Source organism: Trueperella pyogenes, from assembly GCF_001070855.1.
Classification (GTDB): Bacteria; Actinomycetota; Actinomycetes; order Actinomycetales; family Actinomycetaceae; genus Pauljensenia; species Pauljensenia pyogenes_A.
In genome coordinates this window covers 1-115,343 of the sequence record NZ_JVLH01000013.1, presented here as the reverse complement: position 1 = coordinate 115,343, position 115,343 = coordinate 1, and the positions used below count along the sequence as shown (strand labels likewise).

The following is a 115,343-nucleotide window of genomic DNA, read 5'->3' as shown; positions in this document are numbered from 1 at the left end:
GCCTCCCGCCGAGCAAGTGATTGAAGGCCCACAGTGGAGGATCGAAATTCTTTCAGATACTGTGATCCGTCTTGAATGGGATCCGAGCGGTGAATTCCTGGATGGACCGACACAGATGATGGCATGGCGCAAGTGCCTACCTGTGAAGGATCTGCGCATCGACCATGATGAAGTCGGCGGCATAGTTATTGAGACTGCACATATGTCCTTCCACTATGACGGCAAGGAGCCCAGCTCCAATGGATTGTGGGCTCAAGTAAGGGAAGAAGATAGCTGGGGTGGAACCTGGCGTTGGGGGACTGATGCAGAATTTCCCTGGATTCAAGGGAGAAACCTGCGTGGGACGACCAGAACATTGGACACGGTCGATGGACGCTGTGAACTGGATAAAGGAGTCGTCGATGGCCGTGGCATAACCTCGTTGATTGATGACACCTGCCCGGTCTCTAGCGATGGAGTCTTCTTGGCAGCGCGTCCGGAGCACCTAGACATTTACGTTTTCGCTTGCGGACCAGATTTTCCCGAGGCCGTGCGTTCCTTCTACCGTTTAAGCGGTCCTCAAGCGATTCTGCCCCGCTATGCCTTAGGAAATTGGTGGAGTAGATATCACCGCTACACAGATGAGGAGTATTTGGAAGTGATGAGCGAATTTGCTCGTCACGATGTTCCGCTTGCAGTCGCTGTCATCGATATGGATTGGCATGTCACCACCCCTCCCTCGGGGGCTGGGTCAGGATGGACAGGCTACACCTGGGATCCTGAGCTTTTCCCAGATCCACAAAAGTTCCTTGATGCTCTGCATGAGCGTGGTCTTCACACCTCACTCAATCTTCACCCTGCTGATGGTATTCGTTACTTTGAAGAGGGGTACGAGCGCTTAGCTCAAAGAATGGGCGTAGATCCTGGAACTAAAAAGACAATCCTCTTTGAACCAGCGAATCCCGATTTTATGTTGGCGTATTTTGAAGAGATTCTGCACCCACTTGAAGATCAAGGGGTCGACTTCTGGTGGGTTGATTGGCAACAAGGAGAGCATTCAAGCGTTCCTGGACTGGATCCTTTGTGGGTTCTCAACCACTATCACTATCTTGATAATGCTCACCGACATGGACGAGGGCTTACGCTTTCACGCTATTGTGGACCGGGGTCTCAGCGCTTCCCTCTGGGTTTTTCGGGAGACACTTACATTACCTGGGAATCATTGAAGTTCCAGCCTGAATTTACTGCGACCGCCTCAAATATCGGCTATGGCTGGTGGAGCCATGATATCGGTGGGCACATGCTTGGCGTACGTGATCCAGAATTGGAGACCCGTTGGATCCAAAGTGGTGTATTTAGCCCAATCATGCGCCTGCATTCATCGAATAATCCATTCACGCGAAAGGAGCCATGGGTTTTCGAAGAACCTCATTGTGCAATTCAAGAGGAATACCTACGTTTGAGACACCGACTGGTTGGGTATCTCCACTCCGAACAGTTCCACGGTCGTGATGAGCTTCTCCCACTCATTCGTCCGATGTATTGGGAGCATGACGGCCACGATCAGGCTTGGGAAGTCCCCAATTGCTTCCGCTTTGGACGCGAGCTGATCGCTGCTCCAGTCACTGAACAGCTTTCTGAAGCCTCGTGCCGGGGGCGCTCTGAAGCATGGCTACCAGAGGGTATGTGGGTTGACCTCATGACGAATATCGCCTACCAAGGTAATCGAAAGCTTTTACTGTGGTCAGAGCTTTCGCGGACCCCGCTCTTTGCGCGAAGCGGATCGATCATTCCGCTTTGTGGAAGCGCGGCTGCTCCCGATGGTGAAAGCACACTGGGAATGCTTGGGCGCCAAGCTAATGTTGGTACCGGTAATCCTGAGGAAATTGAGCTGCTGCTCGTTTCTGGAGCGGATGCAAGCTATGAGCTGATTGAAGACCAAGATAGTGATAATTCTCTTGTTCGTACACTCTTTGAATGGGACGACGCTCACCATAGACTCACCATTCATGGTGCCGATGGGGATCTTGATTCGATCCCTGCTCGACGGAAGATCCTTGTGCGTACTTATGGGTATGGCATTGATTGCCAATTGACTGACCTTGGTTTTATCGAAACGTGCACGGGTGCCAGTTTTGACCTCGAACCGAAGTTGATGAGTGAAGGGCTTAAACGCTCAGAGCAGATTCGTCGGATTTTGACACATGCGCGTTGTGAGGTTGAGACTCTCACATGTCTCGACAGCGCGTGGAATGAAGGTCGTGGTGCCTTCTTTGCTGCCCTAAGTGCTTCTAATGTTGCCCCAGATTTGCGTGAGGCACTCTTCCAAATCGCAATTGCATCAGAACTCTAAAGTATCAGGAGCAGATCATGTCCTATGTCGAGCTTCATCCAGTGAATCCACAGACACGACTTCTTGATCGCGTTGTTGGCGTTCTTCGCGAAGGTGGGTTGATCGCGCTGCCCACAGATTCTGGCTACGCACTTGCCTGTCTTATGGGCAACAAATCGGGAATTGATCGAATTCGGCAGATTCGTAAACTCGATGACAAACACAATTACTCGTTGCTATGTGACGCTTTCTCGCGTCTGGGTGATTTGGTCATCATGGACAATTCACAATTCCGGGCAATGAAATCAACAACTCCTGGTCCGTATACATTCATCCTTCCTGGGACAAAAGAAGTTCCCAGAATGACACTGAATAAGAAGAAACACACCATCGGGGTGAGGATTCCTGATCACCGTGTTGTTCAGTCTCTTCTTGCTGCGCTGGGGCAGCCCCTCGTTGCCTCATCTCTTATCCTTCCCGGTGAAGATCAGGTCATGAGTGATGGCTTCGAGGTCGATGACAAAATCGGTTCACTTGTCGATTTGGTTGTTGTGGCTCCAGTAGGAGGAGACGAAGCAACATCGGTTATCGACTATACGGATGGAGTGGGACGAGTTGCTCGACACGGCGCGGGGGATACAAGCCTATGGGAATAGCCTCCAAGACTGCGTAAGCAGCATCACGCTTCTATTGCCTTTCTTTTCCCTTTTGTCGCCGTGTTTCCGCTCGAAGAACCGGTAGCATGAGAGAGCTATGAAGAAGCTATCCCTCAAAGTGTGGACACTCCTTGGTCTATGCGGTCTGCTGTGCGCCGGTTTGGTGTTCTCAGGCTGGTTTTATTCTGCGCATGCCCTTCCACGCACATCAATCGCAGGTCAGTCTTTCTCTTCGTCCTCGCGAGCTCAGGTCAACCAGGCTCTGAAACAACGCGTCGAGTCCGCTCAAGTTACTTTGCAGTTGGGCGATACGACGCAGCAGGCCACCTTGGAGGACCTAGGGATCACTGTTGATATCCCCGCGACAGTCGATGCTGCTTTCTCGGAGAACTCAGGTATGCTCTCCCGCTTCGTCGGGATCTTCCGCTCTCGCTCGATCACCCCTGTCGTTCAACTCGATAACTCCCAACTTTCTCGATTTGGGGCTTCTTTAACCAAGCGCGTTGGGACCCCTGTGAGTGATGCAGTTCTGTCACCTAAGGAAGATGGATCAGGTTTCACCGTGGTTCCCTCTCATGAAGGTATTGCGTTGAATACGGCTGATCTTGCGAAAGTCCAACAGGAAGTCGCCCAAGATTTGGGTTCTTCTCCAAGAACTATCACCGTTGAGGTCCAAGAACCGAAGATTAATACTCAGAGGGCTGAAGAAGCGCTCCCTCAAGCGCAATCACTGATTGCTCCTAGCGTTACGATCACTGACGGTATTGATGATTTCACTGCCTCGAAGGCCGACAAGATGAAATGGGTCAAGGTGAGCGCAGAGGGTGATCGTGCTGCTGTGCTTGATTCAGAGGCACTATCAGCTTGGGTGAATGATCTTGCAAAATCGACGAATGTTGAATCCGAAAAAGGAATTCAGGGTGTTAATAGTCGCGGTGACGTTGTTGGTGTGCTCAAGGCTGGCACGGTTGGTTATCGCGCGAACAATACACAGTCTGTAATTTCTGGAATTGAGGATGCCCTCAATAATGGGAAATCCTATTCGGGCGACTTTGATTACGACAAGATTCAGCCTGAGTATGATCGCCAAGATATCCCTGACGGCTACGGTGATGATGTTTATCAGGCGTCGGCCGGTGAAAAATGGATCGATATCGACTTGGCAAAGAACACGGTTTCTGCGTATGAAGGTCGGACAATAGTTCATGGTCCAACCCCGATGGTCCCGGGTGCGCCTAATACTCCAACCGTAACCGGTAAGTTTCATGTCTATTTGCAATACGCCTCTCAGACAATGGAGGGTGAGAATGCAGATGGTACGAATTACCGGACAGAAGGCGTTCCATGGGTGACCTATTTCTATGCGGGGTATGCGCTCCACGGTGCACCGTGGCGTTCCTCTTTCGGATGGTCCGGTTACGGTGGCTCTCACGGGTGTGTGAATATGCCGGTTGAGGGCGCACACTGGATTTATGATTGGGCGGATAACGGGACGGTTGTCATTAGCCACTACTAAAGGGGAGTGAAAATGGATCTCTTTGATACGCAGGGGATCGAAGATTTCGGGACTCCGGTAGTTGACGACCATGCGCCACTTGCGGTTCGGATGCGTCCGCAAAGCGCTGATGAGATTGTTGGCCAGCAGCACCTTCTTAAGCCGGGATCACCTCTGCGTAGACTTCTGACCCCATCTACTGATTCCCCTGCGGGTTTAAGCTCTGTGATTTTATGGGGGCCTCCGGGAACCGGAAAGACCACTCTTGCCTACCTGATTGCGCGTGCTTCTGGCCGGAGGTTCTGCGAGGTTTCTGCAGTTACCTCCGGAGTAAAAGATCTGCGCGATGTGATCTCACAGGCTCGACGAGGCCTGACAACAACAGGAGAGGAAACGATCCTTTTTGTTGATGAGGTTCACCGTTTTTCAAAATCGCAGCAGGATGCTCTTCTTCCAGCTGTCGAAAATCGTTGGGTAACCCTAGTAGCTGCAACGACAGAGAACCCATCCTTTTCGGTGATTTCTCCGCTTCTGTCTCGTTCCTTACTTCTCACTCTTCATGCGTTAAGCAGTGAAGATCTCTCCATTCTTCTTGATCGTGCCTTGACAAGTGAATCGGGATTGAAATCTCTTTTTTCCCTGTCTGTAGATGCCCGCTCAGCTTTGTTGCGCTTGGCAGGCGCAGATGCTCGTAAGGCCCTGACTCTTCTCGAGGCTGCAGCGGCCTCGTGCCTTGAGCGCGGGGGAGAAGGCGAGCTGGCGGAAGAGGGGAGCGAGCCTCGGGAAATCGAAATCGCTGACGTTGAAAATGCTGCTAATCAGGCCTTAGTGCGTTGGGATCAAGATCAGCACTACGATGTGGCAAGCGCTTTCATAAAGTCGATGCGCGGATCTGATGTTGATGCGGCTATCCACTACCTTGCGAGAATGCTTGAAGCTGGGGAAGACCCGCGTTTCATCGCACGACGCATCATGATCTGCGCCGCGGAAGATGTCGGAATGGCGGCACCCGAGGTTCTCACTACAGCTGTTTCTGCAGCGCAAGCGGTTGCAATGGTCGGAATGCCAGAGGCGCGAATTATTCTCAGTGAAGCCGTAATTGCGGTAGCAGCTGCCCCGAAGTCTAACCGCGCTTACCTTGCTATTGACGAAGCTCTCAGGGATATTCGTCAAGGGAAAGGTGGGCCAGTTCCTATGCACCTCAGGGACGCTCATTACAGTGGCGCTCAAGCTCTTGGTCACGGCGTGGACTATATTTATGCGCACGATGCACCTCATCATGTCGCGGCTCAGCACTATCTTCCTGAGGATCTTCGAGGGACGTCCTACTACCGTCCGACAACGAATGGCAATGAGGCTATGCTCACGAAACGCTTAGCTGCGCTTCGCGAATTGCTTAAAGTACGTTAAACTGATCCGGTTGCCTTAATGGGCAACGTGTACCTGGGGTCTTAGCCGACGGCGTTATGCCTGGAGTTGACCCCGCATTCGTTTTGCGAATGCGACATAAGAGACAGGAAAGGTCATTTAATGGCTCACAATCGTTCACGCAAGCAGGTGCGCGAGTCCCGCGCGCTGGGCTTTGCTCTCACCCCGAAGGCTGTTCGTTACTTCGAAAAGCGTCCGTATGGTCCCGGCGAACACGGTCGTACCCGTCGCCGCCAGGAATCTGACTACGCTGTTCGTCTGAAGGAGAAGCAGCGTCTGCGCGCTCAGTACGGCATTCGTGAGGCTCAGATGCGTCACGTCTTCGAAGAAGCACGTCGTACTGCTGGCCTGACCGGTGAGAACTTGGTCGAGCTCCTTGAAATGCGTCTTGACGCTCTGGTGCTGCGTGCAGGTTTTGCTCGCACCATCCAGCAGGCACGTCAGTTCGTCGTTCACCGTCACATCATGGTTGACGGCAAGATCGTCGATCGTCCTTCCTTCCGTGTGAAGCCCGGACAGACCCTGCAGGTCAAGCCGAAGTCTCAGACCAGCGTCCCCTTCGAGATTGCAGCTGAAGGCATCAACCAGGAAGCTCTTCCCGCAACTCCCGATTACCTGGACGTTGACATTGCTCGCCTGAAGGCAACGCTGGTGCGTCGCCCGAAGCGCGCTGAAGTTCCCGTCACCTGCGACGTGCAGATGGTCGTCGAACACTACTCGCGCTGAGTGTGTCTTCCAAGACCCCGAGGGTTTCCCTCGGGGTCTTGTTCTTTTTCGAGCCGTCTTGTCAATACACGATTCTTATTGATGTCCACTACTATGGGGTACTATGCGCACTTCTGAAATTCGTCAACGTTGGCTTGACTACTTTGCATCACAAGGACACGAGATTCGTCCATCTGTTTCTTTGGTGTCTCCTGAGCCTTCTATTTTGTTCACCATCGCTGGTATGGTGCCCTTTATTCCTTACATCACCGGTGTTGAACCGGCTCCTTGGCCCAGGGCTGCATCCGTTCAAAAGTGCATTCGTACGAACGATATCGACAACGTCGGTCGTACGACCCGTCACGGTACTTTCTTCCAGATGAATGGTAATTTCTCCTTCGGCGATTACTTCAAGGAAGGTGCTATTCACTTCGCGTGGGATCTGCTTACTGGTTCGCAATCGGACGGCAAGTATGGCCTCGATGGCGATCGCATGTGGGTCACCATTTGGGAGAAGGACGATGAGGCATTCGATGTTCTGACTAAGCAGGTCGGAATGGATCCTCGTCACATTGTGCGTCTGCCCCGGGAAGAGAACTTTTGGGATACCGGTCAGCCCGGTCCTGCAGGTCCCTGCTGCGAGTGGCACTACGATCGTGGTCCTGCCTACGGTCCCGAGGCTGTGGGGGGCAATGTTGACCCGGGCGGTGACCGCTATCTTGAGCTGTGGAATCTGGTTTTTGACCAGTACATGCGCGGCGAGGGAAGCGGTAAGGATTACCCGCTGCTGGGTGAGCTTGACCAGAAAGCGATCGATACCGGTGCAGGTTTGGAACGCCTGGCTTTCGTCTTGCAAGACAAGCCGAATATGTACGAAATTGACGAGGTTTATCCCGTTATTGCTGCCGCTGAGGAAATGAGCGGTAAGCATTACGGTCTTGGCAGTGCTGGACCCGAGGCCGGTTCTGCCTACGACGATGACGTTCGTCTTCGCGTGGTTGCCGATCACGTACGCTCTTCGCTGATGTTGATTGGTGATGGCGTCCGGCCTGGAAATGACGGCCGCGGCTATGTGCTTCGCCGCCTCATTCGACGTGCTGTTCGTTCGATGCGTTTGCTTGGTGTTGATACGGCTACGATGCCGACCCTGCTGACCGCTTCGAAGGATGCAATGAAGGCTTCCTACCCTGAACTCGAAGAGAATTGGGGAACAATTTCTGAAGTGGCATATGCGGAAGAAGACGCCTTCCGCCGAACTCTTACTGCAGGTACCACCATTCTTGATGCCGCAGTTGAGAAGGCAAAGGCCGCTCCGGGTGCTCCGATGATTTCTGGCGAAGCAGCATTTTCGCTCCACGATACCTATGGCTTCCCGATCGATCTGACTCTGGAGATGGCATCGGAACAGGGCGTCCACGTTGACGAGGCTGCTTTCCGTGCGCTTATGGAGGAACAGAAGGAACGCGCACGTGCCGATGCTCGTGCGAAGAAGACTGGCCACACTGACGTTCGTATTTTCCACGATATCGAAAAGGAACTCGGCGGCGGTTCAACTTTTGTTGGCTACACAGACAGCGCCTCGGACGCTCAAGTGGCGGGCCTGCTAGTTGATGGTGTCCCAACACCTGCGGTTAGTGCGCCCGCTGAAGTTGAAATCATCCTGGACCGGACTCCCTTCTATGCAGAGATGGGTGGTCAGCTCGCTGATCATGGCACTATTCGACTTGCTGATGGCGGTGTTATCGAAGTTCATGACGTGCAGGCTCCTGTGCGCGGTCTTTCCGTGCATCGTGGCACCCTGACTGAAGGGACTGCGACGCTGGGGGAGAAGGCCTTCGCGCAGATTGACACTGAACGTCGACTCGCTATCGCCCGCGCTCACACTGCAACGCACATGGTTTACGCAGGACTGCGACGCATTGTTAACAAAGATGCAGAACAAGCAGGTAGCGAAAACTCGCCTTCACGTCTGCGCTTTGATTTCACGAACTCAAGTTCCCTTGGCGAAGGACAGCTGAACGACATCGAAAGGCTTGTCAACGAAAAGCTTGCAGAAAATCTGCCTGTCACCACTGAGGTCATGTCTCTCGACGAGGCCAAGCGCTCGGGCGCGATCGCGCTCTTTGGTGAGAAATACGGTTCTGAGGTCCGTGTTGTGACCATCGGTGACAACTTCGATCGTGAGCTTTGCGGTGGTACCCACGTTCCGTCCACTGGTCACCTTGGACGTATTACCGTTTTGGGTGAAGGATCCATTGGTTCGGGTGTTCGCCGAATCGATGCGCTTGTTGGTGATGGGGCCTATTCCTTCCAAGCGAAGGAACACGCTTTAGTTTCGCAACTGACCTCAATGTTGGGTGGTCGCCCAGATGAGCTCACGACACGACTTGAGTCTGTCATGACTCGTCTTCGTGATGCGGAGAAGGAACTTCAGAAGATTCGCGAGCAACAGGCTCTAGCCGAAGCCGCTCTTCTTGCCCAGAATGCCCGTAAGATCGGTAAATTCACCGCGGTTGTTGCGCCCGTTGGTGCTCTTGGCACGGCAGATGAGCTCCGTGCAATGGCAACCGATGTGCGTGAACGTCTGGGTAACGATGGTCCAGTTTTGGTTGCTCTTGCGGCAATTATTAACGGGAAGCCCATGGTCACTGTGGCAACGAACGATCTAGCGCGTCAGCACAGCGCACGCGCGGGACAGTTTGTTCGTCGCGCGGCAAAGATTCTCGGCGGTGGCGGCGGCGGTCGTGATGACCTTGCTCAGGGTGGTGGGTCAAACCCCGCTGCAATTGACGACGCATTGGCGGATGTGAACGAGCAGATTAAAGAGCTGTGATGCGGCCGGGAGTTCGTCTGGCTGTTGATGTTGGGACGGTCAGGGTCGGCCTCGCGCGTAGTGACGCGGGGGGCATCCTGGCTCTTCCCCTCGAAACACTGACACGCCAAGACGACGCCTCGGAAATTAACGAGATTGTTCGCTATGCCAATGAGCTTGAGGTCATTGAAATAATTGTTGGCTTACCAAGACATATGCGCGGTGGCGAGGGAATTTCGGCAAAGGGCGCACGTCGCTACGCTCGAAAGCTTAAGATGGTTTTACCTGAGTGTCGTGTGTGCTTAGTCGACGAACGCCTAAGCTCGCACGAAGGGCATGAGCGTCTTCTCCAAGCCGGAGTTGAACGGCGTGAACATCGTCAGATGATTGACCAAGTGGCTGCGTCTATTATTCTGGAAACAGCTTTGGAAATGGAACGAATGAGCGGACGAGCTCCTGGAAAGGAACTTGTCCTTGAGGAAGGACAGTGATGAGCGACAATACGCCCGGATATCCTTTCCCCAAGCGAGCGAGCATTCACCAACGTCGCGCGCAAGAATCTGCGCCTCCCGAATCGCAGGTTCATGTTGAGGAAACCCAGCCTAGCGTAAGCATTGAGGCATCTCGATCCTTTGCTAGCTCACGTGCGAAGGAAACTGACTTTGATCAGATTCTTCGTCCGGGTACCCAAGAGACTCCTGCTTCAGGAACGGAAGTGCCCGCCGGCCTTCCAACACGTCGTACTCGACGTGTAGCGCATGAAGAGCCAGCGTCCGAGACGACTGGAATGCGGAGCAGGCGTCTTGCGCAAGAACGGCGGGCGGTTCGCAAACGCAGGCGTCGTCGTTCAATTCGTACATTCATCGTTCTTCTTCTGACTCTCACGCTCTGTGCTGGTGGAATTTATCTTGCTTACACACAGCTTCGAGGTTCCTCTTCGTCAAGTACGGCAGCTGATGATTTCCCGGGTCCAGGAAATGGCCAAGTTGTCGTCACCATTTATGACGGTGAATCGGGCCAGCAGATTGGACAACGACTTGTCGATGCCGGTGTGGTTAAGTCGCTATCAGCTTTTATTCGCGCCTTTGAGGCCAATAAGGCCGCTGTCGGTATTCGTCCAGGTAGCTACACCTTGAAGAAAGAGATGAGCGCATCGGGTGCAATTGCCGCGCTCCTTGATGATGCGAATCGCATGGATAATACGGTGACTGTTACACCCGGACAGACAAAGGAACAGGTCGCAGAACAGATTGCCTTAGTGACCGATATTCCACTTGACCAGGTAAAAACTGCAATGGCGGATGCAACAACTATTGGTTTGCCCGCTGAAGCAAATGGAAATGTTGAAGGATGGCTGGCACCCGGGTCCTATGAGCTCGCAGAGGGCGAAACCGCTGAGTCATTAATTACTCAAATGGTGGCTGCAACTAAGAAGCAGCTTGACGACCTCGGTGTGTCTGCGGCAGATCGGGAGAAGGTCCTTACAAAGGCATCGATTCTTGAGCGTGAGGTTCGAAATCCTGAATACCTGCCGATGGTGTCGCGGGTTATTGACAACCGTCTAGCCGATACGAATGGCGAGACCCGCGGGCTATTGCAAATGGATTCGACTGTTCTTTATGGAGTTGGAAAAACCGGCGGTATTCCCACTGCTGAGGACCTCGCAGCTGATAATCCATATAACACTTATCGAAATCCGGGGCTTCCCCCATCACCTATTTCTCAGCCGTCTAGTGAAGCCATTAATGCGGCAATTCACCCCGCCGAGGGGAATTGGCTGTACTTCGTGACTGTTGATCTGGACTCTGGCGAAACTCTCTTTGCCGCAACCCATGATGAGCAAACCCAGAATACGAAGCGTCTTGAGGAATATTGTTCAACCCATCAGGGGAAGTGCTGATGCCTTGGGCGTGTGTCATTGGATCACCCATTGAGCACTCGTTGTCTCCGCTTATCCATCGCTGCTTGTGGGATTGCGCAGGACTGAGTGGATGGACCTATCTGAAGCGTGAAGTCACCGCAGACTCCTTGCCTCAGTGGATCTCTTCAATTGACGATGAATGCGTCGGTGTTTCTATTACGATGCCGTGCAAGAAGGCAGTAATCCCACTTCTTGATGTCGTCGATCCTCAAGCTGAAGCATTGAATTCGGTCAATACCCTTATCCCCACTGGAAGCTTAAAGACCGGCTTCAATACTGATGTTTACGGAATGAGTCGGGCGATTGAGCTGAGTAGAAGTCACTCGGGCCTAGACAGCCGCGGAAGAGCGGTCATTATCGGTTCGGGAGCAACGGCAGCATCGGCACTTGCCGCTGTTGTCTCATTGGGTTTTACAGAGGTACATGTTGTAGCTCGCGCCTTCCATAATGGGAAAGTTCCTGTTGATTTTCACCGGGCTGCTCTCAATCTTGGCGTTAACTACCATGGTCATGATTTAATGCAGCGCGACGAGCTTTCAAGTTGTTGTTCAAGCGCGGATGTCGTCGTTTCGACACTGCCTTCGGGGGCTCTTGATGCACATGTATCGCAGCTCGCATCAATGCCAGAAAAATCGAGTTTCCTCGATGTGAGCTATGCGCCGCGAGTTACTCCCGCTATCGCAATGTGTCAAGAAAGGTCAATACCCGTTGCCTTCGGGGTAGACATGCTTGTGTATCAAGCACTGATGCAATTTAAGCTGATGACGGGTTTAGATGCTGACGATCACGCGATATCTGCTGTCTTTGACTTACTTGGGAAGAACTAAGTATGAGTACGCTCCCGCTACTTTTTCCTGTCTTGTCAAGGATTTCGGATAAGTCCTTAGGTGCGGCAGAGTGGAACTTATTTCTTTCTGTCATTGTCTGGATCACGTATGCTGTGTGGCTCAGTGTGTCTGGCTGGGCGATCCAGCGCCGCTACTTCGTCGAGGCATCGCTTACTCCGCTCAAACGAAATGGTGTTGTGTGGGCAGCTGTGCTTGTGGGAGCAGTCGTGCTTGTAGGAGCTCAGGCGCGACCCGCATCGCCCGCTGTAGTGTCACTGACGATGATGGGCACCCTGCTTGGTTATATTGATGCGCGCACGCATAGAATTCCCACTCCGTACGTTCTTGCGCTTGCCTGTGGTGTATTGTGCGGCATCGGAGTGACTATCTACTTTCATCCGCAGCCTTATCTACTTGTTGCGCAGGTAGTTTTTGGGACGTTAATTTGGACACTGCCTTTATGGCTGGGCACACTTCCCAAAGGTGGTTTTGGTAGGGGAGATCTTAGGCTTGCGCCAATCCTTGGCTCACTGCTTGGGCTTCTTGGTTGGCATGCCGCGCTTTTCGGGCTCTTGGTCTCGATTGTCTCAGCTGCCTGCGCAGCGCTGTGGAAAATCGTGAGCGGCCAAGCAGGTACCCGTTCTCGGATTGCGTTTGGCCCCTGGATGATCGGCTCCACTCTCTTGAGCTTCCTTCTGTGGCGTGATGTTTCCACCGATCTTTCACTGTTGCTTCATTTTGGCATTTAGCTAGAAGGGTGTGATTACCTCTTTTTCCCAATGAGGACTAGCATCAGATTGAGAGTTCACACAAGGAGGTGGCGGTGCTCAAACTTGATGAAGTCATCGCAAACACACAGCGTCAGCGCGCCTTACGCGAAGAACACCTCAGCTTGGATGATTTAAAGCGGCAATGCGAGAACGTTCCTGACCCTCTTCGACACCCCGAGGAATTCCTATGTTCTGATGGGGCAACCGCAGTGATTGCTGAGATTAAACGCGCATCTCCCTGGGGGGTGTATTCGACGATCGATGATCCCGCACCGCTCGCACAGGCTTTTGAACGTGGGGGAGCGGCTATGCTTTCCGTCGTCACTGAATCTTCTTACTTTCACGGACAGTATTCCGACCTTGCTCGAGTAAAGGCAACGACGACCTCTCCGATTCTCTGTAAAGACATTATCTTGTCTGCGTATCAGCTATTCGAAGCGCGCCGTAATGGAGCCGACGTCGTGCTTCTTATTGCACAGCTTCTTTCGCAAGCTGCACTCAATGGTCTTCTCGAACGTGCTCAGTCTCTTGGCATGGGCGTCCTCGTTGAGACGCACTCGCGTCTTGATGCCTTGAGAGCACTTGAAGCAGGAGCACTCATGATTGGGGTTAACGCCCGAGATCTCGCGACAGGAAGCGTTGATCGTCACGTCATCGATGAAGTTATTGATGTGGTTCCAAGTGGAGTATTGGCTATTGCGGAATCTGGTGTCCGTGGCCCTAGAGATGTATTCGAATACGCGAGAGCAGGAGCGGATGCAGTTCTTGTAGGTGAAGCGCTCATGCGTAGTGACAATCCCGAAGAACTTTTAGCTGAAATGGTGAGTGCTGGACATCATCCATCGCTACTTTCTGATCGGCGAATGCGGATTCGTAAGGCACATCGTGCTAGTGATGGAAGCTGGAGTGATACTCGACGTGAATAATCTACTAAGGTAGAGAGAAATAGTAGTTATTCACGAGGAATAGTTTTCATGCGCGCTCTTGCTTTGCCGTCGCCGAGTAACGGTGTATGGCATCTTGGCCCGATTCCAATTCGAGCTTATGGCTTGATCATCGCCTGTGCGATTCTCATTTCCGTATATTGGTCTGCTCGGCGTTACCAGAAACGCGGGGGAGACCCGGACCTTTTTTATGATGTGGCACTGTGGGCAGTTCCCGCAGGCATTCTGGGTGCTCGTGTTTATCATGTGATCACTTCGCCAGATGCGTATTTCGGCCAGGGTGGAAAGCCGCTCATGGCCTTCGCGATTTGGAACGGCGGCCTGGGAATTTGGGGTGCGGTCGCAGGCGGAGCGCTTGCTGCTTGGCTGGTTGTTCGTCACCGAGGCCAGCGCTTGGGCCCGATTGCAGATTCCCTTGCTGTTCCCCTTTTGGCTGCACAGGCGCTTGGACGCTGGGGGAATTGGTTCAATCAAGAGCTCTTTGGAGCTCCGACGACTCTTCCCTGGGGACTGAGTATTGATAACGCGCATCTTCCCTCGGGTTATGCTCCAGGAACTCTTTTTCACCCGACCTTCCTGTATGAATGCCTATGGAATGTAGCTGGGGTTGCAATTCTTCTGCTGATCGATCGTCGCATCAAGGTGAAGTCGGGCCAGCTTTTTGCTTCGTACATCATGGTCTACACGCTTGGGCGAGTGTGGATTGAGATGCTGCGCATTGATGACGCGCATCATTTCTTGGGACTGCGCATCAACGTATGGACTTCAATCGTTGTCTTCCTGCTGGGCTTGGTGAGTTTTATTATCGCTGGTCGACGCTCTGCTTCCACTCGAGTTGAGCCTGCTGAACTGGCCACGACTTCCAATCCAGCTGATAACCAGGATGAAGATTCCACTACTCAGAAGGCCGATGGAGATAAGGGCGATAGTCCTATGTCACCGGAAAGTCGCCCTGTCGAAGAGACCGAGGCACGTTAGGATAGAAACATGCGTCGAGCAAAGATTGTATGCACTATTGGACCCGCGACAGCCTCTGCTGAACAGATCCAGGCTCTGGTTGATGCCGGCATGGATGTCGCCCGTATTAACCGTTCCCATGGTACAGCCGAAGAGCATGAGGAAGTCGTCGAGCGCGTTCGTCGAGCTGCACAGAACTCAGGCCGAGGCGTCGCCGTTCTTGTCGACCTTCAAGGTCCGAAGATTCGCCTTGAAACTTTTGAAGAGGGACCGCAGTATCTCGAAATTGGTGATACTTTCACCATCACCACTCGCGATGTTCCAGGAACCAAAGAACTCGTTGGGACGACCTTTAAGGGACTTCCTGGTGACTGTGCTCCCGGTGATCGTCTGCTGATTGACGACGGTAACGTTGCAGTCCGAGTTGTCGAGGTGACTGATACCGATGTCGTTACTCGCGTGGAGGTTCCCGGTTATGTTTCTGACCACAAGGGTTTGAATCTGCCTGGTGTTGCCGTTTCGGTTCCCGCGATGAGTGCGAAGGATGAGGAAGACCTGCGTTGGGGTATCAAGATTGACGCGGACTTCATTGCTTTGTCCTTTGTTCGGTCTGCGTCCGATATCGATTCCGTTCATGCAATTATGGATGAATGCGGGAAGCGCCTTCCGGTCATCGCAAAGATCGAAAAGCCTCAGGCCGTGGAAGCTCTTTCTGAGATCGTCGACGCTTTTGACGGAATTATGGTCGCGCGTGGCGACCTCGGTGTGGAAATGCCTCTTGAGGACGTTCCGCTTGTTCAGAAGCGCGCAATTGAGCTGGCACGTCGTGCCGCTAAGCCTGTGATCGTCGCGACGCAGGTTATGGACTCGATGATTAAGAATCCTCGACCGACTCGTGCAGAAGCCTCTGACTGTGCAAACGCGATTCTTGACGGTGCCGACGCGGTTATGTTGTCTGGCGAAACCTCGGTTGGTGCATATCCGATCGAAGCAGTACGAACCATGGCCCGTATTATCGAGTCAACAGAAGAAAATGGTGGAGAGCGCATTGCGCCAATGACGCCTATCGAGCTTGATCGCGCGTCAGCAATCTGCGGTGCCGCCGCGATCATTGCTGAGAAGCTCGATGCTCGTTATCTTGTGACTTTCACCCAATCGGGAACCTCCGCTCGCCTGCTTTCTCGCTTGCGTACACCTATCCCGATGCTTGCCTTTACTCCATTGGAGTCCACCCGCCGTCAGCTGGCTTTGTCTTGGGGTATTCATGCCTACCGTGTCCCCGAGGTAACGCACACAGACGATATGGTGTGGCAGGTAGATCAGGTCGCCCAATCTGCACGTCTTGCAGAGGTCGGCGATGAAATGGTGATCGTCGCTGGTATGCCGCCGGGGACCCCCGGTTCCTCCAATCTCCTGCGCGTCCACCGCTTGGGAGATGAGGTTGACTACGCAATCGGTGGATCGCGTAGCGACGCTTAGTATCTATAGATCAGAGGGTGGGCAGGCCGGGAGGTCTACCCACCCTCGTAGTCTGAGGAGTTTATTGAGCCATGACAACGGTGCCACGGTTATCTCGCGACGACAGCGATACCAATATCGCGAGTAAAACCGCACAGAAGAATACTTCTTATCTGACCGGTGTCAATGGCCTTAGGGCGCTGGGAATCATTGCGGTGATTCTTTACCATCTCCGGCCCAGTTCACCCGCTCCAGGAGGTTTCATCGGAGTCACATTGTTCTTTGTGATTTCTGGCTTCCTTGTCACCCGTTCGCTTCTTCGCGAATTGGATGGAGAAAATGAGATTGCGATTGGACGCTACCTTATTCGGCGTTTCTCCCGCTTATGGCCATCAATGGTGGTTGTGACCGCTTTTTCAGCGATTACATCTTTTGTGTTTTCTCCATCGTTACTCGTGAAGATGCACGACGATGCCATCCCAGCGCTTGCGTTTTTTTCGAACTGGTTTTACATCTTTCGTGAAGTTCCGTATTTTGCGCAGGCGGGACTACCGTCACCTCTGACTCATCTTTGGTTTGTCGCAGTGATCATGCAGTTTTACCTGCTGGCTCCGGTGATTGTCTTACTGCTCAGAGAGCTCTTCCGCTCACGTCTGCATGCATCCATTGCCCTTATCATCTTGGCATGTCTTTCTGCCGTTGAAATGGCGCTTCTCTTTGCTCCCGGTACAGATTCTTCTCGTGTCTACTACGGTCTTGATACGCGTCTGGCTGAACTTTTAGTTGGCATGGCACTTGCCTATGTCGATTCTTATGTTTTGAATGCATCTCCTCGTGTGCGTAGTCTTCTCTCGCTTTCATCGTGGTTTGGTCTGGGGTTCCTTGTCCTTGTATCCATTTATGCACGCGGCTATATGACCTGGCTCTATCGCGGTGGTTTCTTCCTTTCGGCCTTGGTCAGTGCACTGTTGATCTGTGGTGCGATGCTACCCGGAGCTTTTTCTCGGCTGCTCTCATTTCCTCCGATTCAGCTGCTTGCTTCACGTTCGCTGAGTGCTTATATATGGCACTACCCATTAATCCTTCTGATGAACCCTGCGCGCAGAACCTCTGCACTTCCCTGGTGGGGATGGGTTCTCGAACTTACAGTTTTTCTCTGTGTTGTCGAGGCCGCCTACCGCTTTATTGAGAAAGCGCCATCGTGGGGGAGTTTGCAGACTTGGCGAGCGCTTCGCGGAGGAAAGCAAGAAAGTCGTCGCGTACGAGCATGTGCGACACTACTCATTGGCGGCTTAACCTTGAGCCTCGTGACCGCTTGCGTTCCCAGCCATGTTTTAGAGTCTGGGGCGAAGAAAGTTTCATCAACTCTTGCTTCACCCACCCCCTCTGCTTCGCAAGCTGAGCCTTCCGCCGCTCAAACGGAAACGTCAACGACCCCAACGCCAGTTCAGCCTCGTTTCCATGAGAAAAATGGAAAGGTCATCGAGCCGCAGGCTGCGGTTATCCCCGATAACTACGATCCCTCGCAATGGCAGTGCTCTGATGAGCAGGGCACGTGTTCTGTGCCCTTTGTGCTGATCGGAGATTCAGTAGCAGAAGGTGCAAGTTATTACTGGATACCGGCGGTATTTCCTGATTCTTTTACCGACACAGAGGTTGGGCGCTCATTTGAGAAGGGGATTGCAGTTTATCGTGAGGATCTTGCGCAAGGGCATGATGGGACGCCGGTGATTGTTGCACTCGGTGGAAATGGGCCGATCACCTCTGTGGAGTCTGCGGCTCCGCTCATCGAAGCGGCGGGGGAGCGACCGATCTTCTTCGTAACCGTACGAGCACCCCACCCTTTCCAGGATGAGAATAACGCGCTGATGTACAAGCTCGCCGAGAAATATCCCCAGGTCGGTATTCTCGATTGGTATAGGTTCAGTGAGGGTCATGACGACTATTTCTATGACGATGGACAACATCTAACAGAAGATGGTCGTAAAGCCTATGTGCGAATGATCGAATACGGCCTCATGGGGCAGGATAATTAGACATATTCCGAGTATTGTGGAATACTTGCTAGTTCATCCGCGTTGGATGACATATAAGGCTTATGCCTTGGAAGTATCTACAAGAGATTGCCTGCGCACCTTGAGCGCATATCCGTAGATACAGATGAAGAATGAAGAGGAGGAAGAAATGAATCAACTCAATACGAAAATCTCGGTCCGTGCGGCTCATGGTCGCCAGCAAGCTCTGAATCTGCCAGTGGCTCAACTCAGCGATGCCGTTCGCCCCTGGTATTCAGACTGGAGCGATCAGCGAATTCAAGAAGCACTCGATAATCTGGCACGTCCTGAAATGCGTGATCGAGCTGCACAGTTCTTGGGTTTGGAACTTATCCCCGCTGCCTGAGATGTGATTTGTCTCTCTAAGGTTAACTCCGTCAACCGTGTTGGTTGGCGGAGTTGATTCATAAACTGTCTTTTTTGCTGCAATTTCCACGGTGTGAAACCGCATAATTCCAAAGAAAAAGCGGCTTAAAAGTTTCGGAAACTTTTAAGCCGCAAGGTGTCAGATTGAGACATCCTGGTACCCCGAGTGGGATTCGAACCCACAACAAGCCGGGTTTGAGCCGACCGCCTCTGCCAGTTGGGCTATCGGGGCAGCACACAAGTGCGCTAATAAGGATAAGATATAACCAGCGCTTGTGACAAACGATCGGACAAGGAAGACGACATGAGTGAAGAAGCTACTGAGCCGCGACGGGTACTTGTTGCGGAGGATGAGGGATTAATCCGCCTGGATATCGTTGAGACGCTGAGCGGAGCAGGCTTTGAAATTGTTGGTGAGGCTTCGAACGGTGAGGAAGCCGTAAAGCTTGCCCTTGAGTTGGAGCCTGACCTTTGTGTAATGGACGTCAAGATGCCGAAGATGGATGGCATCACCGCTGCGGAAAAGATCCTTGCTGAGCTTTCTTGCGCGGTCGTCATGCTCACCGCCTTTAGCCAGACAGAACTTGTTGAGCGCGCCCGTGACGCTGGTGCAATGGCTTATGTCGTTAAGCCCTTTACGCCAGCCGATCTGATCCCAGCTGTGGAGATTGCACTTTCCCGTCATCAAGAGATTGAATCCCTTGAAGAAGAGGTTGCTGACCTAGCTGACCGTTTTGAAACCCGTAAGCGTGTTGACCGCGCCAAGGGCCTTCTCATGAAGAACATGGGAATGACAGAACCCGACGCGTTCCGTTGGATCCAAAAGACTTCTATGGACCGACGTCTTTCTATGCGTGAGGTAGCAGACGCGGTTATTAACCAGGTTGAGGGCTAAGAACCTTAGGTTCTTGAATGGGCGCGGGTTTTACCCGCGCCCTTTTTACTTGCTGAGAATGCGGTTCGATACGCGCGCAACGGCGATGAGCTGGCGATCTTCATCAGTAATGCGGACTGTATGAACTGTTGAGCTTCGCCCGAGGTGGAGCGCCTCCGCCGTCGCTCGGATTAATAATCCTCGGCCAGCCTTCAAATGAGAGATATTGAGTTCGACGCCGACTGCGACCGCATTGTCTCCAATAAGCCTTTGAGCGTGCAGGATCGCAGAGTGGGAAGCGGCGGTCTCAGCCAAGGCAGCGCTCGCACCACCATGGAGAAGGCCCTGGGGCTGGGTGTTTCCTGGAATTGGCATCTCGATAACGGTATGCTCCGGGCTCTGCGAAATAATACGCATGCCCATGCGATTCATCAGTGTGTCTTGCCAGCTTTGAGGCAGGCCAATTTCGCCATTCGAGGTGTGCATTGTGCCCTCTCGCCGTAGTGTGTCTTCTATGAAGGAGACCCTGCTTGTTATCGATGGCCATTCGATGGCCTTTCGTGCATTCTATGCCCTACCCGTAGAGAAGTTTGTGACTGCGCAAGGACAGCATACGAATGCGGTATATGGCTTCGCTTCGATGCTGATTAAAATTCTCGAGAAATACCAGCCGAGCCATGTTGCGGTTGCCTTCGATGTTTCCCGGCATTCGTTCAGGACTGAGGAATATCCCGAATATAAGGGAACTCGCGATGCGACCCCCGAGGAGTTCAAAGGACAGATTGAGCTAATTAGGGATCTTCTTGGAGCGATGGGTATTCGATCGCTCTCTCGGGAGGGCTTTGAAGCAGACGATTTTCTTGCAACTCTGGCTCATCGTGGCGCGCAGGCAGACATGCGGGTCTTCGTCGTTTCCGGAGATCGGGATAGCTTCCAAACTGTTACCGATACCGTCACAGTCCTTTATCCCGGATTAACCCCGGGAGATCTTCGTGAAATGACTCCGGAGCGTATTGAGGATAAATATGGCGTTCCTCCGTACCGATACCCCGAAATTGCCGCTTTGGTCGGCGAGGCCTCGGACAATCTTCCGGGGGTCCCGGGGGTCGGTCCCAAGACCGCGGCTCAATGGATTAACCGCTTCGATGGCCTCGATAATCTGCTAGAGAACGCCGATCAAGTGACAGGGAAGAGGGGAGAGGCTCTTCGTGAGCATGTCGATGACGTGCGCCGAAATCGCCGACTCAATCACCTTCTGACCGATATGGATCTCGAATGCGAATTGGACGATTTGCGTCGTGACGTGACAGATCGGCAGTCGCTTGCGGCTCTCTGTGATGCGCTGGAATTTCGTTCACTCCGCTCTAAGATCCTTGCAGTCGCGAGTATCGGTCTTGGAAAAGCGGAGCAGAACGAAGAACAGATTGTTTCTCAATCCGAAGTGGCGGCGCATGAAGTATCAGTGACGATTGCGGATGATCGAACCAAGCTCAGGCAGTGGCGTCAGGATCATCCTGGTCGCCTCTCCCTCTTTGTCGATGGTGTACTGAAAGTCAACGGTGCGGAGGTAAACACCCTCACTTTTGCCACTGCTGATGAAACGCTCGTCATTGATCCGACGCTGCTTACAGCTCAGCAAGATGCTGAACTCACTTCACTAATTTCAGAAGATGGCCTCATCGTCTACGACTTCAAAGGCAGTATCCATGCGTTGCGAGCGCGAGGTTGGGAACTTGGTGATCCTTACTGTGACCTGCTTCTGGCCGCATATTTGGTGAATTCTGAGCACCGTGGTTACAGGCTTTCCCAGTTGTTCTCTCGTTACTTGGGTATTGATGAAGAAGAGAAGAAGAGCGAGACAACGCTCTTCGACATGGGTATCACTGAAGAACGAGCACACGAACTTGGAATGGCCGCAGGGCGTATGCACCCGCTTGCTGCGGTCCTCATGTCGAAGTTGGAAGAGAGCGAGCAAACTCATCTCCTCGAACAACTGGAACTTCCAATCGCTCGTTTGTTAGCGCAGATGGAACAGTATGGAATCGGCGTTGATGAGGAATTCCTTCGCTCACTTTCGCATGAGCTGGCCTCAGATGTTGAGTCTGCGCAACGCAGTGCATGGGAGGTCTTGGGGCACGAAGTAAACCTCTCATCTCCTAAACAACTTCAGACGGTTCTCTTTGATGAGCTCGACCTGCCAAAAACAAAGAAAACTAAGACCGGATACACGACTAATGCCGAAGCGCTGACGGACCTGTTTGAGCGCACCGGTAATGAATTCCTGCGTCATCTTTTGGTGCACCGTGACCGGATTAAGCTCAACCAGATGGTTGATGGACTCAACGCCTGCATTGGGGATGACCAACGCATTCACTCTACCTTCTCTCAGACTGCAGCTGCGACGGGTCGTCTTGCCTCCTCGGATCCAAATTTGCAAAATATTCCAGCGCGTTCTGCCGATGGTTTGCGCATCCGCGCTGGTTTTGTTGCGAAGAGGCCCTATGTTGACTTGATGAGCGCTGATTACTCGCAGATTGAAATGCGTATCATGGCGCATCTGTCCAAGGATCAGGGCCTAATCGAGGCCTTTAATTCTGGAGAAGACCTTCACCGCACCATGGCAGCTATGGTCTTTGGTGTAGAGCCGGCAGATGTCACGCCCGAAGAACGCTCGCGTATTAAGGCAACTTCATACGGTTTGGCGTATGGTCTGTCAGCCTATGGCCTTTCGGCGCAGCTACAGATTCCTGTTCACGAGGCCTCAGCTTTGCGTGATCGCTATTTCGAGCGTTTTGGGGGAGTTCGTGACTACCTTGAAAGTCTCGTTGATGAAGCGCGTAAAGATGGATGGACTCAAACTATCTGCGGACGTCGGAGGTATTTGCCTGATCTTCACTCTGCAAATAGGACGCGCCGTGAAATGGCTGAACGTGCCGCATTGAATGCTCCAATCCAAGGAAGTGCCGCAGATATCGTCAAAATGGCGATGCTCGATGTTCAAAATCGCCTTGACCACAGTGGTCTTTCGTCGAGGATGCTCGTTCAAATCCATGACGAACTACTGTTTGAGATTGCCCCGGGTGAGGAAGAACAACTTCGTCAACTCGTCCATGATGGAATGGAAGGTGTCATGAAGTTGAGGGTGCCACTTGAAGTGGCGATTGGTGTTGGTCAGACATGGAAGGATGCAGCGCACTAGGAGAGGTGGACTTTTGGCCCTATTCTGTTAGAATGCTCAAGGTACTGCTACGTGCAATAGCCATTTGCACTGCGCAGCCGCAATTGTCCATATCTAGTAATACGTCCGTTTCGGAGAACACAACTACATGACCAGCACCAACTCGCAGCCGGCAGTTTCTACCCCCCAGGTTGCAGTGAACGACATTGGGTCCCGTGAGGACCTGCTCGCCGCTATTGACGAGACCATCAAGTACTTCAACGATGGCGACATCGTCGAGGGCACTGTCGTCAAGGTTGACCACGATGAGGTCCTTCTTGACATTGGCTACAAGACCGAGGGTGTCATCCTCTCTCGCGAGCTCTCCATCAAGCACGATGTCAACCCGGATGATGTGGTTGCCGTTGGTGATCAAATCGAGGCCCTGGTTCTCCAGAAGGAGGACAAGGAAGGCCGCCTGCTCCTGTCCAAGAAGCGTGCACAGTACGAGCGCGCATGGGGACAGATTGAGAAGGTCAAGGAAGAAGACGGCGTTGTTACCGGTACCGTCATCGAGGTCGTCAAGGGCGGCCTGATCCTGGACATCGGCCTGCGTGGCTTCCTCCCCGCATCTCTCGTTGAAATGCGTCGCGTTCGCGATCTTGCTCCTTACATTGGCCGCGAGATCGAAGCCAAGATCATTGAGCTGGATAAGAACCGTAACAACGTTGTTCTGTCCCGCCGCGCATGGCTTGAGCAGACCCAGTCTGAGGTTCGCACCAACTTCCTGCACACCCTCCAGAAGGGTCAGGTTCGCAGTGGTGTTGTGTCCTCCATCGTTAACTTCGGTGCCTTCGTTGATCTCGGTGGGGTCGACGGTCTGGTTCACGTCTCCGAGCTGTCTTGGAAGCACATCGACCACCCCTCAGAGGTTGTTGAGGTTGGCCAGGAAGTCACCGTCGAGGTGCTGGATGTCGACATGGACCGCGAGCGCGTGTCGCTGTCTCTGAAGGCGACTCAGGAAGATCCGTGGCAGACCTTCGCACGTACCCACGCCATCGGCCAGGTCGTGCCCGGTAAGGTCACCAAGCTTGTTCCCTTCGGCGCATTCGTGCGTGTTGAAGATGGAATTGAAGGTCTGGTTCACATCTCCGAGCTTGCTCAGCGTCATGTCGAGCTGCCCGAGCAGGTCGTTAAGGTTGGCGACGAGGTCTTCGTCAAGGTCATCGACATTGACCTCGAGCGTCGTCGTATCTCCCTGTCGCTGAAGCAGGCCAACGAGCGCGTTGATCCCAACTCTGAAGAGTTCGATCCTTCGCTCTACGGCATGGCCGCTGAGTACGACGAAGAGGGCAACTACAAGTACCCCGAAGGCTTCGATCCCGAAACCCAGGAATGGATGGAAGGCTACGAGGCTCAGCGTGAGGCTTGGGAAGCTCAGTACGCACAGGCCCAGGCTCGCTGGGAAGCCCACAAGGCTCAGGTTGCAAAGGCCCTTGAAGAGGACGCCGAAGCTGCTCCTGCAGTCGAAGAGCAGGCTTCGTACTCGACCCCGGTCGACTCCGAAGGTACCCTTGCCTCCGATGAGGCGCTTGCAGCACTTCGTGAGAAGCTGACCAACAACTGAATCGAAGCGTCTAAGCGCTCATAGTCAGTTTTGAGGCCCCGGTGAAAACCGGGGCCTCAAGTTTTTTTGTGATTGCTCAGCCGATGGTATGGTCGGAGTCGATATAGAAAAGGGCAGTTTTTGGATCCTGACGGTGTTTCTTTTAGGTCAGGGAATCATCGCTTCAGTTTATCGAGGCTAAGAGTGATGGCCCGCCTCTATCGAGACGGGCCATCGTCATAAGCAATTGGTGCTAGATCTGGGTTCGCTTGGAAAAGCCCAGATCGATCATGAAACCGATCAAGGCTGCGACTACGGTCGGTAATATCCAACCAATTTGAAGGTCTTGACCCGGACTCCAAGCCATCAGAGGCGCAATGAAGTCCAGTACGCCTAAGGAAATCAAAGTCGTGAGAAGCGACCAGATACTTGCAACCCACACGCCAAGACGGAAGGTCCAACGAACCTGCATTGAGTAGTGAAGGGGATGAGTCAGGATCGTAATGAAGACGATGGAAATAGCGATGGGGTAGAGGAAGGTAATGATTGGAACCGCAACTTTCAGAACCGTTGATAGTCCAGCGGATGCCAGCACGAAGGAGATAATCGTAAAGCCGACGAGCCACATTTTGTAGGTGATCTTTGGAAGCAGTCTTTCAAAGAACTCTGAAGTTGCAGCGAGTAATCCGACGGCAGTCGTCATACATGCGGTAAGCACAATGAGCCCGAAAACGAGCTGTCCAGCTGTACCCATTGTTATATGAGAGGCATCGGCGAGGAGTGCAGCTCCATCGGTGTAGTTCTGTCCGCCGGGAATCACGTGTCCAATTAAACCCAGACCGACATAGACCAAACCGAGCAAAATACCCGCAATAAGGCCTGCCGCGCTGGTGCGACGGATGAGTTTTGCTCCGCTGATTCCCCCTTCTCCTTGATCAAATGAAGCGACAACGATGATTCCGAATGCAAGAGCAGCAATCGAATCCATGGTCATGTATCCGTCAAGTAAGCCAGCAGTTAAAGGTGCGTGGACGTACTGTCCGACGGGAGCAACCTCAGAAGGTGGAAGTTTTGCCAGTGACAGGAAAACCAAAAGAACAAGGAGAACCAGAAGGACAGGTGTCAGGATTTTACCGAGGTGATTGACAATCTGACGAGGATTCCAGGAAAGAAAAAGCGCAAGTCCGAAAAAGAATGCGTTAAAGATCATCGAGCTCACGAATGAAGTCGAATGAATAATTGGTGCAACGGCTGTCGAGAAGGAAACCGCGCCCGTACGGGGCAGTGCGTAGAACGCACCGATCGACAGGTACACCATGCATGAGAAAGTGATTCCGAATGCCTTTCCGCCTCGTCCAGAAAGGTCCCGCAGATCAGTTCCTGACAATGCGATTGCGATAATCGCAATGACGGGCAGAGCTACACCGCCGATCAGGAAGCCGATCATGGCTGGGTTAAAGTTCGATCCTGAATTGGCGCCCATGATGGGAGGGAAGATCAAGTTTCCTGCACCAAAAAACATTGAGAACAAGGTTAAGGAGGTTGCGATCAGCAGTCCCATTCCTTGAGGACGCTTCGTCTGCGTTGTTGCTGTTTGAGTCACTATTCTGCTTCTAGCCGTAGAAGTAATTATTTCTATCGCGATTCTTTCACTTCGTGCCTGTTGTGCCAAGCTGTGTTCACTGTTCTAGTCTTCAGATGTGAAGACTGTCATTCAATCCGGAGGCGCGAGCGCATATCTTCTTCGCTCGATACCGCAGGCGCACGCGAAAGGGCCGGCGTTGTTTCTTGCACTCAGCGGGGGAATTGGTGCGGGAAAGTCCACGATTGCTCAGGTGTTGCGCGGCCTCGGCGTCTATGTTGTCGATGCAGACCAACTGGCTCGCGAAGTTCTTTCGCCTCTCCATCCCGTGTACGAGGCCGTGTTGAAGAACTTTGGAGCTGACCTTGCACTCCCAGATGGCTCACTGGATCGACGCCTCCTCGCGCGCAGAGCCTTCTCTTCACCAGAATCAACTTTGTTGTTGAACTCGCTCACGCACCCTGCGATCTCGGCTCTTGCTTGGGAACGACTTAAATCTGCCCCTCAGGGAACTTGCGCGCTGTATGATGTTCCTCTTTTGACGACCTATGAGGATGCATCACTCTTTGATGCGGTGATTATGGTCAGCGCACCAGAGGAAGTGCGCCTTCGCCGGCTTATATCTCGCGGTCTGAGCGAAGAAGATGCCCGAGCTCGCATACGCTCGCAAATATCGGATAGTGAACGCCGGAAGTTAGCAAGTATCTGGGTTGAGAACCACGGGAATCAAGAAGATCTTGCCGATGTATCCAGCCAGCTCTATACGTCCTGGTTGACACATGTGCACTAGTTGTTCAAACTTCTTCAGTATTTCTTCAGCTTTCACATGAATTCAACGGGTAACGCTCAATAAATAACCCGGAAAAGACCCAGAAACAACCAGTTTGATACGTAAACATTGAGGTGTACGAGAAACTAGACCGGTTGTGACTGGGACGCTTGAAGTCAGATATTGTGAAAGTTGCTTGCGGCAAAGATAACCGTCTTCCCCGTGGGGGCAACGAAGAGCTTCTGCATCGGATAGTGAACAGGCCAGCCGACATTTACCGCAGAGATGAGGATAAATGGCGCTGTTGAAGACGAAGCGTACTTTTGTTGGAAGCAGGGCAGTGCGCACTCTTGGTGCACTGACTCTTGGCGCAGGAATGACTTTGGGCGGTCTCTCGCTTGCGTGGGCTGGCGACGAAGTGCCCGGACCCGATGAAGTGCGTGCGCTGGGATATAACACTCTGACCTTCCAGGATGAGTTTAACGGGAGCGAGCTTGACACTTCGAAATGGGGTTTGGCCCTAGGTTGCTTCGATCCCAATGCTCACTCTCAAGCCCAATACTCTGACGCCAAGGAAAATGTCAGCGTTTCAGGTGGTGTTCTTCACCTGACCGCACGTTATGAGCCAAAGACACAGAAGTGGGATCGTAATACGCATTCCATGGTCACTGTTGATCGAGAATGCAAACGTACCTCCAAGGGGCAGACTGATTCTTACAAGGCTCCATTTACCTCTGCGATGGTTCAAACTCGCGATAACAAGGGAGTGAAGTGGGCGGCCTACGGCGACTTCTACGCTGAAGCCCGAATCAAGCTTCCCACAGCAGTCGCATCATGGCCCGCATTTTGGATGACGGGCACAGATCCAATTAGCTTCCCCGCACACGGTGAAATTGACGTAGTTGAGGCCAAGGGCTGGGATCCGCACTACCTCCAAGCTAACGTTCATACACCTCGCGTTGGTAACCCACAGAAGACCGAACAACATCAGGGACAACTGGGCGGTGACGGCTCGTCGCAGACCCAGTTCCACACCTATGGTGTTGAGAAAAACGGACGTGCAATCACCTTCTACCTTGACGGACGTAAGGCGCATACCGTTACTTACGACAAGGTGAAGGGAAGCAATCCCTTCGTGAATGACGCTAACGGCATGGTCTTGCGCCTAAACCAGATGGTTGGTGGAACCTTCCTTGCCTCCGACAACGGCGATACAACCTATACGGATGCAACTAAGTACATCGATGCGTACAAGGGAAATGGTTCTGACATGCTCGTCGATTACGTGCGTGTATGGAAGAAGGGACAGGCAACGAGTACTGTTCCTGAACCGACGCCTACGACAAGCACACCTGAAGTAACGACACCGACACCGGAGGTAACTACTCCGGCTCCGTCTCCGGTTACTCCTAGTGCGACAACTGAGACCCCTGTAGCCCCGACACCTGAAAGGCCTATTGTTGCACCAAAACCGGTCGTTCCTAGCGCCACCTCCGAAGCTCCCGTAGCGCCGACGGCGCAACCGACAGTTGTCGCACCTCAGCCGGTTGTACCGACTGCAAGTACGCCAGATCCTGTTGCGACAACCCCGATTCCGAACACGAATGTTGTCGCACCTCAGCCCGTGGCTCCGCCTGCGACAACCGAGGCGCCCAAGCCGACTTCCGACTCAAATGCCAATTCCCGCAGGCGAGTTCGTCGCTCGACTGAGACGGAGCCGAGCCCGGTAGCAACGGAGACAACCAGTGCTGTCTCGATCCCGAGTAATGATGTTTCGTCTTCCCCAAGTACTACGGAGTCTTCGGCTCCAAGTGATTCGTCATCGCAGATCTCTGAGGATCCACGGGACCAGGTGCGCGATCGTGCCACAGAAGCTGAGAGCATTGGTAATGCTTTGACTGTTGGGGATGCAGCACCTGCCGCATCGACCGCACAGACAACCGTGCAAAAGCCCGCAATTGTTCGTGCCTTGGCACAAACGGGTGGCTCCTTCTGGTCATTGATTGTCGCTGGAATGCTTGCAGTGGGCGGTGTCGCAATGATTGCCTCGCAGCGTCGTGTGAAGGAGTAATCACTAGATTCGTTTGTTATCAAGCGTTTCACTGCGATTTGCGCCGTGAACTGGTGCCCACTAGGTGCGTGAGCTCTGGTAAATGAGCTACCAACATTTACTGAGGTACCCGTTCACGGCGCGTTCGTGTTTGAAATGACGTAGCGTTAAAGGGTGAGCCAAAGCCCTATCATTCGTGCGGAACACCCCTTTGAGGTTATTTCTGAATACACGCCATCTGGTGACCAGCCGAAGGCGATTCATGAGCTAGCAGAACGCCTGCGCGCGGGTGAACAAGATATTGTTCTTCTCGGTGCGACAGGAACCGGTAAGAGCGCAACGACTGCTTGGCTGATCGAAGAGGTTCAACGTCCGGCCTTGGTACTTGAGCCCAATAAAACGTTGGCAGCGCAGCTGGCAGCGGAGTTTCGTCAGCTGCTGCCCAATAATGCTGTTGAATACTTCGTGTCTTATTACGACTACTATCAGCCTGAAGCCTACGTTCCTCAAACCGATACCTTTATCGAGAAGGACTCGTCGATCAACGATGAAGTCGAGAGGCTGCGCCACAGTGCAACAAACTCGCTTTTAACTCGCCGAGATACGGTTGTTGTTTCCTCTGTCTCATGTATCTATGGTTTGGGTACACCAGAAGAGTACGTTGCGCGGATGATCGAGCTGAGTCGCGGAATGTGCATTGAGCGCGACGATCTCCTCCGTGCCTTCATCGGTATGCAGTACACGCGAAACGATATCGGATTTACCCGCGGGACCTTTCGGGTTCGTGGAGACACAATTGAGATCATTCCGGTATATGAGGAACTGGCAATCCGGATTGAAATGTTCGGTGATGAAATCGATTCCTTGGCAGTACTCCACCCCGTGACGGGAAATGTCATCGAGGAAGTTGATCATGTCTACCTCTTCCCGGCATCGCACTATGTTGCCGGTGAAGAACGAATGAAACGTGCGATTGCTTCCATCGAGAAAGAACTCGAAGAACGCCTTGAGTGGTTTGAATCCCAGGGAAAACTGCTTGAGGCTCAGCGTCTTCGGATGCGAACGACCTACGACCTCGAAATGCTTAAGGAAATAGGCACGTGTGCTGGAGTCGAGAACTATTCGCGTCATATTGATGGACGTGGCCCGGGCACACCTCCAAATACGCTGCTCGACTATTTCCCCGATGATTTTGTTCTGGTCATCGATGAATCCCACGTGACGGTTCCGCAAATTGGAGCGATGTTTGAAGGCGACATGTCGCGAAAACGCACTCTGGTTGATTACGGTTTCCGCCTCCCCTCGGCAATGGATAATCGTCCACTGAAATGGGATGAGTTTACGCAACGCATTGGTCAGACGGTCTATCTTTCGGCAACTCCTGGGCAGTATGAACTGGATCGTTCTGACGGTGTAGTTGAACAGATCATTCGTCCGACTGGCCTTGTGGATCCCCAAGTTATTGTTAAACCTACTCAAGGTCAGGTTGATGACTTGCTTGAGCAGATCCGAGAGCGCACGCAGCGTGACGAGCGTGTTTTGGTCACAACACTCACGAAGAAGATGGCTGAAGATCTGACAACCTACTTAGGTGAAAGGGGAGTGAAGGTCGAATACCTGCACTCTGATGTCGATACCTTAAGGCGCGTTGAATTACTACGTGAACTTCGCCTTGGAGTCTTTGATGTTTTGGTAGGAATTAACCTGCTTCGTGAGGGATTGGACCTGCCTGAAGTTTCTCTGGTCTCAATTTTGGATGCCGATAAAGAAGGCTTCCTACGCTCAACCCGATCGCTCATTCAGACCATTGGGCGAGCAGCGCGTAATGTTTCGGGTGAAGTGCACATGTACGCCGATAACATCACTGACTCGATGCGTGCAGCAATCGACGAAACCGAGCGACGTCGCGAGATCCAGCTTGCCTATAACCATGAGCACGGGATTGATCCCAAACCACTGCGAAAGAAGATCGCGGACGTCACTGACATGCTGGCTCGCGAAGAGGTCGATACTGCGCAGCTCCTCGAAGGCGGGTGCCGCCGTGAGCGGCCGGCTACAGACATTCGCGCAGATGCGATGGCCTCGGAGGCTATTGAGGATATGCCGAGGAGCCGGGAAGAACTTGCCAATATGGCGCAAAATGACCTTGAGGATCTTATTGCCCAGCTGAGTTCTCGAATGATGGAAGCCGCAGAGAACCTCCAGTTTGAGCTTGCTGCTCGCCTGCGTGATGAGCTCGCTGAACTCAAGAAAGAACTACGTGCAATGAAAGCTGCAAACTAAACTTTGTGGAAATTGGTTAGTGCCTTTGAGTAAAAGCACTAAGATGGTGGTGTCCTAAGTTCTCAATTCTGGGAGTCGACTGTGTCTACGAAGGCGCATACGCAAGCGCGTCCCGTTCCTTTTGCCAAGCGCGTCCTTGCTTGGTCTGCTCACCTCTTCACGCTAACCGGTGTGCTGTGGGCGTCTTTGGCGACAATTGCTCTGTACGAGGGACATATTCGCCAGATGTGGATGTGGTTGGGAATCGCGCTTCTTGTTGATGCAGTCGACGGCAGTTTCGCGCGTGCTGTTCGCGTCACCGAATATGCTCCCGGTTTTGACGGAGCGACTTTGGACAATATTGTCGATTACCTGACCTGGACCTTCATTCCGGCACTTTTCATGGTCTTCTATCTCCCGTTTGGATCCCGCGGGCTAGGTATCGCTGCCGCCTTAATTGTCTGTCTGTCCTCAATGTTCTGTTATTGCAATGTCTCCTTGAAGACACCAGACCACTACTTCATGGGTTTTCCGGCGGCATGGAATGTGGTTGCAGCAATTATGTGGATTTTCCAAACCGGAGCTCTTTTTAACTTTATTGCGACCATAATTTTGGCAATCCTTACTGTTGCTCCGATTGCTTTTGTCCATCCCTTCAGGGTTGGTCGTTTGCGTGTTCTTAACATCCTCGCAGCACTGGTATGGGTTGCCGCAACGGCCCTACTTGTCGCATATGCACCCCTGCGCCCGTTTATCCTTACAGGTATTTGGTGGGTTGCGGGGATCTGGATTCTTGTCGTGAGCGCTGTGCGTTCGATCCAGGGAATTCCTCAAGAATTTCGCGAGGCAGAGTAACGCTTGACAAGACGCGTGTTCTGAATCCCGCGCCAAACCTCAGTAGCGATAGACGCCGCAATCATAAGGCCCACGATGATGATGACTGATCCTGGGTATCCGCGTCCGTGCACCCAGAAATAAACGTAGGGTGCCATGAATGTTGCTAATGCGACAATTGCGCCGGTGTAGCGTTCCAATGGTCTCGACGCCGTTATCATTGCGAGAATTCCCCAGGTATACGGGATTGCGGTCAGTACATCAATTCCCCACAAGACCAACACAGAGCCGTGGAATTGCGGGACAAAGACGACTGGAAGTGCCCGAAGTGATGAGTACACGAAGACCACCGCGTAAACCCAGAAACGTGGGTCTTTGAGAACTCGCGTGATCAGGGAACGTTTGAAAACCTTTACCCCCGCTGCCTCAATTTGATGGGCGAGGCCGTGGGGAGTGCGCGTTGCATTCATTCCTTCTAATGCCGCCCTGAAGCTTGCATCGGGAAGTAGCTCATGAACAACGTCACTGACCCGTAGTCCGAAGACAGTCTGCGTCTCAGAGTGCTCTGCACCGACGTTCATGAAGAGGCCGAATAGTGGACCTGCGAGTTCTTTCAGTTGCTCAGTGTCAATAGGTCCAATTAACCAGATCAAAGCCCGGTGCTCTAACGCATCGCGTACTTCAGAGTAAAAATCATCAGTTGTTGACAATGTCTGTGGCGTGAGTTCACGAACCTCACGGCGTCCCAGTTCAGCAAGTCGGGAAACACCGGCAGTATGCGCGAGTTTTGTTGTATCAAAAGCACAGGATTGGACGACTGATAGTTCAAAAGGTGCCTGGGTTGACCCGAAAAGGGTCTCCTTCAGGCGACGCAGTCGGGACAGTTGGGCTGCACGATTTTGAACACTCACGCTGTTGAGTCTAAAGCACTTGCGTGTGAAGCTCTTAACGACTTGTGATCTGACAGAGAATGTGAGTGGAATCGTTTGTTACGCTAGTCGCGAGGGGAGTAATCCCAAAAAGAGCACCATCGTCAACGCGGTATCTCCCAGATACCCGGTGTTGCTGCCCAATTTTGGGTGGGAAGAGACCTCAAGTCTCTGCCTGAAAGGTCATTCGTGGACGTACATATCCTCGGCTGGATCGGCTTGGCCGTCGCTGTTATCGCCCTAATTTCCACTGACATCATTGGACACGTGCGTAAGCCCCATGCGCCTTCTATGAAAGAAGCAACCGCGTGGACACTGGGTTACGTTGCTCTTGCAGTGATGTTTGGCCTAGCGATTTGGGCGATCTACGGAGCAACCTACGCTATCCAGTTCTATAGCGGCTACATGATGGAGTGGTCGCTTTCGCTGGACAACCTCTTCGTCTTTGTCATCATCATGGCGTCCTTCAAAGTGCCAAGGGACTTTCAGCAGAAGGCACTTCTTGCAGGAATCATTCTTGCGCTGATCTTTAGAGCATTTTTTATCGCCGTCGGTGTCACCCTGGTCAATCGATTTACATGGATGTTCTTCTTCTTCGGCGCGTGGCTGCTGTGGACGGCATATTCGCAGGCTCGCGAAGGTGCACCTAATGAAGAGGAAGAAGTTGAGGAAATTCAAGAGAATGCGTTTGTCCGCTTCGTTCGACGTATTCTCCCCGTAACCGATGGATACATCGGAGACCGTTTCCTCTACCGCCATAATCGTCACACATCGATCACCCCCTTGTTCCTTGTTGTGATGGCCCTTGGATCCGCAGATCTGATGTTTGCACTCGACTCTATCCCTGCGATCCTTGGACTTACTCAAGAAGAATATTTGGTCTTTGCGTGCAACGCTTTTGCACTGCTAGGGCTTCGACAGCTTTTCTTCCTTATCGATGGCCTTCTCGAAAAACTTGTTTTCCTCAACTACGGACTTGCAGTGATCTTGGGCTTCATCGGGGTGAAGCTAATTCTTCATGCACTTCACGAAAACTCCCTGCCCTTCCTTAACGGGGGTGCGCCCATTCATGGAATTCCGGAGATCGGAATTCCGGTCTCGCTTGCTGTTATTGCAGGGACACTCATCACGACAGTTCTAGCCTCGCTCATTTATTCGAAGCGCGATTCCTCAAGGAGTAACGGCCGATGACCTTTGCTGCACAAGCTCCTAACCTTGCTCAGGGACTTACTGGATCCGAAGTGAAGATTCGCGAAGAAGCAGGCAAGCTGAACATCACTAAGCTGCCTTCATCGCGATCGCTGGTATCGATTATCCGCGCAAATGTATTGACGCTTTTTAATGCGATCTTGAGCATCGCAATGGTCATCGTCATCATCTTCGGGTCCTGGCAGGATGCCGTTTTTGGCGCGATCATGATCATTAACGCGGTTATCGGAATTTTCTCCGAACTTCGTGCGAAGAAAACACTGGATGACCTTGCGATCGTTGATGCCCCCCGCGCGAAGGTTCGACGCGATGGGCGCACCGAGCAGATTGACGTTCAACGCATTGTTCTCGACGATATTGTCGAGCTTTCACTCGGCGATCAAATTGCGGCTGACGGCGAGATCCTAGAAGTCTCCGGCCTGGAAATCGACGAATCGATGCTTACTGGCGAATCTCGCCCGGTTCTTAAGCAGGTCGGTGATCGTGTTCTTGCTGGAACCTCCGTCGTTTCTGGTTCTGGAGTGATGCATGTGCAAGCAGTAGGTTCGGACCTGTACGCGCAGGGCATTGCACGTCATGCACGGACTTTCTCTCTTGCCACTTCTGAGATCCAACAGGGTATTAATAAGATTCTGCGTGTTATCTCGATTGCCCTTCCTCCAATTATTCTTCTAACGCTCTGGTCCCAAACACGAATTGCAGGAGAAGGCACTCCCTACGCCTGGCAACACGCATTGGTTCTTGCTGTTGCAAGTGTCGTTGGAATGATCCCTCAAGGATTAGTACTCCTCACCTCAATGAACTTCGCGATCGGTTCAGCAACTCTGGCGCGGAAAGGTGCTCTTGTTCAGGAGCTGCCCGCAGTTGAAGTCTTGGCTCGTGTTGATGCACTGTGCCTAGACAAAACGGGTACGCTCACAACCGGTGGAATTCGATTGCGCTCCTTGGAGATCCTTGATCGACAGCGAGAAGATGAGCTTTTCCGTGCGCTGTGGGTACTCAACGACGATGAAACAAATGCAACCGCGCGGGCGGTCAAAGATTATCTGCTCAATAGGGGAGAGCTTTCTAAAGTAGGCATTGAACCTTCCCAAACTATTCCCTTCTCCTCTGAACGTAAATGGGCAGCATGGGTCACGCAAAGCGCATCAATTGTTATGGGCGCCCCCGAGATGCTCATTGACCACGTTGAAAACCTCGAAAGTCTTCGAGCTGATATTCGTTCTTATGCCAGTGAGGGCTTGAGGGTACTAGTCGTCGTCCGCTATGACGAGGCCATTGAAGACCAGACCCTTCCGGCCAATCCTTCGCCTCTCGCCCTCCTGGTTTTGGAAGAAGACTTGCGCGATGATGCGACCGAGACCCTTGATTACTTCCGCCGTCAAGGCGTTCGTGTACGCATCATTTCGGGTGATAGTCCGACTACGGTTGCTGCTCTAGCCGCACAGGTCGGATTGCGTTCACCTGACGGTGATGCTCCTCATGCATTTGACGCCCGGAATCTTCCTGAGAACCCAACGTCTGCTGAGTTCCTCTCTATTGTTGAGGCAACGGATGTGTTCGGACGTGTTACTCCAGAGCAGAAACGTGCGTTGGTTAAGGCCCTGCAAACTCAGAAGCACTGTGTCGCCATGACGGGTGATGGTGTCAATGATGCTCTCGCGCTTAAAGATGCTGATCTAGGCATTGCGATGGGGAATGGAGCAGCAGCAACAAAGGCCGTTTCACAGTTGGTTTTGGTTGATCAAAAGTTTTCGGTGCTCCCCAGCGTCTTGGCCGAGGGACGTCGCATCATGGCCAATATGGAACGTGTCTCATCGCTTTTCTTGGCAAAGACGACCTACGCGACCCTATTCGTCATTCTCAGTGCAATTTTTGCGTGGCGGTATCCCTTCTTGCCGCGACATTTTACGTATGTCGACACCCTAACTATTGGTGTTCCCGCATTCTTTATTGCCTTAGGCCCGAACAACCGGCGTTATGTCCCAGGTTTCTTGTCTCGAACCTTGTCGCTGGCAATTCCCAGCGGTATCGTCCTAGGAGTTGCGGCTCTTGCTGTTTACTCGTCGGTCGGCAACGGTACAGTACTCGGTTCTACAGCGGCCGCAATGACGGTTCTGATTGCAGGATTGTGGCTTTTGTCAATCACAGCGCGACCGCTGGTACCGTGGCGCGTAGCCTTGATCTGCGCTATGGCTCTAGCGGGGGTTTTAGGTGTTCTTCTTCCCTTTGCTCGAGCCTTCTTCGCCTTCCAATGGCCCCCGGCTCCGCTGTGGCTGGCGATTATCGGATCAGGACTTGCTGCTGGCCTCGTGATCGAGGCATTCTCACGGGTGCTCTACATGGGTAAGCTTCGCGAAGCTGAGTCCGAAGGGCAATCCATAGACTAAACGTGAAGCAAAGCATAAAAGAACACATGTTCGACCAAAGCAATGCGTCAACACGTAAACTAGTGGAGTGCATGATCAGTTAATTGTCCGTGGTGCCCGCGAGCATAATCTCAAGGGTGTTGACCTTGATCTTCCTCGTGACTCGATGATTGTTTTCACCGGTCTATCGGGATCGGGTAAGTCTTCTCTTGCCTTTGACACGATATTCGCTGAAGGGCAAAGACGATACGTTGAATCCCTGTCCTCATATGCGCGTCAGTTTTTGGGACAGATGGATAAGCCTGATGTCGATTTCATCGAGGGACTCTCTCCGGCAGTGTCAATCGACCAGAAATCTACCTCGCGTAATCCGCGTTCGACAGTCGGTACGATTACCGAAATCCATGACTACTTGCGTCTATTATTTGCACGCGCGGGGGTAGCCCACTGTCCAGTGTGTGGAGCTCGAATCCAAGCTCAAACTCCCCAGCAGATTGTTGATCGTGTTCGCTCGCTTCCAGAGGGAACACGCTTCCAGGTCCTTTCGCCTGTTGTTCGTGGCCGCAAGGGGGAATATCAGGACCTTCTCGAGGAGCTCAAGGCGTCTGGCTATGTGCGGGCAATCGTCGATGGGCAATTGCTTCGACTTGAGGACGTCCCGCCGCTGGAAAAGAAGCTCAAGCACACGATCGAAGTTGTTGTCGACCGTCTTGTCGTACGTGAGGGTGTCCGTCAACGATTGACTGACTCTGTTGAAACGGCACTTCGTCTTTCGGACGGCTTAGTAATTATCGACTGTATTGATTTGGATGAGTCAGATCCTGATCGCCGACGCAAATACTCCGAAAAGCGTTCGTGCCCCAACGACCATCCCTTGACATTGGATGAAATCGAACCGCGAACTTTCTCCTTTAATGCGCCCTACGGTGCATGTCCCGAGTGCTCAGGCTTGGGTTCCAAACTCGAAGTTGATCCTGAACTTGTCGTACCGGATGAGGAACTCTCGCTCAACCAAGGTGCCGTGATTGTATGGAACTCGAATTTTAAGTATCACCGACACCTTCTGGAAGCCTTGGCAAAAGAGCTCGGTTTTTCCATGGACACACCGTGGAAAGATCTTCCCAAGAAGGTTAAGGATGCAATCCTCAACGGTCGAAACTATGAAGTAAAAGTTAAATTCCGTAACCGTTGGGGACGGGAACGTTCGTATACGACGGGTTTCGAGGGCGCGCTTACCTATATCCAGCGTAAAAAAGAAGAGACTGAATCACAGCTGGTCGTTGATCGTATGGATTCGTACATGCGTGAAGTTCCCTGTAGCGCATGCCAAGGAGCCAGATTACGTCCCGAGGTCTTGGCAGTGACAATCGGTGATCTCTCAATCGCACAGCTCTCGGATTTGTCGATTAGCGATGCAAAGGACTTCCTCGACAGCGTTACTTTGGAAGAACGTTCGTCTGTCATTGCCGCACCGATTCTCACCGAGATTCAGGCCCGATTGAACTTCTTGGTCGATGTAGGCCTGTCATATCTGACGCTCTCTCGCGGAGCTGCAACCCTTTCTGGTGGAGAGGCTCAACGAATTCGTTTGGCAACCCAAATTGGTTCTGGCCTAGTAGGGGTTTTGTATGTCCTCGATGAGCCCTCGATTGGTCTTCACCAACGTGACAACCGCAAGCTGATTGCGACCTTGGAACACCTACGCGACCTCGGAAATACCCTGATCGTTGTCGAACACGACGAAGAGACCATCGAGGCTGCTGACTGGATCGTCGACGTGGGGCCGAGGGCCGGTGAAAATGGTGGATGGATCGTTCACAGCGGAACTCTTGAGGAACTCAAAGAGAATAAACGCTCTTTGACCGGTCAATATCTCAGTGGAAAGCGTTCGATTGTTATCCCTCAATCCCGCCGGCAGCGTGATCCCAAGCGCCAGATTACTGTGAAGGGTGCACGCGAGAACAATCTCAAAGATGTTACGGTGTCCTTCCCGCTTTCGACTTTTACTGCGGTGACAGGCGTATCGGGCTCGGGTAAATCTACCTTGGTCAATCAAATTCTTTATCGGTCCTTGGCTAGCCGTTTGAACGGTGCCCGTCTTGTTCCGGGACGCCATCGTTCCGTTGTGGGAACTGAGGGGCTTGATAAGGTCGTGCATGTTGATCAATCGCCTATCGGTCGTACACCGCGGTCTAATCCAGCCACCTACACGGGAGTTTGGGATCAAATTCGTAAGCTCTTTGCTGAAGTTCCTGAGGCAAAGCTTCGCGGTTACGGTCCCGGGCGTTTCTCCTTCAATGTGAAGGGGGGACGGTGCGAGTCCTGTAAGGGTGATGGAACCCTCAAGATTGAGATGAACTTTCTGCCGGATGTTTATGTCCCCTGCGAGGTTTGCCATGGTGCACGGTACAACCGTGAGACTTTGGAGATTCTCTACAAAGGTAAGAGCGTTGCAGATGTTCTCAATATGCCTATTGCCGAGGCCGCTGAGTTCTTTGCTCCAATCTCTCGTATTTCCCGTCACCTGAACACCTTGGTTGAAGTTGGCTTGGGCTACGTGCGACTTGGTCAGGCTGCGACAACTTTATCCGGTGGAGAGGCGCAACGCGTCAAGCTCGCATCGGAGCTGCAACGTCGATCAACTGGGCGGACAGTGTATGTCCTAGACGAACCAACTACGGGTCTGCACACCGAAGATATTCGAAAGCTTCTTCTTGTCCTGCAGAGCCTGGTTGATAAGGGCAATACGGTGATCGTTATCGAGCACAATCTTGACGTCATCAAGAGTGCCGACTGGGTGATTGACATGGGTCCTGAAGGGGGCAGCGGTGGCGGTACCGTCGTTGCAGAAGGGACCCCTGAAGAAGTCGCCAGGGTTCATGAATCATTCACAGGTCAGTTCCTTGCGGAGATTTTCGAGGCCTCAGAACAGCATGGAGCGAAGTCAAAGTAGCAGGATGAGCGACGTAAGCTGAGTTGAAAAGAGTTGTGTGGGCTTCCCGAAAGGGAAGCCCACACAACATTAAAAGGAGTACTTTTGCCTCAAAAACATACGCAGTGATCTTGATAAGACTTACTGAGCTTCGGGAGTTGTTCCCGATTCGTAAAGCGCTTCGACCTCATCCGCAAAATCAGCAAGAACCCGACGCCTCTTGAGCTTCAGTGATGGCGTCATATATCCGTTCTCAACAGTAAAGGCTGCGTTTACGATGCGGTAGCGGCGAATCGATTCGGCCCTCGAAACTTGCTTATTTGCCCGTGCGATTGCTCGTTCCAAAGATTCACGCACTGCCGGTAGTTCTGCAGCCTGAGCAGCATCTACGACAGGTTGGCCGTGGGCGCGCAGCCATTCGGGGAGCATTTCTGTGTCGAGTGAAATCAGTGCTCCGATATATGGGCGATTATCACCAATAACGATGATGTTGGCAATCAACGGATGGGTTGAAAGGGCATCTTCCAAAATTTCAGGGGAGACGTTCTTCCCACCTGCGGTGACGATGAGTTCCTTCTTGCGGCCGGTGATGCGGATATGGCCTCGGTCATCAATGGAGGCAAGATCCCCGGTCTTAAACCAGCCATCAACAAAGGCCTCAGCAGTGGCCTCGGGAAGGTTATGGTAACCGCGGGAAACTGAAATTCCGCGGACTAAAAGTTCCCCGTCGCTGGCCAGTTTCGCCTGGTTGCCGGGCCACACGAAACCTACACTATCCGGCGGGAAATCCTGGGGGATTTCGACGCTGATGGGACCGGTGGTCTCGGAGAGTCCGTATCCCTGGAGCAGGGTCAGTCCGAGGCCTCGGTAGAAGTTTGCAAGGTCGAGGGCAAGGGGAGCGCCTCCAGAGATGATCGTGTGAAGGTTTGGTCCAAGAATTGCCTTGACCTTCGAGAGAACCAATGCGTCAGCAACGCGCCCGCGAATCTTTAATAGAGCGGAGGGGCCGGGAGAAGGAATTGCCGAGGCGTCGGGCACGGGTGTCGTGTCTGGTAGTGGACCAGCAACTAAGGACTCGGGGAGAGGAGTATCCACATAGGCGCGCGACTGCGAAAGGGCGCGTGCTTGCTTTGCTGCCCATGAGAACATTCGTCCCTTGAAACCGCCACCCGCCTTGGCTGACGCCGCGTTATAGACCTTCTCCAAGACGCGTGGGACAACCAAAAGCATTGAGGGCTTGAAGGTCGCAATATCATCAACCAGGTTGCGTGTATCTGGTGAAAAAGCTACGACTCCCTGTCCCGAGAGCAAGCAGTACATCACAAAGCGTGCAAGTACGTGAGCCACGGGTAAGAAGAGCAGCGAACGAGAGCGCGGATCATTGATGAGAAGGGGAAGGAAATCGTAGGCCTGAAGCATGGGGCTGATGAAGTTCCCATGTGTGAGAACAACACCTTTGGGGACCCCGGTGGTTCCGGAGGTGTAAATAATGGTGGCTTCATCCTCAAGCTTGACGGACTCGGTCCGCAGGCGCACTTCTTCGATTGGAACGTCGAGTCCGGCTTGGGCAAGCTCTCGTTGAGCTCCCTTATCAAGCGAGAGGAGATGACGAACCGAATCCGTCTTTACGGACTGAACAAGTTCGGCCTGCTGAGTCGTCGCGGTAATGACAATGCGGATATCTGCGTCCTTGAGGATGTGCTCAATTTGGACGGCAGAATCGGTTTCGTAGATCGGGACGGTAATCGCACCGCAGGACAGGGCAGCGACATCGATGAGGGCCCACTCGTACGATGTTGGTGCCAAAATCGCAAGGTGCTCACCTGCTTCAAGTCCCAGGGCGATGAGGCCTCGAGCAATCGAATCAACATCCGAAAGGAACTGATCGATGGTAACGGGGCGCCAAGTGCCCACAGGTGAACGACGCTCAATTGCAACCTGACCAGGGTGCTCTTGAGCACGCAGGCGAAGCATTGACGGCAAATTCATCTCGGGGCTCGCCTGGCGAGTTGCAGTCGCTTCCCAAGAGCCATCTGCAAGCCTGCGTACTGTCATGGGTATCCCTTTCAGTTGTATTGAGTTCAGCGTCTATCGTGCACGTCGAAAGAAACGGCGGCGCTTTGCGGGGGCAGATTCAAGTGGACCACCGTAAAGTTCGTCAACTTCATCTGCAAAATCATGAAGTACTTTTCCACGACGAAGCTTCATTGACGGAGTCACGTAGCCGTTTTCGACAGTAAAGCTCGCATCGATAATTCGGAATTTGCGGATGGACTCCGCGCGAGAGACTGCCTTGTTTGCGCGGTCTATTGCACGCTGGAGTGAGGTTTGCACTTCGGGAAGCTGGGCGGCCTCGAGTGGCGAGCAACGGGGGAGTCCGTGCTTACGCAGCCAATCTGGAAGCATCTCAGCGTCAAGGGTAAAGAGCGCACCGATAAATGGCCGTTGATCGCCAACAACAATGACGTTTGCAACTAAGGGGTGGGTAGCCAGCGAATCTTCAAGAACCTCGGGAGAAACATTCTTACCACCCGCGGTGACGATGAGTTCTTTCTTTCGTCCGGTGATTGAAAGCTGACCGCTCTTTGAGATAGATCCCAAGTCACCGGTATGGAACCACTCACCATCGGGCATAACCTGATGAGTCTGGTCAGGCAGGTGATAGTAGCCGGGCATAACCGAAACACCCTTAACAAGGATTTCTCCGTCTTTTGCGATCTTGATGAAGTTTCCCGGAAGGGGCAGACCTACGGTACCTACGGGATTCTTACCGACATGCTGAACAGCGATCGGTCCGGTCGTTTCGGATAAGCCATAGCCCTGGAGAAGGGTGATGCCCATTCCCGAATAGAACTGAGCAAGGTCGGTGGCTAAAGGCGCCCCGCCGGAAACGATGTAGCGAAGATTCGGGCCAAGAATCGAACGGATCTTCTTCAGAACAAGCGCATCGGCGATGCCGTGGCGTGCCTTCTTCAGCAGGGAAGGCCCGAAAGTGCGTTCTTGTGCGAGTGCATATGTGCGAGCTTGCTTGGCGCTCCAAGCGAACATCTTTCCCTTGATTCCGCCGCCGGCTTTCGCGGAAGCGGCGTTGTAGACCTTTTCGAGCACACGCGGTACGACAAGCAGAACAGAGGGCTTGAAAGACTGAATGTCGGGTAGGAGATTCTTAATATTTGGCGAGAATCCAAGGACACCCGCCCCAGAAAGCACGAGGTGCATAACGAGGCGTGCAAGAACATGCGCGACCGGAAGGAAGAGGAGCAGTCGTGTATCTGGAGAGTCAACGATATCGCCAACGACCTGACGTGCGCCTGCAATCGTCGCCAGGAAGTTTGCGTGGGTGAGGACGACACCCTTGGGGACTCCGGTGGTACCGGAGGTATAGATAATTGTTGCGATCGACGAAGAGTCCAGTGAAGAACGGCGAGTTCTAACGTCATCGATTGACACGTGTTTGGCAGCGCGAGCAATGGTTCGCAATGCTCCCTGGTCGAAACTGTCGATTGAACGCGTGAAAGCGGGGGCAACGCTTCGAACTAATTCTGCCTGTTGCGTCGTTGCCGTAAATACCTGAACGACGTGGGCATCTTCAAGGATGTGGTGGATCTGCGTGGCCGAATCAGATTCATAGATTGGGACCGTGACGGCGCCAATCGAGAGAAGAGAAAGGTCGAGCAGTAGCCATTCCATGGATGTGGAAGCGAGAATCGCGACCGAGTCTCCCGCTTCAATACCGAGGCCGACAAGGCCACAGGAAATATATTCAACCTGACGTTGAAGTTCTGCAGCAGTGATCTTGCGGGTGGCGCCTACGGAGGAACGTGTCTCGACGGCGACCTGATCGGGATGAGCCGAGGCTCGTGCAGCGAGTAGGTCAGGGAGCAGCTCGTGCGAAGGGAGCTTAAATTTCGGCTTGATCGTATACGAACCGTCACGCATGCGTTTCATGATGTCTCCGTTTCGGACCTGCAGTTACATGAGTAGACACTATGAATATAGCGTCTAATGGCGGCTATCTAGCTCACAGATCGTAATACAGCTGAAATTCGTAAGGATGCGGGTAGGCGCGCATTGGGGCAATCTCCACCGTTTCTTTATAGTTAATCCAGGTTTCGATCAGGTCTTCGGTGAAGACATCCCCTTCGGTGAGGAACTCGTAGTCATGACGAAGTGCCTCAAGAGCTGCTTCCAAACTAGAAGGAAGCTTCGCGATGGAATCGTAGTCAGCGCTCGGAAGTTCGTAGAGGTCCTTATCAATTGGCGCGGCTGGTTCGATACGGCGTTTGATCCCGTCGATACCGGCCATGAGACAGGCCGAGAAGGATAAGTAGGGGTTCGCGCTGGGATCAGGAACACGGTACTCAACGCGTTTGGCGGCAGGCGAAGTGCCAGTTACAGGGATGCGAATACAGGCGCTACGGTTACGCGCCGAATAGACCAGGTTAATCGGTGCCTCAAAACCGGGGACAAGTCGGCGGAAGGAATTGACCGAGGGGTTTGTGAAGGCAAGCAGAGCTGGTGCGTGCTCCAAAAGCCCGCCAATAAACCAGCGTGCGGTGTCGGAAAGAGAACCGTAGCCTCGTTCGTCATAGAAGAGAGGCTCGCCGTCCTTCCACAAGGAAAGGTGGGTGTGCATTCCAGAACCGTTATCACCGAATAGCGGCTTGGGCATGAAGGTTGCAGACAGCCCCGCAGCGCGCGCAGCATTCTTAATGACGTACTTAAACTTCATCATGTCATCTGCGGCAGTTGTTAAGGTATCGAAGCGGTAGTTGATCTCCTGCTGGCCGCCCGACCCAACCTCGTGGTGTGCGCGCTCAAGCTTAAGTCCTACCTCGGTCAGGAGGTTAGACATCTCATCGCGAAGATCGGTGAAGTCATCACTGGGGGAGACAGGGAAATAACCGCCCTTAAGTGCGACTTTATATCCCAGATTCCCACCTGCTTCCGTGCGTCCTGTATTCCAATAGGCCTCGTCGGAGTCAAGAGCGTAGAAAGTCGATTGAGGACTTACTTGATAACGCACATCGTTGAAGACGAAAAACTCCGCCTCTGCGCCGATGTAACAGGTGTCGGCGATGCCAGTGGAGCGCAGGTATGCCTCGGCCTTTGCGGCAACTTGTCTGGGGTCGCGTGAGAAAGGCTCATCAGTAAATGGGTCGACAATGGAAAAAATGATGACGAGTGTCTTATTAGCACGGAAAGGATCGACGAAAGCTGACGTAATATCCGGAATCAGCTTCATATCTGATTCGTGAATCTGCGTGAAGCCTCGAACGGACGAGCCGTCGAACATCAGTCCATCTTTGAGGACCGAAGCCTGAAGCTCACTGGCGGGAATAGTGAAGTGCTGTTGGACTCCCGGAAGGTCGCAGAAACGTACGTCGATGTACGCAATTTCTTCCTTTTCGATGAAGTCGATAAGCTCTTGGGCCTGGGTAAACATGGCAAACCTTTCCGCAGCAATACCTTCAAGAAATGATAAACCTCAGACCAAAAGTTTTCTAATGCCATACAGAGCAAGCATCGCATTGATAGCCCGGTTAGGCTAGGAACGTGGCTGATCCTTCGACCTATCGACCGAAAACAAGCGAGATCCCGACAGACCCAGGAGTCTATAGGTTCCGCGATGAACAGGGCGCGGTCATCTATGTTGGGAAAGCAAAGAACCTTCGGGCGCGTCTGACTAATTATTTTCAAGACCTTGCCAATCTTCATCCGCGTACCCAGAAAATGGTGACGACCGCTGCCTCGGTGCAGTGGACTGTTGTACGTAACGAGATTGAAGCGCTCACCCTTGAATTTACGTGGATCAAGGAATTCAATCCGCGTTTTAACGTGATGTTCAAGGACGACAAGTCCTATCCGTATCTCGCTGTGAGTATGGGGGAGCGTTTCCCCCGTGTCCAGGTCACCCGAGAAGCGCGTAGGAAAGACACGCGTTACTTTGGTCCGTACACGAAAGTTTGGGCTATCCGCGACACTATTGAACTCCTGATCCGCGTTTTCCCCGTTAGAACGTGTTCCGCTGGCGTGTTTCGGCGTGCTCAAGCTCAAGGACGTCCATGTCTTCTTGGATATATCGACAAGTGTTCGGCGCCCTGCGTCGGTCGTATTTCTCAAGCAAAACATCGCGCTTTAGCTCAGTCGATGTGTGACTTTCTTGAGGGAAAGGCAAGCCCTATTCTGCGTCAAGTCGAGTCTGAAATGCGGCAAGCTAGTGCTGAGCTCGATTTTGAAACCGCCGCAAAGAAACGTGATGACCTGCGTGCGCTAGAGACGGTTCTAGAACGCAACACGATGGTTTTAAACGATGGAACTGACGCGGATATTTTTGCCTTAGTAAGTGACGAGCTTGACGCTGCGGTACATGTTTTCCACGTTCGTGGCGGTCGCATTCGTGGTACTCGAGGGTGGGTAGCTTCCCGCGACGATGATGCCAGTGAAGCCGAACTCATGGCCCGGCTTTTCGAGCAGGTCTATTCCGAACTCCCGGATATTCCGCAGGGTAGGAAAGGACGCATTGAACAGGCTCAGGCAGTATCAGTCGATGATGTGATTCATACTCCTACTCGGGCGGTGGCACGTGAGATTTTGGTGAGTGTGATGCCCACCGAAGGGGGCACAATCGCGCAGTGGCTCACGGAAAAAAGGGGAGCGGCGGTAGATATTCATGTCCCCAAACGGGGTCCTAAGGCTCAGCTTATGGAGACCGTTAAAGAAAATGCCAAACATGCGTTGATTCTGCATAAAACACGTCGCAGTGGCGATCTTGCCCAACGCGGTCAAGCCCTGGACGAGCTTGCTGAATACCTCGATCTTCCTGCGTCTCCTTTGCGCATCGAGTGCTACGACATCTCTCACACTCAGGGCCAGCTTCAGGTTGGTTCAATGGTTGTTTTTGAAGATGGAGTACCAAGGAAGGATGCGTATCGCCATTTCAACATTCACGGTGAAAATGGCGAGGGAACTCCTGATGATACATCGGCAATGGACGAAGTCCTTCGGCGACGATTCCGTAGGCTCCTTGCTGAAGAAAATGGCGAAGATGGTGAAGATGAAGAAGGTATCGCCTTCGAATCTGGTCCAGTTGATGCTAACGGACGGCCACGGCGCTTTTCGTATCGACCTGATTTAGTAGTTGTCGATGGCGGTTTGCCGCAGGTTAATGCTGCCCGCGATGCTTTGGATTCAATGGGAATCGATATTCCCCTGATCGGCCTTGCAAAAAGGTTAGAAGAAGTATGGATTCCCGGTGAGGAATTCCCACTGATTTTCCCGCGTACCTCTGCAGCTCTCTATATGCTTCAGTATCTCAGAGATGAATCCCATCGATTCGCTATCACGGCGCATAGGAAACGGCGCACGAAGAATCAGCAGCGCTCAGTATTGGATGGAATTGCAGGAGTTGGTCCTTCTCGCCAGAAAGCGCTCTTACGTCACTTTGGTTCTGTTAAGAAGATTCGTGAGTCCACGCCTGAACAAATTGCTGAAGTGAATGGGATTGGGCCCTCCCTGGGAACCGTAATTTGGCAGGCGCTTAATCCGGATCTTCCGCTTTCGCAGTAGCGCTAAACTGCCTGAGGAAAAACCGGGAAAGATTTGCTGATCAATGGCACCATAGGGGTATGAGCGAAACTCCCATCCCACCCGACACTTCGCAGGAAACTGTGCCCGGAGGTATCCCACTTCTCGATCAGATTGCCCCAGATGTTGCCGATGAGGGTGGAAACGAGGTTGTGATCATCACCGGGTGCTCAGGAGCAGGGCGTACTGGTGCTGCCCGCGCACTCGAAGATCTTGATTGGTACGTCGTTGATAATCTTCCACCGGCAATGCTGCCAGCGCTGGTTGGCATGATGAGTCCCGTTGGCGGGGGAGTCCACAGATTAGCTGTCGTTGTTGACGTGCGTTCACGTGAGTTCTTTTCTGATTTTGCTCGCGCCCTTGAACAGCTTAAGGAGTTGGGGGTTGCTTATCGAGTAATCTTCCTTGAGGCTTCGACGGACACTCTTGTCCGGCGTTATGAATCAAATCGCCGCCCTCACCCGCTTCAGGGAGACGGAACTCTTCTTGATGGGATCACAGCCGAAGAGCGCGCGCTTGCTCCTCTACGTCGTTTCGCAGATACGATTATTGACACGTCCAGGATGTCCGTTCATGACCTGACACGTCATATCCGTGATGTTATTGCTCAGGCTGGCGATGTGCCGCTTCGTATTACCGTTGAATCCTTTGGTTTTAAGCACGGTCTCCCCTTGGATGCTGACCACGTTCTTGACGTGCGCTTTTTAAAGAATCCCTACTGGGTTGATGAATTGCGTCATTTGACGGGTAAAGACCAACCTGTTGCAGATTACGTCCTGTCCCAGCCGGGTGCCCGCGACTTCGTTGTTGGTTACGCTGATCTTCTTGCACCCATGCTGAAGGGGTATATTGGTGAACTCAAGCGTTACACAACAATTGCAGTTGGGTGTACGGGCGGGAAGCACCGTTCAGTGGCGAGCGCAGAGCTCATCGCCCGCAGGCTGCGCGAGCATGGTTTCAATGTGCGAATCATGCATCGCGATATGGGAAAGGAATAGCCGATGACCTACGTTGATGCTGCTGGGTGGATGCAGCGCGGCGAATCGAATAACCGTGTCGTCGCCCTAGGTGGTGGACATGGGCTATCCGCTACCCTGCGCGCATTACGACACATCACACGTCAGCTCACAGCCGTGGTCACCGTTGCAGATGATGGTGGCTCTTCGGGCCGGCTTCGTGCAGAAATGCCAATTCTTCCCCCGGGTGATTTACGCATGGCTTTAGCGTCTTTGTGTGAAGAAACTGAATGGGGTTTAACTTGGCGTGATGTCTTCCAGATGCGCTTGAAGACCAGTGGCCCGATGGATGGTCACGCAGTCGGCAATATTGTGATTGCTGGCTTGTGGCAGCTTCTTGACGACCCGGTTGAAGGTCTCGATTTTGTCGGCCGTCTTCTGGGGGCACAGGGGCGTGTTCTCCCGATGTCGACAGACCCGCTGAGTATTGAAGCGGATATGAATGATAACGGGCGACGCTACACCGTTAAAGGACAATCGAAGGTCGCAATTGCAGCGGGTGATGTTGAGGCAGTACGCCTCAGCCCAGAAGAACCAAAAGTTCCTGCAGCAGTTACCGATGCAATTTCGGAAGCCGATTGGGTTGTTCTTGGTCCCGGTTCTTGGTACACCTCGGTAATTCCGCACTTATTGGTTCCTGATCTGCATCGTGCACTGGTCACTACCGAAGCTCACCGTGCGCTCATTTTGAACCTTGAACGTCAGCGCGGTGAAACAGAATCAATGACAACAGCTGATCATGTCCGAGCGATCGCTCAATACGCTCCCAGTTTCAAACTGGATGTAGTGATCGCTGATCCGACAACAACTGACGATATTGATGATCTTGCCGAGGCTGCTGATGCTCTAGGCGCGCGCGTTCTTTTGCGTCAGGTTCGCACCGGTGATGGCGAAGCCCATCATGATCCTTTACGACTTGCTGCAGCATTGCGTGATGCTTTTGATGGTTTTCTTGGCGAAGTTGGCCGCAGCGAAACCTGGCTCCCGTAGAATCTTCCTCGTTCCAGTGCACCCTGACATAAGGAGACAAGGTGTCCCTCACATCGGATATGAAAGACGAATTAGCGCGTAGCGTGGTTCCCTCGCAATCTGCGATGGCCGCAGAGGTATGTGCGATTCTTCGTTTCTCAGGTGGTCTACACCTCGTGGGTGGTCGGATCCTTATCGAAGCGGAGTTAGATTCTTCCGTAGCCGTACGCCGTCTTCGTGCATTCCTGACCAGCTTGTACAACGTTGAGTCCTTTGTCGTTGTCGTTTCGGGTTCGTCGCTGCGCCGAGGAAAGCGTTACGTCGTACGTGTCGTGCACCGAGCGGATGAACTTGCTCGACTCACCGGCCTCGTCGATGGGGCGGGAAGGCCAGTGCGCGGGCTCCCTGCGACCTTGGTTGCTTCCGGTAAAGATGAGGCCGCGGCTGTGTGGCGCGGTGCTTTTCTTGCCCGCGGTTCTCTTCTCGAGCCTGGACGCTCCTCGTCTTTGGAAATTACTTGTCCGGGCCCCGAGGTTGCACTCGCGATGGTGGGGCTCGCCCGTAAGCTCGGAGCTACTGTTCGTTCAAAGGAAGTGCGCGGATCTGATCGCGTCACGGCTCGTGATTCCGAGGCCATTAGTGCGCTCATCCGTGCGCTGGGTGCACCTGCTACTCATGTTGCCTGGGAGCAGAGGCGTGAGCGTCGCGAGGCCCGGGGTTCAGCTAACCGCTTAGCAAACTTTGATGATGCGAACCTTCGTCGTAGCGCTCGCGCCGCGGTCGCGGCCGGTGCGAGAGTTGAGCGAGCCTTTGCGATTTTGGGCGACGATGTTCCAGATCACCTCCGGCAGGCGGGGGAGTTGCGCATCCAGTACAAGCAGGCTTCCCTCGAGGAGCTGGGCAAACATACCGATCCGCCGCTGACAAAGGACGCGGTTGCAGGCCGTATTCGCCGTCTTTTAGCTATGGCCGATAAGGTCGCGCATGAGCGGGGTATTCCGGATACTGAATCTGCTCTGACCCTGGATATGCTCGACGGTGACTGAGATCTCTCTTTCGGCATAATGTGGGCCAGATCTCTAAGGACTTAGTTCACCCTCATCTCGGACCGTAAAGGTGTAGATTAGAGGTACTGGAACCGCAGAGAACTGCGGGCCATAGATGCAAACCGCATCTTCATGGTTGATACAGAAAGCGTGTCCCGCAGGGGGCACAAGCAGGAGGACAACAGTGACCACCCGCGTTGGCATTAACGGCTTTGGCCGCATCGGTCGTAACTTCTTCCGCGCTGCAATTGAGCAGGGCGCAGACATCGAGGTCGTTGCAGTTAACGATCTGACCGACAATAAGACTCTGGCACACCTGCTGAAGTACGACTCGATCATGGGTCGCTTCAATGGTGAGGTTTCCTACGACGATGAGGGCATCATCGTTGACGGAAAGCACATCAAGGTTCTCGCACAGCGCGATCCTGCCGACCTGCCTTGGGGCGAGCTCGGTGTCGAGGTTGTCGTTGAGTCCACCGGTTTCTTCACCGATGGTGAAAAGGCAGCTGCACACATCGCAGCTGGCGCAAAGAAGGTCGTCATTTCGGCACCTGCAAAGAATGTTGACGGCACCTTCGTCATGGGCGTGAACGACGGTGATTACGATCCCGCCACGATGAACATCATCTCCAACGCTTCGTGCACCACCAACTGCCTTGCTCCTCTGGCCAAGGTTCTCCACGAGAACTTCGGTATCGAGCGTGGCATCATGACCACCATCCACTCCTACACCGGCGACCAGCGCGTTCTCGACGCACCTCACTCGGATCTGCGTCGTGCACGTGCAGCAGCCCTCAACATGATCCCCACCAAGACCGGTGCGGCTCAGGCTGTTGCTCTGGTTCTGCCCGAGCTCAAGGGCAAGTTCGACGGACTCGCAGTTCGCGTTCCCACCCCGACCGGCTCGCTGACCGACCTGACCTTCGTTGCAACGAAGGAGGTCTCGGTTGAGGCTATCCAGGCTGCCGTGAAGGCTGCCGCCGAGGGTGAGCTCAAGGGTGTTCTTGAGTACACCGAAGATCCGATCGTCTCCACCGACATCGTGGGCAACCCCCACACCTCGATCTTCGATGCAACCGAGACCAAGGTCATCGGCAACCTGGTGAAGGTTCTCTCTTGGTACGACAACGAGTGGGGCTACTCGAACGCTCTTGTTCGCCTGACCTCGCTGGTTGGCTCCAAGCTGGCCTGATCCTCGCATAGAGCATGATCTGCTAGTTACTGGGCCCGTGTACGTGAAAGCGTATGCGGGCCCAGTTCGCTAGCGTCTCAATTTTTCATTTATTTAAGGAGATTCCCATGAGGACAATTGATAGCCTGGGTGATCTTTCCGGTAAGAGCGTTCTGCTCCGTTCGGACTTCAATGTTCCCCTCGATGCTGATCAGAACATTACTGATGATGGCCGTATTCGCGCGGCACTTCCGACGATCAAGCTTCTTTTGGATGCAGGTGCAAAGGTCATCATTGCCGCTCACCTTGGTCGTCCCAAGGGCCAAGTCAACCCCGCATTCTCACTTGCCCCCGTTGCCAGCCGCCTTGCTGAGCTGACCGGCGTCAAGGTCACTCTTGCTCCCGACACTGTCGGTGAAGGAGCACACGCTGCAGTTGAGGCCGCAAAGCCCGGTGAAATCGTTCTTCTCGAGAATGTTCGCTTCAACGCTGCAGAGACCTCGAAGGACGATGCAGAGCGCGAAGCCTTCGCTGCCCAGCTTGCTTCTCTGGCCGATGCGTTTGTGTCCGATGGTTTCGGTGTTGTTCACCGTAAGCAAGCCTCTGTCTACGACGTTGCCAAGCTTCTGCCCAGTGCAGCAGGTTTGCTGGTCGTTAAGGAAATCGAGTCCCTGGGTAAAGCAGTTAATGATCCGGAGCGTCCTTACGTTGTCGTTTTGGGTGGCTCGAAGGTCTCCGACAAGCTTGGTGTGATCGCTAATCTGCTTTCAAAGGCGGATAAGCTCATTATCGGTGGCGGCATGGCCTACACCTTCCTTGCAGCGCAGGGCTACGAAGTTGGTAAGTCTCTGCTCGAGGCAGACCAGATTCCCACCGTGCAGGGTTACATGGAGACCGCAAAGAAGAATGGCGTTGAGCTTCTTCTGCCTGTCGACACTGTCGTTGCTCCTGAGTTTGCAGCAGACGCGCCCGCAACCGTCGTAAGCTCAGACGCGCTTCCCGCGGATCAGATGGGCCTCGACATCGGCCCGAAGACCCGCGAGATTTTCTCTCAGGCAATTGCTTCTGCAAAGACCGTTGTGTGGAACGGCCCCATGGGCGTCTTCGAGTTCCCCGCATTCGCAGAGGGAACAAAGGCAGTCGCACGTGCAATGAGCGAAGGAACCGCATTCACCGTTATCGGTGGTGGAGACTCCGCATCTGCCGTTCGTAACCTTGGCTTTGACGAATCTACTTTCTCTCACATTTCCACCGGTGGTGGCGCCTCTCTCGAACTGCTCGAGGGTAAGGTTCTGCCCGGTATCGCAGTACTGGAGGACTGAACAATGACACGTACCCCTTTGATGGCAGGTAACTGGAAGATGAACCTCGATCACCTCGAGGCAAATCACCTGGTCCAGGGCTTGGCCATGGAACTTTCGGATCACAACTTTGACTACTCGCGTTGCGAGGTCCTGGTGATCCCTCCGTTCACCGATCTTCGTACCGTGCAGACCGTTGTTGACGCTGATGATCTTCAGATCAAGTACGGTGCACAGGACATCTCTGTCCACGATAATGGTGCATTCACCGGTGAGATCTCCTCTGAGATGCTGACCAAGCTTGGATGCAGCTACGTGGTGGTTGGCCACTCCGAGCGTCGTGAGTACCACAACGAGTCCGATCAGCTTGTTGGCCAAAAGGCTCGCAAGGCTTTTGATGCGGGCATGACCCCAATCCTGTGCTGTGGCGAGGCTCTTGAGGTTCGTAAGGCTGGAACCCACGTTGAGTTCGTTCTCGGTCAGGTTCGTGCAGCACTCGAAGGCTTCACCGCTGACGAGGTTGCGAAGATTGTCATCGCCTACGAACCCATTTGGGCAATTGGTACCGGTGAGACTGCAACTGCAGATGACGCCCAGGAAGTTTGCGGCGCGATCCGCGAGGCGCTGCGCGCCGACTACGGCGAAGCAACCGCTGACTCCACGCGCATTCTCTACGGCGGCTCGGCAAAGCCCGGAAACATCAAGGAGCTCATGAGCCAGCCCGATGTTGATGGCGCACTTGTTGGTGGCGCGTCGCTGAAGGCAGACTCCTTCGCTGCGATGGCTCGCTTCCAGGAGCTGTGATCTTTTAAAGGCTCTGGGCGCCGAAGTGCGCAACACTTCGGCGCCCAGCTGGCCTTGCCTAGGCATTATTCGCTAGACTACACACCGTTGAAGTCTCTGAAAGAATCGGAAAATCGAACGTGGCGGCACTGAACATTACACTTATCGTCATCATCACCCTGACCAGCATTTTGCTGACCCTGACGATTCTGATGCACAAGGGTAAGGGCGGCGGCCTTTCCGATATGTTCGGTGGCGGAATTTCTTCTTCCGCCGGTTCTTCTGGTGTTGCAGAGCGTAACCTCAATCGGATCACTTTGGCCATTCTTCTGATTTGGGCGGTTTCAATCATCGGTTTCGGTGTGTTGACGAAGTTCGCTGCCTAAGACATTCTTCATCGTGCTGCATCCGCCTGCGGATGCAGCATTATTTTTACCCTGCGATAGCATGAGCTCATGCTGAGTGGATTAATGAGTGCTTTACTGGTCTTTTCGCCTGCCATAATTTGGGGCATTCTTTTTACGTGGTCCTATCGGAAAGAGCCGCGACAGTTCAAGAATGCGATTTTCTTCTTGTTGATGCTGATCTTCGCACTCGGTGCGTGTGGGATCTACACCAATGACATCGGGATAGTCCTTCTTTTGGGAATTGCAATCCCATTTGCACCCATTATCACTGTGGGGTTCTTGCTTGTTAATGCGTGGATTGTCATTCGGAGAGAAGGCTTTTCTCTTCCAAACGTTCTTCCCGCGCTTCTCGCGTTGGCAATTGTCGCCTGGATTATCGGAATTCCAGTGGGTATTGGAATAAGCCACTCAAGGGTCGTCATTTCTCTTTCAGCTTTGCTCTTAGTGCTCGGTTTGTGGTTCTTCTTCAGTTTTGTTGCGCTGCTCGTGTATTCCTGGTTCTATCGAAGGCTTCCCCGAAAACGCACCTTTGATTACATCATCATTCATGGTGCAGGACTGAGGGGAGAAGAGCCGACACCACTGCTCAGAGGACGAATCGATAAGGCTTTAGAGCTATGGAAAGCACAGGGTGCACATGCGATTCTCATTCCCTCAGGTGGGCAGGGAAGTGACGAGGTCATTTCTGAAGCTGAAGCTATGTCCCGCTATTTATCTTCGCGTGGCGTCCCACAGGACTCAATCCTTATTGAAGACCGTTCGACCACAACCATGGAGAATCTTCTTTTTGCCAAGCATCTTCTGGATACACGGTCTTCAGGAACATACCGCTGTGCCTTCGTAACATCTGACTACCATGTCTTCCGAACGTCACTCTATGCGTCAAAAGTTGGACTCAAGGGTGACGGCATCGGTTCGAAGACTGCTGGCTACTACTTTCCAACAGCGTATATCCGCGAGTTTATCGCGATAACGAAAGAACACTGGATGCCCTATGTGATCCTGACGTTCATGTGGGCAACCAGTGTCCTTGCGCCGTATTTTGGTCAGCTACTGCGGGTTTTCCAGGCCAGTCAGTAGGCTAAGCCCTCAGTGGGCTGCAGCAAAACTTTCACGAGCCTTTGCTGCGATATTTTCAGGGGTAAAGCCGTACTTCTCAAACAGCCGGGCGCCGTCCACAGACTCGCCAAAGTGTTCAAGGGAGACGATCCGTCCGGCCTTGCCAACCCAGCGGTACCAAGGAAGCGCAATCCCAGCCTCGACAGCCACGCGTGCGCGAACCGCCGAGGGGAGGACCGACTCGCGGTAGGCCTCGTCCTGGCTCTCAAACCACTCAATGCACGGAACCGAGACAACGCGCGAAGCAATTCCCTCTGCTTTCAGCAAGCGATGAGCCTCCAAAGTAGGCGCTACCTCTGAACCTGTAGCCATCAAAATGACCTCGGGACTGCCTTCGCAATCGGCAAGAATGTAGGCACCGCGGGCAACACCTTGAGCATCAGCAAGCTCACTTCCTTCGCCACGGGTGGGATTAGGAAGGTTCTGTCGGCTTAAGACCAAAGCTGCAGGATGATGCTGCTCGAGAATCTTCTTCCATGCCTGGACAGTTTCAGCTGCATCTGCAGGGCGAATCATTGCAAGATTTGGAATTGCACGGTAGGAAGCAAGGTGTTCGATTGGCTGGTGCGTGGGGCCATCTTCGCCAACACCGATTGAATCGTGCGTCCAAACATAGGTGACGGGAAGGTCCATAAGAGCGGCAAGGCGAACCGCACCGCGCATAAAGTCCGAGAAGACAAAGAACGTTCCGCCATACACTCGGGTGAGACCATCAGCTGCAATACCATTCATCGCACAGGCCATCGCAAATTCGCGAATACCAAAGTGGAGGTTGCGGCCGTATGGATCAGCTTCAAAGGAACGCGAGTATGTTCCTTCCGGAAGGAATGAAGTCAATCCATTGAGGAAGGTGTTATTTGATCCACCGAGGTCAGCAGATCCACCCCATAGTTCGGGAAGCACCGGTGCGATAGCATTGAGTACCTTTCCCGAGGCCGAGCGGGTTGCGATTGCCTTCTCCGCCGGGAATTCGGGGAGGGCCTCTTCCCATCCTTGGGGAAGTTTTCCCTGCCGAAGGCGCTTAAGAAGAGCCGCTCGCTCAGGATTTGCTTCCTTCCATTGCTTGAAACGCTGATCCCATTGCTCACGCAGTGTCTGTGCGCGCTGAGCAAATTGTTTGCGAGAATGCGCAACGGCCTCTTCATCGACTGCGAAGTGAGCATCCGGATCGGCTCCCAATGCGAGCTTTAAGCCACGAAGTGCCTCTTCACCGAGCTTGGCACCGTGGATTCCTCCGGTGTTGGATTTTTCGGGCGTCGGCCATCCGATAATTGTCCGAAGCGCAATGATCGAGGGTTGGTCGGTGTTATCACGAGCGGCATCCAGAGCCTCATCCAAGGCATGAACATCTTCAACGTAGGAGCCATCCTCGCTCAACCAATCCACGCGCTGGACGTGCCATCCGTAGGACTCGTAGCGTTTAAGAACATCCTCGCTGAAAGCTATATCAGTATCGCCTTCGATCGAGATGCGGTTGTCGTCCCATAAAACAATGAGGTTGCCGAGCTTCTGTGTTCCTGCAAGCGAAGAAGCCTCCGCGGAAACGCCCTCTTGAAGACAGCCGTCACCGGCAATCACATAAACACAATGATCAAAAATCGACTGACCATGAGGAGTATCAGGATCAAGAAGACCATGGGTGAAACGCTCTGCCATGGCGAAACCAACAGCAGAAGCAAGACCAGTTCCAAGCGGGCCCGTGGTGAGCTCAACTCCCGGGGTATGCCCGAACTCGGGGTGTCCGGGAGTGAGTGCTCCTTCGGTACGCAGGGCTTTCAGGTCCTCAAGTTCAACGCCCATTCCCGCAAGATAGAGCTGGAGATATTGAGTCAGTGAAGAGTGGCCCGATGAAAGAATGAAACGATCGCGGCCCAACCAGTGTGGGTCTGACGGGTCAAGGTGAAGGTGATGCTGGTAGAGCGCATACGCCGCAGGAGCAAGAGAAATCGCTGCTCCCGGGTGTCCATTTCCGACACGTTCAACTGCATCAGCAGCAAGAATTTTAGCGGTGGAAATAGCGCGGCTATCGAGCTCATTCCAAGACGCGGGCACGATTGGACCTCCTGGCAATCGGTAAGATGGCTTCCCTGCAGGGTCAAGTGTAGCCGCATGCCGCGCTCGAACAGTGAATATACAGCAAATCAGTGGAGCGCAAATACAATGACTACGTGGCTAAACAAATGGAGCGTGTTCAGGAAGAATGGCTTATTTTCCTGAGTGTAGAGAAGGGCGCATCCCCGCATACTGTCTCCAACTATCGGCGCGATGTACAAAAATATTGCGCTTTCCAAGAATCACGTGGCGTTGATCAATGCGATCAGATCACCGAGAGTTCGATTGAGGACTTTCTCGCGTCACTGAGCGAGTCGAAAGATGGGCATGCTGCGGCGCCCTCCTCCGTAGCCCGCGCATTAGCGGCAATTCGTTCTTTTCACAAATACGCACTTCGAGAGGGCCACAGTGCTCAGGATCCGAGCGCCCAAGTTCGTGTTCCTCAAGTTGCCGGGCACCTTCCAAAAGCTCTAACAGTCGAGCAAGTTGAAGCTTTGCTCGAGGCGGCAGGCAGCGGAGATGACCCGCGTTCGCTTCGCGATCGAGCTCTTCTTGAAACCCTCTACGCAACTGGTGCTCGCGTGAGCGAGGCCGTTTCAATGGCGATTGATGACCTCGACCTTAATGAAGAACTTCCGATTATTCGCCTATTCGGAAAGGGACGTAAGGAACGACTTGTTCCCTTGGGATCTATGGCAAAACAGGCTCTTGAAGCCTATCTTGTGCGTGCGCGCCCCTTCTTTTCTTCAAGGGGGAAAGGGTGTCCGAACGTCTTTCTCAACAATAGGGGAGGCGCACTTTCACGTCAGTCTGCTTGGGACATCATTCAACGCGCGGCAACGCGCGCGCAGCTTGAGGTACCCGTCTCTCCACACACCTTGCGGCATTCCTTTGCCACACACTTGTTAGAAGGCGGAGCGAATATTCGAGACGTACAAGAATTGCTTGGGCATTCCTCTGTCTCAACGACGCAAATCTATACCAAGGTGACGATTGCTACCCTTAAGGAAATGTACCGAACTGCCCATCCGCGCGCGCAGCTCGATCCACGTGATATCACAACCTCGGCCTCGCAATCCCAATAAGACAAGAGAGCTCACAACTTAAGCGGGGTAGGGCGGAATTGTGTGGAGCAATGCACTAAGATAGGGAACGTGACGAATCCATCTCAGCCAACGCTTACCGGGGATCTTCCTGCCAACGAAGAAAATGATTTCCCCGTCCCGGCACCACTGACCGGGCATGGACCCGCACGCATTATTGCGATGTGTAATCAAAAAGGTGGGGTTGGAAAGACAACGACAACCATCAATCTTGCAGCATCGCTAGCTGAATATGGACGTCGTGTTCTGATTGTTGACTTTGATCCTCAAGGCGCTGCATCTGTTGGCTTGGGCATCAATACCCTGGAGATGGAACACACAATCTATAACCTCCTGATGAATCCGAAGGAAGATATTCATCAGGCCCTGTGCCACACCTCAATTCCCGGCCTCGATATCGTGCCTGCAAATATCGATCTTTCGGCCGCCGAAGTTCAGTTGGTTAACGAGGTTGCGCGTGAATCAGCGCTCTCGCGTGTTCTTCGACCGGTCGTCGATGATTACGACGTCATTCTAATTGACTGCCAGCCTTCGCTTGGACTACTCACCGTCAATGCCTTAACCGCGGCACACGGTGTGATTGTTCCTATGGAAGCGGAGTTTTTTGCTCTTCGCGGTGTCGCATTGCTAGTCGAAACCATCGAAACAGTGCGCGATCGCATTAATCCGCGCCTGAAGATCGACGGAATTCTGGCGACGATGGTTGATACCCGCACCTTGCACTCCCGTGAGGTTTTGGAGCGACTTGACGAGGCCTTTGGTGACCTTGTCTTCACAACACGGATTGCGCGTACTGTGAAGTTCCCCGATGCTTCAGTCGCGACAGTGCCAATTACCAGCTACGCGCCGAACCACCCGGGCGCGCGTTCCTACCGACGTTTGGCCAGAGAGATCATCGCGCGTGGAGATGTCGCCTGAATATGACGGGACTCAAGCGGCACTTGATGATTTTCAAGTCTCGCTTGAAGTCTTCGAAGGTCCTTTTGACCTTCTGCTCCAATTGATCTCTCGGAAGAAGCTTGATATCACTCAGGTTGCCCTTGCCGAAGTGACCGATGAGTTCATTGCACATATGCGTGCCTTTCCTGATCTTTCACGGACCAGTGAATTCCTTGTGGTTGCCGCGACTCTATTGGATATGAAGGCAGCGCGTTTGCTTCCCGATTATGAAGAGGAATCCTCACTAAGTAGTGAAGACCTCGAAGCACGTGACCTGCTCTTCAGTCGTTTGCTTCAATATCGGGCATTCAAACTTGCGGCGGGGGAAATCGCTCAACAGCTTGAGGCCTATGTGGGTTTAATCCCGCGCAGCGTTGCGCTTGAACCTCAATTCACTCGGCTTCTTCCGGAACTTCGATGGGAAGTAGGCGCTGAGGATCTTGCTCGTGCATGTGCGGACGCGCTCAGTGCTCAGCCGCCGACTGTCGAAGTGACACACCTCCATTCAGCTGCAGTGCCAGTTGCTCAGGAAGCAAAGGTCGTCATCTCGTATCTAAGTGCTCATGGCCACGCAACCTTTTCTCAGCTCATCTCGGACGCGCGTGATACGGCAGTTGTTGTCTCGCGATTCCTCGCTATCTTAGAGTTGTACAGGCGCAGAGCAATTGAGTTCCAGCAGGAAGAGGCGCTTTCAACACTGGAACTCGTATGGAATGGAAATGACCCAAAGGTCGATGAATGGGAGGAGGACGTATGAGCGATGCACTTGACCTTGCTGAGACTCAACTTCTCTTCGCTCCCATCGAAGCAATTTTGATGGTTGTCGATCAGCCCGTTACTGCTCAACAGCTTGCCGGTGTTCTCAATGTGTCTGCTGAAGATATCGAGCACGTGCTTGAAGCGCTCTGCGCACAATACGCTGGACGCTCTGGTGGCCGTGAACACGGATTTGAACTTCGGCGTCTTGGCGGAGGATGGCGGATTTATTCTGCTCCTCGCTGGGAGTCGCTTGTTTCCCAGTTTATTGTTGGATCAGGACAATCTAAACTGTCACAAGCTGCTCTGGAAACACTTGCGGTTATTGCCTATCGTCAACCGATCTCGCGTGCGAGGATTTCTCAAATCCGCGGAGTGAATGTTGATGCGGTGGTTCGAACCTTGTGTGCACGTGAACTCATTGAGGAAGTTGGCCAATCTTCTTCTGGGGCTCGTTTGTATGGAACGACCCAAGTATTTCTTGAACGAATGGGAATGAATTCCCTCGACGAATTGGCGCCATTAGCCCCCTACCTTCCGGCTTCGGACGAGCTGGACGAACTTGAGGAGACACTGTGAGAAACGATTCCTATAGTGAAGACGGTATTCGCCTGCAAAAGGTACTCTCACGTGCGGGGGTAGCTTCTCGACGGGCAGCAGAAGAGCTTATTGCTCAAGGCCGTGTTTCAGTTGACGGCAAGGTGGTTCGCGGTCAAGGCATGCGTGTTGACCCCATGCGTCAGGCAATCCACGTCGATGGAAAGCGGATTATCTTGGAAGAGAACCGCCCGATCGTCATGGCTGTGAATAAGCCTGTTGGTATGGTTTCGACCATGTCAGACCCGGAGGGGCGCCCGACGCTAGCGGATCTTGTTGCTGATTACCCGGAACGTCTTTATCACGTGGGCCGCTTGGATATCGATACTTCTGGGCTGCTTTTGCTGACGAATGATGGTGAGCTAGCAAACCGACTGACACACCCCTCCTACGAGATTCCTAAAACCTACATTGCGCGTGTTCACGGCGAGGTTAAGCCGGGTGTCCGCCGTCGTCTGCTCGAAGGCGTTGAATTGGAAGACGGTCCAATTGCGGTTGATTCTTTCCGCACCATGGAAACCTATGGTGATATCACCACTGTTGAAATCATCGTCCACGAAGGACGTAACCGTCTTGTCCGCCGTTTGATGGATGAGGTCGGTTACCCAGTTCGGGAGCTCGTTCGTACGAAGTTTGGCCCCATTCGCCTAGAACACCTACAACCTGGAACGATGCGTCGCGTCAAGGGACCGCAGCTTGCCGCTCTCTATGACGCAGTTGGTTTGTGAGTCCTGTGCCATCGCTCGTGAGTACAACCCGAGGCCCCGTTCTGATTATCGGAACGGGTCTATTGGGCACCTCTCTTGCACTTGCACTTCGTAGCGGGGGAGTCGAGGTTTTTCTTCGTGATTCCTCACCAACGGCTGGACGCTTAGCGCAGGATTTGGGCGCCGGAACTTTGATCGGTCCGGATGATCACTGCTCGCCGTCGTTGGTCATTGTGTCAACACCTCCTGACGTTGCTGATATCTGTGTTGTGGATGCCTTGATTCGATATCCCGAGGCCGTCGTCAGCGATGTCGCTTCCGTAAAGTTGGCTGTCCTTGAGGGAGTTGTTGAGGAAGCAGAGCGTCGCGGCCTAGACATTACGAGTCGCTACGTGGGTTCTCATCCGATGGCGGGTCGCGAGCGTAGTGGCGCAGGTGCGGCAGACGCAGATCTTTTCTACGGCAGGCCATGGGTGATTGTTCCAAGCCCAACTTCATCGCCTGATGCAGTGATGCGGATTCGTTCACTTGCGGGGGATGTGGGAGCCTTCCCCATTGAAATGGATGCTTCAACACATGATCAATCCGTTGCGCTAATTTCACACGTACCTCAGTTGGTTTCGTCGATGCTTGCTGCTCGGCTTGCTGATGCCCCTGTTTCGGCGCTCTCACTTTCAGGCCAGGGCCTGCGCGATACAACTCGAATTGCCGCTTCCGATCCTCGTTTGTGGACTGCTATTTTGGCGGGTAATGCTGGCCCAGTCGTCAAGGTGTTGAAGGATATACGCGGTGATCTCGATGATCTGATTTCGCATCTGGATGCTGCTGCGCACGAGGGCCCTCTTGAAGGTGGAAGCGTGGGAGCTGTCTATCGAGTGATGGATCAGGGCAATAGGGGAGTCGCACGTATTCCGGGTAAACACGGCGGAGCGCCAAGGCGCTATGTCGTTCTCGATGTATTTGTTCCTGATACTGCTGGCTCTCTCGGTCGACTTTTCGCAGATCTCGGTGAGATCGGCGTAAATATTGAAGACTTCGCCCTTGAGCACTCTGCAGGCGCTCAAATGGGTGTCGCCCGCCTCAGTCTCGATCCATCTATCGTTTCTTCGACCATCTGCCAGCTGCAGGAACGCGGGTGGAATACCGGAAGTGGAGATTAATAATGTCTGATGCTCTTTCCCCTCACGGACTGACAATTGCAATTGATGGCCCTGCGGGTTCTGGCAAATCAACGATTGCTAAATTACTTGCTCGTCGCTTGGGCATTGGCTACCTCGATACTGGAGCGATGTATCGTTCATTGACTCTTATTGCTTTAGAATCAGGCGTTGATTTAGACGATCACGATGCCGTTGCCGCCTTGCTTCCTTCTCTTGACCTGCACGCCGATTCGAATCCTGATGATCCTCATTTCTTTGTTGGAAACCGCGAGGTCACTTCGTTAATCCGATCCTCTATCGTTTCCGAGGCCGTCGCTAAGATCTCCACGAATCTTTTAGTTCGCGCATGGATGGTCGAGCATCAGCGTCAACGCATGGCCGAAGCTTGTGCTAACGGAAGTGGAATGGTGGCCGAAGGGCGCGATATCACCACTGTTGTATACCCTGAAGCCGATCTGAGAGTCTTGCTGGTTGCTTCCCCGCTTGCACGGATGAAGAGGAGGGCTAAAGAGTTATTCGGCGATGACAGCCCTGAAAGCCTAGAGAAAGTCCGTTCTCAGATTGTCGATCGTGATGCAGCTGATTCAACTGTCAGCGAATTTACGAATCCGGGTCCTGGAATTGAGCTGATTGATACCTCGGATCTTGATATTGAGGGGGTCTTGGAGGCTGTTATTTCGCTTCTCCCCGCAGGCATGAGTCGACAGCACAACTGAATGTGACGGGGGTCGCCGTACTCAATTGGAATTTTCGGTAGGACTTGGGCTAAACTATCCGAGTCGCCAAAATTTAGGTGATCAAACGGGCTGTGGCGCAGTTTGGTAGCGCACTTGACTGGGGGTCAAGGGGTCGTGGGTTCAAATCCCGCCAGCCCGACAGTTAATCAGGATCGGTTTTCCGATCCTGCTTTTTTATCCTCAGCAGTCTTTTTCCCCGAAGTTTTGCGCAAAATTTCGGCCATAGATTTCACGCTCATCTAAGGCAAAACGGCTGTGCAATTCCTGCGAACTTTAAGATGTCCGCATATATTCAACGAAATTGACTGAAGAAAACCTGTGAATGAGTGCACTTTATGATGTTACGAATGTGGCAAATGTGTATAGTGTTACGAAAGTGACTAACCATCATCACTGACGGAGTTTATCTATGCGAGTAGTTTCCCTGACAGTAAGTGCTGCATTCTTGAGCCTTGTGTTCCCACAAGGAACGGCCTTGGCGAATGCACCAACAAGCGATCACCAGATCGCCCTCACAGGGACGACAACAAGTAGCGAACACCCCGTACAAAAGATCACTCTCACGAGTTCGCAAGGAGAACCTACGCGAGTTGCCCAAGCGGGCCTCGAGAATGTCGGAATTGGAAATGGACATTCTTTAAAACGATTCTCACGTGCCACGTTGCAATCGCAGGGCACATCTTCATTTGATCCAAGTGATCATGCAGCGATCTTGACTGAGCCGATTTCGGTTGATCCTTTTATGGTGACCGGTTTGTCCTGGAGCGGACAGTCCGCGCTTTCTGCCAATACCCAGATGTTTATTCGCGTACGCGAAAGTGGCCACTGGAGCCAGTGGTACCTTACTGATAATGATGGGGGAGCAGGAAAAGATCACGCTGATGGTACACAAGCGCGTGGTGGTACTGATCCTTTCATTACCGCGGGAGCCGATGCGATCCAGATTCGCGTAACTGGAGACGAAGACGACCTTCCAGCCGATCTCGAAGTCGCAATGATTCCTGATAACCCGCAAGGTGAAACAACACTGGCAGAAGACGATGTTGTAACAACGGCTGCGGAAGGCACAGATCTTAATCTAGAGTCCGTGCAGGCCGAAGGAAGCCATTTGACTTCGATTATCCAGCCCGAACAGAACGCTGAGGCTGATAGCAATGGCGCAGAGCCTGAAGCTGAAACACCAACCCCTGGTTCTAGCGAGGACAGTGCTGAGGAATCAACTCAAACTGTTTATCCGGGAGTCGGTAGCGGAATCGCAATCGGTCGCAGCGGTGCGCAGCTTAGCCACGCATTCCCCAAGACTGCTCAGCCGAATGGGCTTCCCGTTGCCGTAACAAGTCGCGCTGGATGGGGCGCAGACGAATCCTATCTTGACTGGGATCCCGAGTACTATAACGCCCGCCATGTTGTCATTCACCACACGGCCGGTACCAATAACTATTCCATGGATCAATCTGCATCCATTGTCCGGGGAATCTATCACTACCATGCAGTGACTCTTGATTGGGGAGATATCGGTTATAACTTCCTTGTTGATAAATGGGGACGTGCTTTCGAAGGCCGTAAAGGTACCTTATCCGCACCTTCAGGAAAGATGGTCGCCGGCGCCCACGATCAGGGTTTCAACTCTGGAACAATGGGCATCTCGATGATGGGTACCTACCAAAGTGAGGCTCCCTCGCAGGCAACCTTGAACACCGTGGGCGCTTTGGCAGGTTGGCAGTTGCGTCGAGCAGGCGTCAGTAACATGTCGGAGAAGGCTGTTTTTAAGCCGATGGGCTCAAACCCCAAATATCGTGCCGGGACCGCAGTAAATCTACCTCGCATTTCTGGGCACCGCGATACCTATCCAACAAGCTGTCCTGGTGATGCCGGTTATGCAAAGCTCCAAACAATCCGCGAAATTGCACAAAATGGCACCCGTGCAACGACTACGAACATCTCAGAACGTTCGGCAGTCAACTCCGTTAAGGGAGCGATTCGCGGACTTTGGAATGAAAATCAATCCCTGATGGGTGATCCAAAGAGTGAGGAGCAACCGAGCGGTAGCGGGGTCTACCAGCTCTTTGACCGAGGTACCGCTTACTGGAGCGAAAAGAGTGGCGCCCACTTTGTCTCCGGATCAATCTTCCGCACATACGGTGACAACCGTTACGAACGTGGGTTCTTAGGATTTCCAACGAGTGATGAGTATTCTGCAGGTTCTGGACGCGTACAAGAATTCGAAGGCGGAGTGCTCACTACCTATAAATCAGGTAACTACGTTCTACGATTCGGAACAGGTATTGCAAACACGTACCGCACTTTGGGGGGAGCAAAGAAATTTGGCGCTGTGACAAGTGCTGAAACTCGCTCCGGAAGGGGAGTTTTTCAGGTATTCGACAAGGGAACCGCTTATTGGACAGCAGAAGGCGGTACCCATTTTGTGAGCGGAGAAATCTTCAAAGCATACGGACAAGCAGGGTATGAACGCGGCTCATTAGGCTATCCCTTAAGCGACGAATACTCCACGGATTCGGGGCGGATTCAAGAATTCCAAGGTGGTGTCATCACCTCCTCGACCTTTGGAACCTACACCCTGCGTTATGGGACTGGTATAGCAAATGCTTTCCGCGAAATTGGCGGGGTAAAAGTTGTCGGTTTACCGCGTACCTCAGAGACTCATTCCGCTAAGGGCGTCTACCAAGTATTCGACAACGGCACGGCGTACTGGACTCCTCAAGGCGGTACTCATTTCGTACGGGCAGGCATCTTTAACGCCTACGGAAGCAAGGGATACGAACGCGGTTTCCTTGGTTTTCCCGTCAGTGATGAGTACTCGGCAGGCTCCGGTCGCGCACAGGAGTTTGAAGGCGGCGTCATCACGTGGAGCGCAGAGGCTGGAACCTATGTCTTGCGCTACGGGACTGGTATTGCAAATGCATATCGAGAACTTGGCGGTGCACGCTTCTTAGGTGTTGCAACTACAGCTGAGATGCCTTCAGGTAAGGGAGTATTCCAAGTCTTTGACAAGGGGACTGCCTACTGGAGTGCAACAGGCGGCTCACACTTTGTTCGAGGACAGATCTTTACAACGTACGGCCGAGCTGGATTCGAACGCGGAGGCTATGGGTATCCCACCAGTGATGAATTTTGGTCCGCGGGTAGGCGAGTTCAGTACTTTGAGGGCGGTAGAATTGCCTCATAACTAAGCCCCGAAGTCGCGGATGAGGCAATGATGGCCTACACGCAAGAAGACTTTCAGGAATGGATTTTCTTCATTTCTGACAAGCTGGACTTCATGACCGATACATTCGCAAAGGAAAATGGACTGAATCTCGACTTCTCAGTTGAGTCTATTGATGCCCTCGAAGAGTGGATGCTTGCACATTACTCATCGATGCCACAACATCTCTCAATCGGCGCACAGGGACGTATATGAGCACAATCTTCCGGTATCAGATCGAGCTTTCCAAAGAAAATGACTGAGCACATGTGAATGTGTCTAGGTGAAACTAGTGGTGTGGCCTCCCCAGTGGGGAGGCCACACCACTTAAGAACTCTATGAGAGATTAGCGACGACGACGCTCGCGTACACGTACCGAAATTTGGATGGGGGAGCCCTCAAATCCAAAGTCTTCGCGCAGACGACGCTCAATGAATCGACGGTAACCTGGATCCAAAAACCCGGTTGTGAAGATAACGAAACGCGGAGGCATGTTCGATACCTGGGTCGCGAAGAGGATTCGAGGTTGCTTTCCGCCACGAAGGGGGTGCGGATGCGCTGCAACCAACTCACCCAAGAAGGCATTGAGTCGGCCTGTGGGAATGCGTGTTTCCCAGCTATCCAGTGCAGTCTCCATCGCACGTGTCAGACGGTTAATATGCCAGGTTGTCTTCGCTGACACGTTAATTCGCGGTGCCCATGAGACTTGAACAAGCTCTCGTTCAAGCTCCGAACGAAGCTGAGCTTGGCGTTCTTCATCAACCAAGTCCCACTTGTTGTTGATGATAACCACTGCACGGCCGGCATCAACTGCCTGCTGCACGACTCGGATGTCTTGCTCTGTCAGCGGCTCTGAAGCGTCGAAAAGAATCAACGCAAGCTCTGCCTTTTCAAGAGCAGCTTGAGTTCGAATTGACGCATAGTAGTCAGCACCCGTTGTTCGATGCATCTTGCGGCGAATGCCCGCGGTATCAACGAACCACCACTGCTGCCCGTCAAGCTCAATGAGCTCATCAACTGGATCACGAGTCGTACCAGCAAGCTCGTTGACGACAACGCGTTCAGAACCCGCCAGGGCGTTGAGCAGCGATGATTTACCAACGTTCGGACGCCCGATCAGAGCAACTCGACGGGGACCACCCGCAGGCAGTGCTGAAGCCACCGAAGACACTTCAGGAAGAACAGCCATAACTGCATCGAGCAGATCGCCGGTACCACGGCCGTGAAGTGCGGAAATAGCGTAGGGTTCACCCATGCCGAGTGACCATAGGTAGGCGGCTTCAGCTTCTTGCATCGCAGAATCGACCTTGTTCGCCGCTAGAACGACGGGCTTACCACTCTTACGAAGCATTGAGACGATACGTTCATCCGTATCTGTCATTCCAACAGTGGCATCGACAACGAACAGTACGGCATCTGCCAGATCGACCGCGATTTCTGCTTGTTCTGCGACTGATCGATCAATTCCCTTGACATCAATTTCCCAGCCGCCAGTATCAACAAGGGTGAAGTGACGACCTGCCCAATCCGCAGGATAAGATACTCGGTCTCTCGTAACACCAGGGGTGTCTTGAACAACCGCTTCACGTCGGCCGATAATGCGGTTCACCAATGTTGACTTGCCGACATTGGGGCGCCCGATCACTGCCAGAACAGGAAGACCGAATTCGCTGTCCTGAGAATCAGAATTCTCGAATTCGCCGTTGAGCAGGGCAAGGTCTTCGTCGTCAAGCTCAAACTGGTCAAGGGAGTCACGCATCGCACGTGCGCGTAGCTCTGCTTGACCTTCATCGAAAGGCTCTGTGTTCTCGAGGTATTCTTCAGTCACGTCCTTATCCTATCGGTAGTCGGTGATCACAAGCGCGTTACAGGCGCGCGCGAATGTCTTGTTCCAACACTTCACGAGCGACGGGAACATCGTTATAGACGTGCTTGATTCCCTGGATATCTTGATACCACTCGGCACCCTTTCCGGAAATGACGACGATATCTCCCGCATCTGCCGCAAGAATTGCCTGACGGACTGCGTCGCGGCGGCATGTGGTCACTTCAGTAACATCATGGAAATCAGGACGAACACGCCGAATTCCGTTGAGGAGCTGCTGGCGAATAGACGAGGCATCTTCAGTACGCGGATTCTCATCGGTTACCCATAAAACGTCAGCAAGTTGAGCAGCGATTTCGGCTAGAGGCTCACGCTTTGTCGCATCGCGATCACCATCGGTTCCAAAGACTAAAACGAGCTTGCCACGAGTCAACTCGCGGACAGATTTGAGTGTCCAATCGAGTCCCTCTGGGGTATGTGCAAAGTCCACGATGACAAGTGGTTGTGCGCCTGGATCGGGATTGACGGAGGTCATGCGACCGGGAATCTGTTCTGCACCTTCGAGAGCCGAAACTGCAGCTTCGAACTCACATCCCAGCTGCAGTGCTGCAACCAGTGCAACGACGGCGTTTTGAACATTAACTTCACCGAGCATCGGCATCCGAATGAGGCGTTCATCGCCCTGAGGGGTCACCAGATCAAAGGTGACAGCGGGGATTGCGCGATCGAAGTTGATGCGCCGAACAGTCCAATCGGCCTCGCGATGGGAAAAAACCGAAACTGTAGTAACGGGCACTTCACTTTCTTGAGCTAAACGAAGGCCCCACTCATCATCAACACAGACGACACCGCAACGCGAGTGTGCAGGAGTGAACAAAGTCTTCTTGGCCTCGAAGTAATGCTCCATGTCACCGTAGTAATCCAGGTGATCATGCTGAAGATTCGTAAACGCTGCGACATCAAAAACAATGTCATCAACACGATTCAAACTCAGCGCATGCGCCGAGACCTCAACAATGGCTGCACCGCAATCTTCTTCTCGAGCAAGCGCGAGAATACGCTCAACCTCAGGGGCCTCGGAAGTCGTCTTTTCCGAATTGATGACGAGGTCACCAACACGAATCTCAACAGTTCCGCACAGTGCAGGATCGTTAAAGGTACTGCGCAGAATGGAACGAAGAAGGTAAGTTGTTGTGGTCTTTCCATTCGTTCCAGTTACGGCCGCCGTTTTGAGTGCCGAGGCCGGATGTCGATAAATCTTCGCCGCGATAGTTGCGCTCGCACGACGCGGATCCGCAACAATAACGATTGGAATATCTGCGTTCATTTCACGCGCGCGTTCAGAGCCTTCACGATCTGTAACAACTGCTGAAGCACCTGCTTCGACGGCGGCGTGGAGGAAGCGAATACCATGCTGGACCAGTCCAGGAATCGCAACAAATACCCAATGATCTTCAATATCGATCGAGGAAACGCTGACACCAGAAACGGGCTGTTCTGTATCTGGGCACAGCGACCAATCAACCCCCTGAACCCCTTCGAGTGCCTCAGAGAGCGAAATTGGTGACGTAATCGGACGAATATCGGTGGCATAAGTCATGACTTTTAGGTTATCCGCTTGCTCCGCGAAAAGCTTCTTCATCGACACGTCAACACAAAATTTCTCTAAAATGAGGGCATGTATGTCCTGACTCGTGAAGATGCACGTCGCCGTTCAACCGTTGTTACAGTCCGCCACATCGATGTCACACTTCACCTTGAAGAAGCGGCAACTGAGAAAAGCTCGTACCGCGTTCTCTCGCGCATGAGCCTTATCTCTCATGAACCGACGCTTTTTGTCGATGTCGCTGGTGAAGTCCAGACGGTTTCGATTGATGATGTACCTTTATCATCCACTCAATTCACTCACGACGGTGAACGCCTCGATATCAGTGGAGTTCCGACCGAGCGTGAGGTCACGATTAGCGTTGAAGCTGATTGTCGCTTTTCGACGACGGGGGAGGGGCTGCATCGCTATCGTGATCCCGAGGATGGGCGCTACTACCTTTACACACAATTTGAGCCTGAAGACGCTCACCGCGCGTGGCCGTGCTTCGACCAACCTGATATGAAACCCACGTGGACTTTCCACGTCTATGCGCCTCATGAGTGGGTTGTGACATCCAATGGGATTGGAAGCTCTAAGGATTGCGGTAACGGCATCACGCTATGGGATTTCACCACCACTGAGCCTTTGTCGAGCTACATCACAGCGGTCGTAGCGGGCCAGTGGGCAGTCGCCCAGGGCGGGACCTGGGAAGGAAGCGCAGGCGATGGCAACACTGCAACGCTGCAACTTCGCTTGCTCTGCCGCCAGGCTTTAGCGCATTCAATGGATAGTGATGACATCCTTACTGTCACGCGTGCCGGTTTAGATCACTATCACGAACATTATGGTTACACCTTCCCATGGGGAAGCTACGACCAGATTTTTGTTCCCGAATACAATCTGGGAGCAATGGAGAATCCCGGATGTATCACCTTCAATGAGAACTATCTGAGCCGTGATACACCGTCGTTTGCGCTGCGACAAAAACGCGCGAACACAATCCTTCACGAGATGTGCCACATGTGGTTTGGTGATCTGGTGACTCCGGCATGGTGGGAAAACCTCTGGCTAAAAGAGTCTTTTGCGGAGAACCAAGGAACCACAAGTGCCGCTGAGGCGACAATTTACACGGGGGAGTGGGCCTCATTTGCCATCGGCCGTAAAGCGTGGGCATTGGCCCAGGACCAGTACCCGACAACGCACCCCATCGTTGCAGATATCCCTGATATCCCTGCTGCAAAAAACAACTTTGACGGCATTACGTACGCAAAGGGCGCAGCAGTCCTTAAACAGCTTGTTGCATGGGTTGGCGAAGAGACCTTCTATAAGGGGGTACGACTGTATTTCCAGAGATTCGCCAACTCTTCAACCGGCCTAGAGGATCTCTTGGGAGCATTGGAAGAGGCCAGTGGCGAAGATCTTGGAAAGTGGAAGGACGCGTGGCTCCTGACCACAGGTCCCTCTACTCTTTCGCTTAGCTGGGCAAGTGATGGTGCAGGCCGCCTGACCGGCCTCCATATGCATCAGGAAGGGCTCGCTCGTCCACACAGCCTTGAAGTCTCATTCTGGACAGCAAATAACGGTGTTTTAAGGGAAAAGTGCCGTTTGCGCGTTCGCATAGAAGAAGCCGATTCAGCCGTTGAGGTCCCTCCGGAGCTTACTGAAGCAGGTAGTGAACAAGACATCGATTTGGTGGTCGTGAATGACCTCGATTTGACCTATGCGATTTCGCGCTTTGATGAGCATTCGATGCGAACAGCGCTCGCACACGTGTCGACCATTGAACGTCCTATTACTCGCGCTGTCATTTGGTCCAATCTCTTTAGCGCACTTCGAGCCGGTGAATTGGATCCGCGCGACTACATTCACTCGGCTCTCACCCATATGGCTGAGGAAAGCGAAGATGCGATTTTCGAGCGTCTGCTGGCAACAATCCGAGTCGCCCGCTCATTCCTTCCTCGCAGTTCACGAGATCGTTGCGATCACGAGATCTTGAACACGCTTGCAGAATTTATGCGTCATGCTTCCCGCGACCGAGGCCGCGCTGCCCTTCGGCTTTTTGCTGACGTCTGGATAGCATGCTCAGATGAGACCTACACCGAGGCTGTGCTTGAACTCGCCCACGGTCGTCACGGCGATCGGCTTCCCTTCATCGAGGGGGAAGAAAGCGCGTGGGATCTTCGCAGGGCTTGCGCCGCGCGAGGCCTCGTGACCGAGAAAGAGTTGGATTCCTGGCTCGAGGCATCACCGACGGGGGAGAACCGCAACCGCTGGATACGTGCACGCGCAGCGCTTCCGGAGGCTCATATTCGTTCACAGGTTTGGAACGATATTTGTCACGGATCGGCAATGTCGAACCTTGATTTAAGTGCTTCATTGCAAGGTCTTAACGATTCAACGTGGAGTAGCCCCGGCTATGTAACGCAGTACTTCAATCAGCTGCTCCCATTTTGGAAGAACTCATCAATGGGGCTCGGGATTCGTTTTGTTGAGGGCGGTTTCCCGATGTCTATTGATATTGAGCGTCAAACCTCAGATGAGAATCCAATTGAGGCTGCAAAGATCTGGCTTGACGAGTACTCAGATGTGGCACCCGCACTTACTCGCCTAGTCGTTGAGAAGCTCGATGATCTTGAGCGGGCTTATTCTCGTCAGAAGCAGTGGCAATGAGTAATCAGCATGCCTCTTCGTCGTCGGTAGGTAATGATCCCGCTGCATCGATGTCCCTCTTGAAGGCAATCCTCGAGAACCCCTTGGATGCTGGATACGGGACCTATCACGAGAAAGCTAGTCGGGGTGTAACTTCGGTTTTCCATCGGAGCATCACAATTCTCATTGCAATCGCATTGGGCATTGGTGCAGGTTTTGCAATCAGCGGTTTACGTGCCCAAGCACAAGGGGATGTGCACTCATCTCTTTTGAGCCATGCTCAGACTCAAACGCAGCAAATCACTCAAATGAGAGACGAAGTCGCGACACTTCGAACGCATGTGAAAGAACTGTCAGCTCAGCAGGGACAAAGCAGTATTCACGAAAATGCTGCAACCGCGCTGGCCAATGCTGATACTCAAGTGAGTGGGCCGGGACTGAAAGTTACACTTACTGACGCGGCAAACGCTGTGTCTTCACGGCAAAGCGGTCAAGGGCAGGTACGTGACCAAGATATTCGAATGGTTGTCAATGCTCTGTGGGGTGCCGGGGCTGAAGCAGTTAGTGTGAACGGCCAAAGAATTGGTCCCGGTTCTTTCATCCGAACTGCAGGTTCAGCGATCTTGGTTGACGTCACACCGGTTTCTTCACCGTATACGATTGAGGCAATTGGTGATGCGAATACCTTGTCATTGTCGCTGGTTCGCGGCTCAACGGGGGATTATTTGTCCAGTGCAGAATCCCTCACAGGAATTAAACTGAGTGCGCAGTCTGTCAAAGAGATGACGCTCAACGCACGCGATAACCGGTCAACTCGTTGGAGTGAGACCATCGAAGAGGGGCACTAAGGTGTTAGCAGTTCTTGGTCTGATATTTGGAATTGTCGTTGGCGTCCTCATCGACCCCACTGTCCCCACATGGCTTCAGCCCTTCCTGCCGGTGGCCGTTGTTGCCGGCCTCGATGCCCTTCTCGGTGCAGGCAGAGCTTGGCTTGAAGGGACATTTCAAGACCGCGTTTTTGTCATGTCCTTTTTCTGGAACGTCGTGGTCGCTTGCCTATTGGTGTTCTTGGGGACGCAATTGGGCGTTGGCTCAGCAATGACAACTGCAGTCGTTGTGGTTCTCGGAATTCGTATTTTCTCGAACACTGCCTCGATCCGTCGATTGATTTTTAAGGCCTGAGAATGGGACAGCACGCGAAAAAGAGCCAAGCGACTCCCCGGACCGAGACGGGTGAAGCGGGGGAGAAGGCACTCAACGACTCCTCGGTAAAACCCTTGGGTATGCGCCTCAAAGCGGCGATATTGGCGATGCCTCGAGGAACGCATCTTTTGCTGTTTGTTATCTGCCTAATTCTTGGGATTGCCTTGGTCACTCAAGTTCGAGCACAACGAACAGATCCGCTCACCTCGCTTAGTCAGGAAGAACTAGTTGAACTGCTCGACAATCTTTCTGTCCAGGAACAAAACCTTCGTGTTGAACGAGGGAAGCTGGAATCCCAAGTCAGTCAGCTTGAGGACGAATCTCAAAAAGAAGAGGCCGCAGCGAATGCTGCGAAGAAAGCTGAAGAGCAGGCAAAAATTAACTCTGGGCAGGTCGCTGTCCATGGTCCTGGAATCGAGATGATTATCAGCGACCCCGCACATTCTTTGAGTGCAACTCATTTTGTAATGGCGTTGGGTGAACTCCGAAATGCTGGTTCCGAAGCCGCTGAAATTAACGGCCATCGCGTCACTGTATCATCGAGTTTCACCAGTGACGGGGGAGTAATCAGCGTGGACGGACAGGCCCTTTCAAGCCCATACGTATGGAAAGTCATTGGTGATTCACAGACCATTTCTACGGCCCTAGAAATTCAAGCAGGTAGTGCGGCTCAGATGCGCGCAAAGGGTGCTTCAGTAACAATCACGCAGATGAAAGACCTGAAGATCACCACGATTTCGACACCCAAATCACCGGAATTTGCAAAGCAAATCGGTTAAAAGCCTTCGCGAACACTGGGCCGCCACACTATACTGTTGCTGTTGTCCCTCAGAACTGGAGCGAGTAATGGAAAACCAGAGCCAAGAGTTTGACCCGACTGCAACTTCGGTCTTCAGCCTGAATACTGTTGAGGAAGTCGCTGACGCGCCTATGCCTTTGTCCGCGCGCGATCAGGACGCAGTCAATGCTCTTCCTGCCGGCTCTGCACTTCTCATTGTTCAACGCGGACCTAATTCGGGCGCGCGATTCCTCTTGGATGCGGAAGTGACAAATGCAGGTCGTTCGCCTCGTGCAGATATCTTCTTGGACGACGTCACTGTCTCACGCAAGCATTGCCAGTTCTTGTCTCGGGATGGCGGACATACCGTCCGCGATTCTGGCTCGCTCAATGGTACCTATGTCAATCGTGAACGTGTTGAGCAGGTTGAGCTCCACGCTGGAGACGAGGTACAGATTGGCAAGTACCGCCTGACCTACCAGCCCTCACCTAACGCACAATGAGCGCGCGCGCTCAGCGCAAGGCCTCGGAAGAAATTGTTGAACCCTGGCCGCGCGGAATTAGTCGTGAGCCAGAGCTTTCAATCGGTCAGCTGGTTGAACGCCTCAAGGCTGAGTTTCCTGCAATCACGCAGTCAAAGGTACGTTTCCTCGAAGACAAGGGGCTTGTAGTCCCTGCACGTACTTCTGCTGGGTATCGTAAGTATTCCCAAGCTGACCTTGAACGTCTCCGCTACGTTTTGGCTTCTCAGCGCGATTCCTATTCGCCTCTTGATGTGATTCGTGATCAGCTTCGAGCACTTGATGCAGGGCACGAAGTCTCCCGTCGACGCGCAGCCCAGGTCGTTGCTTCAGAAGGCAAAGTTGTTTCTTTGGGGAATCGTCGCTCGATTCCCGCTGCAGACCTTGCGGATCTGACGGGTTGCGAACTTGCAGCGATTGAACGCTACGTGTCTCTTGGTTTGGTCACTCCCGACATTGCTGGTTATTTTCCCTCGCGAAGTGTTCAAGTAATTTTGCAGATTCGTGAGCTCGAGGCCCTGGGAGTTGATGCTCGCACCTTGCGCTCGGTGCGTCACGGCGCTGAGCGAAGCGCTGATCTTATCGATCAGACAGTCCTATCCCAGACTCCTCGTGATCGAGCAATTGATCGCGAACGGCAGAACAGCCGACGCCTGGAGCTAGGGGAGAGGTTTGCGCAGCTTCATCACGAGATGTTGCGAGTAGCTTTGTCGCAATTGACCGACGGAGGGGCGTAACCTTCAACTTGAACTTGAAGGCTCGCCGTGTCGTTCATTGACCGGCAAGCTTCAACTTCGTAATCTAATTTCAGTTCGGTCATTCCTCAAACAAGGAGCATTCGTGAGCGCAGAACCGCTGGGTAGCATGCAGGGGCGTCAGCCTATGCTCTTTGGCGACCCTTTGGAGGGGCGCGATGGTGACGATGTTGGTTACCGAGGCCCTGTCGCCTGTGCGGCAGTTGGAATTACCTACCGTCAGCTCGATTACTGGGCGCGCACCGGCTTGCTTCAGCCTTCAGTCCGTGCGGCTAAAGGCTCGGGATCTCAGCGTTTGTATTCATTCAAGGACATTCTTGTCCTGAAGATCGTCAAGAAGCTTCTTGACGCTGGGGTATCTCTTCAGCAAGTTCGCACTGCAGTGACTCAACTTCACCGTCGCGGTGTTGATGATCTTGCCTCCATCACCTTGATGAGTGACGGTGCATCGGTCTACGAGTGCACCTCGACGGATGAAGTTATTGACCTACTTCAAGGCGGTCAAGGCGTGTTTGGAATCGCTGTCGGACGCGTCTGGCGTGAACTCGAAGGTTCTCTGGCTGAACTTCCTAGCGAGCGAGCTGAAGAAAACATCCTTGTTGATGAACTTGCAGCCCGTCGCGCAATGAAGCGTTCGGTTTCTTAATCACTTCGCATTGGCTCACTCAACCGCTGACGTCTCATGCGCATATTCATGGGAGAGTGGCTTCATCGCCCACGAAGTGTGAAGGCTCCTCTAAATTCCTATTACTTGACATAATGTACATTATCGGATTGCGGCTAGTGTGCCGAGAGCAGAGTCAGAACACTGTTCATCCCTTTATCAGCTAAACTTCTACTATTCGGTTATTACTGCGGGAGGATCAAGGTGGCAGATCGCGCGTTACGCGGAATGCAAATCGGTGCAAAGTCGATGGAATCTGAAGATGGCGTCGTCTTCGCCGATCGATTCACAGCAAAGTACTTGTGCACAAACGGACACCATTTTGAAGTTCCCTTCGCAAGCGAAGCAACTCCGCCTGCAACATGGGAATGCAAATGCGGACAAATGGCTGAGCTAATTGGCGAAGCATCGGAAGATGAAGAACAAAAGCCTGCTAAGCCCGCTCGCACTCACTGGGACATGCTTCTTGAGCGTCGTTCAATTGAAGAACTTAACGAGGTTCTGCAAGAACAGCTCGCTCTTCTACGCGAAGGTAAGCTTCGCCTAGAGGGCCATTACCGCAAGGGCTGATCGACTACTCAACAACTTGACATAATGTGTCCCCGCCACATTGGCGGGGACACATTATTTTGTGCATTTTCAGCGACGAGAAGAGAATTTGCGCTTAATACCGTTCTTCGTCACCATGACCAACTCTTCTACAAAGATCGCACCGGAGAGCTTCGATTCCCCGAGTTCTCGCTCATCGAAGGTAATAGGAACTTCTACGATCGTCGCCCCCATAGATTCGGCAAGAGTCGTCATTTCGACTTGGAACCCAAAACCAACCGTTGAAACCTTCTGGAGAATGCCAGTCCCGCGTAGCCACGAGGCTCGATGAACACGCAGGCCCGCTGTTGCATCTTTAATCCGAGTTCCCAACCAGAAATTGATATACGCATTGCCTGCACGCGACAGCGCAACCCTCCAGGGTGCCCAACCATTCGTTTTTCCGCCCGGAACCCACCGCGAGCCGATCACCATATCAGGGCGATCAGGTCCCGCCATTCGTACAAGTAGTTTGGGCAGATCTTCTGGACGATGCGATGCATCTGCATCCATTTGGATGAGGAAGTCAAAACCCATCTCAAGGGCATGTCCCAGTCCCTCGACATATGCAGTAGCAAGACCGGACTTTGCAGGCCGCGTATACAGATGAAGGCGCGAATCAGTTTTCATGCGCTCTTGGACCCACTCTCCCGTTCCATCAGGAGAAGAGTCGTCAACAATAAGAATGTTGAGCTCCGGGAGCACCTCATGGATGCGCGCGAGAAGACCTGGCAGAGATTCAACCTCGCAATAGGTGGGAATAACCGCCACCACTCCCCTGCCGGTTTCATACATCATCGAGTCGGTCATCAGCGGCGCTTTCTATGTGAACGAGAAATGGTTTGAAATGCAAGTGCAACCAGAAGAATTCCAGTGAGCACCCAGCTAATTTTAGCGGAATACGGCGCAAAATGTGCCGCCCATGTCACCGAACTTCGAAGAGGTAGGTCACCAGTGAGCGTTGCTGATTGCATCCGTCCGCTTTGAGAAAGAAGGCTTCCATTGGGTCTGACTAGGACGGAGTTTCCAGTCGTTGATGCTTGTACAGTCGAGCGGGCAAATTCGATCGCTCGAAATTGTGAGATCTGCGCCTGTTGTGCGCCCTCCGCACTGGTCCCAAAGTGATAGTTGTTGGAGGGGATCACAATAATTTGACCACCAGAATTGACACCTTCAGCAAGGAGATCTTCATAAGCCACTTCGAAGCAGATTCCAAGTGCAAGAGGAACCGTGCGACCGTCCTCTAAGTGAACATCAAAACGCGATGAATTATCCACCGCTTCAAGATCAATCCCTACCTGGGCCGCCTCGGTCGCAAGCCGCGAAACAAGCGATCGTGCCGGAATGTATTCCCCAAAAGGTACCGGAATCTGTTTACCGTAATAGGATTCACTCAGTCCAGTATCGGGGTACCACACTCCCATGTAGTTGTATCGGCGATCCTGGTCTACGCGTGTGATCCCGACAAGAATTGGCGCATCAATATCCTTTGCCGAGGAAGAAATAAGGTCCGCTATCAGCCGGTTATATTTCGGGTCGCGGTCAGTTGAAGACTCGCCCCACACCACCAGGTCGACCTTCTCCCCCGTTTGAGCAAGCTCACTGGTCAAACGCGCATGATTTCCAGTCACCTTCCCAATCTGAGAGTATGTCTCTAGGGCAGGAAGCTCAATATTTCCTTGGATTGCAGCAACCTTGATTGATCCTTCTTCTTGAGAGGCATGCAGCGGAAGCGCCATGGGAATAATGACTAAGGCGCACGCAGACGCAAAGCACAAAGGTCGTGAATACCATTGTTGATCCTCGCGCGAAAAATCAAAACTTCGTCGTAGTAGCACTGCGCAGACGACAACCACAGCGCTCACGAGCACTTCCCCACCCCAAGGAGCAAGACGCCCCAGAGGCGTCGCAACCTGTGGGTATGCCAAATTCCCCCATGGGAAGCCCGACCACGGAAAATGGGAACGAAGTTGTTCTATACCAACCCAGGAAACGGCAGTCACACACGCTTGCCCCACAGCGGACCTCGCCCACGAAAGTCGCATAAGACCACTCTCAAGTGAGCCCCACACAGCGAAGAAGAGCGCTTCCACAAAACTCAAAGCAATCCATGGCAGCTTGCTACCGCCTGTCGCCTGAATAGTCCACGGAATAAGCAATAGCCAGAAGGCAATCCCACAAATCAGCATGTAGACGAAAGCCCTCCACGCGCCGACACGATCAACACGAGAAAGCAGCAATGCAAAGGATGGGATTATTAGAAGAGGAAGCGAAATATCGGGAAAGGCTGCCCACAGACCAATGCCGGCAATTAAGCACAGCATAAGGTCAATAACGGTGCCTTGGAACCCTCGTTTTAACCTCTTCTGAGGGCCCGTCTTTACTCCCCTTCCCAAGAGACAACTCCTCTCAGAATCAGTCTTCGCGCCTGACGAGCAACCGTTGAAGTTTCTGCAGAAGCAACATGGGCAATCTGGTCGAGAAGATCCACTACCTGCCGAATCCAGCGAACAAAATCACCTGCGAGAAGTGGCGTCCCCCAGATGGCGGTCGTCAAAGTTGCCCCATTTGCCCATGCCATCACTGCCTGAGCAAGCCCTGGATCGAGCTCTGGAGATTGAGGAACTCCGACACTCTTCTCCACTGACATCACCGCCTGTGACAGCGCAAGCGTTGCTTCCCATGCATGCGCCAACGCGCCTGATGCAGCCGTCCAGGGTTCAACCGCAGCTGATTCTTCGCCTCGAGATTGGTAAACACACGTTGAAACAATTGCAGCGAGTTCGGGCGCCGAAAGATGATCCCACACACCACGTCTAAGGGCTTCAACAACGATCAGATCACGATCACCAAAAATACGACGCAGCAGTTGTCCAGAATCTGTCACAAGATCATTTTTCAGGAACCCCATTTGATCAAGGACTTCGCATACGCGGTCAAATTGTTGTGCAACCGAGTTCGTGCGCCCATCGATTCGTTTGAGAAGCTTCTCGTACTCGGCATTCTTTCGCGCCCAGGTATGGCCGGCACGTGCATGTTCCTCGCGATGTGGACACGAGTGTACGGGATGCGACTTAATCGCCGTGCGAAGTTGAGAAATCTCTACATCAATCGGAAGCGAATCAAGAGGTCTCCGGCCCCTCTTTGCCTCAGATCGAAGGGTCCGGATCCGTTGTGCCCATTCCTCACGTCCACGGTGACGACGCAACGCTTCGGAGGGAGGAACTCGAAGGCTTGCAACGAGCTCAAGTGCACCCGAGAAGTCATCTACGCTCAGAGTATGCAACCTGGCATCGGCGCCCAAAGTACGAAGCAGCGGGCGAAGGCCAGCGGAGTGCTGAAGCTCCAAGACCAGGTAGCGATGCACCTTCCGCTTAGTACCAATGTCGAAGACCTGCCCGGGCTTCAGCGAACGGAAAAGTTCCTGATCCTGTTGCTTTCGCTGGAGGCTACGCTCTCGAGAGGCTTCTTTCTCCATACGTGCGAGCCGATCACGCATTGAAAAATACTCCTGAGCGTTCCCCAGAGAGCAATCAACTCCCTCTCCTAGGGAATCCAATTCACGTTCTAATGCGCGTGCGCTTTGGGCGAGATGGACGACCGAAGAATCGGCTTGAAATTGTGCAAAAGAGGATTCTAAAACCTTGCGCGTCGCCTTACGTGTCGAATGCGCAAGAAGATTGACAACCATGTTGTAGGTCGGGTGGAAAGCACTAACCAGTGGGTATGTTCGTTTCGAGGCCGAAGCGGCAACTTCCTCGGGGGAGATATCCCTTCGTCCGCTGACAACGACGTGGCCTTCAGTATCAATACCACGTCGTCCCGCACGGCCAGATAACTGCGTAAACTCACCGGCAGATAAACGTACGTGTTCGACACCGTTCCACTTCTGGAGCGACTCAATGACCACCGAACGCGCAGGCATATTGATTCCCAGTGCAAGTGTTTCTGTCGCATAGACAAGACGAATAAGCCCCATCGAGAACAACTTTTCGACGGTTTCTTTCATCAGGGGTAGCAAACCGGCATGGTGAGCCGCAATGCCTCGTTCCAGAGCTTTAATCCAAGAGTCGATACCTAAAACAGCGTAATCCTCGGGAGGAATCATCGCTGTGGCTTCCTCTGCGATACGCCGGATCCGCTCTGCTTGGGATCGGTTCGTCAAAGTGACACCCGAGGCGATGACTTCGCGAACAGCATCCTCACACCCGGCCCGTGAGAAGATAAAAACGATTGCGGGAAGCAGATTGGCACGATCAAGGGTAATAACAGTCGCGGGACGCGAACGGAAACGCCGTTGATGAGCGCGCCGACCTTGCGGAGAGCAGGCATAGAGGAGTTCTGGGTTCAAACGCTGAGATTGTCCAGAGCCCCTCCGCGATGGAGCATAGACGTCGTAAAGCTCTCCATCGACGAGCATGTGCTGGAATAGAGGGACCGGTCGAGTCTCGGAAATAATGACATCGCAAGACCCTCGAACTTGGCCAATCCATTCTCCGAATTCTTCGGCATTCGACACTGTCGCTGAAAGAGCAATGACCTTTGTATGTTGAGGAAGATGGATCAGCACTTCTTCCCAGACGGGTCCACGAAAACGGTCGGCTAGATAATGAACTTCATCCAGCACAACGTGACTCAAGTTGGACAGGTCTGCCCCCATATAAATCATGTTGCGCAGGACCTCGGTAGTCATGACGATTATGGGAGCATCAGGATTAATCGATGTATCCCCAGTCAACAGACCAACGCGTGCTTCGCCGTAGCGCTTCTGAAAATCAGTAAACTTCTGATTTGATAATGCCTTAATCGGCGTTGTGTAGAAGGCGCGTGAACCCGTCGAAAGCGAGAGCGCGACGGCAAATTCGCCGACAACTGTCTTCCCGGCACCGGTAGGTGCCGCAACCAGTACACTGTGGCCAGCTTCTAGAGCGTCCATCGCTTGGATTTGGAAGTGATCAGGAGTGAAGCTCAAGCCCTCTACGTAGCGGCTTCTAAAAGATCGATCAATCTTTTGCTGCCGTCGAAACTGAGCCATTCCTTCTGCTGGTGACCAGGAAGATTCTTGTGGCTTGGCGGCCTCCATACTCGCGCGGCGTCTTTTTCGCTTTGGACTCACGCCTCGCTCCTGATCATCTTGGCCTCTTCCCAAATCTCCATCGCGCTTTGAGCATAATCACTGACGCGCTGCTTCCACTCCGCCGGACATTCAATGATATCGGCCGAAATATCACACAGCAGCGCAAGGATCCACTCCTCGTTCCAAATAGGCAAGGAACAGGTAATCGTCTCTGCATCTTCAGAAATCAAAGTAGATTCAAAGTCCTCGCAGATCCATCGCGCATTGGAAGAGATCGTCAGCGTCAGCATTGAGGGAGCGGGCTCAGAAGGAATTGATACTCTCGGGTGCTTCTCGCCGATAACAAGATTATTCATCCGATCTACACGATAGCTTCTGTGAGTTTCCCGAATCGGATCCCATGCATCAAAAATCCAACCGGTACTTAAGTGTTTGAGTCCACGTGGATAGACGCAGCGAGTATAAGAGCCCTCACTACCGAGGTAGTCAAAACACACCTCGCGCTTCTCATCGATTGCCTGCCGCAAATTAATAACGTGTTGAGCGTTGATCTCTTGGTGTAGCTCAGAAGAGTTCGAGCTTTCCTGCTCAAGGTGAATCACCTCAGGAACGCCTCGGCTATCTCCCCCCTCGTAGCTTGCACGGGAGGCAAGTTTTGCGGCGGCACTCAGCAAAACCTCTTCTTCAGACTCGCTGAGGTAAGGAGCAAGAGCACGTAGGGCGACTAGGAGAGCCGCGGCCTCGGCAGGGGTGAGCCTAGGAAGAGAGGGGGTCTGACTTCCGCGAAGAACCACCACTCCCTCTGTCTCATACAGATCCCAATCCAGCCCGTAGGAACGATCAATCATCGAGTCGCCGATTTGCCCCATGTACTCTAAATCGCGGCGAACTTGGCGTGAACTTCGGCCGAAATGCTGAGCGATCTCACGAACATTGTGTCCAGGATTATCCATAATCCACGAGGCCATGGCGAGTATCCGTGCGACCTGAACTGGAGCTTCTTCAGGCATTTTGGCCTCCGTTCAGGGATAACGCACTCTGGAGTTTTTTCTCTAAATCCGAGGCAAACTCATTCGGCTCGATCGGGACAACATCTTGAGCATGAGACAAGATGAAATGGGTCCAGAAACTATAGGGAGCCACGTGGCCACGAAAGCATTGCCATTGCACTGTGCCTGCCCCCGTAGCCCTATCGTCGCGCAGCGCCCTCTTCCATGCCTCGCTTCCCACTCTGGCGAAGAAGCTCGGCTCAAGTGGACGTGAAATACCGATCGTTGGACGGTTAGAAGGACGGGGATAGGCGTCGCCGGGCTCTCCTAGCACCTCAATTGGAGGCAGAATACGTGAAAGCCTGAAACTGCGTTCATCGCCTCGGTCAAGGTCATAGCCTTGAAGATAAATTGCTGAACCAGAAATAAGCAGGTTCCATGGTTCCACAGCACGATTATCGGTTCCCCTAGGACTTCTATACGCAAAGGAAACAACGCTTGCCGAAGTAATCGCTTGGAATAATGGAAGGACATGTTCAGCACCCGAGAGATGAAAATCAATCGTAGACTTGCGATTTGCTGCCGAAGATGCCCGCAATTTTGTAGAAGCGAGTTCAGTTGTTGACGGTTCATTCCATGCTGTCGAGGCTAGGTCAAGCAGTGAGACTTCTTCGAGTGAAAGCTTAAGCAGCTCGGGATCTGAACGGCGTAAGCGGTAAATGAGCTCATCACCACGCGGTTTAACCTCAATGTCAACACCAATTTTTTTAAGCGTCTCTTTATCACGAGTAAAAGCCGAATCAAACGCAGTGTCACTCAGTTTTCGGTAATGCGTCAGTCTACGAATTTGAGAACGTGAACGCCCGCGTTCTGCATAAGTCAGTTCAAAGAGCAGGTCAAGGATACGCACACTTGTATCGTTGCTCTCCACAATGCCCCCTCCTTGTGACAAGATTGATGCACGCTTTAGCGTAGTGCGCGAAAGGCCTCGCAGCTACTAAACACACTGTTCACCTATACTCGGGAAGAACACTATGCGAATTCTTCTATCGGCAAGTGATTTTACGAATGCCACTAATGGACTGGCTCGTTCAGCTCGAGACTTTTGTGCTGGTCTTCGCGCTCGCGGACACGAGGTACGTGTGATCTCCTATGGCGATTCTTCACATGTCGACTACCCACTCCAGCGCCTCAGCGTTCCTTTCCTTGACAGGTATATCAGCGCCGAAAAGTTCAATATCGCTCGCCCCGACCGCTCAATTTTCGAAGCCGCCCTGAGATGGGCGCAGATCCTCTACGTTGAAGATCCTCTTCCCGCAAATGCTCAACTTGTTCGTATAGCACGGCGATTCGCAGTACCTATCGTCGGAAGCTTTCATGTGTATCCGGAAAACTTCTTGGCACCTTTTCCTGCTCTTGATAAACCTATATTCAACCGAATTCTCTATTCTCTATTCGATTGCTCGGTATATTCATACTGCGATGCGATTCACGCACCAACAGAAGCTGTAAAGGAACGCTTACAAGCCGTCGGATATCAAGCTCCTATTACGGCTTTTTCCAATGGCCTACCTTCGGCATCAATTCGTACAGAGAAATCGATAAGTCGTGATGCTGTGAAGGTAGCCGATAGCAGATCACGTTGTACCCGCGATGGAAACACACGTTTTACCTTGGTATGTACCGGGCGTTTGGTTCCAGAAAAGAATCATGCGGTACTTCTTCAAGCTTTGGCCTATTCACGCAACTCTGGCAGCATTGATCTTCATCTTGCCGGTGGTGGACCGCTGGAACACGATCTGCATAAACTAGCCACTCCCCTAGCTTCTCAGGTCCATATTGGTTTCATCCCGCACAATGACCTGATTGCATTATTGGATCGTGCTGATCTCTATATTCATTGTGCTCTGGTCGAAATTGAAGGCCTAGCTGCGCTCGAAGCGATGGCCCGGGGTTGTATGCCAATTCTTGCTCGCTCTGCACAATCATCGACATGGCATTATTCCCTTGATTCACGCAACATATTTGATGCCCGCAATCCCAGAAGATTGGCTGCGCTTATCGATTATTGGCTCGAACATCCCCTTCAGAGAACTGAACTTTCAGCTAGGTACAACTTACTTGCTCGTCATTTGGAAATTAACCACAGCATTGATGCAATTGAGGGTCTTCTCATGCAAACTTTTAGGAATTACCGAAGAGGGTGATTCCCTCAGCCCGAATATCGGCAAGCTGAGGGAATCACTATTTTGAAGCCGCAAAATTATGACTGCGGTATGTAATCGTTTGTCATCACCTGATCAAGAGTGACTTCGCGGACGAGAAGTCCCGAATTTGATGACATGAAGTTGAGCATCTCTTGCCAACGGTTTTGATCTTGTTCCAATGAAACCTTCGAATTCGCTCCCAAAATCAGTAGATTCGTCGCATTAAGGATCTGGGTAGCTGTCGAGCGCGTCTGATCATCCGTCAGGGTAGTATCGCGCTTCTCAGTCGCAGCAAATGCTTGATTTGGATGGTCAACCGCAGCTGTCATCCCCTGTTGTGTTGCGTGAAGAATCTTCTTCAGTTTTTCTGGATTTTCCTTCGCCCAAGTTGATGTCGTAACCAGGGATGCTGAAACCAAAGGAATGGTGCAATCACAGTCGACAACACGGGTATCGACGCCTGCAGCTGAAAGCTGAACAGCATCGTTATTGGCAAAGCCGACAACTGCATCAACGTCTTTATTATTCAGTGCAGAAACTTGGGTATAACCAATCGAGACAACACTGATATCAGAAGTCGTCATGTGGGCGCTAGCTAAGTACGCTTGAAGGGCAAGCCATGAAGATCCGTATTCACCCGGAATTCCTACTTTCTTCCCCTTCAAATCACTGATGCTCTTAATTCCGGTATCGGCACGAGTCAAGATCACGTTGGGCTGCTCACGGTAGTATTGGCCCACCGAAATCACATCCATGCCCTGCGATCTGGCTTGCACTACTTCGTCACCCGTCGCGAGGACAAGTTGTTCTTGTCCGCTCACAAGAGCGGTGAATACTCCTTCGTCATTGCCGTGATGGCGGATATCGACCTTTACCCCTTCCTTGGAGTAATCGCCATTATCCTCAGCAAGATAAACACCAGAGAATTGAACATTTGGCACATAGGTTAAACCAATAACGGTTGTGTCGGATGATGAGGAGGTGCTGGAGCAGCCGCTCATCACAAATACTGCCGTAAGTAAACCGGCAATTCCACGAACAATAGGACGCATAATGCTCTCCAATAGTATGTCGCACCTAGTCTGTTTCAACCATCACGCGTGAGCGCTTTTCCCATGCGGACATGAGTGTGTAGATGACAACTGCCTGTATACACAGGAGCACGATCACAACAAACATTCCTGCCGTATCGACATTCGTGCGCATCTGAGAAAGGAGCATTCCCAGTCCCTTTCCTCCCATCACCATTTCCCCTACGACAGCACCGGTAATAGACAAAGTAAAGCCATTGCGAATGCCGGCAAGAATCGCTGGTGATGCAAGTGGAATTTCAATCTTCAGCGCCATCGTGATCCCTGCCGCCCCATCAAGCTGTGCTGCCTCGCATACTTGGCGATCCAAGGAGCGTAAGCCGACCAGGGAGGAGATGAGAATAGGGAAGAAAGCGATCAATGCACAGAGCATCGAAATTGGAATCACCCCGTAGCCGAACCAGAGTACCAAAAATGGTGCCAAGGCAACGGCGGGTAAAGCCTGCGAGGTCCCTAAAAGGGGCTCAATAGCCTCGGCGATGGTACGGAACCGGAAGATCAGGTAGCTCAATGGAAGTGCAACGCACACACCAATAAATCCACCGACTAGGGCCTCGACTCCGGTTCGCGCAAAAGCGAGCCAGAGCGAAGGCTGTTGAACAAGGGAGTATCCTCGGGCGAGGACGGCGTACGGCGAAGGAAGACGCCACGCTTGGATCCCGCTAAATGCGGTGATCGCCCACCAAAAGAATACTAAGCAGACGATGACGACAAGCGGGGCGATAACAGTGAAGCGGCGAGGTGCTCGACGGCTCACGGTAATCCTTCCCGCACTTCGAGCTATGCAGCCGCTCAGCAGACACTAGGCCCGCTCAACTACTTCTCCCATCCAGGCTTTAACTGTCGGTACTGGAATTACACCAGTTCAACCGCATCGAATGATGCGGGTCGCGGACTTTCACCGCCGGCTCGGACTTACACCGACCCCGAAGTACATAGTTATTCTGGCACGCACGGAAGCGAGTGTCATCTTCAGTGCATGTGCGATTGCGCAAGAGAACGCAGTGTTGCGATCTCCTCAAATGCGTCGTCGGCACGAAAGATTGCCGACCCTGCAACAAAATTGGTTGCGCCCGCGTCAGCAGCACGTTCAATAGTTTTACGGGAAACTCCCCCATCTACTTGAATCGAAATATCCAAAGATGCAGAGGCGATGGCCTCCCGCGTTCGCTGGATCTTTGGAAGCATCGATTCAAGGAAACTCTGACCGCCAAAACCTGGTTCAACCGTCATAATCAAAATCATGTCGAATTCCGGCAAAATATCGACGTAGGGCGTGATGTCCGTCGAAGGCTTGAGTGCAAGAGCAGCACGGGCACCCAGACGTCGGATTTCCCGGGCAGTGCGGATCGGTGCTGAGGCTGCCTCGGCATGGAAGGTGACCGACGCGCAGCCGGCTTCTGCATACGCAGGTGCCCATCGATCTGGATCTTCAATCATCAGGTGAGCGTCAATGGGCAAGATGCCGGTGTTTACACAGGCCTCCACGACGGGAAGCCCCCACGTGAGGTTGGGGACAAAATGATTATCCATAACATCAACATGAGCGATATCGGCACTGGAGATCTTTTTCAGTTCGTCCTCAAGTCTGGCGATATCGCAATTAAGAATCGAAGGCGAAATGAGCGGCGTGGTCATGAGAGCTCCTGAGCTACTGGAAGTTTTTTGAGAGCAGCAATAAACATAAGATCGGTTTCGTTACGGTGTTCCCAAAGCTGAATTGTTCGAGCAGCAATTCCTTCTGCTTGCGGAAGGTTAAGGGGCCTGGGAGTAATTTGCGAGGCCACAGGACGCAGATCCACTAGCTCGACACGTCCCGTGGCGAGAACACGTGAAATCTGATCAAGAGTTTCCTGAACGACCGGTGAGCAGGTGATGTAAACCGTCACTCCCCCAGGCCTGGTCAATTCGATTCCTCGATCAAGTAGCTCCGCCTGAAGTGAAACCAGCTGCGAGACGTCATCTGGATTTCTGCGCCAACGTGATTCAGGCCGACGACGCATCGATCCAAGGCCAGAGCACGGCGCGTCAATTATCACCCGGTCGAACGACTCTAAAGGCCAGCGTGTGCCCTCACCGCCAAAGCGTGTTCCGTCAGAGCACACCACTTCAGTGTTATCAAGGTGTTCAAGGGTCTTTTCGACGAGGCGCGCTCGATGAGAGTGCACCTCGTTGGCAACAAGTTGAGCGCCTCGTTCAACGCCTAGTGAAGCGACCAGCGCCGCTTTACCTCCGGGACCTGCACATAGGTCGAGCCAGTCCTGATCTTTCCCCGTCACAGGGACCTCAGCTGCCAAAATTCCGGCTAGTTGAGAACCTTCATCCTGAACCGCTGCTCGCCTCTGTCTGATTGCAGGAATACGGGCTGGATCCCCGGATTCAAGAAGAACAGCGTAAGGAGATACCTCGCCATCGGCGATACGAGTTCGCAGGTGATCAAGACATTGATCAGCAAGTTCATCAACCTTAATGAGGCTTGGGCGTGCGACAAGGGAAACGTAGGGTGCCTGGTTATTAGCAGCCAAAAGCTCCGCAATCTCTTCACTGGAACAACCGTTAGCAACGAGCGCACGGCTATATTCTTCAACCATCCATTGCGGATGAGAGTATTCGATCGCCAGGCGCTGCGAATCCGGAAGTTCATTCAAAGCTTCCTGCCTTGTCTCTTCACCTTCACGGATCACAGAGCGCAAAACAGCGTTAATAAACTTTGCCGGACCGGCACTGAGATACTGCCGCGCAAGATCGACGGTTTGAGAAACCGCGGCATGGTCGGGAACTCGCATGCGCAGCAGCTGATAAACGCCAAGACGCAGGACATCAACGATGCCACCTTCAATGTCGGAAAGCGGACGTGAAGAGTTTCGAGAGATCACCCAATCAAGGAATCCCTGTTCGCGTAGGGTGCCATAGGTGAGTTCGACAGCGAAAGCTCGATCACGTTGATCTAGATGCGTCTGTCCTTCAAAGGATTTCAAAACTTTTGGAAGAACCAGATTCGCGTAGGCATCCTCATTGCGCACCAAGGTCAGGACCTCAAAGGCGACTTGGCGGGCAGGATCCGCTTCGCGGAAGGAACGATATCCATCGGAATAACGGTGAGTTGCCATCAGAGCGCTGTCCCTTCACCAAGTCGGACATCACTATCCAATCGCGCACCGCGTGCCCATGCAGCTGCATCCATCCACTTTTTACCGGCGGGAGCAACCTGACCAAGCTCAAGACAGAAGTCCGTACAGCCCACAAGCACGTTCTTCTTCGAAACGATGAGACGGCCGGGGCCGGGGGTGGGAACATCAGTCAAAGAAACCTTACCTAGTTTGAGTCTTTGCCCGCGAAATTCCGTATATGCACCCGGGCTGGGAATCACTGCGCGAATTCTAAGCCACGTCTGGTGGGCGCTCTCATCAAAGGAGACGCAGCCGTCACTGGGCTCCAAACGCCGAGCATAGCTGAGTTCGATACCTTCAGGAACGACTTGTGGTTGTGCAATAGCTTGTCCAGCCTCAATCGCATTCACCACATCGACAACTTGCTGAGCACCTAAACGTGCCATTTCATCGAGGAGCTCACCGCTGGTCTGATCGGTAATCTCAACCTTTTGGCGAGAAAAAACGGGACCCGTGTCCAATCCTTCTTCTAGCTGGAAAACACTAGATGCAGTTTCAGTCAGTCCCGAAAGGATTGCCCACTGCACGGGAGCTGCACCACGGAAGAAAGGAAGATCAGAGAAGTGAAGATTAAGCCAACCATGTGGAAGAGCTTCAAGTACGCGCAGGGGAATCAGAGCGCCATAGGCGACAACAACTGCGATATCAGCATTCCAGGCACGAATGCGGTCCAAGGCCTCATCACCTTTAAGAGACGAGGTCTCGAAGAGATCGATTCCAGCTTCACTTGCACGCTGCGCAATGGGCGATGGGACTAGATGACGTCCGCGACCGCTCTTCGCTGGAGGACGAGTAATAACGCCAACGACCTCATGTGGTGACGAGATCAGGGCTTCAAGGGTCGGTAACGCTGGCTCAGGGGTACCTGCAAAAACAATACGCACGCTCATAGTGTATCGGCTTGTCTAGAACAGCTCAGGAGGATTCAAGGTGAGGCGAAGCGGATAGCGTTTACGAGCCGAACGCACACCATTGCGTTCGCGAAGCACTTGTGCGAGTTGAGGATAATCAGCTGTCGCACAGCGAATAAGAGCACGCCGATCATCCGGACGATGACCGATCTTTCCAACCGAAGGAGCATCAACGATACCGATCAACTCTGCGGGGAGATCCTGACAAAAAGCATTCACTTGGTCAAGAGGTCCATCGATTGCAACGATTGATGCAGTTGGTGGGAAACGAAGAACCTTGCGCTCATCAAGAAGCTGCTGAATGTAGTCTTCGGGACTCCATCTAATGAGCGCCTGTGCAAGCGCGTGTTCGACCCCGGCAGAGACCCATATTCGCCCGTGAGGGCGGGCCAGCGCGCCAGCATTCAGCCACCTGCGCAGCGCTTCTTCTGGGGCCCACATCTCTGGCCTCGAGGCAAGTGCCGTGGCTGAGGGGATAATTACTGCTGCGTATCCGCCCTGCGCTTTGGGCTCCACACCAGGAGTCGAGACGACTATCCGAGCTTCGGAGCCAACACGCGGACGCGTTTCATCATTCGCTTGAGTAACGGTCAAGGGAATTTGGGGAAAAGAACGTCCGATTTCCTCGCCGATGCGCTCAGAGCCAAGGCGCCACCATTTAAGGGTTGTCCCCTGGCATTTGAGGCACGACCAATTCTTGGTCTTGCGCTCGCACCATGAACACACGATCGAATGGTCAGCCTCTAATTGGAGCGGTCCTGAGCAGTATTCACAGCGGGCAGGCCTTCCGCAACGAGAACAACCGACAACAGGGATATATCCCGAATGCGCAGAAAGAATGAGAACGGGTCCCTCTTTCAATCCTGCACGAATACAGGAGAATGCATCCGGTGGCAGATAAGTAAAAGCTGACTTTCCTTGCCGCTCTTGATCAAAAGAATCAGCGACGATAAAACGTCCCGTCGATGCGCGCAATACCTCGCGTTGTGGGGTAAGAGAAATAGCCCAGGAGCGTTCGACAAGATACTGCGCTTTCACCGAGCGAGAGTAGCTTCCAACAGCAAGAGCGACATGCTCAAGATGTGAACGTGCAACCGCCACGTCCAATGCATCAGTGCGCGGAGCGCGCGGTTCACGAAGATGGTCGTCCCCATCGCCCCAGATAACGATCAATCCGAGATCCTTCATGGGAAGCCACACCGCTGAACGCGTACCAACGATCATCCGATGTACCCCCGTCTTTGCTTCAAGGTACAAACGGTAGCGCTCACTGGCCGTCTGTTCAGCACTGTAAACGGGGATGGAGACGTCAAACAACCCAGACAACGAGGAAGATAGCTCACCAGCAATTCGCGAAGTCGGCACAACGATAAGAGCCGTCTTTCCGGCTTTCTGCACAGAAGAAATAAGATGGGCGATCTCAGATTCTGATCGTCCTGGAATTGATGTCCATACAGCGCGCGGGTACTCACCCTGACTCACATGTTCAAGAAATGCGTGGCCAAGTTCAAAAGCTTGCCAGGGATCTCCCTGGCTGGTCTTCAGCTCCGTAGGTCCCGAGAGCATTGATTCTTCCTCGACCCGCGCGCGCCTTGGAGGAACGGCGATTCCCAATACCGTAGAAGCGGTTGAGAGGAAACGCTTGCCTATGTAGGCAGCTAATTCAAAAGTCTTCGGTGAAACGACTGAAATAGTCGAAACGACATCGAAAATTTCGCGGATGGCAGCACTGATGTTACTGCGTTTTTCACACGAAACGACCCATCCAATTCGTTTTCGTCCCGCAAGGGGTACCTGCACGATAAATCCGGCGAGATCCATCGATTCCCATTGGACGGGAACAAGATAGTCCAGCGGGTAATCGAGGTGTGGAAGGTCAGAATCAACATAGACATGCGCAATCAACCGTGGCACATCACGGTCTGATTCAAAACCCGGAAGGGGCAACGCGTCCATCACCATACACCTAGTTCAACACATTGAACCGGCATTTGAAGACCGATTGAGCACCAACTGATCAATTACCGAAAAGTAGCGAACCGTATCGCACACCGATCATCGCTAGAACACCTGCGATAACAAGGACGACGACTAGCCAATCTCCTCCGGCCTTCATCACAGACTTCCACCACGCAGGTGCCGGGAGCACTCCCTGAGAAATGCATACCCGCGTAAGTCCAAACCACACGAGCGTCGTCGTTATTGTGATGAGCAAACACCAGGGGCACAACACGTGAATGACGAAATACGACTGCGTGAAGAGCCAATATGCGAAGCCAAGGCCGATGGTATAGAGAGCTTCAACCCCCAGGTAATACCATTTCGGGAAACGTACCCCTGCAATGAGGGCGAAGGACACGGTCAAAACCACAGCCTCGAAAAAAATCCCCAAAAAGGCATTTGGGAATCCCAACACTCGAGCCTGTGGAGTGGCTGCAACAGCAGAGCACGACAGAACCGAAGAGACGTCACAACTAAATGTTCGTCCCTGGTCCGCCGCCAACTGCCACGCCTCGATGGAGAGAACAAAGGACGCGCACAGACCGATGATCCCCGAAACCGCCATTTCGATGGCAGTTCCGCGGTTTGTCGGACGGGCGGCGCAGGGGGTGGCGCTCATTGAAGAATTTCCTGGAGTCGAGCGACACGATCCGTCTGCTCCCAGGGGAAAATCGGACGACCAAAGTGACCGTAAGCAGCGGTTTTCGCGTAAATTGGGCGTAGAAGATCAAGATCTTCAATGATTCCCGCAGGGCGAAGATCAAAGCACTGGGTAATGGCATTGGTAAGAACGTCATCACTCACAGTTCCGGTACCAAAGGTCTCGACATAAAGTCCGACTGGATGCGCGCGACCGATTGCATAGGCCAATTGAATCTCGCAGCGTTTTGCATACCCCGCAGCAACGATATTCTTTGCAATCCAACGCGCTGCGTACGCAGCCGAACGGTCAACCTTTGAGGGATCCTTACCAGAGAAGGCACCGCCTCCGTGCCGCGCCATGCCACCATAGGTGTCAACAATAATCTTGCGACCGGTCAAACCGGCATCGCCGGCAGGGCCACCGATAACAAAGCGCCCAGAGGGATTCACAAGAAGCTTCATTGTTTCGGTTGAAAGCCCCAAGCCCGTCTCTTCGAGCACAGGAGAAACAACCAACTCGCGCAATTGCTCTTCGAGTTCACCCATCCCAAGCTCGGGATCGTGCTGAGTCGAAATCACAAGCGTATCGATCTCGCGAGGAGTGCCCTGCTCATCATAAGCAAGAGTGACCTGTGTCTTTCCGTCGGGACGAAGACCACGAGCGAGTCCTTGATGGCGAACAGCAGCAAGACGCTCCGCTAGCTTGTGCGCAAGCCAAATTGGAGCAGGCATGAGATCAGGAGTTTCATCCGAAGCATAGCCAAACATCATGCCCTGGTCGCCCGCACCCTGAGCCTCACGACGATCGTCGTTTGAACCGTAACGCGTCTCCAAAGAATGATCCACGCCATCGGCGATATCGCTACTTTGGGCACCAATAGACACGGAAACACCACAGGAAGCACCGTCAAACCCCTTGCGGGAAGAGTCATAACCGATCTCAAGGATCTGTTCGCGGACGATCTGCGGAATTTCAACATAAGCATTGGTTGAAACTTCGCCGGCCACATGAACCAAACCGGTTGTCACCATCGTTTCCACAGCGACACGCGAATGCGGATCAGCCTCAAGAAGAGCGTCCAAAATTGAGTCAGAAATTCGGTCACAGACCTTGTCGGGATGACCTTCTGTTACGGATTCAGAAGTAAAGTACTTACGCATATTGCTCACGCCTCCATCGTATCGAACCGCTGTGAAATAAGATCAATGAGGATTCGAGCAACATCTGCCTTCGTTCCCCCACCTTGGGTCACTACGGAGCCTTCTTGGTTCAGCACATATACATAGTTTGGAACATCGCCAAATCCAATGTCGGCACCCACTGCATTCACAGCAAGATAGTCAGCACCTTTACGCTTGGCTTTCGCTGCCCCATAGGACAGCACGGTATTTTGATCGCCCGTCTCGGCAGCAAATCCAAGGACCACGCGAGGGCGGTTAGGGGCCGAACTCACGCTTCGCAGAACATCAGTAGTTTCCGCGAGCTCGATCCGAGGCGGCGCTGATTGGTTCTCTTCTTTTTTGATTTTCGAGGCCGAGGCCGCCCGTGGGCGGTAGTCAGCAACCGCAGCCGCCATGACCAATGCATCACTGTGCCCAAGATGAGACATCACGGCGTCATAGACGTCTTGAGCGGAAGGGGCATCGATCACGCTGCACCCCTGAGGAATAAGGGCAGCCTCAATATTGGAAGTTATTAAAGTAACCTCGGCACCGCGGCTAAGGGCCTCGCGGGCGATCGCGATTCCCTGTCGACCAGTCGAGCGGTTACCAAGGAAGCGGACCGGATCAATTGCTTCACGGGTCCCACCAGCGGTTATCAGAATTTTCTTTCCCGCAAGGTCACCTGACACTCTAAACACTCTGCGCACTTGGGCTGCAATACCCTCGGGTTCACTCATCCGGCCAGCCCCGTGGTCGCCGGAAGCAAGATCACCATCATCCGGGCCAACAACGACATATCCGCGATTTCGAAGTCGGGTAATATTCTCCTGCGTTGCAGCAGCACGCCACATTTGCGTGTGCATGGCCGGTGCAATAACCACAGGGCAATCGCTGGCAAGAACAGTCGTTGTCAAAAGGTCATCGGCCTGGCCATTCGCTATCCGAGCAATAACATCAGCGGTAGCGGGTGCAATAACAATAGCGGCACAACCCCGCGCTAACTCGACGTGGTCTGCTCCCCCACCATGAAAAACATCGGTATTAACGCTCTCTAGGGTGAGCCCTTCCCAAGTTGCTCTCCCTACGAACTCAAGTGAAGAAGGTGTTGGAACAACGCTGACACGGTAGCCGTCTCTTTGAAGGATTCTCAAAAGAAAAACGGCTTTATATGCAGCAATGCCCGCTGACACACCGAGAACGATGTGAGCGGGCTGCTGATCAGGCTTGGGGTGCTGACTCAAGGGTCAACAGGCCTTCATCGATTTCGCGAAGTGCAATCGCCAAGGGCTTCTCGTCGACTTCAGTTTCTACAACAGGTCCGACGAACTGGATCATATTCTGCTCAAGCTGGATGTTGTAGGAGTTGATCTGGCGCGCACGACGGGCAGCAAAAATCACCAAGGCGTACTTTGAATCGACGTGCTCCAACAGGTCGTCAATCGGCGGGTAGGTGATGCCTTCGGGCTGCGCAACAATTCCGGACATGCAAATCTCTCCTGATATAACTGGCAAGAACCGGCTTCTATTCTAGCCCCATCACATGGGCTAGTTCATGGACAGCAAGCTCCAAATCATCATTAACGATGGTGACATCAAACTCACCTGCAGCCGCAAGCTCTACCTTTGCAGTACGCAAACGACGCTCTTGTTCAGCAGGGTCTTCGGTACCGCGACCGACCAAGCGAGAGACCAAAACGTCCCATGAGGGCGGCGCAATAAAAACAAAGCGAGCGTCAGGAAGGGATTCACGAACTTGACGCACCCCAGCAACATCAATTTCAAGCAGGAAAGGCACACCGCGTCGAACTGCATCATCTACCGGACCACGCGGTGTTCCGTAATGATATTTCCCGTGAACAAGTGCCCACTCCAACATCTGTTTGGAATCAATGAGCTGGGTGAACTGGTCCTCACTCACAAAGTGGTAGTGCACTCCGTCAATTTCTCCCGGTCGCGGAGAACGCGTTGTCATCGAAACGGAGAGCTCAACTTCAGGAAATAGCTCGCGCAGGCGCGCGATCACAGTTCCCTTACCAACAGCCGTGGGACCTGCAATGACAGTAACCGTAGATGAAGACATGCCTGTATGCTGCCACAGCTGGCTCAAAAGTTCAGCCGAAGCGACGAATTAATTCTTCGCGCTGCACCTGGCCAAGACCTCGAACACGCCTTGAAGGCGCAATCTTGATCTCGTTCATCAATGCTTCCGCAGTACTAACACCGACTCGAGGCAGGGCTTCCAGTAAAGAACGCACTTTCATCTTCGCGATTGCATCATCTGTTGCAGCCATGTCGATGACTTCAGACAGAGTAATCTTTCGCGATTTGAGCGCATCCTTCACCTCAGCGCGCCGACGACGAGCGCGCGTCGCCTTTTCAAGAGCCTGGGCTCGCTGTTGCGGAGTCAGATCTGGCAGTGCCATCTCGCTACGCTCCTTTTTCTAGATTCCCCTGACAGGAATAAGCATCGCACTATTTTGATAGTTTTTGGTGCAACTGCAACCGACGATGCGTGCAACACGGGCAAAAAGCGAGTGAGAACTCGTTCAAAAAACATCAATACTGAGGTGCGTTTAAGACTGTTTTTTCTCAGCAGGCGTTTCACTGCAGGGAAACTCTTGCCAGCAATTTTGAAGTAGAAACTGCCTGTGACCTGCAGGGTGGGAAACTATCAGAGCGTCATGAAAACAGACTAAAATCCGAGCAGGTGGCAATAGCAGGAATTAAAGGGAAGTACGAGTGCGAAAAGTTCGAACAACTTCCCTCATAGTCTTTTGTGTCGAACATCACACACTGGCTGACGCGGTCGGAGTGTCATAAACGGGGGTACTGACAAGCACCCCCGTTTACCACTCACACTATTTCAGTATTCGTTGAGAAGATCATCCAGCTCTGTCAGCTCATCCGCGCTGAGTTCTTCATCAGACTCCTGGCCACTGTCGGCCTCGCTTGACCGCCGAGACCATGAAGGAGACTCAATATCTTGACGTATCGCGTCGAGAATCGCATTCACAAAGCCAGCGGATTCTTCGGTTGAAATCGACTTAACGATTGAAATTGCCTCATCGATTGCGATAACCGGAGGTACTTCTTCGGAGTTGGACAGCATTTCCCAGATCGCGACTCGCAAGACCGCGCGGTCAACTGCGGGAATACGATCAAGGCCCGTACGAGCATGAGTATCAATCAAACGATCAATCCGATACAGCTCGTCGGCGACGCCTTCGATGATACGAATCGAATAATCCGGGAGCGGTGTCAGTGCCGCTGTAATGACCTTGCGTTCACGAAGGAGATCACGCAAGACAGCAGCATTACGCCCCATGCCGCGTTGATCTGCCTCGTAGACGACGTCAGCGGCACGCTTACGCGCCTTGGTACGAGAAGTGAACTGATGTTTGTGAGACATTATCAGTCAGTCACACGTCCGGAGTAGGAACCATCGCGGGTGTCAACCTTCACGCGGGTCCCCTCTTCCATAAAGAGCGGAACCTGAATCTCGTAACCGGTTTCGAGCGTGGCGGGCTTCGTACCGGCCGAAGAACGGTCACCCTGCAAACCGGGCTCGGTGTGTGCAATCGTCAAAATCACGGTGGCGGGAAGCTCAATGAAGAGAACCGTACCGTCGTGCTGAGAAACAATCACATCCTGATTCTCAACCATGAAATGAGCAGCATCGCCAACAACTTCTGCGGGGACATTGATCTGCTCGTAGGTAGAGGAATCCATGAAGACGTAGTCGGTACCATCTTGGTAGAGGTAGGTCATGTCGCGGCGGTCAACCGTCGCGGTCTCGATCTTCATTCCCGCATTGAAAGTACGGTCAACGATCTTGCCAGACAGAACATTCTTGATCTTAGTGCGCACGAATGCGGGGCCCTTCCCCGGCTTGACGTGCTGGAACTCGACAACCTGCCAGAGCTGGCCGTCGATCACCATAACGGTGCCGTTCTTGAGATCATTTGTCGTTGCCACTATAAAATCCTCCCAAATCGGGTGAGCTTAAACCGTGGCTATCTTACACGCCGCAATGATGGTATCCGCTACCTCACGCGCCGTATTTTCGCCAGTATCACATGAGAAAGTGGCAAGATCTTGATAAGTACGATCCAATTGCCGACTCATCGAAGCAAATAATGCTCTGGGAGTCCCCAATCCCACAGAACGCGGAGCATTGAGTCCCACGCGACGCGCAGCCTCATCGATGGAAGTCCTCAGTAGGACAACTGAAGTGCCTTCATCGATCAGCTGTGAAAGCTTGGAAAGAATCCGAGAACTATTGACCTGCGAGGGTGACAACACCGCAATATCGCAGACGCCGGACAAAAGCTGGAATCCAACGCTCTCCAGTGCTTCTTGCAATGGGAAATGCTCATCCAAAACTAATTGATCAAATGATCGCGAATAAGCAGATTCAAGAAGTTCTTGATCTTCTTGCACTCTTAAGCCACAGCTCTTTGCAATTTCCTGTGCAACGCAGGTTTTTCCACTTCCAGAGATCCCTACAAGAACCAATGTCGGATGCTCACGCGCATTCACTTTCGCATCCCCATCGAGAGAGCGCAATCAAAAACTTCCTGTGGATTAACCTTCACAGTAACAGGATGATTCACTCCATCTAGAAGAACGAAGCGCAAAACTCCGGCACGTACCTTCTTATCCGAAAGCATCACTTCAAGCAATGCATCGATCGACGCGCCTTCATAGAAGGTTGGAAGTCCAAGGGCAGAGAAATCGTCAACATGACGCTGAACCTCGGCTTCGCTAAGCATCCCCCGACGCCATGCAAGATGAGCAGCAAACACACAACCGATAGCCACCGCCTCACCGTGGCGATAGTGGAAGTTCTCAATTTTTTCGATCGCATGCGCCAGCGTATGCCCATAGTTCAAGAATTCACGGGGACCGCTCTCATGAAGGTCAGCACTCACTACTCGAGCTTTAACGGCAATGGATCGTTCTATGAGTTCAGTGATCTCCTCAGAACGGGGATCATAAACAGCCTCGGGATTACTTTCGACGATCGAGAGGATCTGAGGATCTGAAATAAAACCGCATTTAACAACCTCACCAAGCCCCGCGCGATAGTCATCGTGATTCAAAGTTTCAAGGCGATCGAGATCGACAACAACGCGCCGCGGAGAATGAAAGGCGCCAACTAAGTTCTTACCTACGGGGGTATTGATACCGGTCTTCCCTCCAACCGAGGCATCAACCATCCCAAGCAAGGTGGTGGGAACTGCAATGAAATCAATGCCACGCAGCCACGAAGCAGCAAGGAATCCCCCAGCATCTGTCGAGGCTCCCCCACCAATAGCAATCAAAGCATCCGCGCGACCGAGTCTAAATTTTCCGGCACAATCCCACAGAGAGGCCATCTCCTCAATGGTTTTAGCTTCTTCCCCATCTGGAAGAATTTGTGTAGAAACCTCGTAGCCTAACCCTTCAAGCTGAGAGGCGCATTCAAGGGCATAGTTACTCACATGTGGTGCGCAGACGATGAGAAGCTTCGTCGTATTCTCGCGTAAGACCTGCTGAAGGACGTCCTTTGACAGATTCCTTCCGACAACGACGTCGTAGGGATTATCAACGTTGACTGGAATCGTCACGCTCATCGTCTTCACCAACTTCTCGAAGAATTTGCTCAACTACATGAATAACAGGTTCTGAACTGGTTTGGACCTCCAGCGAGGCAACCTCCGGAAAATATTCCTTACGCGCTTCCCACAGCTCTTCAAGACGCGCTTGTGCATCTCCCGCGAGCAAAGGGCGATCCGACCCCTGCGATCGGCGGAGTAATTCAGGGAGCTCCGCCTTGATATAGACCACGAAGCAGTCGCGCAAGCGTTCGCGGGTTGCTTTTCGGGTGAGTGCTCCCCCTCCTAAGGAGAGAACCCCCGGATATGCCAGAGCTCGTTCGATAACCTCTTCTTCAAGCTGACGGAAGTATTCCTCACCATCGGTTGAGAAAATCTCCGGAATTTTGCGACCGGTAGATTCCTCGATCAAGGCATCTGAATCACGGTGTTCGAGCCCCAGAGCCGATGCCAGTTCCCGTCCTACTCTGCTCTTTCCACTAGCAGGCATGCCGACGAGAACGATCTGCTGTCTGGTCACTGCGCATTCCCCAGACGTTCGTCAATATGCGCGAGATAAGCGGAGAGATTACGCGCACACTCTACGAGGGAGTAGCCTCCGGCATGGTCAGCTATCGCGCGCGCAAGAACCAACGCAACCTCGGCCTCGGCAATAACAGCGCCGGGAACTACCTGGCAGGTATCAGAGCGCTGGTGGAGTGCCCGAGCTTCCTCTCCAGTGGCGAGATCAATTGTTTTCAACGCGTGAGGAACCGTTGAGATTGGCTTGAATGCAGCGCGGACAACAATCGGCTGACCATTGGATGTCCCACCTTCGATACCGCCGGCATGGTTCGAGCTGCGCTGAACACTTCCGTCGACACGCTCAATCTCGTCATGAGCCTGCGAACCACGAAGACGCGACTGTGCAAAACCATCACCGATTTCGACGCCCTTGACAGACTGGATCGACATCAATGCTGCGGCTAATTGAGTATCTAGCCGGCGATCAGCCTGCACATGCGTACCAACACCGATTGGAACGCCCCATGCAACAACCTCAACAACACCGCCAACGGTATCCCCCAACGAACGCGTTTCCTCAACGCATTCGAGGAATCGCGCCTCGTCGCGAGCATCTAGGCAGCGCATAGGCGAAGCGTTCAGTGCAGCCTCGTCCTCAGGTAACGGAAGGGCACCTGACTGTCCCTGAACAGGGCCGACAGCAACCACGTGGGAAACTAACTGAATTCCAGCAAGCTGACGAAGGTAAGCCTCGGCGCAGGCACCAAGGGCAACCCGAGCTGCAGTTTCTCGCGCGCTTGCCCGCTCAAGTACAGGACGAATTTCCGCTAGGTCATAGGAAAGAACCCCGGGCAGATCTGCATGACCCGGACGAGGCTTCGTCAAGGGCTTATTACGCGCGACCTCACGTTCATCTCCCTTGCCAGCATCGATCAATAGATCTTCACGCGTGACGGGGTCGGCGGACATGACCTTCTCCCACTTAGGCCACTCGCTATTCGCAATCTCGATAACAATGGGGGCACCGGTGGTCCGACCATGACGTACGCCACCGAGTATACGGACCTCATCGGCCTCAAACTTTTGGCGAGCACCACGACCTGCTCCTAAGCGCCGACGCGCAAGGGCATCGCGAATAGTCTGGGTCGTAAGCTCAATACCCGAAGGAAGGCCCTCAAGGGTAGCAACCAAGGCAGGACCGTGTGATTCACCAGCAGTAAGCCATCTGAGCATGTTTGTAGTCTCTCATAACGAGTGCGAACGCTTCGAGAGCAACCACATTATAAGGTTGGGGTGGTTGCCAAAATATCAATCACGATGCACAAGGTATCGTCACCGGTCGCCTGATCAGGAGGCAAAGTAATCGCTAGCCGAGAGCCGACTTTCTGATCAATAAGAAGCGGACGAAGTCCAGGCATGAGTTCACTGAGTCGAACCCGCTCTGGCACGCCGGTACGCCAGGTCGATTGGCGCTCAATTCCGTCAGTCCACCCACTGACAAAGTACTGAACGACAATGTCGTCATCAGAACGCACCTGCGCTCCGGCTCCCGTCAGGAGCGGCTGCGTTGTCGGACCGGTGGGAAGTTGATCCCCATGCTTAATGATGGGGCCTTCATCTCGCATCGTCACTTCAAGCGGCCCCGAACCGCTGGCCTGGGCAGATGCCTGCCCCGAGGCCAAAGTTGGGAGAATGTCAATGACGACGATTTCACCTTTGGCTGAGCGGGCAGTCGGCGTGGGAGATGCTGTGTTATCGGAGAGCAAAGGAAGTGGACGTGCAACGAGCAGGCGGCTTCCCTCAGCGCGCCCACTGACTTCGTGTGCCATATCGGCACCAAGTGAGTCATCATCGGCACGCCCGACGATGAGACGTGGGCGCCCATTAGGAGACAGAATCTCACCCGTTGTTGAGTCGAATACCGTCACTGAGAGTAGGACCGGTGTTCCTGTTGTAATGGCGCGGCCTTCGCCCTGCGACAAGATCTGGTGTTTTGTACTGACAATTTGAAGGGGCTGGCCCAATTTAAGTGTCGGTGTTGCACCAACACGTCCAGAGACCTCGACTGCACTCAATACCGAGCGGGGCGGCTGCCCTTCCACAGCATCCTCAGAAGAAGGACGAAGGAACCATATACATCCAAGAATCAGCGCGCAGATCAGAACAAGTACGGAAAATGCGACAAAAATCCGACGGCCTGTACGGCGCAAAGGTTTTCTTGTCTGCCCCGTTTCTTCTCCATGCGCCTGAGCAACTGGATGGAGTCGCGAAGAAAGGTGTTTTCCACTCATGCAGGAAAAACCTCATGTGGTGAACCAAGGCCTGAGATAAATTCATCGACCGCAAAAGACGCTGTTGCAAAAGGATCATTCATCAGAACATAACGATTCGGATCGTCAATCCGTGCCGCACGAACCCAATCGAGAGCAAGTTCAACGCCAGCTGCCTCAGCGGCATTGATCACCTTCGAGCGAAGGTGGGCACGCGTTGTCTGAGGAGCGTTCACGCATGCATTCTTAACCTGCTCATCCGTGGTCATGCGGCGCATCGCTCCTGTACGTTCCAAGCCTTGTCGCAAACCATGAGGACCGATGTCATGGTATGAAAGCAAAAGACGTGCAACACGAGGATCGTCAAGCGTAGTTTGCTTCCGCTTAAGGTACTCGCGAATCAAACGGTACTTAACCGCGAAATCGAGTTCGTGATCAATTCCGGACCAGTCTTGGCTGCGGAGTGCATGAATCCCCCGTTGCCACAGATCGATAATCGCGTGGGTTGTAGGTTCTAAGGAGTCCGAGGTGCGTTCGATCTTCAACACATCGATGACGCGCTGCAAAATGCGCTCTTGGATCTCAACAGCACTTAAATCTGGTCCGCTGACCATAGCGATCTTGGTCTGTCCGGAAAGATCATGATTGATCTGACGGATTGCCATCATTGGATCAGCAAGTTCCAAATCTTTAAGGTCCATTCCCTCCTCAACGGCATCAAGGACCAAAGCGGTCATGCCGACCTTGAGGAAAGTGGTTGCCTCACAAACATTCGTATCGCCGCTAATGACATGAAGACGCCGGTACTGACCCGCATCAGCTAGTGGCTCATCGCGAGTGTTAATAATCGGCCGCGTACGCGTTGTCGCAGAGGAGACGGCTTCCCACATCTGTTCCGCTCGTTGGGAGAAGCAGTAATGAAGTTGAGTCCCCTGCCTGCGTAGATGTCCCGCACCGACAAGGATCAGGCGCGTGACAAAGAATGCGACGAGTCCGTCCGCAACTTGTCGGAAATCTCGACGACGATGCAGAAGATAGTTTTCATGGCAACCAAAACTATTGCCCGCTGAATCAACGTTATTTCGAAAAAGGTAAATTTCTTCGGGATCCGGCAGCTGACTAAGCGAGCTACGCGCTGCATCATTAAGCTGATTCAGCAGCTCATCGCCGCAACGATGCTGCGCAAGAAGGTCAAGGAGAGTGTCGCACTCTGCAGTTGCATATTCGGGGTGTGCGCCAACATCAAGATAGAGTCGCCCACCGTTGCGCAGATACAGGTTAGGAGCCCGACCACCCTGTGCGAAGGGCTCGAAAAGCAGGTGCGCAGCAGCATCGGCATCGTGAGTCGCACGAGCACCAGAACGTGTCGCGCAGGTTAGCCCATACTCTGTTTCGATACCGATGACCCGTCGCTTCACCTCACTGGCCTCCCTTTTGGACAAAGCCCTGGACGAAAGATTCAGCATTCGTTTCTAGGACGGTATCAATCTGATCAAGAAGCTCGTCAAGAGAATCACTTTGGGAAGAAGCCTGAGCTTGTACCTGACCCGCAGCCTCGTCGTCCTCATGACCAGCGCCGCCGGCGAACAATTGCGAAAGACTCATATCTACTCCTGTTCTACACGGATCAAAGTTCCGTGTTCAAGATCGGAAAGGACCGACGGATCAACACCGGCAGCCTCAACAATAGGACGCCGAATCATCTGATCGCCCTGCGCTTCACACAGCGATGTCCACGATGCAGCGATCAATCCTGGAAGATTTCTCACGGCATACCCACGCAAGTATGCACGAGTGTCTTCAGGGGCCCAATCTGCAGCATGCTCAACTTCCTCGGGAGCGAACATCCGCTTCACGCGCCCGGCTCGATCAAGCGCAGCCACCAGCGAACGATCCTCACGCAAATCCGCCCACTGCAAATCCATCGCCGCAAGTTTAGGGTCATCCCATGTGGTTGACAGACGCTGGCGCTGACGATCGAGGAGCTGATACTTACCGACCCATTCAACCTCGGTGGCGACGCTAAAAAGCTCCTCGGACATACGCGTAAGGACATCATCCCAGTACTTCAGGACACGTTCTTCGTCTGCGCTCAGTTCAATACCTGCCCGGCTCAATGTCTCAGAGACCAAATCGACATAAATCTTTTGAATGTCGAGGGCGCTTCGCGCACCTCCGGCAAGTCCAGCCTTGTAAGTCAGCGTCGGGTCATGGCTGATGTTCCAGGTTTCTTGAACCGGATCATCCATCGCAAGAGCATCCCATTCCATCCCGAGACCGGCCTCAATTGCTTTGAGCACTAAGCCGGTTGTTCCCAGACGAAGATAGAGCGAGGAATCGAATTGGTTGGCATCTCCGCCGATCACGTGAAGGCGACGGAAGTAAGCAGGGTTAGCATGAGCTTCATCGCGAGTATTGATAATTGGACGGTTAAAGGTAGTCTCAAGGCCAACTTCATTTTCGACAAAGTCAGCTCGCTGCGAGATCTGAAAACCGGCAAATTCACTGCGCTGACCGATTCCAACGCGTCCCGCACCACAAATAACCGGGCGGGTGACGAAGAACGGAGTGAGGCCTCGGATAAGGTCATCAAGATCAATACGACGGCTGATCTGATAGTTCTCGTGGGTACCGTAAGCAGCGCCCTTGCCATCCGTGTTGTTCTTCACCAACACGATATCGTCTCCGCGCTCACGAGCTGCTGACATCATTCGTCGAGCAATAACCTCGCCGGCACGATCCCACAGGACAGCATCGCGTGCGCTGAGCGTTTCGGGCGCAGAATATTCTGGGTGAGCATGATCAACGTAGAGCCTGGCTCCGTTTGTCAGCACAGATGACACCGATGCAGGCAAATATCCACTTGACTGTCGAGGCAAGGGAAGCCTTTCACTTCCGCCCGAAGGAGCAAGGTGGTAGGGGTCATCGGTAAGCATCGAAGGATCTGCAGCTGCACGCGAGAGCCTCATACCGCGCAGGTCATTCAAAGGATCTTCAGCTGTATAGTCCCAGCGAACGGGCTGGCTACCCTCCGTAGGGGTCCCGCGGCGCGAGAGAGCCGAGTAAGCATCAACTATCCTGCAGGATAGGTCAACAGGATCAGCTCCAGGATTTCCGGGAGTATAAATACCGAATTCAGTCTCGGTACTCATCACCATATGAGAGCTCATTGCTGGTTCTCCTTCAGTGGACGGATATCAGCGATATCTTGATCCAGACCGATCGTGCGCGCCCAGTCCGCAGGAGCCTGTCGGGTCGCCAGTTCCATTGATTCGCGAATCTCATCGCCGAGGCCGCGAATCACGTGGTCGAGCGTCATCCCCTGAGTACCATTCTCGATTGCGTCAAGGATTGCGTATTTCTTCGCACGCTCCACAATTCCTGCAATCATGGCGCCAGAAACGATATCGGCAAGGTAGATGGTGCGTTCCTGGCCAGAATGACTGCGAACGGACAGCAAAGCCGAATTGCTATCGCGTCGATAAAGGCTGGTAACGGCTCTATCGATCATCTCGTCATGACTGAGATACTCACCGTTTTGTGCAAGCGGGACAGAGCGGTCAAGATGCTTTCTGAAAATATCCTTCGCCGCACGTTCATCTGGGCGATCAATCCGGATGCGCACATCGAGTCTTCCGGGGCGAAGTACAGCAGGATCGATCATGTCAGCACGGTTTGAGGCACCAACAATCACTACGTTGTCAAGACTTTCAACACCGTCCATTTCAGCGAGCAGCTGAGGAACCACCATCGTCTCGACATCGGAGGAAATTCCTGTACCGCGTGTTCTGAAAAGAGCTTCCATCTCATCGAAGAAGATCACTACTGGAACCTTCGATGAAGCCAATGCGCGAGCCCGAGCGAAAATTGCACGGATCTGTCGTTCTGTTTCACCAACAAACTTCGTGAGAAGTTCAGGGCCCTTGATTGAGAGGAAATAACCTTCACCTGAGGAGCTAAAGTCCCGTAATGATCGTGCGAGTGCTTGGGCGATCAGCGTCTTTCCTGAACCCGGGGGCCCATATAGCAAAATTCCCTTAGTCGGCCGCAAACCGTATTGCTGATATAGCTCGGGGTGACGCAGGGGAAGTTCAATTGCCTGCCGAATTGTCTCAATCTGAGCATCTAGCCCACCGATGTCATCGAAAGTAACATCGGGAATTTCAGGAGTGAGAAGCTGCTCGACGTCTTGGCGAATAATACGTTCATAGGCAAAGGAAGTACGTGGGTCGACCAAGACACTCTCTCCGGGCCGAAGAGTACCGTGGCGTAGTGGACCGGCAAGTTCAACAATGCGATGGCTTCCGGCCTCGGCAGAGACTACAGCGCGATCCACCCCGATAAGTTCCGCAACCTGTGCAAGCTCGCCTGTTCGCGAATATTCGCCGATACCGACAACAATCATCTTGTCGTCAATAAGAACTTGTTGCCCCGGCGAGATTGACGTGATGTCGAGAGAGGTATCAGCCGCAAGGCGCATGAGGCGGCCTGAAACATAGACTTCAAGAACACGCGAAGTCGGCTGCGAGCGATGTAAAACTCCCAGCGAAAGCGGCGGTTGATTTAAATGCTTGAGTTGTTCTCTCAAGCGCAGGAGTTCTTGACGTGCCTGACTCAGAGCCGCACTCAGATGAGCATTCTTCTGTTCAAGAATTGAGAGTGCAGCGTCACTGTTCGTCATCACTACGCCCTTCTACCCACGCCCGCGCCTTAGCGTCGAGGTCCCTTTTAACCTTACGGATCTTCTTCTCCGAGCTGACGCGAAGACCGACTTTCTGCTCGCTCCAGTCATCTTCGCCATTCCACGCCCCTTCGAGGCCTTCGGCAGCTTTCGCTGGACGAGTTGAGCGTTCCTGAGGAGTAGTTTGCGGAGCAAGACGCCTGGCAATCATCAAGAATCCTGTATGGGCAACCATTCGGTGCTCGGGTCGTACAGCCAAACCATCGACGTGCCATTCGCGTGAGAGTGTCTCCCACGCGACAGGATCGGTAAAGTTCTGAGAGGAACGAAGGTCTTCAATCAATCGGGACATCTGAGTCACGGTTGCGATATAGCAGCACAGAACGCCGCCCGGGACGAGCGCATGTGCAACTGCATCTAAGTTCTCCCAGGGTGCAAGCATGTCGAGGACTACGCGATCGACACTCGACTCAGGCATGGCATTGAGTTCATCCGCAAGATCATTGACACGAAGATCCCACGCTGGATGTGGAGCGCCGAACCACAGGTCGACGTTATCTCGCGCAATCTGTGCGAATTCTTCGCGCCTTTCGACAGAAATCAGCCTGCCGCGCTCCCCCACTGCATCCAAAAGAGCCATCGATAGAGCACCCGACCCAGCGCCGGCCTCGACAACTACTGCGCCGGGGAAAATATCCGCGTAGTGAACGATCGTCCCCGCATCTTTCGGGTAAACGACTGCAGCACCCCTGGGCATCGACATGACATAGTCAACTTGAAGAGGGCGCAGAATTTGGAACTGACGTCCCTCTTCGGTAGTGACGACCTGGCCATCGGGGCGACCGATTAGATCATCGTGATCGATAAAGCCACGATTGGATTGAAAACGCCCACCAGAAACCAAAATAACGGTGTGCAAGCGGCCCTTCGGGTCGCGTATTTGGACGCGTTCTCCTTCTCGGAGAGGACCACGGTGTCGTTCCTGGCCAAGGCCCTGGGCTTCATGTTCATGTGTGCTCATCGCCTCTACACTACCGCGGTGCATGGAAAAACTGCTTGTTTAAACCCCGCGCGAAAAGGTGGAACTGGTTACGGTAGATGTATGAGGAATTCGCTCCCAAGCCGGCCTGCACTTTCGGCAAGCCGCACAAAAGAGTACCAGCGCTGCCCACTGCAGTTTCGCCTGCATGTCGTCGACCGCGTTAAAGAACCTCCAACACAAGCGACACTTCTGGGGACAACAGTTCACTCCACCTTGGAAAACCTCTATGCCTTGCCAAGGGAAGAACGCAACGAGACACTCGCTCGCGAGCTTTTACGTACCGAATGGGAGAAGACTCTTGCTGGCGACCCAAGTGTCATGAATTTATTTACAGACCGTGCGGATTTCGAACGCTGGCACGAGCGAATGTATTCGATGATCAGTAGCTACTTTGCTATCGAAGATCCGCAGGCACTAGAACCGCTATCTACCGAAGCTCTTGTTGAGGCGACGACTTCGCAAGGAGTCAACCTCCTTGGTTACATTGACCGCGTTGACCAAGCACCTAACGGAGATCTCAGGGTCATCGACTACAAGACCGGGAAGGCTCCTTCCCCGCGTTTTCAAGAGGAAGCACTGTTTCAGATGCGTTTTTACGCGCTCTTGCTTTCTCTCACAAAGCGTCTGCCAAAGCGTACACAGCTGGTTTATCTCGCTTCTCAAAAGGTGCTGACCTTTGATCCTGATGCCGCTGATATTTCGCGCTTCAGTGAAGAACTTTTTCAGACCTGGGAATCGATGAGAAGGGATGCTTTGCAGGGCTATTTCGCTCCACGACGCAACCCGCTGTGTAATTGGTGCGGAGTGCGTTCAATGTGTCCGCTGTTTGACGGGAAAACACCCGAAATCCCAGCCAGTGGCGTGGAACGTTTACTGGCAATGGGGCCACAGGCATCTGATCAGTAAGCGCGAACGAAGTTCGGCCGTTGTCCTTCCATGATCGATTCAATGACATTCTCGCTAAGGTCACTGAGCTCGCGAATATAGGGAAAATCAGCGGCGAACTCTTCGGGTGCCGCCCCCTTGATCGCGACGGCCACTCCGCCACTGGCAGAAGCGGCTTCAAGACCAACTGGAGAATCCTCAACAATCATGCAGCGACGGATATCAACTCCCAGGAGCTCAGCTGCCTTGAGGTACCCCTCTGGTGAGGGTTTTCCTTCCGAGACGTCATCTCCATAAATTGCATTCGTAAAACCGGGTGTCGCAGGTACATGCTCGAGAACACTGGATGCCACTCGCCGTCGCGTCGCAGTAACGACCGCCGTCGGAATTGAGTGGTCATGGCACCAGCTCAGGAGTTCAACCAGTCCCTGTTTCCAGGGTAATCCAGCATCGAGGCGATCGATTACTCCCTGTTCAACACGATCGGCAACCACTGCCTCGTCAAGAGGATTGCGGGCAAATGAACGCAAAATTGCCACCATCCGCGGCAAAGTAGACCCCAACATCTTTTGACGCATCTGTGGGGTCATCTGTGTCCCCATCTCGGCAAGCACCTGTCCTTCCGCTCCCTCCCACAGGGGCTCGGTATCGACGATCGTGCCATCCATATCGAAAAGAATTGCCTCAGGCAGAGTCATACTTTCGTACGTCCTTCACACAAGAATCAGGCAGCGGGAGTTGTTCCCAAGGGGGAAAGCAAACCGCTTAACAGACCAAGAGCTACAAGAATACCAATTGCGATTCGGTACCAAACGAAGGGCGCATAGGACTGAGTCGAAATAATCTTCAGGAACCACAAGATCACAACAACACCGACCACGAAAGCAATGATTGTTGCCGCGATTGTCGGGCCAACAGCAATGGTGTCACTGCCGGTCACAACCTTTGCCACCTTGTAGAGCCCTGAAGCCCACACGGCCGGCATTGCCAGAAGGAAGGAATAGCGGGCTGCAGCTTCACGGGTGTAGCCCAAGAAACGTCCCATGGTAATTGTTCCACCCGAACGAGAGACACCTGGGATGAGGGCCATTGCCTGCGCGATGCCGTACAGAAGAGCGTCCTTCCACGTCATCGATTTCAGGTCGCGCTCTTGAGGAGCATAGCGATCAACAAAGCCCAAAAGTAGGCCGAAAACAATCAACATCGCCGAAGTGATCCACAGGTTACGCAAGCCCGTATCGATCGCATCTTGGAAAAGAAGACCCAGAATACAAATCGGAAGTGAACCGACAATAATCATCCATCCCATTCGTGCGTCTGGATCACTTGAGGGCACTCGATTTTCCTTTGCGCCCAGCGGCAAAGAACGGAACCATGCACTGAGAATACGGACGATGTCCTTCCAGAAGACAATGACAACCGCGAGCTCCGTACCGATTTGCGTAATTGCGGTGAAAGCAGCACCCGGATCGGTTGAGCCCGTAAGCTCACCGACGATGCGAATATGCGCGGAGGACGAAACGGGAAGGAACTCCGTCAGGCCCTGAACAAGTCCAAGGATGATTGCATCAAGCCAACTCATATCCCCAACTCTACGGCGCTTGGCCTCAGGCAAGCCAAAGATGAGCATGTGTATGCCGTCATAGCCTGCGCGTTCTAGGCTTAGCTTATGGAGATTCGTCAATGTGGAACACATGGCCTTTCTGTGTCCAGCTTGGGTTTGGGAACACTGACTTGGGGACGCGACACAGATGAAGATCAGGCCTGCGCGATGCTCAAATCCTTTGTTGACGCTGGAGGTACGCTTGTAGAAGTGAGTCCTCTGCACGGCTCGGGGCGCGCTCTTAGTGTCCTTGCCGAGGCCTTACGCGCCGTTGGCCGTCACCGAGTGACGATTGCTTTACGCGGTGCAATGCGTTTCTCTCAAGGAGCCAATGAGCTCTCTGCTTCTCGCGGAGACATGCTCCGCTGCCTAGATACGACACTTGCGATTCTCGAAACAGACTTCGTTGACCTCTGGTTAGCAGCTCCGTCCCCTACTGGAATTCCGCTCGAGGAAACTCTCTCGGCGCTCGAATGGGCCTATTCCAGTGGACGCGCACACTACCTTGGGCTAAGTCACCGCGATACCTGGGATTGCGCGCTCATGTGGGCACAGTCAGATCGACTTCCTCTGGCCACCGTCGAAGAAGAACACTCGCTCCTATGCTCGTCTCCCCTGCTCGAGCGAGCACGACACAACGGCTTTGGATTCCTTGCACATTCACCGCTTGCTGGAGGCGTCCTGACAGGAAAATATCGCCATACAACGCCACCTGATTCACGAGCCGCATCCGCACATCTGCGTTCAAGTGTCGAGCCATACCTGGAGAGCAGTCTTCCGATTGTCGAAGCTTTATTTCAGGCAGCACATGGGCTGGAATGTTCTATCGCTGACGTTGCTCTGGCATGGGTGGAAGGCACGCCGGGAGTGACAAGCGCAATCATCGGGCCTCGAAATCTAGTACAACTCGAGCAGATACTCAATGGGCGTATCGACCTTCCACTTCCGATTCGCCAAGTGTTAAGTGAAGTGAGTGCTAAATAGAAGCCGGCATTAAATAAAGGTGTGCGGGCAGTCGCACTGCCCGCACACCTTAAAGACAACTTGACCGACTAATCTTCGTCTTCGTCCTCATCAAGATCGATGAATTCATCGTCATCGTCATCGACTTCTTCATCATCTTCGTCGTCATCAAAGTCTTCATCCTCGTCTTCCTCATCAGAAACGATGAGGTCGAAAGGAAGCTCGACTTCGAACTGCGTGAAAAGCACGTCATCGTAGGTGAAGAAGGCATCACGGAGAGCTTCTTCGGCATCAATAAGTGCCTGTTCATCGACTTGATCGGAGGAAGCCACCTCGTAGTGATTCTCGAAAGCGGCAATCAGCTGATCTAGGACAAGACGAGGTTTCGTGGTCATAGTCACACATCCTACACGATGTCTACGGCAAGTTCAGCTGGGACCTAATGACAGAAACCATCAGATCTGCACCCTTAATCTCTGCTGTTTGGTCGGGGCCCAAAATGCGCGAATTCCCCTGAGAATCAAGAAGTTGGGAAGCGCCATGCTCAGGTCCCAAGGGCAAGATCACCCATTCATCGCTGGGGTTGTAGGTCGCCTGCGGCTCTTTACCAGACAGCTGCGAAGAGATATTCGAGATCACGATGCGCGCCTGTGCTCGGGCAGCATCAGCACGCTTTGATTCGCGAACATCAGTAACGTCACCGATCGCATAGATATTGGTTTGGCCGACGACTTGAAGCGTCGGTTCGACCTTGAGAGCGCCGTCAGGGCGAACTGCAGACTGAAGCTCGGTACCAGCGACATAACCGGTATTCGGACGCGCACCATAGCACTGGAACCACATATCGGCTTCAATACGATGACCATCTTTCGTTTCAACAACGAAACGGCCAAGCTCACCAACATTGAACGGTGGAAGGTACGCAAGCTCCGAGCCTTCAATGAGGCGGATATTCAGCTCCTTGAGTTGCTCGCGAACCTGATCGCGCAACTCATCAGCAAAACCCTGAGTCGGAAGGAGCTCAGATTCCTTTTCAAGCAAGGTAATTTCCAGGTCCGGGAAGGCATTGCGCAGTTCCCCCGCGAATTCAATACCGACAGTTCCAGCACCTACCAAGAGTACGGAGCGGGCACCATGAAGGTAGGAATACAACTGCTTGAGGCGCGCCTTTGCAACATCAGAACGCGAAGCCGAGTACTTTGCAGGGAATGGATAGGTTGATCCGGTTGCCAGAACAACGTAGTCAGCATCGATCGGGTCCTGACCGAAGATATGAACTCGAGTTCCTTCAACCTGAGAAACCGTTCCGTGAATGACCCGCCCATTGCTCAGAAGATTCGAATAGGGCATGAAAATTGTATGCTGCCACGCCTCATCGACTGCGGCACGCAGAGCCGCAGCATGGTGAACAAACTGATCTTTTTGCTCGACCAGAATGACTTCGGCAAGAGGATCAAGTCCCTTGGCGACGGTGACACCACCGTACCCGCCACCGACAACGACGACTCGGGCCACAGTGCTCTCCTTCTCTCGTTGGTTCTCTCCCATTGTCCCTGAAAACTCAGAGAGCAACGAGTGCAAAAAGTGTGTTATTCCTGACCAAGGGCTCGAGCAATATTCGGTGTGAAGAAGTTTGGTCCCTTCAGCACCTTGCCATCCTCACGGAGTTTCACGCTGCCATCGGGCATGAGCTTCGACAGATTAGACGCCTGAATTTCTGCAAGGACGCGATTCAAGTCGATTCCAGATTCCAGGGCCATTCCATAGATGACGTAGACCAGATCACCTAAGGCATCAGCCGTTTCGATGATGTCGCGCGTTCCATCGTCTGCTTCCGTCGCACGTTGTGTCGCCTCCTCAACGATTGCCCGCGCTTCCTTTCCATACAAGGCCCCGAGCAGCTCAGCGAACTCTTCTCGAATCAAGCTCACGCGCATGTGGAGACGCTCATAGTCAAGAGTTGGCTCTTGATGATCGCGAATACGGTCGGGCATGAAGTAAGTTGAGTGGAACTGCTGCACAAGAGCTTGTGGGCGAGATGAATCCAAGACTTCGGGGGCACCAGCGCTCGGACCGTCCCACGGAGTTGCAGGTGTGCGCGGATCAGTGGCAAGAATGCCTCCTACCCAGGCCTCGTATCCGGGAAGGCGTGCAACGCCTTCCTTGCGGAAACCGTTCTTCCACGCGGCCTTCCAAGATCCCCAATTTCCTACATGCGCCGCCCACTCAACGCGAGAAGCGCCTAATTTTTCGAACGCAGTATCGAGAGCAAGGGATACAGCTTCTGTTGCGATACCCTCGCCCCATTCGTCATGGCAGACAAAGTACGAGACTTCATAACGGTCAGAAAAATGCGTGTTACGAATAAGTTCGAAACGCCCAAGAAAACGTCCATCATGGGCACTGCGGATCGCCCAATCCGCACTCCCCTGCTCCCACTTCGAAGGCACCTTTGCAAGATTCTCTTCAGCCATGGACAGAGTGTAAGGATGAGGAATCGAGGTTGTTTCGTGGAAAATCGGATCCTGAAGTGCGTCAGTAAGATCTACCGCGTCGTTCGCAGACATCGGGACTAAAACAATATTTTCACCGTGAACGTCAAAGGGTTCCATCAGTGTGTTTCCTCCTGTGTTGATACATTCGGGTGGACCTGTTCCCACGCAGTTGTCAGAATTCGCTTCATTGCTTCAGTATCGTGCATTCCTTGAACAACGAGACTTCGGTCGAAGAGATACGTCGGGATAGTGTCGATTCCCATCTGTACAGCGATCTGGTAGTCCGAGAAAACTTCAGACGAGGCGACGGGGTCGCTCAGAGCGTCAACAACCAGCATTTCGGGAATCCGTACATCCTGTGCACAGCCAATCAACACATCTGGGTCCGCTAGGTTCAAACCGATCTCAAAACGAGCACGGAACAGGGCTTCGGCATATGCAAACTGATACGTCCCGGCCCCGCTCGTCACTCCGGATTCTTCGTCCATTTCCCGCGCAGCCGACATTGCTTTATGCGCAAAGGACGTCGGTGCAACGATCAAGGAATCAAAATCTAGAGAAATTCCATCGGCACGAGCGAGCTCAGCAACGTGAACGAGCGCATCCGTAGCTTCCTCTTCAGTCATACCTGGATGCGTGTGGACCAGGAAATCTGCCTGGGACATTTCAAGGACAGCAGACTGCTCAGGATCAAGCAAATAGGAGTGGAAACAGACCTCGACCTGATCGCGATGTTCGAAACGCGTGAGAGCATCACGCAGATGATGGATACCGAGGTAACACCAAGGGCACGCAAAGTCTGCCCATACGTCAACATGCATGAAGTCTCTCCTCGGGGATAAGAGCACGTTCGCCTATGCACAGGTTACGTTGCGTATTGAGGAGTTACCAGTGCAAAGAAAAATCCCGGGGATCCGAAGATCCCCGGGTTCTGTGCGCGGAGGGGGACTTGAACCCCCACCCTCTAATACGAGGACTAGCACCTCAAGCTAGCGCGTCTGCCTATTCCGCCACCCGCGCAGGTGACTCACAAAGCCAAAGCTTTGCGGCTTGGAAACTTTAACACGCATGGACGCCAGTCACAAATCGACATTCGTCTAAGCGTTTTAAAATTTCCGTGGGCGATACTGGGATCGAACCAGTGACCTCTTCCGTGTGAAGGAAGCGCGCTACCCCTGCGCCAATCGCCCGAGGTGGGTACCGGATTCGAACCGGTGTATACGGCTTTGCAGGCCGCTGCCTCGCCTCTCGGCCAACCCACCCTATCCAACCTCAACCTCAAGGATTTTCGGAAGGTTAGAGCGGATGACGGGACTCGAACCCGCGACCCTCACCTTGGCAAGGTGATGCTCTACCAACTGAGCCACATCCGCACTCAGTCCCTATCGGACTGGGGCCTTGTCCGTCGTTAGATAACGACAGTGGGCGATACTGGGTTCGAACCAGTGACCTCTTCCGTGTCAGGGAAGCGCGCTACCACTGCGCCAATCGCCCGAGCGGATGACGGGACTCGAACCCGCGACCCTCACCTTGGCAAGGTGATGCTCT

The 115,343-nt window shown here is 53.1% G+C and carries 98 protein-coding genes, 7 tRNA genes and 1 riboswitch (1 of these 106 running past the window's edge); of the genes, 55 read left to right on the top strand and 50 right to left on the bottom strand.

Annotation, left to right across the window (positions count from 1 at the left end; translation table 11 throughout):
- The 15 genes from ADG72_RS06725 to ADG72_RS06655 all read left to right on the top strand — a co-directional run.
- Positions 1 to 2,332, top strand: partial view of a TIM-barrel domain-containing protein gene (locus ADG72_RS06725; RefSeq protein ID WP_048713664.1) — the 3' portion only. The gene continues 44 nt to the left of window position 1, outside the view; only the last 2,332 of its 2,376 coding nucleotides appear in the window; the start codon falls outside the window, past its left edge; it ends in the stop codon at positions 2,330 to 2,332.
- Between the two features lie 17 nt (positions 2,333 to 2,349).
- Positions 2,350 to 2,967, top strand: coding sequence for an L-threonylcarbamoyladenylate synthase (locus ADG72_RS06720; protein WP_048713662.1), 618 nt, complete (start codon positions 2,350 to 2,352; stop codon positions 2,965 to 2,967).
- 97 nt (positions 2,968 to 3,064) lie between these two features.
- Complete coding sequence (locus ADG72_RS06715) at positions 3,065 to 4,483, top strand: L,D-transpeptidase family protein (RefSeq protein WP_048713659.1); 1,419 nt, start codon at positions 3,065 to 3,067, stop codon at positions 4,481 to 4,483.
- 12 nt (positions 4,484 to 4,495) lie between these two features.
- Positions 4,496 to 5,872, top strand: coding sequence for a replication-associated recombination protein A (locus ADG72_RS06710; RefSeq protein WP_048713657.1), 1,377 nt, complete (start codon positions 4,496 to 4,498; stop codon positions 5,870 to 5,872).
- Between the two features lie 120 nt (positions 5,873 to 5,992).
- A complete protein-coding gene (gene rpsD, locus ADG72_RS06705; RefSeq protein WP_009409474.1) occupies positions 5,993 to 6,616 on the top strand; it encodes a 30S ribosomal protein S4 in 624 nt (207 codons plus the stop codon).
- A gap of 103 nt (positions 6,617 to 6,719) precedes the next feature.
- Positions 6,720 to 9,428, top strand: a complete 2,709-nt coding sequence (gene alaS / locus ADG72_RS06700; protein WP_048713653.1) for an alanine--tRNA ligase — start codon at positions 6,720 to 6,722, stop codon at positions 9,426 to 9,428.
- Complete coding sequence (gene ruvX, locus ADG72_RS06695) at positions 9,428 to 9,898, top strand: Holliday junction resolvase RuvX (RefSeq protein WP_048713650.1); 471 nt, start codon at positions 9,428 to 9,430, stop codon at positions 9,896 to 9,898. The genes alaS and ruvX overlap by 1 nt, the downstream gene beginning before the upstream one ends.
- Positions 9,898 to 11,307, top strand: coding sequence for an endolytic transglycosylase MltG (mltG, locus tag ADG72_RS06690; RefSeq protein ID WP_080978667.1), 1,410 nt, complete (start codon positions 9,898 to 9,900; stop codon positions 11,305 to 11,307). Before ruvX ends, mltG begins: the two co-directional genes overlap by 1 nt.
- Positions 11,307 to 12,155 carry a shikimate dehydrogenase family protein gene (locus tag ADG72_RS06685; RefSeq protein WP_048713647.1) on the top strand — a complete coding sequence of 283 codons (849 nt, stop codon included), beginning with the start codon at positions 11,307 to 11,309 and terminating at the stop codon, positions 12,153 to 12,155. The genes mltG and ADG72_RS06685 overlap by 1 nt, the downstream gene beginning before the upstream one ends.
- A gap of 2 nt (positions 12,156 to 12,157) precedes the next feature.
- Positions 12,158 to 12,904 carry a prepilin peptidase gene (locus ADG72_RS06680; protein ID WP_048713644.1) on the top strand — a complete coding sequence of 249 codons (747 nt, stop codon included), beginning with the start codon at positions 12,158 to 12,160 and terminating at the stop codon, positions 12,902 to 12,904.
- Between the two features lie 74 nt (positions 12,905 to 12,978).
- Positions 12,979 to 13,851 carry an indole-3-glycerol phosphate synthase TrpC gene (locus tag ADG72_RS06675; RefSeq protein ID WP_048713641.1) on the top strand — a complete coding sequence of 291 codons (873 nt, stop codon included), beginning with the start codon at positions 12,979 to 12,981 and terminating at the stop codon, positions 13,849 to 13,851.
- 48 nt (positions 13,852 to 13,899) lie between these two features.
- Complete coding sequence (gene lgt / locus ADG72_RS06670) at positions 13,900 to 14,847, top strand: prolipoprotein diacylglyceryl transferase (RefSeq protein ID WP_048713638.1); 948 nt, start codon at positions 13,900 to 13,902, stop codon at positions 14,845 to 14,847.
- A 9-nt stretch (positions 14,848 to 14,856) separates the two neighbouring features.
- Entirely contained in the window at positions 14,857 to 16,305 is a 1,449-nt protein-coding gene (pyk, locus tag ADG72_RS06665) for a pyruvate kinase (protein ID WP_048713635.1), read from the top strand.
- 71 nt (positions 16,306 to 16,376) lie between these two features.
- Complete coding sequence (locus tag ADG72_RS06660; protein WP_048713632.1) at positions 16,377 to 18,320, top strand: acyltransferase family protein; 1,944 nt, start codon at positions 16,377 to 16,379, stop codon at positions 18,318 to 18,320.
- Positions 18,321 to 18,468: 148 nt separating this feature from the next.
- Positions 18,469 to 18,684, top strand: coding sequence for a hypothetical protein (locus tag ADG72_RS06655; protein ID WP_342612686.1), 216 nt, complete (start codon positions 18,469 to 18,471; stop codon positions 18,682 to 18,684).
- Positions 18,685 to 18,859: 175 nt separating this feature from the next.
- Here the strand turns inward: ADG72_RS06655 and ADG72_RS06650 are convergent.
- Positions 18,860 to 18,936: transfer RNA gene (locus ADG72_RS06650), tRNA-Leu, on the bottom strand.
- 72 nt (positions 18,937 to 19,008) lie between these two features.
- Here ADG72_RS06650 and ADG72_RS06645 point away from each other — a divergent pair.
- Positions 19,009 to 19,599, top strand: a complete 591-nt coding sequence (locus ADG72_RS06645; protein WP_009409463.1) for an ANTAR domain-containing response regulator — start codon at positions 19,009 to 19,011, stop codon at positions 19,597 to 19,599.
- Positions 19,600 to 19,644: 45 nt separating this feature from the next.
- Here ADG72_RS06645 and ADG72_RS06640 read toward each other — a convergent pair whose 3' ends face one another.
- Positions 19,645 to 20,064 carry a PaaI family thioesterase gene (locus ADG72_RS06640; RefSeq protein ID WP_048713626.1) on the bottom strand — a complete coding sequence of 140 codons (420 nt, stop codon included), beginning with the start codon at positions 20,062 to 20,064 and terminating at the stop codon, positions 19,645 to 19,647.
- 28 nt (positions 20,065 to 20,092) lie between these two features.
- Between ADG72_RS06640 and polA the strand changes: the two genes are divergently transcribed.
- On the top strand, positions 20,093 to 22,777 hold the full coding sequence (gene polA / locus ADG72_RS06635) for a DNA polymerase I (protein ID WP_048713799.1): 2,685 nt from the start codon (positions 20,093 to 20,095) through the stop codon (positions 22,775 to 22,777).
- Positions 22,778 to 22,904: 127 nt separating this feature from the next.
- Complete coding sequence (gene rpsA / locus ADG72_RS06630; protein WP_009409460.1) at positions 22,905 to 24,362, top strand: 30S ribosomal protein S1; 1,458 nt, start codon at positions 22,905 to 22,907, stop codon at positions 24,360 to 24,362.
- Positions 24,363 to 24,594: 232 nt separating this feature from the next.
- Here rpsA and brnQ read toward each other — a convergent pair whose 3' ends face one another.
- Positions 24,595 to 25,944, bottom strand: coding sequence for a branched-chain amino acid transport system II carrier protein (gene brnQ / locus ADG72_RS06625; protein ID WP_414717744.1), 1,350 nt, complete (start codon positions 25,942 to 25,944; stop codon positions 24,595 to 24,597).
- A gap of 97 nt (positions 25,945 to 26,041) precedes the next feature.
- Here brnQ and coaE point away from each other — a divergent pair, with 97 nt between their 5' ends.
- From coaE to ADG72_RS06605, 4 genes are all read left to right on the top strand, one after another.
- Positions 26,042 to 26,713: a dephospho-CoA kinase gene (gene coaE, locus ADG72_RS06620; protein ID WP_048713623.1), complete on the top strand. Its 672-nt coding sequence runs from the start codon at positions 26,042 to 26,044 to the stop codon at positions 26,711 to 26,713.
- A gap of 274 nt (positions 26,714 to 26,987) precedes the next feature.
- Positions 26,988 to 28,763, top strand: a complete 1,776-nt coding sequence (locus ADG72_RS06615; RefSeq protein ID WP_048713620.1) for a glycoside hydrolase family 16 protein — start codon at positions 26,988 to 26,990, stop codon at positions 28,761 to 28,763.
- A gap of 153 nt (positions 28,764 to 28,916) precedes the next feature.
- Entirely contained in the window at positions 28,917 to 31,025 is a 2,109-nt protein-coding gene (gene uvrB, locus ADG72_RS06610; protein ID WP_048713618.1) for an excinuclease ABC subunit UvrB, read from the top strand.
- Between the two features lie 81 nt (positions 31,026 to 31,106).
- A complete protein-coding gene (locus ADG72_RS06605; protein ID WP_048713616.1) occupies positions 31,107 to 31,859 on the top strand; it encodes a CDP-alcohol phosphatidyltransferase family protein in 753 nt (250 codons plus the stop codon).
- Here the strand turns inward: ADG72_RS06605 and ADG72_RS06600 are convergent.
- Positions 31,835 to 32,749 (bottom strand): hypothetical protein, encoded by a 915-nt coding sequence (locus tag ADG72_RS06600; RefSeq protein WP_048713613.1) that lies wholly within the window; start codon positions 32,747 to 32,749, stop codon positions 31,835 to 31,837. The genes ADG72_RS06605 and ADG72_RS06600 overlap by 25 nt on opposite strands.
- Before the next feature lie 207 nt (positions 32,750 to 32,956).
- Between ADG72_RS06600 and ADG72_RS06595 the strand changes: the two genes are divergently transcribed.
- The 3 genes from ADG72_RS06595 (at position 32,957) to uvrA (ending at position 39,298) form a co-directional block, all read left to right on the top strand.
- Entirely contained in the window at positions 32,957 to 33,958 is a 1,002-nt protein-coding gene (locus ADG72_RS06595) for a TerC/Alx family metal homeostasis membrane protein (RefSeq protein WP_048713611.1), read from the top strand.
- On the top strand, positions 33,955 to 36,366 hold the full coding sequence (locus tag ADG72_RS06590) for an HAD-IC family P-type ATPase (protein ID WP_048713608.1): 2,412 nt from the start codon (positions 33,955 to 33,957) through the stop codon (positions 36,364 to 36,366). Before ADG72_RS06595 ends, ADG72_RS06590 begins: the two co-directional genes overlap by 4 nt.
- A 67-nt stretch (positions 36,367 to 36,433) precedes the next feature.
- Positions 36,434 to 39,298: an excinuclease ABC subunit UvrA gene (gene uvrA / locus ADG72_RS06585; protein WP_048713606.1), complete on the top strand. Its 2,865-nt coding sequence runs from the start codon at positions 36,434 to 36,436 to the stop codon at positions 39,296 to 39,298.
- 120 nt (positions 39,299 to 39,418) lie between these two features.
- Here uvrA and ADG72_RS06580 read toward each other — a convergent pair whose 3' ends face one another.
- The 3 genes from ADG72_RS06580 to glnA form a co-directional block, all read right to left on the bottom strand.
- On the bottom strand, positions 39,419 to 41,332 hold the full coding sequence (locus ADG72_RS06580) for an AMP-dependent synthetase/ligase (protein WP_048713605.1): 1,914 nt from the start codon (positions 41,330 to 41,332) through the stop codon (positions 39,419 to 39,421).
- 33 nt (positions 41,333 to 41,365) lie between these two features.
- Positions 41,366 to 43,225 carry an AMP-dependent synthetase/ligase gene (locus ADG72_RS06575; RefSeq protein WP_048713602.1) on the bottom strand — a complete coding sequence of 620 codons (1,860 nt, stop codon included), beginning with the start codon at positions 43,223 to 43,225 and terminating at the stop codon, positions 41,366 to 41,368.
- Between the two features lie 73 nt (positions 43,226 to 43,298).
- The gene (glnA, locus tag ADG72_RS06570) at positions 43,299 to 44,723 is read right to left on the bottom strand and encodes a type I glutamate--ammonia ligase (RefSeq protein WP_048713601.1); all 1,425 of its coding nucleotides are present in this window, start codon (positions 44,721 to 44,723) and stop codon (positions 43,299 to 43,301) included.
- Between the two features lie 110 nt (positions 44,724 to 44,833).
- Here glnA and uvrC point away from each other — a divergent pair, with 110 nt between their 5' ends.
- The 9 genes from uvrC to ADG72_RS06525 all read left to right on the top strand — a co-directional run bounded on the left by uvrC (position 44,834) and on the right by ADG72_RS06525 (position 54,637).
- Positions 44,834 to 46,846, top strand: a complete 2,013-nt coding sequence (gene uvrC / locus ADG72_RS06565; protein ID WP_048713599.1) for an excinuclease ABC subunit UvrC — start codon at positions 44,834 to 44,836, stop codon at positions 46,844 to 46,846.
- A gap of 59 nt (positions 46,847 to 46,905) precedes the next feature.
- Positions 46,906 to 47,862: an RNase adapter RapZ gene (gene rapZ / locus ADG72_RS06560; protein ID WP_048713596.1), complete on the top strand. Its 957-nt coding sequence runs from the start codon at positions 46,906 to 46,908 to the stop codon at positions 47,860 to 47,862.
- Between the two features lie 3 nt (positions 47,863 to 47,865).
- The gene (locus ADG72_RS06555; RefSeq protein WP_048713594.1) at positions 47,866 to 48,870 is read left to right on the top strand and encodes a gluconeogenesis factor YvcK family protein; all 1,005 of its coding nucleotides are present in this window, start codon (positions 47,866 to 47,868) and stop codon (positions 48,868 to 48,870) included.
- Positions 48,871 to 48,911: 41 nt separating this feature from the next.
- Positions 48,912 to 49,895, top strand: a complete 984-nt coding sequence (gene whiA / locus ADG72_RS06550) for a DNA-binding protein WhiA (RefSeq protein WP_048713593.1) — start codon at positions 48,912 to 48,914, stop codon at positions 49,893 to 49,895.
- A gap of 184 nt (positions 49,896 to 50,079) precedes the next feature.
- Positions 50,080 to 51,087 (top strand): type I glyceraldehyde-3-phosphate dehydrogenase, encoded by a 1,008-nt coding sequence (gene gap / locus ADG72_RS06545; protein ID WP_048713590.1) that lies wholly within the window; start codon positions 50,080 to 50,082, stop codon positions 51,085 to 51,087.
- Between the two features lie 107 nt (positions 51,088 to 51,194).
- The gene (locus tag ADG72_RS06540; protein WP_048713588.1) at positions 51,195 to 52,388 is read left to right on the top strand and encodes a phosphoglycerate kinase; all 1,194 of its coding nucleotides are present in this window, start codon (positions 51,195 to 51,197) and stop codon (positions 52,386 to 52,388) included.
- A 3-nt stretch (positions 52,389 to 52,391) separates the two neighbouring features.
- Positions 52,392 to 53,171 (top strand): triose-phosphate isomerase, encoded by a 780-nt coding sequence (gene tpiA, locus ADG72_RS06535; RefSeq protein WP_048713586.1) that lies wholly within the window; start codon positions 52,392 to 52,394, stop codon positions 53,169 to 53,171.
- Between the two features lie 119 nt (positions 53,172 to 53,290).
- Entirely contained in the window at positions 53,291 to 53,536 is a 246-nt protein-coding gene (gene secG / locus ADG72_RS06530) for a preprotein translocase subunit SecG (RefSeq protein ID WP_048713583.1), read from the top strand.
- Between the two features lie 69 nt (positions 53,537 to 53,605).
- A complete protein-coding gene (locus tag ADG72_RS06525) occupies positions 53,606 to 54,637 on the top strand; it encodes a YdcF family protein (protein ID WP_080978665.1) in 1,032 nt (343 codons plus the stop codon).
- Positions 54,638 to 54,646: 9 nt separating this feature from the next.
- On the opposite strand, the gene tkt is transcribed toward ADG72_RS06525, so the two are convergent.
- The gene (gene tkt / locus ADG72_RS06520; RefSeq protein WP_048713578.1) at positions 54,647 to 56,728 is read right to left on the bottom strand and encodes a transketolase; all 2,082 of its coding nucleotides are present in this window, start codon (positions 56,726 to 56,728) and stop codon (positions 54,647 to 54,649) included.
- A 128-nt stretch (positions 56,729 to 56,856) separates the two neighbouring features.
- On the opposite strand from tkt, the gene xerD reads away from it, so the two are divergent.
- The 10 genes from xerD (at position 56,857) to ADG72_RS06470 (ending at position 66,148) form a co-directional block, all read left to right on the top strand.
- Positions 56,857 to 57,813, top strand: a complete 957-nt coding sequence (xerD, locus tag ADG72_RS06515; protein WP_048713576.1) for a site-specific tyrosine recombinase XerD — start codon at positions 56,857 to 56,859, stop codon at positions 57,811 to 57,813.
- A 69-nt stretch (positions 57,814 to 57,882) separates the two neighbouring features.
- Positions 57,883 to 58,749, top strand: a complete 867-nt coding sequence (locus ADG72_RS06510; RefSeq protein ID WP_048713573.1) for a ParA family protein — start codon at positions 57,883 to 57,885, stop codon at positions 58,747 to 58,749.
- Positions 58,739 to 59,527 (top strand): segregation and condensation protein A, encoded by a 789-nt coding sequence (locus ADG72_RS06505; protein ID WP_048713572.1) that lies wholly within the window; start codon positions 58,739 to 58,741, stop codon positions 59,525 to 59,527. Before ADG72_RS06510 ends, ADG72_RS06505 begins: the two co-directional genes overlap by 11 nt.
- Positions 59,524 to 60,105, top strand: a complete 582-nt coding sequence (scpB, locus tag ADG72_RS06500) for an SMC-Scp complex subunit ScpB (RefSeq protein ID WP_048713569.1) — start codon at positions 59,524 to 59,526, stop codon at positions 60,103 to 60,105. Before ADG72_RS06505 ends, scpB begins: the two co-directional genes overlap by 4 nt.
- Positions 60,102 to 60,851, top strand: coding sequence for a pseudouridine synthase (locus ADG72_RS06495; protein ID WP_048713567.1), 750 nt, complete (start codon positions 60,102 to 60,104; stop codon positions 60,849 to 60,851). The genes scpB and ADG72_RS06495 overlap by 4 nt, the downstream gene beginning before the upstream one ends.
- Positions 60,852 to 60,868: 17 nt before the next feature.
- Positions 60,869 to 61,990, top strand: coding sequence for a prephenate dehydrogenase (locus ADG72_RS06490; RefSeq protein WP_080978670.1), 1,122 nt, complete (start codon positions 60,869 to 60,871; stop codon positions 61,988 to 61,990).
- Positions 61,991 to 61,992: 2 nt separating this feature from the next.
- The gene (gene cmk, locus ADG72_RS06485) at positions 61,993 to 62,706 is read left to right on the top strand and encodes a (d)CMP kinase (protein ID WP_048713562.1); all 714 of its coding nucleotides are present in this window, start codon (positions 61,993 to 61,995) and stop codon (positions 62,704 to 62,706) included.
- Between the two features lie 86 nt (positions 62,707 to 62,792).
- Positions 62,793 to 62,866: transfer RNA gene (locus ADG72_RS06480), tRNA-Pro, on the top strand.
- Between the two features lie 270 nt (positions 62,867 to 63,136).
- Entirely contained in the window at positions 63,137 to 65,914 is a 2,778-nt protein-coding gene (locus ADG72_RS06475) for an N-acetylmuramoyl-L-alanine amidase (RefSeq protein ID WP_048713561.1), read from the top strand.
- 30 nt (positions 65,915 to 65,944) lie between these two features.
- Positions 65,945 to 66,148, top strand: a complete 204-nt coding sequence (locus ADG72_RS06470; protein WP_048713559.1) for a hypothetical protein — start codon at positions 65,945 to 65,947, stop codon at positions 66,146 to 66,148.
- A gap of 130 nt (positions 66,149 to 66,278) precedes the next feature.
- Here the strand turns inward: ADG72_RS06470 and der are convergent, their stop codons facing one another.
- The gene (gene der, locus ADG72_RS06465; RefSeq protein ID WP_048713557.1) at positions 66,279 to 67,760 is read right to left on the bottom strand and encodes a ribosome biogenesis GTPase Der; all 1,482 of its coding nucleotides are present in this window, start codon (positions 67,758 to 67,760) and stop codon (positions 66,279 to 66,281) included.
- A 37-nt stretch (positions 67,761 to 67,797) separates the two neighbouring features.
- On the bottom strand, positions 67,798 to 69,357 hold the full coding sequence (locus tag ADG72_RS06460) for a UDP-N-acetylmuramoyl-L-alanyl-D-glutamate--2,6-diaminopimelate ligase (RefSeq protein WP_048713793.1): 1,560 nt from the start codon (positions 69,355 to 69,357) through the stop codon (positions 67,798 to 67,800).
- Between the two features lie 78 nt (positions 69,358 to 69,435).
- On the opposite strand from ADG72_RS06460, the gene pepN reads away from it, so the two are divergent.
- The 8 genes from pepN to ADG72_RS06420 all read left to right on the top strand — a co-directional run bounded on the left by pepN (position 69,436) and on the right by ADG72_RS06420 (position 76,485).
- On the top strand, positions 69,436 to 72,015 hold the full coding sequence (gene pepN / locus ADG72_RS06455; protein WP_048713555.1) for an aminopeptidase N: 2,580 nt from the start codon (positions 69,436 to 69,438) through the stop codon (positions 72,013 to 72,015).
- Complete coding sequence (locus tag ADG72_RS06450) at positions 72,012 to 72,842, top strand: DUF881 domain-containing protein (RefSeq protein WP_048713552.1); 831 nt, start codon at positions 72,012 to 72,014, stop codon at positions 72,840 to 72,842. Before pepN ends, ADG72_RS06450 begins: the two co-directional genes overlap by 4 nt.
- Position 72,843: 1 nt before the next feature.
- On the top strand, positions 72,844 to 73,176 hold the full coding sequence (locus ADG72_RS06445; protein ID WP_009409423.1) for a small basic family protein: 333 nt from the start codon (positions 72,844 to 72,846) through the stop codon (positions 73,174 to 73,176).
- Between the two features lie 2 nt (positions 73,177 to 73,178).
- Positions 73,179 to 73,976 (top strand): DUF881 domain-containing protein, encoded by a 798-nt coding sequence (locus tag ADG72_RS06440; protein WP_048713550.1) that lies wholly within the window; start codon positions 73,179 to 73,181, stop codon positions 73,974 to 73,976.
- A gap of 67 nt (positions 73,977 to 74,043) precedes the next feature.
- Positions 74,044 to 74,478, top strand: coding sequence for an FHA domain-containing protein (locus tag ADG72_RS06435; protein ID WP_009409421.1), 435 nt, complete (start codon positions 74,044 to 74,046; stop codon positions 74,476 to 74,478).
- Positions 74,475 to 75,233, top strand: a complete 759-nt coding sequence (locus tag ADG72_RS06430; RefSeq protein ID WP_048713546.1) for a MerR family transcriptional regulator — start codon at positions 74,475 to 74,477, stop codon at positions 75,231 to 75,233. The genes ADG72_RS06435 and ADG72_RS06430 overlap by 4 nt, the downstream gene beginning before the upstream one ends.
- 127 nt (positions 75,234 to 75,360) lie before the next feature.
- On the top strand, positions 75,361 to 75,897 hold the full coding sequence (locus ADG72_RS06425; protein ID WP_192831732.1) for a MerR family transcriptional regulator: 537 nt from the start codon (positions 75,361 to 75,363) through the stop codon (positions 75,895 to 75,897).
- 222 nt (positions 75,898 to 76,119) lie between these two features.
- A complete protein-coding gene (locus ADG72_RS06420) occupies positions 76,120 to 76,485 on the top strand; it encodes an RNA polymerase-binding protein RbpA (protein ID WP_048713543.1) in 366 nt (121 codons plus the stop codon).
- 69 nt (positions 76,486 to 76,554) lie between these two features.
- Here ADG72_RS06420 and ADG72_RS06415 read toward each other — a convergent pair whose 3' ends face one another.
- Genes ADG72_RS06415 through ADG72_RS06395 form a run of 5 tightly spaced genes read right to left on the bottom strand, consistent with a single transcriptional unit; the run spans position 76,555 to position 83,500 of the window.
- Complete coding sequence (locus ADG72_RS06415; RefSeq protein ID WP_048713542.1) at positions 76,555 to 77,313, bottom strand: polyprenol monophosphomannose synthase; 759 nt, start codon at positions 77,311 to 77,313, stop codon at positions 76,555 to 76,557.
- The gene (gene lnt, locus ADG72_RS06410; RefSeq protein ID WP_048713541.1) at positions 77,313 to 78,827 is read right to left on the bottom strand and encodes an apolipoprotein N-acyltransferase; all 1,515 of its coding nucleotides are present in this window, start codon (positions 78,825 to 78,827) and stop codon (positions 77,313 to 77,315) included. The genes ADG72_RS06415 and lnt overlap by 1 nt, the downstream gene beginning before the upstream one ends.
- A 56-nt stretch (positions 78,828 to 78,883) precedes the next feature.
- A complete protein-coding gene (locus tag ADG72_RS06405; protein ID WP_048713540.1) occupies positions 78,884 to 81,586 on the bottom strand; it encodes a DEAD/DEAH box helicase in 2,703 nt (900 codons plus the stop codon).
- A gap of 29 nt (positions 81,587 to 81,615) precedes the next feature.
- A complete protein-coding gene (locus ADG72_RS06400) occupies positions 81,616 to 82,590 on the bottom strand; it encodes a helix-turn-helix transcriptional regulator (protein WP_048713536.1) in 975 nt (324 codons plus the stop codon).
- Complete coding sequence (locus tag ADG72_RS06395) at positions 82,583 to 83,500, bottom strand: helix-turn-helix transcriptional regulator (protein ID WP_048713534.1); 918 nt, start codon at positions 83,498 to 83,500, stop codon at positions 82,583 to 82,585. Before ADG72_RS06395 ends, ADG72_RS06400 begins: the two co-directional genes overlap by 8 nt.
- A gap of 103 nt (positions 83,501 to 83,603) precedes the next feature.
- Here ADG72_RS06395 and ADG72_RS06390 point away from each other — a divergent pair, with 103 nt between their 5' ends.
- Positions 83,604 to 84,776: a glycosyltransferase gene (locus ADG72_RS06390; RefSeq protein ID WP_048713531.1), complete on the top strand. Its 1,173-nt coding sequence runs from the start codon at positions 83,604 to 83,606 to the stop codon at positions 84,774 to 84,776.
- Between the two features lie 56 nt (positions 84,777 to 84,832).
- Here the strand turns inward: ADG72_RS06390 and ADG72_RS06385 are convergent, their stop codons facing one another.
- The 24 genes from ADG72_RS06385 to ADG72_RS06270 form a co-directional block, all read right to left on the bottom strand.
- Complete coding sequence (locus ADG72_RS06385; RefSeq protein WP_048713528.1) at positions 84,833 to 85,828, bottom strand: ABC transporter substrate-binding protein; 996 nt, start codon at positions 85,826 to 85,828, stop codon at positions 84,833 to 84,835.
- Positions 85,829 to 85,853: 25 nt separating this feature from the next.
- On the bottom strand, positions 85,854 to 86,624 hold the full coding sequence (locus ADG72_RS06380) for an ABC transporter permease (protein WP_048713526.1): 771 nt from the start codon (positions 86,622 to 86,624) through the stop codon (positions 85,854 to 85,856).
- 56 nt (positions 86,625 to 86,680) lie between these two features.
- Positions 86,681 to 86,805, bottom strand: a riboswitch (FMN riboswitch).
- 34 nt (positions 86,806 to 86,839) lie between these two features.
- Entirely contained in the window at positions 86,840 to 87,505 is a 666-nt protein-coding gene (gene rpe / locus ADG72_RS06375) for a ribulose-phosphate 3-epimerase (RefSeq protein WP_048713523.1), read from the bottom strand.
- Positions 87,502 to 88,977 carry a transcription antitermination factor NusB gene (locus tag ADG72_RS06370; protein ID WP_048713520.1) on the bottom strand — a complete coding sequence of 492 codons (1,476 nt, stop codon included), beginning with the start codon at positions 88,975 to 88,977 and terminating at the stop codon, positions 87,502 to 87,504. The genes rpe and ADG72_RS06370 overlap by 4 nt, the downstream gene beginning before the upstream one ends.
- On the bottom strand, positions 88,977 to 89,921 hold the full coding sequence (gene fmt / locus ADG72_RS06365) for a methionyl-tRNA formyltransferase (RefSeq protein WP_048713518.1): 945 nt from the start codon (positions 89,919 to 89,921) through the stop codon (positions 88,977 to 88,979). The genes ADG72_RS06370 and fmt overlap by 1 nt, the downstream gene beginning before the upstream one ends.
- Positions 89,922 to 89,942: 21 nt before the next feature.
- Entirely contained in the window at positions 89,943 to 91,904 is a 1,962-nt protein-coding gene (locus ADG72_RS06360; protein WP_239667687.1) for a primosomal protein, read from the bottom strand.
- A gap of 61 nt (positions 91,905 to 91,965) precedes the next feature.
- Entirely contained in the window at positions 91,966 to 92,568 is a 603-nt protein-coding gene (locus ADG72_RS06355; protein WP_048713512.1) for a vitamin K epoxide reductase family protein, read from the bottom strand.
- On the bottom strand, positions 92,565 to 93,752 hold the full coding sequence (gene metK, locus ADG72_RS06350; RefSeq protein WP_048713508.1) for a methionine adenosyltransferase: 1,188 nt from the start codon (positions 93,750 to 93,752) through the stop codon (positions 92,565 to 92,567). Before metK ends, ADG72_RS06355 begins: the two co-directional genes overlap by 4 nt.
- 5 nt (positions 93,753 to 93,757) lie before the next feature.
- On the bottom strand, positions 93,758 to 94,996 hold the full coding sequence (gene coaBC / locus ADG72_RS06345) for a bifunctional phosphopantothenoylcysteine decarboxylase/phosphopantothenate--cysteine ligase CoaBC (RefSeq protein WP_048713506.1): 1,239 nt from the start codon (positions 94,994 to 94,996) through the stop codon (positions 93,758 to 93,760).
- The gene (gene rpoZ, locus ADG72_RS06340) at positions 94,974 to 95,240 is read right to left on the bottom strand and encodes a DNA-directed RNA polymerase subunit omega (protein ID WP_009409401.1); all 267 of its coding nucleotides are present in this window, start codon (positions 95,238 to 95,240) and stop codon (positions 94,974 to 94,976) included. Before rpoZ ends, coaBC begins: the two co-directional genes overlap by 23 nt.
- 37 nt (positions 95,241 to 95,277) lie before the next feature.
- A complete protein-coding gene (gene gmk / locus ADG72_RS06335) occupies positions 95,278 to 95,835 on the bottom strand; it encodes a guanylate kinase (protein ID WP_048713501.1) in 558 nt (185 codons plus the stop codon).
- Positions 95,836 to 95,866: 31 nt separating this feature from the next.
- Positions 95,867 to 96,178: an integration host factor, actinobacterial type gene (gene mihF / locus ADG72_RS06330; protein WP_009409399.1), complete on the bottom strand. Its 312-nt coding sequence runs from the start codon at positions 96,176 to 96,178 to the stop codon at positions 95,867 to 95,869.
- A gap of 440 nt (positions 96,179 to 96,618) precedes the next feature.
- Positions 96,619 to 97,164: a transcription antitermination factor NusB gene (gene nusB, locus ADG72_RS06325; RefSeq protein ID WP_048713498.1), complete on the bottom strand. Its 546-nt coding sequence runs from the start codon at positions 97,162 to 97,164 to the stop codon at positions 96,619 to 96,621.
- Between the two features lie 2 nt (positions 97,165 to 97,166).
- Positions 97,167 to 97,730: an elongation factor P gene (efp, locus tag ADG72_RS06320; RefSeq protein WP_034251928.1), complete on the bottom strand. Its 564-nt coding sequence runs from the start codon at positions 97,728 to 97,730 to the stop codon at positions 97,167 to 97,169.
- 27 nt (positions 97,731 to 97,757) lie between these two features.
- Positions 97,758 to 98,321 carry a shikimate kinase gene (locus ADG72_RS06315; RefSeq protein WP_048713495.1) on the bottom strand — a complete coding sequence of 188 codons (564 nt, stop codon included), beginning with the start codon at positions 98,319 to 98,321 and terminating at the stop codon, positions 97,758 to 97,760.
- Complete coding sequence (aroB, locus tag ADG72_RS06310; protein ID WP_048713493.1) at positions 98,291 to 99,370, bottom strand: 3-dehydroquinate synthase; 1,080 nt, start codon at positions 99,368 to 99,370, stop codon at positions 98,291 to 98,293. Before aroB ends, ADG72_RS06315 begins: the two co-directional genes overlap by 31 nt.
- Positions 99,342 to 99,872 carry a shikimate kinase gene (locus ADG72_RS06305; RefSeq protein ID WP_048713491.1) on the bottom strand — a complete coding sequence of 177 codons (531 nt, stop codon included), beginning with the start codon at positions 99,870 to 99,872 and terminating at the stop codon, positions 99,342 to 99,344. The genes aroB and ADG72_RS06305 overlap by 29 nt, the downstream gene beginning before the upstream one ends.
- Complete coding sequence (gene aroC, locus ADG72_RS06300) at positions 99,869 to 101,089, bottom strand: chorismate synthase (RefSeq protein ID WP_048713488.1); 1,221 nt, start codon at positions 101,087 to 101,089, stop codon at positions 99,869 to 99,871. Before aroC ends, ADG72_RS06305 begins: the two co-directional genes overlap by 4 nt.
- A gap of 47 nt (positions 101,090 to 101,136) precedes the next feature.
- Positions 101,137 to 102,147 (bottom strand): FKBP-type peptidyl-prolyl cis-trans isomerase, encoded by a 1,011-nt coding sequence (locus ADG72_RS06295; protein WP_048713487.1) that lies wholly within the window; start codon positions 102,145 to 102,147, stop codon positions 101,137 to 101,139.
- The gene (locus ADG72_RS06290; RefSeq protein WP_048713485.1) at positions 102,144 to 103,544 is read right to left on the bottom strand and encodes a proteasome accessory factor PafA2 family protein; all 1,401 of its coding nucleotides are present in this window, start codon (positions 103,542 to 103,544) and stop codon (positions 102,144 to 102,146) included. The genes ADG72_RS06295 and ADG72_RS06290 overlap by 4 nt, the downstream gene beginning before the upstream one ends.
- Before the next feature lies 1 nt (position 103,545).
- A complete protein-coding gene (locus tag ADG72_RS06285) occupies positions 103,546 to 103,731 on the bottom strand; it encodes a ubiquitin-like protein Pup (protein ID WP_048713483.1) in 186 nt (61 codons plus the stop codon).
- A 2-nt stretch (positions 103,732 to 103,733) separates the two neighbouring features.
- Positions 103,734 to 105,296, bottom strand: a complete 1,563-nt coding sequence (gene dop / locus ADG72_RS06280; RefSeq protein WP_048713482.1) for a depupylase/deamidase Dop — start codon at positions 105,294 to 105,296, stop codon at positions 103,734 to 103,736.
- Complete coding sequence (gene arc, locus ADG72_RS06275) at positions 105,293 to 106,807, bottom strand: proteasome ATPase (RefSeq protein WP_048713479.1); 1,515 nt, start codon at positions 106,805 to 106,807, stop codon at positions 105,293 to 105,295. The genes dop and arc overlap by 4 nt, the downstream gene beginning before the upstream one ends.
- A complete protein-coding gene (locus ADG72_RS06270) occupies positions 106,794 to 107,828 on the bottom strand; it encodes a tRNA (adenine-N1)-methyltransferase (RefSeq protein ID WP_048713477.1) in 1,035 nt (344 codons plus the stop codon). The genes arc and ADG72_RS06270 overlap by 14 nt, the downstream gene beginning before the upstream one ends.
- An 81-nt stretch (positions 107,829 to 107,909) precedes the next feature.
- Between ADG72_RS06270 and ADG72_RS06265 the strand changes: the two genes are divergently transcribed.
- Positions 107,910 to 108,755: a RecB family exonuclease gene (locus ADG72_RS06265; RefSeq protein ID WP_048713474.1), complete on the top strand. Its 846-nt coding sequence runs from the start codon at positions 107,910 to 107,912 to the stop codon at positions 108,753 to 108,755.
- Here ADG72_RS06265 and ADG72_RS06260 read toward each other — a convergent pair.
- Entirely contained in the window at positions 108,749 to 109,432 is a 684-nt protein-coding gene (locus tag ADG72_RS06260; RefSeq protein WP_048713472.1) for an HAD family hydrolase, read from the bottom strand. The two genes, ADG72_RS06265 and ADG72_RS06260, sit on opposite strands and share 7 nt — an antisense overlap.
- A gap of 26 nt (positions 109,433 to 109,458) precedes the next feature.
- A complete protein-coding gene (locus tag ADG72_RS06255; protein ID WP_048713788.1) occupies positions 109,459 to 110,316 on the bottom strand; it encodes an undecaprenyl-diphosphate phosphatase in 858 nt (285 codons plus the stop codon).
- A gap of 87 nt (positions 110,317 to 110,403) precedes the next feature.
- Between ADG72_RS06255 and ADG72_RS06250 the strand changes: the two genes are divergently transcribed.
- Entirely contained in the window at positions 110,404 to 111,321 is a 918-nt protein-coding gene (locus ADG72_RS06250; RefSeq protein WP_048713469.1) for an aldo/keto reductase, read from the top strand.
- Between the two features lie 68 nt (positions 111,322 to 111,389).
- On the opposite strand, the gene ADG72_RS06245 is transcribed toward ADG72_RS06250, so the two are convergent.
- The 9 genes from ADG72_RS06245 to ADG72_RS06205 all read right to left on the bottom strand — a co-directional run bounded on the left by ADG72_RS06245 (position 111,390) and on the right by ADG72_RS06205 (position 115,289).
- The gene (locus tag ADG72_RS06245; protein ID WP_048713468.1) at positions 111,390 to 111,695 is read right to left on the bottom strand and encodes a hypothetical protein; all 306 of its coding nucleotides are present in this window, start codon (positions 111,693 to 111,695) and stop codon (positions 111,390 to 111,392) included.
- 22 nt (positions 111,696 to 111,717) lie between these two features.
- Positions 111,718 to 112,815 carry an FAD-dependent oxidoreductase gene (locus ADG72_RS06240; protein ID WP_048713467.1) on the bottom strand — a complete coding sequence of 366 codons (1,098 nt, stop codon included), beginning with the start codon at positions 112,813 to 112,815 and terminating at the stop codon, positions 111,718 to 111,720.
- A gap of 74 nt (positions 112,816 to 112,889) precedes the next feature.
- Positions 112,890 to 113,912, bottom strand: a complete 1,023-nt coding sequence (locus ADG72_RS06235) for a GNAT family N-acetyltransferase (RefSeq protein ID WP_048713465.1) — start codon at positions 113,910 to 113,912, stop codon at positions 112,890 to 112,892.
- The gene (locus ADG72_RS06230) at positions 113,912 to 114,616 is read right to left on the bottom strand and encodes a DsbA family oxidoreductase (RefSeq protein ID WP_065427162.1); all 705 of its coding nucleotides are present in this window, start codon (positions 114,614 to 114,616) and stop codon (positions 113,912 to 113,914) included. Before ADG72_RS06230 ends, ADG72_RS06235 begins: the two co-directional genes overlap by 1 nt.
- 113 nt (positions 114,617 to 114,729) lie before the next feature.
- Positions 114,730 to 114,815 (bottom strand) — tRNA-Leu (locus ADG72_RS06225).
- 98 nt (positions 114,816 to 114,913) lie between these two features.
- A tRNA-Val gene (locus tag ADG72_RS06220) sits at positions 114,914 to 114,985 on the bottom strand.
- A gap of 1 nt (position 114,986) precedes the next feature.
- A tRNA-Cys gene (locus ADG72_RS06215) sits at positions 114,987 to 115,057 on the bottom strand.
- A 38-nt stretch (positions 115,058 to 115,095) separates the two neighbouring features.
- Positions 115,096 to 115,168, bottom strand: a tRNA-Gly gene (locus tag ADG72_RS06210).
- Positions 115,169 to 115,217: 49 nt separating this feature from the next.
- Positions 115,218 to 115,289: transfer RNA gene (locus tag ADG72_RS06205), tRNA-Val, on the bottom strand.
- Positions 115,290 to 115,343 lie beyond the last annotated feature (54 nt).

Excerpts from the sequence above, each read along its gene's own strand:
- glnA (WP_048713601.1), bottom strand. The coding sequence starts at position 44,723 with ATGTTTACCCAGGCCCAAGAGCTTATCGACTTCATCGAAAAGGAAGAA.
- lnt (WP_048713541.1), bottom strand. The coding sequence starts at position 78,827 with ATGCTGTGCTTAATTGCCGGCATTGGTCTGTGGGCAGCCTTTCCCGAT.
- aroB (WP_048713493.1), bottom strand. The coding sequence starts at position 99,370 with ATGAGCGTGACGATTCCAGTCAACGTTGATAATCCCTACGACGTCGTT.
- cmk (WP_048713562.1), top strand. The coding sequence starts at position 61,993 with ATGTCTGATGCTCTTTCCCCTCACGGACTGACAATTGCAATTGATGGC.
- ADG72_RS06400 (WP_048713536.1), bottom strand. The coding sequence starts at position 82,590 with ATGCCTGAAGAAGCTCCAGTTCAGGTCGCACGGATACTCGCCATGGCC.
- ADG72_RS06385 (WP_048713528.1), bottom strand. The coding sequence starts at position 85,828 with ATGCGTCCTATTGTTCGTGGAATTGCCGGTTTACTTACGGCAGTATTT.
- ADG72_RS06245 (WP_048713468.1), bottom strand. The coding sequence starts at position 111,695 with ATGACCACGAAACCTCGTCTTGTCCTAGATCAGCTGATTGCCGCTTTC.
- tpiA (WP_048713586.1), top strand. The coding sequence starts at position 52,392 with ATGACACGTACCCCTTTGATGGCAGGTAACTGGAAGATGAACCTCGAT.
- ADG72_RS06655 (WP_342612686.1), top strand. The coding sequence starts at position 18,469 with ATGAATCAACTCAATACGAAAATCTCGGTCCGTGCGGCTCATGGTCGC.
- mihF (WP_009409399.1), bottom strand. The coding sequence starts at position 96,178 with ATGGCACTGCCAGATCTGACTCCGCAACAGCGAGCCCAGGCTCTTGAA.
- rpe (WP_048713523.1), bottom strand. The coding sequence starts at position 87,505 with ATGACCACGCCGCTCATTTCGCCTTCGATTCTTAATTGCGATATCGCC.
- nusB (WP_048713498.1), bottom strand. The coding sequence starts at position 97,164 with ATGTCTCACAAACATCAGTTCACTTCTCGTACCAAGGCGCGTAAGCGT.
- ADG72_RS06640 (WP_048713626.1), bottom strand. The coding sequence starts at position 20,064 with ATGCACACCTCGAATGGCGAAATTGGCCTGCCTCAAAGCTGGCAAGAC.
- ADG72_RS06405 (WP_048713540.1), bottom strand. The coding sequence starts at position 81,586 with ATGGAGGCCGCCAAGCCACAAGAATCTTCCTGGTCACCAGCAGAAGGA.
- ADG72_RS06260 (WP_048713472.1), bottom strand. The coding sequence starts at position 109,432 with ATGACTCTGCCTGAGGCAATTCTTTTCGATATGGATGGCACGATCGTC.
- ADG72_RS06470 (WP_048713559.1), top strand. The coding sequence starts at position 65,945 with ATGGCCTACACGCAAGAAGACTTTCAGGAATGGATTTTCTTCATTTCT.
- ADG72_RS06390 (WP_048713531.1), top strand. The coding sequence starts at position 83,604 with ATGCGAATTCTTCTATCGGCAAGTGATTTTACGAATGCCACTAATGGA.
- ADG72_RS06660 (WP_048713632.1), top strand. The coding sequence starts at position 16,377 with ATGACAACGGTGCCACGGTTATCTCGCGACGACAGCGATACCAATATC.
- ADG72_RS06295 (WP_048713487.1), bottom strand. The coding sequence starts at position 102,147 with ATGAGTGGAAAACACCTTTCTTCGCGACTCCATCCAGTTGCTCAGGCG.
- ADG72_RS06505 (WP_048713572.1), top strand. The coding sequence starts at position 58,739 with ATGTCGCCTGAATATGACGGGACTCAAGCGGCACTTGATGATTTTCAA.
- ADG72_RS06615 (WP_048713620.1), top strand. The coding sequence starts at position 26,988 with ATGGCGCTGTTGAAGACGAAGCGTACTTTTGTTGGAAGCAGGGCAGTG.
- ADG72_RS06540 (WP_048713588.1), top strand. The coding sequence starts at position 51,195 with ATGAGGACAATTGATAGCCTGGGTGATCTTTCCGGTAAGAGCGTTCTG.
- ADG72_RS06645 (WP_009409463.1), top strand. The coding sequence starts at position 19,009 with ATGAGTGAAGAAGCTACTGAGCCGCGACGGGTACTTGTTGCGGAGGAT.
- ADG72_RS06525 (WP_080978665.1), top strand. The coding sequence starts at position 53,606 with ATGCTGAGTGGATTAATGAGTGCTTTACTGGTCTTTTCGCCTGCCATA.
- ADG72_RS06715 (WP_048713659.1), top strand. The coding sequence starts at position 3,065 with ATGAAGAAGCTATCCCTCAAAGTGTGGACACTCCTTGGTCTATGCGGT.
- gmk (WP_048713501.1), bottom strand. The coding sequence starts at position 95,835 with ATGTCTTCATCTACGGTTACTGTCATTGCAGGTCCCACGGCTGTTGGT.
- ADG72_RS06685 (WP_048713647.1), top strand. The coding sequence starts at position 11,307 with ATGCCTTGGGCGTGTGTCATTGGATCACCCATTGAGCACTCGTTGTCT.
- ADG72_RS06555 (WP_048713594.1), top strand. The coding sequence starts at position 47,866 with ATGACCTACGTTGATGCTGCTGGGTGGATGCAGCGCGGCGAATCGAAT.
- rpoZ (WP_009409401.1), bottom strand. The coding sequence starts at position 95,240 with ATGTCCGGAATTGTTGCGCAGCCCGAAGGCATCACCTACCCGCCGATT.
- xerD (WP_048713576.1), top strand. The coding sequence starts at position 56,857 with ATGGAGCGTGTTCAGGAAGAATGGCTTATTTTCCTGAGTGTAGAGAAG.
- ADG72_RS06435 (WP_009409421.1), top strand. The coding sequence starts at position 74,044 with ATGGAAAACCAGAGCCAAGAGTTTGACCCGACTGCAACTTCGGTCTTC.
- arc (WP_048713479.1), bottom strand. The coding sequence starts at position 106,807 with ATGACGAACAGTGACGCTGCACTCTCAATTCTTGAACAGAAGAATGCT.
- alaS (WP_048713653.1), top strand. The coding sequence starts at position 6,720 with ATGCGCACTTCTGAAATTCGTCAACGTTGGCTTGACTACTTTGCATCA.
- ruvX (WP_048713650.1), top strand. The coding sequence starts at position 9,428 with ATGCGGCCGGGAGTTCGTCTGGCTGTTGATGTTGGGACGGTCAGGGTC.
- ADG72_RS06430 (WP_048713546.1), top strand. The coding sequence starts at position 74,475 with ATGAGCGCGCGCGCTCAGCGCAAGGCCTCGGAAGAAATTGTTGAACCC.
- ADG72_RS06580 (WP_048713605.1), bottom strand. The coding sequence starts at position 41,332 with ATGACAGTACGCAGGCTTGCAGATGGCTCTTGGGAAGCGACTGCAACT.
- ADG72_RS06230 (WP_065427162.1), bottom strand. The coding sequence starts at position 114,616 with ATGCATGTTGACGTATGGGCAGACTTTGCGTGCCCTTGGTGTTACCTC.
- ADG72_RS06575 (WP_048713602.1), bottom strand. The coding sequence starts at position 43,225 with ATGAAACGCATGCGTGACGGTTCGTATACGATCAAGCCGAAATTTAAG.
- ADG72_RS06475 (WP_048713561.1), top strand. The coding sequence starts at position 63,137 with ATGCGAGTAGTTTCCCTGACAGTAAGTGCTGCATTCTTGAGCCTTGTG.
- ADG72_RS06360 (WP_239667687.1), bottom strand. The coding sequence starts at position 91,904 with ATGGACGCGTTGCCCCTTCCGGGTTTTGAATCAGACCGTGATGTGCCA.
- aroC (WP_048713488.1), bottom strand. The coding sequence starts at position 101,089 with ATGCTCAGATGGCTTACTGCTGGTGAATCACACGGTCCTGCCTTGGTT.
- rpsA (WP_009409460.1), top strand. The coding sequence starts at position 22,905 with ATGACCAGCACCAACTCGCAGCCGGCAGTTTCTACCCCCCAGGTTGCA.
- ADG72_RS06425 (WP_192831732.1), top strand. The coding sequence starts at position 75,361 with ATGCAGGGGCGTCAGCCTATGCTCTTTGGCGACCCTTTGGAGGGGCGC.
- ADG72_RS06255 (WP_048713788.1), bottom strand. The coding sequence starts at position 110,316 with ATGAGTTGGCTTGATGCAATCATCCTTGGACTTGTTCAGGGCCTGACG.
- ADG72_RS06450 (WP_048713552.1), top strand. The coding sequence starts at position 72,012 with ATGAGTAATCAGCATGCCTCTTCGTCGTCGGTAGGTAATGATCCCGCT.
- ADG72_RS06265 (WP_048713474.1), top strand. The coding sequence starts at position 107,910 with ATGAGGAATTCGCTCCCAAGCCGGCCTGCACTTTCGGCAAGCCGCACA.
- pyk (WP_048713635.1), top strand. The coding sequence starts at position 14,857 with ATGCGTCGAGCAAAGATTGTATGCACTATTGGACCCGCGACAGCCTCT.
- scpB (WP_048713569.1), top strand. The coding sequence starts at position 59,524 with ATGAGCGATGCACTTGACCTTGCTGAGACTCAACTTCTCTTCGCTCCC.
- metK (WP_048713508.1), bottom strand. The coding sequence starts at position 93,752 with ATGCGTAAGTACTTTACTTCTGAATCCGTAACAGAAGGTCATCCCGAC.
- ADG72_RS06415 (WP_048713542.1), bottom strand. The coding sequence starts at position 77,313 with ATGACCGACTCGATGATGTATGAAACCGGCAGGGGAGTGGTGGCGGTT.
- rpsD (WP_009409474.1), top strand. The coding sequence starts at position 5,993 with ATGGCTCACAATCGTTCACGCAAGCAGGTGCGCGAGTCCCGCGCGCTG.
- pepN (WP_048713555.1), top strand. The coding sequence starts at position 69,436 with ATGTATGTCCTGACTCGTGAAGATGCACGTCGCCGTTCAACCGTTGTT.
- ADG72_RS06250 (WP_048713469.1), top strand. The coding sequence starts at position 110,404 with ATGGAGATTCGTCAATGTGGAACACATGGCCTTTCTGTGTCCAGCTTG.
- ADG72_RS06235 (WP_048713465.1), bottom strand. The coding sequence starts at position 113,912 with ATGGAACCCTTTGACGTTCACGGTGAAAATATTGTTTTAGTCCCGATG.
- mltG (WP_080978667.1), top strand. The coding sequence starts at position 9,898 with ATGAGCGACAATACGCCCGGATATCCTTTCCCCAAGCGAGCGAGCATT.
- polA (WP_048713799.1), top strand. The coding sequence starts at position 20,093 with ATGAAGGAGACCCTGCTTGTTATCGATGGCCATTCGATGGCCTTTCGT.
- ADG72_RS06285 (WP_048713483.1), bottom strand. The coding sequence starts at position 103,731 with ATGAGTCTTTCGCAATTGTTCGCCGGCGGCGCTGGTCATGAGGACGAC.
- rapZ (WP_048713596.1), top strand. The coding sequence starts at position 46,906 with ATGAGCGAAACTCCCATCCCACCCGACACTTCGCAGGAAACTGTGCCC.
- ADG72_RS06370 (WP_048713520.1), bottom strand. The coding sequence starts at position 88,977 with ATGGCAACTCACCGTTATTCCGATGGATATCGTTCCTTCCGCGAAGCG.
- ADG72_RS06720 (WP_048713662.1), top strand. The coding sequence starts at position 2,350 with ATGTCCTATGTCGAGCTTCATCCAGTGAATCCACAGACACGACTTCTT.
- lgt (WP_048713638.1), top strand. The coding sequence starts at position 13,900 with ATGCGCGCTCTTGCTTTGCCGTCGCCGAGTAACGGTGTATGGCATCTT.
- ADG72_RS06355 (WP_048713512.1), bottom strand. The coding sequence starts at position 92,568 with ATGAGCGCCACCCCCTGCGCCGCCCGTCCGACAAACCGCGGAACTGCC.
- ADG72_RS06270 (WP_048713477.1), bottom strand. The coding sequence starts at position 107,828 with ATGAGCACACATGAACATGAAGCCCAGGGCCTTGGCCAGGAACGACAC.
- ADG72_RS06710 (WP_048713657.1), top strand. The coding sequence starts at position 4,496 with ATGGATCTCTTTGATACGCAGGGGATCGAAGATTTCGGGACTCCGGTA.
- dop (WP_048713482.1), bottom strand. The coding sequence starts at position 105,296 with ATGAGCTCTCATATGGTGATGAGTACCGAGACTGAATTCGGTATTTAT.
- ADG72_RS06680 (WP_048713644.1), top strand. The coding sequence starts at position 12,158 with ATGAGTACGCTCCCGCTACTTTTTCCTGTCTTGTCAAGGATTTCGGAT.
- ADG72_RS06590 (WP_048713608.1), top strand. The coding sequence starts at position 33,955 with ATGACCTTTGCTGCACAAGCTCCTAACCTTGCTCAGGGACTTACTGGA.
- ADG72_RS06440 (WP_048713550.1), top strand. The coding sequence starts at position 73,179 with ATGGGACAGCACGCGAAAAAGAGCCAAGCGACTCCCCGGACCGAGACG.
- ADG72_RS06460 (WP_048713793.1), bottom strand. The coding sequence starts at position 69,357 with ATGACTTATGCCACCGATATTCGTCCGATTACGTCACCAATTTCGCTC.